This is a genomic window from Nocardia sp. CDC153, from assembly GCF_035818515.1.
In the GTDB taxonomy this organism is placed as follows: Bacteria; Actinomycetota; Actinomycetes; order Mycobacteriales; family Mycobacteriaceae; genus Nocardia.
In genome coordinates this window covers 689320-804143 of sequence record NZ_JAYKYU010000003.1, presented here as the reverse complement: position 1 = coordinate 804143, position 114824 = coordinate 689320, and the positions used below count along the sequence as shown (strand labels likewise).

Genomic DNA, 114824 nt, shown 5'->3' with positions numbered 1-114824 from the left:
TGGTGGCGTGATTGATGGTGTTGCCCGGCGCGCCGCGCACACCGAACATCTGACGGGTCGGCTGCTGCAGCGGACCGAACGCCGACAGGTTCTGATTGCCGTAGCGGTCCAGCTGGTTCGCGCCCATGACCACATGGCGGCGACCGGAATTCACCACATCGAAGACCTTCGAGAACGGAATCCAGCCCTCGATCGAAGCCTTCCCACCGATCGGCGGAATCTCGGCGAAGAACAGCGCCTCGCCGTCGGACAGCAGCAGATCCGGCTCGAAGGTGAGCCGCGCCAGCCGCGCGCCGATGGTGGTGATGGTGGACATGGGCGAGGCCATGATCTCGCCCGCGCCCCGGAAGATCTCGGCCGCCGCGACGACGCAGATCTCAGCGCGCGTAACAGTGGTGGTGTCGGTCATTACTTCTGCTCCTCGGCGAAAGCCTTGACGGCGGCCTGGTATTCGTCCTCCGAGACATCCAGGTAGCGGGCCTTGAACTCGGCCCACGCCTCGGGCGTCTTGGCGGCCTCGACATAGTGGCGCTGGAACTTCTCGTCGCGGCCGTAGCTGCCGGAGAAGGTGAAGTGCGCGCCGCCGGGGGCCTCGACGACACCGTCGACCATCATGCGATTGAGGATGAGGGCCTGCGTGGGAACGGCTTTCACCAGTTCCTCGGTCTCGACCAGGCGATCCACCGACAGGTAGCGCTTCTCGGCCGAGAGCATGTAGAGGTCGTCCATGTACGGATCGACGCCGGTGTAGGCGGCATTGCCGTGCTTGTCACCCAGATCCAGGTGCACGAACGCGGCATCCAGGTTCAAAGCGGGCATGGCGACGAGAGTCTCGGCCTTGCCGTCGGTCAGATAAGGCGACTGAACGGTCTTCAGCTCGCCTTCCCAGAAATCGATGACGGCCGAACCCAATCCGGCACGAATCGGTAGGAACGGCAGGCGGGCCGCCGCGGCCTGCAGACCGCACTTGACCATGCCCTCGTCCATCTCACGCACGGTGATCGCACCCTCGGTGCGGGCCTTGGCGAACCACGGGTCGTAGAACGGCGCGGAGTCCAGGGATACGAAGCCGTAGTACGCCTTCTTCACCTTGCCCGCCGAGCACAGCAGACCCAAGTCCGGGCCACCGTAGGTGACAACCGTCAGATCGGTGACGTCCGACCGCAGCAGCGCGCGCACGAAGGCCATCGGCTTGCGCCGCGAGCCCCAGCCGCCGATGCCGATGGTCATTCCGCTGCGCAGTTCGCCGACGACCTCGTCGAGCGACATTCGCTTGTCGCGCATGGCTTTTACTTCTCCTTCTTCTGCGCGGCCAGATCGTCGTCGAAGCGCGCCCGGATCTCGTCGGCCACGCCCGCGAGGTTGAGCTCCATGGTGAAGCCCTGCTCGAAGCGGTAGGAGCGGTGCACGTCCTGCACGTCGATGCCATTGAGCGCCTTCTTGGCGGCGCGGATGACGCGGCCGTCCTTGTTGGCGATGTTCTTGGCGACTTCCATTGCGGCGGCGTCGAGTTCGGCCCGCGGCACCACCTTGAAGACCGAGCCGTAGTGGTGCAGCTGCTGCGCGGTGAGGGTGCCCGCGGTGTAGAACATGGTCCGCATCAGGTGCTGGGGGACGAGTCGGGCCAGGTGGGTGGCCGCACCGAGCGCGCCGCGGTCGACCTCGGGGAGGCCGAAGGTCGCGTCGTCGGAGGCGACGATGACATCGGAATTGCCGACCAGGCCGATGCCGCCGCCGAGGCAGAAGCCGTTCACGGCGGTGACCACGGGGACCTCGCAGTCGTAGACCGCGGCGAAGGCGGCGAAGCAGCCGTGGTTGGCGCGAATCAGCGCCGTGTGTCCGACATCGCGGTTCATCTCCTTGATGTCCACGCCCGCGTTGAAACCGCGACCCTCGGCGCGCAGCACCACGACCCGGGTCTCCGGATTCTTCCCGGCCTGGGTGATGGCGTCGGCCAGGGCGAACCAGCCGTCCGAAGGCAGCGCGTTGACCGGCGGGTAGTCGACAGTGACGACTTCGACGCCCTCGGTTTCGGTGTGACGGTTGATCCCCATCGAATGTCCCATCGTTGGCAAAACAAGCAAGTGCTTGGTAGGTTAGCACGGTGGGAATCGAAGTAAACCTGTCCGGCTCGGTCGTCCTGGTCACCGGCGGCGTGCGCGGCGTCGGGGCCGGGATCAGCCGGGTCTTCCTGGACGCGGGCGCGACCGTGGTGGCCTGCGCGCGACGGCCCGCGGACGTCCCCGTGCAGAGCAGTGGGCGGGGCATCGACTTCCTGCCGTGCGATGTGCGCGACCCGGATTCGGTGCGCGGGCTGATCGAGGCCATCGTCGCGAAGTACGGGCGGCTCGACACCGTGGTGAACAATGCCGGTGGCGCGCCCTTCGCCCTGGCCGCCGACGCCAGCGCCAACTTCCACGCGAAGATCGTGCAGTTGAATCTGCTTGCGCCGCTACTGGTTTCGCAGGTGGCCAATGAGGTGATGCAGAAGCAGGAGACGGGTGGGTCGATCGTGATGATCTCCAGCGTCTCCGGGCATCGGCCCTCGCCGGGCACTGCCGCCTACGGTGCGGCGAAAGCCGGTGTGGACAGCCTGGTTTCGTCGTTGGCGGTGGAGTGGGCTCCGAAGGTGCGGATCAATTCCGTGATCTGCGGCCTGGTCAATACCGAGTCCTCGCATCTGCACTACGGCGACGAGGACGGTATCGCGGCGGTGAGCCGCACCGTTCCCATGCAGCGCATGGCAACCCCCGAAGACATCGGCCGCACGGCCGCGTTCCTGGCCTCACCGCTGGCCGCCTATGTCACCGGCAGCGCGCTGCTGGTGCACGGCGGCGGCGAGAAGCCCGCCTTCCTGGAAGCGTCGACCGCGGACGTTCCCGCCGTCTCCGGTCACTGAATCCGATCGAAACGAAGAGGTAATCCCTATGACGGACAACAAGATCTGCGACGGCCGCGTCGTCATCGTGACCGGAGCGGGTCGCGGCATCGGCCGGGCGCACGCCCTCGCCTTCGCGGCGGCCGGTGCCAAGGTGGTCGTGAACGACCTCGGCGCCGAACTCGACGGCGCGCCCAGCCCGGATTCCCCGGCCGCGCAGGTCGTCGAGGAGATCAAGGCGCTCGGCGGCGAGGCCGTGGTGAACGGTGACGACGTCTCCGATTGGGAGGGCGCGCGCCGTCTGGTCGCCACCGCCGTCGAAACCTTCGGCCGCCTCGATGTTTTGGTCAACAATGCCGGAATCGTGCGCGACCGTATGCTGGTCAACCTCGGTGAGGACGAGTGGGACGCCGTCATCAAGGTCCACCTCAAGGGTCATTTCGCGCCCATGCGGCACGCCGCCGAGTACTGGCGCAACGAGGCCAAGGCCGGTCGCACGCCCGAGGCCCGCATCATCAACACCAGCTCCGGCGCGGGCCTGCTCGGCTCGGTCGGCCAGGGCAACTATTCCGCCGCCAAGTCCGGCATCGCGGGCCTGACCCTCACCGCCGCCGCCGAATTCGCGCGCTACGGCATCACCGTCAATGCCATCGCCCCCGCCGCGCGCACCCGCATGACCGAGACCGTGTTCGCCGACATGATGGCCGCCCCCGAGGACGGCTTCGACGCCATGGCCCCCGAAAACGTCTCCCCCCTGGTGGTCTGGCTCGGCTCCACCGACTCCGCCGGCGTCACCGGCCGCATGTTCGAGGTCGAAGGCGGCAAGGTCACCGTCGCCGACGGCTGGCGCCACGGCGTCTCCATCGACCGCGGCGCCCGCTGGGAACCCGCCGACCTGGGTCCGGTAGTCCGCGACCTGCTCTCCAAGGCCACCACCCCGGAGCCCGTCTACGGCGCGTAATCATCCCGAGCTGCACGGTCTTTCGTCGCCGGTATCCCCACGGGTACCGGCGACGGTCGTTTTGCGACCCGACTCACGAAGGTCGGAAGGTTCGGGTTCGTCCGGGTTTGGTTGGCTCGTCGGTGATTTCGGTGAGGACGGTGCGGGTGGTGGCGACCTGCGCGGCGCCGATGCGGGCGGCGAGGTGTTTTTCGTAGGCGGCGTGGAAGTCGCGGACGGTGCGGAGCATGTCTTCGCCGCGGGGGGCGAGGTGGAGGAGTTTGGCGCGTTTGTCGGCGGGGTCGGGGCGGCGTTCCAGGTAGCCGTGGCGGACCATTTCGTCGACGACCTTGGCCGCGCCCTGGGCGGTGATGCCGAGCTGTTCGCCCAGTTGGCTTGCGGTGCGTGGGGATTCGGCGAGGGAGCGCAGGACGTAGCCGTAGGAGGCGCCGAGCATCTCGTGGCCGTGCTCGGCGAGGTGGGCGTGCAGTTGGCGCACGAAGGATTCGTAGGCCTGGCCGAGTAGTACGCCGAAATCCATGTGTTGACGGTCCTTTCGCGGAGGCATATATTCAACTGTAGTTGAACACCTTAGTTGAAGATATGGGGACAGCATGCCACTCATCGAATCCGCCGCCGCACCCACCTTCGAGGGTCCGGGCATGACCGCGATCGGTCTGGCCGCGCCCAGTCGGGGGTCCAAGGAGAACAGTGTGTGGCGGTTCACACTCCAGCCCGGCAATCCCGGCCACGCGCACGCGGTGTCGCGGGAGGAGATCTTCGTCGCCCTGGCGGGGAGCGCCCGGATAGAGATGGCGGGGGAGGTTCGGGATTTTCGGGCGGGCGACGCATTGGTCATTCCGGCGGACACCCTGTTCCAGCTCTCGGTGCCGGGTGCGGAGCCGTTCGAGGCCGTGGCAATCCTGCCCGTGGGGGCCTATGCCCAGGCGCCGGGTGGTGAGCCCGTCAGTCCGCCGTGGGCGCAGTAGGAGGGCCGTGTGCGCGGGCGGGCAGGCAGCATGCCGGAATGACGGGAGGATTGCTGTCAGGTTGGTCTGAATTGTCGGTATTGGACGCGATAGCGGGACCTCACGGCGTCCGATCGGGGGCTGTGAGGTCCCGCGGAGGGGGTGGTCTAGGCCAATTGGGCTGCGGCGCTTGGTCATATTGGGTGCGTAGGGGGACGCACAGGCGTACGGTTTGTGAGCACCCCTAATGCGATCGGGACTTGTGCGGGGCGGCGTGGTGACCGTTAGGATGACCGCGTTCCGCAACGGTCTGGCAATCGGGGCGACAGTGTGAGCTAGACAACCTGTCTCGATCTGTCGGGTGCGGATCGGGATTCCGTACCCCTGGTGCGGAGACAAGCCAAGCGCGGTATCGATGAGGGGATGGCTGTCGCATGATCGTCGATCGTGCAATGCGCCTGGCGGCAGTGATCGCAGCTGTCGCTGGTTCGGCGCTGCTCGGACCCGCCGCTGCCATGGCGCAGCCTGGCATCCCGCTCGATCCCGTGCCCGCCGGACAAGATCCCGGCCAGTCGGTTCCTCAACCGCAACCCATCGACGCACCGGCGCAGCCCGCCGCACCCGTGGCCGGGCCACAGGACCTGCTGCCCCTGCTGCTCGGACTCGGAACGGGCTCGGCCGCCGTCGGTTCCGCCGGAACCGGTTCGGCCGCTGTGGGTTCGGCGGGTCTGGGCGCGGTTCTCGGCGGCACCGGCTCCGCCGCCCTGGGCACCGGCTCGGCCGTAACCGGTTCCGCGGGTGCGGGATTGGGCTCGGCCGCGGTCGGCACCGGTTCGGCGGGAGCCGCCACCGGTTCGGCCGTCCTCGGAACCGGTTCCGCCGCCGTGGGTTCGGCCGGCGTCGGCACCGGCTCGGTCCTCGGCCTGGGCTCCGCGGGCGTCGGCTCGGCCGGAATCGGTACCGGCTCCGCGCTCTTGGGTCTGCTGCTGGGCACCGGCTCCGCGGCGACCGGTTCCGCCGCCGTCGGTTCGGCGGCCGTCGGCTCGGCCGGATTGGCCACCCTGTGCACCGGCTCCGCCGCCGTCGGATCGGCCGGAATCGGTTCCGCCGGACTGGGTTCCGCCCTCGGCGGTTCCGCCGGAGTCGGTTCCGCCGGCGTGGGTTCGGCCGTGGGTTCGGCCGGTGCCGGTTCCGCGGCCGGTTCCGCCGACCTCGGTTCGGCCGCGGTCGGTTCCGCGGCCGTCGGTTCGGCGGGTGTGGGTTCCGCCGCGGTGTGCGCATCGCCCCTGCTGCTCTTGCTGATTCCGCCGCCCGCGCCGCCCGCCATGCCGCCGGTGCCGCTCGAGATTCCGCAGCCGCCCGCGGTGCCGCAGCTGCCCGCCGTGGTCGCCCCGGCCGCCGCACCGGCCGCGCCGGCCGCGCCGGAGCCGGCGCCCGCGCCGCCCCCGCCGCCACCCGCGCCCGCCCCGGCTCCCGTTCTGGCGCAACCGAATCCGGACGTGAAGCCGACCTCGAACAACACCCCGCTGCCCCCGATCCCGGTGCTGTCGGTGATCGGCGGCCTGATCGCCATGGCGTTGGCGGGCACGGGTTCGGGCGCGGTGAGCTTCCAGAGCGCGTCCGCCGCCCAGGCACGCGTGGATGCCGCGCGCGCGGCGTTCTTCGGACCGAGGGCATGAGGGGACCGCGATGACCGAGAGCAAGGCTCATAGCATCGGGTCCTACCGGCGGGTGGCCGCCGCGGTGGACGCGGTGTGCGCGGTGGCGGCCGACTTCGACGCCACCGACCTGGACGAGGTGGTGCTGGCGATCTCCGCCGAACGACGGCGGCCCATCGAGATCGCCAGTGCCCAACTGGGTCCCGGCGTGTGCGGCCAGCGCCGCAGCTATCCGGACCGGGACGTGATCGTGCTGGCGCAGTCGCTACCCAGCCGCGAGCACACCCTCGCGCACGAGCTGGGCCATATCGTCTTCGACCATCCGGGCGAGGCGGCGACCGAGGTGGTGCTGGAGGCCAGCGACGATCTCATCGCCTACATGTTGAGCCAGCGTGCCCATCAGAAGGCGGTCGATCTGGGCGATGACGAGCAATGCGAGTGGGAGGCAGAGACCTTCGCGAGCATGCTCATGACTCGCCTGCGGGTGTTCCACAGTCGAGGCGCGGGCGTCTCGGTCCTTCGATTCGATGAGGCACTCGGATGACTTTCTGGTTGGTGGCCATGTTGGTCTGGATGGCCTCGGGCGCACGGGTCGGGCGGGTACTGGTCAAACCGGCGACCACCGCGCGCGTCGCGATCGTGATCGCGGTGGCGGCGGTGGCGTTGGCCGTGACCGTCGGCGTGCCCGAAATCGGTTTGGCCGTGGACCATCTCGCGCCCGGCGGGGTGCACGGCAATTGGCTCGGCGATCGGGTGGTGACCGCCGCCTGGATCATGTTCGCCACCGCCACCTCGGTGGTGGCGGCCGCCGCCTGGCCGGTGGTGTCGCGCCGGAATCTGCGCCAGATCGGCATGATGATCTACGCGGGCGGGGCGGTCGCCATGATCGCGACGCTGCTGTGGTCGATCACCTTCGGCTGGTGGGTCGTGCTGCTGGAGTGCGTGTTCATCGTGATCACCGGTGTGCGCAATCTGGACTGGACGACCCTGGGCCGCGGCATCGCGCTCTACACGACCGGCACCTTCGGCGTCGGCGTGCTGGCGGCCCTGTCGATTCGGCGCGAGATGCGCGATGAGCCGCTGCCGAAACCCGGCGACGAGGGCTGGTTCTGGCCGATGTGGCAGATCGCCGCCATGCTCATCGCCATCGGCGCGGTGTGGATCGTGATCGAGCTGTGGTGGCGAGCCCGCGCACTGCTCAAACAGATTCGCACCCTGCACCGGGTGCTGATCGCCCGCTTCCCGGAGGTGGTGGCGCACGATCAGACCGGATCGGGCACCCAGCTCAAGGCCTCCGATCAGGTCGCGCAGATCATGGACGCGCTCTACCTGCAGTCCGGTGGCGGAGTGGAATTGGCCGCGGCCGGTGCGCCGCCGACCTCGGTGACCGAGCGGGCCCGGCGGGTGGCCGAGTGGGCGCGGAATCCGTTCGGCGAGGTGGTGATCGACGGCCGGTGGATCTCACCGCCCGCGGGTGTGAGTCCGCGCGGCTGGGTGCAGGCCATCGCCCGCGCCTACGATGCCGCGGGCGCGGAGGCGTCGAGCGCCATCGCACCCCGGTAGTCACCGCACTCCGGTAGGCATCGCACCCCGGTAGTCATTTACCGTCCCATTACCATTCGGAAAGGTTCGGCATTGCCGTTCCGGCGATGCCGAAGTTGATCACGCGGAGATCACCGACGCATTTGCGATCTTGTCGCAAATGAGCAAGTCCCGCACCGCGCGTGATTGCCAAGGGCGTGGCATTCCGCCGGGCCTTCTCCATGAGACTTCGTATCCGAGGTTTCGTCTCATCGAACCCGACGTGCGTAGTACGGGACTTACTTGTCACTTGAAGTTGTCACTCTTGTTGTCGCGGTCGGTGCATTGGGGGCGAAACACTCACAGTGCACAAAACGACATAGTGCACAAAACAACTCACTCGACCGCGCGGGAACACCCGGGCGGCGTTATGCCAGGTTTGTGCATAATGCACCAGCGCAGAGGTCTACGCCACATGGCCTCAGCACGCTGAGGCCGGTGCAACATCCAACACTCGGACCGAATGGTCCGGCGAGACACCGGCGTCGCCCTGCAAGCGCCGCCGGTGACCCGCCCTATGTCGAGTCCGGAACAGGCCCTGTAGCAAACCAACACAGTGCGGCCTCCGAGCTAGCCGCACTGTGTTGCTCTGTGGCAGTGCCTATTCCGTACCGTCCGGAGGAATTTCGGGCAGCCCTTCGCTGGCCCGCAACTTCTCCGCCATAGAGGTGAGGAGGTTCTGAGATTCTTCGGACAGGTCGAACGCCCGACTCGACAGACGACGGAGTCCATAGCCCTGCAGCTGGGACAGCAGCTCGAGATCGTGATCGATCTTCGCCGCGTAGATGTCGTTGAAGAAGTAGTCCGGTTTGACCTTGAAGAACTTTGCCAGTGCTGCCACCGTCTCATCCGACGGGTTCGTGCGCTGTCCCGACCGCAACTGCGACAGATACGGTTTCGAGATCGGATGGCCGGAGGCCGTCAAGGCAGCCGCCACCTCTGCGTTCGTGTGCGGCTTACGCCCCGGGGGATGCACGGTTTCGAACAGCTTGTTCAGCCGCGCCGCGAAATCAGCCATTGTGAGCCGCCCAATTCCCTTCGCTGTACTAACAGTCGTTATCTCGGATACGTATCATTGATATTAGCGGCTCAGTAACTGAAAACCTACGCCTGATTCGCGATTTCCTTGAAGCTTCTAGGCGGTGATCCGCTTCACCCTGTGTGGCTTGGGCGTTTGCGGGCTCACCCCACGGTTCTTGCCAAGGGCTTAAGAGCCCCGGTTCTGGCCCGTCGCGAGGGTCTTCCCGGACGGGCCTCGGGTAGCCATAAGATAGCTGACGTCTCATCTTCTTGTCTGTACCGGAGTTTGTGTGGCGTACGCCACGTTTCACGGCAGGACGGATGAACGTTCAACCTGGCCGAAAATCATTGAGAGACTAGATCCGTTCGATGATCGTGCCCGTCGCGAGCGCGCCGCCGCAGCACATCAGGACCATGGCCGTGCTCTTGTCCGAACGCTCCAGCTCGTGCAAAGCCGTTGTGATCAAGCGGGATCCGGTGCTGCCGACCGGATGGCCGAGGGCGATCGCGCCGCCATTGACGTTCACGCGATCGAAATCGGGCTTGTGCACCGAGGCCCAGGACAGCACCACGGACGCGAAAGCCTCATTGATCTCGAACAAGTCGATATCGGAGATGCTCATGCCGGAACGCTCGAGCAGCCGCTCGCACGCCTGAACCGGACCGTCCAGGTGGAATTCGGGTTCGCCGCCCACCAGGCACTGCGCGACAATGCGCGCCCGCGGCCGCAATCCCTCACGCTGCGCGGCCTTTTCGTCCATCAGCAGCACCGCAGCCGCGCCGTCGGAGATCTGCGAGGAGGTGCCCGCGGTGTGAATCCCGCCCTCCAGCACCGGCTTCAGCTTCGCCAGGCCCTCGCGGGTGGTCTCGCGCAGCCCCTGATCGCGGCTGATGTCGGCGACCTCGCCGGTGAGGTTGCCCTCCTTGTCGACCTGCGGCGCGTTCTTGATGGTCAGCACCTCGCGGTCGAAGCGGCCCTCCGCCCACGCCTGCGCTGCCAGTCGCTGCGAACGCTCGCCGAGCTCCTCGACATCGTCGCGAGTGATGCCGCGCCGCTTGGCGATTCGCTCGGCGGCCTCGAACTGGTTGGGCATGTCGATGTTCCACGAGGCCGGTCGCCGCGGTCCGGCGTGCGTTCCGACATTGGCGCCCAAGGGAACATGGCTCATGGACTCGATGCCGCAGGCGATGCCGACCTCGATGGCCCCGGTCGAGATGAGCCCGGCCACCAGGCCCGCGGCCTGCTGCGCCGAACCGCACTGATTGTCGATGGTGACCGCGCCGGTCTGCCACGGCAGTCCGGCGTGCAGCCACGCGGTGCGGGTGACGTTGTTGCCCTGCTCGCCCACCTGCATGACGCAGCCGCCGATGACCTGTTCGACCAGCGCCGGATTCAGCTCCGCGCGTTCGAGCACGCCCTGCTGCGCCGCACCCAGCAGCTCGGCCGCGTGCAGACCGGCCAGCCAGCCATTGCGCTTGCCGATGGGCGTGCGCGCTGCCTCGACGATGACGGGAGTACCCATGTCTGTCCTTCCGGATTAGAACTGCAACGAGTTCACAACCAGTAACGTAAGCCTGTTTGGAGCTATTACCTAGTCCCTTCTCTTGTTTTACCTCCTATGCTTCAATAGCGGTAGAACGTGTTTCAGTTGGTCAAAGGAGACTGCTGGTGGTGGACACTGCAGCCCGGCCCGGAGTGCCGGATGGATTCGATGTCACCGACCCGGAGATGTGGGCGCACCGGGTGCCGGTCGAGGAACTAGCCGAACTGCGCCGCACCGCCCCGATCTGGTGGAATCCCAAGGATCCGCGCAAGGGCGGCTTCACCGACGACGGCTTCTGGGTGCTGACCAAGCATGCCGACGTCAAGACCGTCTCGCGCCGCGACGACGTCTTCTCCACCTACGAGAACACCGCGATCCCGCGGTTCCAGGACGACATCACCCGCGAGCAGATCGATCTGCAGCGCTTCGTCCTGCTGAACAAGGACGCGCCGGAGCACACCAAGCTTCGCAAGATCATCTCCAAGGGCTTCACCCCGCGCGTCATCAACGGCCTGCGCGCCGAGCTGACCGCCCGCGCCGAGGCCATCGTGAAGGCGGCCGTCGAGGCGGGCACCGGCGACTTCGTCGAGCAGGTCGCCGCCGAACTGCCGTTGCAGGCCATCGCCGAATTGATTGGCGTGCCACAGGATGACCGCAAGAAGCTGTTCCAGTGGTCCAACGACATGACCAGCTACGACGATCCGGAGAGCACCGCCGACCCGGTGGTCGCCTCCACTGAGATCCTCGGCTACTCCTACCAGATGGCCGAGGCGCGCAAGGCCTGCCCGGCCGACGATATCGCCACCCAGCTCGTCCAGGCCGACATCGACGGCGAGGCGCTGCTGCCGGAGGAGTTCGGCTTCTTCGTCATGATGCTCGCGGTCGCGGGCAACGAGACCACGCGCAATGCCACCACCCACGGCATGATCGCCTTCCTGGAGAATCCCGACCAGTGGGAGCTGTTCAAGGCCGAGCGCCCGAAGACCGCCGCCGACGAGATCATTCGCTGGGCCACCCCGGTCAGCTCGTTCCAGCGCACCGCGCTCGAGGACGTGGAAGTCAGTGGCGTGCAGATCAAGAAGGGGCAGCGGGTGGTGCTGTCCTACCGCTCGGCCAACTTCGACGAGGACGTGTTCGAGGATCCGTTCACCTTCAATATCCTGCGTGATCCGAACCCGCACCTGTCCTTCGGCGGTACCGGCGCGCACTTCTGCATCGGCGCGAATCTGGCCCGGCTGGAGATCGAGATCATCTTCAATGCCATCGCCGATCACATGCCCGACATCTCCAAGCTGGGCGACCCGCGTCGCCTGCAGTCGGGCTGGCTCAATGGCATCAAGCAATTCCAGGTGGATTACACCGGCGGCTGCCCGGTCAAGCACTGAGCCACTCGGCTTTATCCAAATACCTTCGTGCCCCGCCTGCGAAAGCAGGCGGGGCACGAGAGTTTCAGAGAGTTTTGAGAGTCGCCATCGCGCGCTCGGTTTCCCAGAAGGCGCGCAGGGCCAGGATTTTGCCGTCTTCATCGACCTTGTAGGTGAAGACACCCTCCGCGTCGACGGTGTGGCCGCCGCCCATGGTGGTGCGAATGCGGCCCGTATAGGCGACCTCGCGACCGCACGCGAACGAGTCGTCGAAGAGGAATTCGATCGACTCGGTCGGGGCAATGGCCTTGTCCCAGAACGCCGCAATGGCCTCCGCGCCCCGGTGACCCACCCCTTCGGGATCGAAGAACGACGGCCCGATGGGGTCTTCCACGATCCCGTCGGCGGCGAACAGCGCCACCCACGCATCCTTGTCCTTGGCGCGGACCGCGGCCTGGGAGGCCGCGCCCGCCACCCGGGCCGGGTGTTCGGTGGTGGTGGTCACGGCTGCTCACTCCCGACGACCCACATCGAGAAGTACTGCGAGCCACCGCCGTACGCGTGACCGAACGCCTTGCGCGCATTCTCGACCTGGTAGTCGCCCGCGCGGTCCATGACCTGCTTGGCGGCCTCGGCGAAGCGGATCATGCCGGACGCGCCGATCGGGTTGGAGGACAGCACGCCGCCCGACGGATTCACCGGCAGCTTCCCGCCGATGGCGGTCTCACCGGCGTCGGTGAGCTTCCAGCCCTCGCCCTCGGGCATGAAGCCCAGGTTCTCCAGCCACATGGGCTCGAACCAGGAGAAGGGGACATAGATTTCGGCGGCGTCGATCTCTTCGAGCGGGTTGGTGATCCCGGCCTGCTTCCACAGCGCCTTGGCGGCCTCCTGGCCCGCCTTGGGATTGACCTGGTCGCGGCCCGCGTAGGCGAGCGGTTCGGTGCGCATGGCGGTGCCGTGGATCCACGCCACCTTCCGGCCCTGCGCCTCGACCGCCTTGGCCGACGCCTCGTCGCCGATCACGATGGCGCACGCGCCGTCCGAGGACGGGCAGGTCTCGTCGAAACGAATGGGGTCCCACAGCATTTGGGACGCCATCACCGATTCCATGGTGATGTCGGGCTGATGCAGGTGCGCGTACGGATTGCGCGCGCCATTGCGGCGATCCTTGACCGCGACCATCGCGCCCACGTGCAGCGGGGCATTGGCGCGGCGAATGTAGGCGCGCACGTGCGGGGCGAAGTAGCCGCCCGCGCCCGCGCCGACCGGCTTGGTGAACGGCACCGGATTCGACAGTGCCCACATGGCATTGGATTCCGACTGCTTCTCCCAGGCGATGGCCAGCACCCGCCGGTGCACGCCCGCCTGCACCTGGTTGGCCGCGACGACACCGGTGGAGCCGCCGACCGAACCGGCCGTGTGCACGCGCAGCAGGGGTTTTCCGGTGGCGCCCAGGGCATCCGCGAGGAAGAGCTCCGGCATCATGGCGCCCTCGAAGAAGTCGGGGGCCTTGCCGACCACGACCGCGTCGATATCGGCCATGGTCAGGCCGGAGTCCGCCAGGGCCCGGTCGATGGCCTCGCGGACCATGCCCGCCATGGAGACATCCGACCGTTTGGTCACGTGATGAGTCTGTCCCGTACCCAGGACAGCGGCTGGCAAAGTCATCGTGCCTCCAGGGTGGCGACCAGGTTCTGCTGCAGCGCGGGACCCGAACTGGCATGGGCCAGTGCGCGATTCGCGGTGCCATTGAAGATTTCGGTGGCGGCGAAGCCGATGCGCTCGAGTCCGGCCGCGAACATCGGGTTGCCCGCGAGCGGGCCGCCCGAGGGGTTGATGCGGGTGTTGCCGTTCAGGCCGATGGCCTGCTTCAGAAGCAGTTCCTCGTGGCTGAACTGCGCGTGCAGTTCGGCGACGTCGAACTCGCGGCTGTCGTCGCCGATGGCGGCCTTGGCCGCGCGGGTCGCCGACTCCGAGACGGTCAGATCGCGCGCACCCAGCACCGGGGTGTCGATGTAGTGCGCGATGCCGGTCAGCCAGGCCGGACGCTCGCACAGTTCGCGGGCCCGATCGCCCACGGCCAGCACGATGGCGGCCGCGCCGTCGGTGATGGGCGCGATGTCGTGGGCGCGGAACGGATCGGCGACTTTGGCCTCGGCCAAGAGCTTTTCGGCGTCACCGCCGTTGCTGCGCGCGGCCACGGCGGCCATCTCGGCCTCGGTCCACTTGCCCGCGTCCAGGCCCGCGCGGGCTTGCAGGCCCGCCATCGAGACCGAGTCCGGCCACAGCGGCGCGACCAGATACGGGTCGGTCTGCAGCGACAGGATCTGGCGCAGGGTGCCGGCCGAGGACTTGCCGAAGCCGTACACCAGTGCCGTCTCCGCCTGTCCGGAGCGGAGTTTCACGTAGGCCTCGTAGAGGGCCCAGGCCGCGTCCATCTCCACGTGCGACTCGTTGATCGGCGGTACCGCGCCGATGGAGTCGATGGCCGAGATGAACGAGAAGGCGCGTCCGGCAAGGTAATCCGAGGAGCCGGAGCACCAGAAGCCGATATCGGAGACGCCGATGCCGAGCTTGGCGTAGAGCTCCCGGAAGCACGGCGCGAGCATCTCCACGCCATTGGTGGTGCCGAAGGTCTCCGGCACGTGCGGCGCGTGCGCGAAGCCGACGACCGCGATGTCGGTTGTATTGCTGCTCAAGGTATTTCAGCGCCTCTCTACAGGTGGTGCGCGAAAGAGTCGTAGTCGGCGTCCGGTTCGCCGGTCGGCCGGAAGTGGTCGATATTGCCGATCGACAGGCCCCACTCCTCGCGCGGCTTCCACACCGCCTGGACCCGCATGCCCATCCGGACCTCGCTGGCGTCGATGCCGAGCACCAGGTGCAGGAACGGAATGTCGGTGCCGTCCAACAGGATGTAGGCGGCCACGTACGGGGGCTTGATCGACTGACCCATGAACGGCACGTTCACGATGCAGAAGGTGGTGACGATGCCGGTGTCGGCCACCTCGACGAAGTTGTCGGTGGGCGAGCCGTCGCGCGGGTCGGCGCCGCGCGGCGGGAAGTACACCTTGCCGTCCATCTGCGCGCGGGCGCCCAGCAGCTTGCCCTCCATGAGGCCCTTCAGGAAGACGGCCTCCTGCGGGGCGGCGGTGTGCTTGATGGAGAAGTCGACCGGGGTCACGATGCCGGTGATGGGCTCGGCGTCGGACGCGGAATCGGTTGGCGCGGCGGAGGTTTCGCCGGGCTCGAAGGCGGCGATGTCGTGAATGCTGCCGGTGCGCTCGGCGGCCCACCGCGCCCGCACCCGCAGGCCGGTCGAGATGTCCTCGGGCGAGGCCACATCCACGGCGTGCAGGATGGCGGTGTCCGCGCCGTCCAGCTTGATGAGCGCGTAGGCGAAGGGCCGGTCGAAGGGCTGGCCCGGGATCGGCTCGGCGACCCAGGACCAGGTCTGGACCGTGCCCACGTCGGAGACCTCGACGAACTCCGAGAGGGGTTCGCTGGTCTTCGGATCGAATTCCGCGGGCGGCACGATCACGCGCCCATCGGAACCCCGCACCCCGACGACCTTGCCGGACCGCAGTTCCGTGAGGAAGCGGCCGAGGATCGGACCGGTTGAGCGGGTGTAGTCGAATTTCATCCGCAGCGGCGCGGACAGTACTTCGGTGTTCCCCAGAGTCACGAGATCGAGTAGAACAGGTTCTAGTGACGGTGGCAAGAGTCGGGGCTGGGCCCCTGCCGAGGGCCCCGCGATGTTCTAGGAAGGAACACTCGAATGCGCTTTGGTCTGCAATTGGGATATTGGGGCGCGCAGCCGCCCGCCAATACGCGGGAGTTGGTGCTCGCCGCGGAGGAGGTCGGCTTCGACGCCGTCTTCACCGCCGAGTCCTGGGGATCGGACGCCTTCACGCCGCTGGCCTGGTACGGCTCCGACACCAGTCGGGTGCGGCTGGGCACCTCGGTCGTGCAGATGTCGGCGCGCACGCCCACCGGCACCGCCATGGCCGCGCTGACCCTCGATCACCTCAGCGGTGGGCGGCACATTCTCGGGCTCGGCGTCTCCGGCCCGCAGGTGGTGGAGGGCTGGTACGGGCAGCCGTTCGCCAAGCCGCTCGCCCGCACCCGCGAATACGTCTCGATCGTGCGGCAGGTGCTGGCCCGCGAGGCCAAGGTGGTCAGCGAGGGGCCGCATTTCCCCTTGCCCTACAACGGTTCCGGCGCGACCGGACTCGGCAAGCCGCTCAAGCCGATCACCCATCCGCTGCGCGCCGACCTGCCCATCTGGCTCGGGGCCGAGGGGCCGAAGAATGTCGCGCTGACCGCGGAGATCGCGGACGGCTGGCTGGCCATCTACTACACGCCGCGGCTGGCGGACATGTACAACGAGTGGCTCGACGAGGGGTTCGCGCGGCCGGGCGCGCGGCGCTCGCGCGAGGACTTCGAGATCGCGGCCACCGCGCAGGTCATCCTGACCGACGACCGCAAGGCCGCCCTCGACGCCATCCGGCCCTACAGCGCGCTCTACATCGGCGGCATGGGTGCGGAGGAACTGAACTTCCACGCTGAGGTCTACCGGCGCATGGGCTACGGCGAGGCGGTCGACGAGATCACGGCGCTGTTCCGCTCCGGGCGCAAAGCCGAAGCGGCCGCGGCGGTTCCGGACGAGCTGATTCTCGACACCACCATCATCGGCGACGAGGACCACGTGCGTGAGCAGCTGAAGGTGTGGGAGCAGGCGGGCGTCACCATGCTGCTGGTGGGTGTTCGCGACGTGTCGCAGTTCGAGCGCCTGCGTCCGCTGATCGAATCCTAGAAATGGCTGTAGTGTGTGACGGGGGGCACATTCACCTCCATCGACTGAGTGGGATTTGTGGCTTGTCACACACAAGAACACGTTCTATTTTGATCCTGTGAGCTACAACATTGCGGACCTTGTCGAGCACACCATCGACCTCATGCCGGAACGTGTCGCACTGGTTGACGACTCGCGTTCGGTGACCTACGCCGAACTGGAGGACCGAGCCAACAGGCTGGCGCACTACCTGCAGGAACAGGGTGTGCGGCCGGGTGACAAGGTTGGCGTGTACTCGCGCAACACCATCGAGGCCGTGGAGTCCATGGTGGCCATCTTCAAGGCGCGCGCCGTCATGATCAACGTGAACTACCGGTACGTTGAGAACGAGTTGCAATACATCTTCGAGAACTCGGACATGGTCGCTCTCGTTCACGAGCGTCGCTACAGCGACAAGGTCGCCAATGTGCTGCCGAACGTGCCCGCCATCAAGGCCGTTCTCACCGTCGAGGACGGCACCGATCTCCCGCTGCCCCCGGGCGCCGTGGAATACGAAGCGGCACTGGCGGGTTCGCACGGCGAGCGCGACTTCGAGGAGCGCTCCGCCGACGACATCATGATGATCTACACCGGCGGCACCACCGGCATGCCCAAGGGCGTCATGTGGCGGCAGGAGGACTGGTGGCGAGTCCTCGGCGGCGGCATCAACTTCTACACCGGCGTCTTCATCGAGGACGAGTGGGAGCAGGCCAAGGGCGGTGCCAGCGGCAATACGCAGATGGTGCGCTACCCGATTCCGCCGCTGATCCACGGCGGCGCGTTCACCGCGACCCTGCACAGCCTCTTCGACGGTGGCAAGGCGGTCATGCTGCCGGAGTTCTCCGGGCACGGCGTGTGGCAGGCCATCGAGCGCCACGGCGTGAACATGATCTTTATTACCGGCGACGCCATGGCCCGTCCCATGCTGGACGCGGTGGCCGCGGGCAATCCGGAAACCGGTGAGCCGTACAACCATTCGAGCCTGTGGGTGTTGGCCTCGAGTGCCGCGCTGTTCTCGCCCGCGCTGAAGGACCAGTTCATCGAGCTGTTCCCGAACGCGCTCATCACCGATTCCATCGGCTCCTCGGAGACCGGCTTCGGCGGTCTGGCCGTGGCGGCCAAGGGCGCGACCCACACCGGCGGCCCGCGCGTGAAGATCGACGGCTCCACCAAGGTGATCGACGAGCAGGGCAACGAGGTCGCGCCCGGCTCCGGTCAGGTCGGCATGCTGGCCCGCACCGGCAATATCCCGCTGGGCTACTACAACGACCCGGTGAAGACCGCCGAAACCTTCAAGGTGTTCAACGGCGTTCGCTACTCCATCCCCGGCGACTACGCCCGGGTGGAGGAGGACGGGACCGTCACCATGCTGGGCCGCGGGTCGGTGTCGATCAACTCCGGTGGCGAGAAGATCTACCCCGAGGAGGTCGAGGGCGCGCTCAAGGCGCACCCGGACATCTTCGACGCGCTCGTGGTCGGCGTGCCCGACGAGCGGTGGGGGCAGCGGGTGGTCGCGGTCGTGCAGTGTCGAGGCGATTCCCGTCCGACACTGGAGGAGCTGCGGCCGACCCTGGTCAAGGAGATTTCCTCCTACAAGATGCCGCGCAGCCTCTGGTACGCCGACGAGATCAAGCGTTCGCCCGCCGGTAAGCCGGATTACAAGTGGGCGAAGGCGCAGACGGAAGCCCGCGAGGCCGACGATCACGCGCAAGCCTCGAGCTCCAAGTAGGTTCTCGCCGAGGGAATTACAACAATGTGATGCCCGTCCGCTTTCGCGGGCGGGCATCACTCATTTGATTTTGGTGGGTATTTTCTGTCGGTGGGTTGTGCCAGGCTGTCTGGCATGAGCGAGAAGGCAGGCAGATCCGTCACCGTTTCGGATGATGTGTTGCGGTCTTTCGAAGGCCACCGGCGCGAATTGTGCGCCTACGCGTATCGGATGCTCGGGTCCTCCTTCGAGGCCGAGGACGCGGTACAGGAGACTTTCACCCGCGCGTGGAAGTCGTACGACTCATTCGAGGGGCGTTCCAGTCTGCGATCGTGGCTGTACAAGATCGCGACCAATGTCTGCCTGGACATGCTCGACGGGCCGCAGCGGCGGGCCCGGCCCATGGATTTGAACGGGCCGTCCACGCCCGATTCGCAATTGCCGCCGCCGGAACCGGATTACGTGTGGGTGGAGCCGATTCCGAACGCGCTCGCCTTCGGCGCGGACCCGGCCGAGGCCGCCAGCGCGAAAGACACGCTGCGCCTGGCCTTCGTGTCCGCGGTGCAGCATCTACCCGCCAGCCAGCGCGCCATTCTGATCATGCGCGAGGTGCTGCGCTTCTCCGCGGGCGAGACCGCCGACATGCTCAATGTCTCCCCGGCCTCGGTGAACAGCGCCCTGCAGCGCGCCCGCGCCACCATGTCGAAGGTGCAGGAGCGCTCCACGGTCTCCGACACCTTCGACGAGAACAACGAGCAGCAGCGCAAACTCGTCGACGATTTCGTCAAGGCCTTCGAGGCCTACGACATGACCGCCCTCACCGAGCTGCTGAAAGCCGATGTGGCCCTGTCCATGCCGCCGTTCTCCCTGTGGATCTCCGGCCCCGAGAACGTGGCCGCCTTCATGCTCGGCACCGGCCACGCCTGCCGCGACTCCCGCATGATCCCCCTGGACGGCGCCAACGGCCTGCCCGCCTTCGGCCACTACAAGCCCAGCGGCGAACCCGGCCTCTGGACCCCCTGGTCCATCACCACCCTCGAACTCGACGGCGACCGCATCTCTGGCCTCACCTTCTTCCTCGACACCGAAAAGCTGTTCCCCCTCTTCGGCCTCCCCATGGAGCTACGCCCCAACTAGGCTGACACCCCGGATATCCGACGACGGGTGGGGGAGCCGTGACGGTCGAACTGCACGCGGACGAGCGCTGGGCGGCAAGCCTGCGCGCCATGCTCGAGGGCGCACGGCACGAGGCCGTCATGGCCATTGCCCGGCCCGTGCGCCCGGAAACCGAATACCGTTCCGAGGACATGGTTTTCCGCCAGCTGCACGAGGCCGGCAAGCGGGTGCGGCTGCTGCTGTCGTCCGCCTACGTGGGCAGCCACGGCCGTCAGTCGGTGCTGCGCCAGTTCTCGCTCGGCGCGCAGATCCGGGTCACCGACACCGATTTCTGCAATGCCCTGATCGTGGATCGGGAGCGGGCAGCGCTGTGGTCGGCCGTACCGGGCGGCCAGCCGCGCGGATACCTGGTGGCGGAGCCGACCCTGCTCGGCGTGGTGCACCAATTCGCCGTCCGCACCTGGCATTCGGCGCGTCGCCTGCGCGATCACCTGGAGCTCGACGAAATCGGGCTGGACGCGGTGGCCCGCGCGGTGGTCGCGCAGCTGAACGCCGGGGCGAAGGACGAGACGGCCGCACGGGCACTGGGGGTTTCGCTGCGCACCTATCGGCGCTATATCGCCCAGCTCATGGACCGGCTCGATGTCAGCACTCGATTTCAGCTGGGTGCGCGAGTGCGGGAACTCGGTTTGCTGACCTGAGTCATGCGCGCGGAATGGACATCTCGTCGGGATGTTCGGCCGCGTAGCGCTTGGCGGCCGGGTAGTTGGCCTTGCCGCTGGGCTGTCGCATGACCTCGGTGACCAGCCAATACCCGCGCGGCGCTTTGTATCCCGCGATCTTGGCGCGCACATGCCGGTCGATGTCCCCGAGGACGAGTTCGGCTCCGGGCCGCGGCTGGATCACCGCGGCGACGGACTGGCCGAAACGGTCGTGCGGAATCCCGATCACCAGCGCGTCGAAGACATCCGGGTGGGCCTTGAGCGCCGTCTCGACCTCCTCCGGGAACACCTTCTCGCCACCGGTATTGATGGATTCCGAGCCGCGACCCAGCAGGGTGACGGTGCCGTCGGCCTCGTAGCGGGCGTAATCACCCGGTGCCACATAGCGTTTGCCGTCGATCTCGAAGAAGATGGTCGCGGACTTCTCGGGGTCCTTGTAGTAGCCCAGCGGCACGTGCCCGGTCCGCGCCATTCGACCCACGGCTCCAGGCGTGGGCTCCACCAGGTTTCCCGCCTCGTCGAGCAGCGCGGAGTGCGCGCCGAAGGTCACCCGGGGACCCTGCGCATGGTCGGAATCCTTGGTGACCACCGACAATCCGGTGCTCCCGCTCTCCGACGAGCCGATCACATCGGTGATGAAGAGATTGGGGAACAGCTCGACGTACTGCTGTTTGAGCGAATGCGAGAACAGCGCGGCGTGGCTGCTGAACGCCCACAGGCTCGAAACGTCGTAGTGTCCGGCGTGATACGCCTCGAGCAGTGGCCTGGCCATGGCGTCGCCGACCACGGTGAGCACATTGACCCGGTGTTTCTCCACGATTCGCCACACCTCGTGCGCGTCGAACTGCGGCACGAGAACCACGGTGCCGCCGGAGTTCAGGGTGAGGAAGGCCGCCCACTGCGCCGCGCCGTGAATGAGCGGGGACAGTGGAGCCATGACGATTCCGTTCGGCGCGGACCGGGCATCGTCGGCCAATTCCCATTCGTCCCTGACATATTCGCCCGTCACATGGTTGATGCCGCCGCCGAGCGCGCGCCAGACATCCTCGTGCCGCCACATGACGCCCTTGGGCATGCCGGTGGTGCCGCCGGTGTAGAGGATGTACAGGTCGTCGTCGCGGCGGGGACCGAAATCGCGCTCGGGGGAGTGGGCGGCCAGCGCCGCGTCGTAGTCGGGGCCGATGGCGAGCACCTCGGTCAGACTCGGTGTCGAGGCTCGGATCTCCGCGACGATGTCGCCGTATCGCGCTTCGTGCACAAGGGCTTTCAGATCCGCGTTGTCGACGATGTAGCGCACCTCGTCGGCGACGTACCGGTAATTCACGCAGACGGATACGGCCCGCAATTTATAGGTCGCGAGCATCGTTTCGAGTGCTTCGACCGAATTGCGGGAATAGATCCCCACATGATCACCCGCGGCAATGCCGCGGGCGGCCAGATGATGCGCCAGCCGATTCGCCCGCTCGTCCAATTCGCGATAGTTGAGCCGACGGTCCGCACAGATCAAAGCGATTCGATCGGGGACCGCGTCCACCGCGTGCTCGAACAGGTCCGCAATAGTGAAAGCCATGGCCCCACCCTGGCTTCGGCGGAGGTGAACCCATAGTGCAGGGGATGGCAGGAAGCTGCCATTCGGTTCTGTCAGTCGCGGGGGTAGGCCATGTAGAAGGACTCCCACTGGTGGCCGTCGGGGTCCAGGAAGGTGCGGCCGTACATGCCCAGGCGGGCTTCCTGGCGGCGGCGTTCGCGGTCGATCTCCTCGGTGCCGCCCGCGCGGAGGGCCGCTTCGGTGAGGTCGTCGACTTCCTCGGGGCCGGACATGGCCAGGGCGTAAATGCCGCTGACGAACTCGCGGGGGTCGCCGGGGGCGCGGTGGGTGAAGGTGGTGAAGAAGGTGCGGGTCAGGAGCATGACGCAGATGTTGTCGTCGATGACGATGCAGGCGGCGTTGGCGTCGGTGAAGTCGTGGTTCACCTTCCAGCCCAGGGCCTCGTAGAACCGTTTGGAGCGGTCCAGGTCGGCCACCGGCAGATTGATGAAGATCATCTTGCTCGGCATGGTGGTTCGCCCCTCTTCCCCGCGATCCGATCGCGCGTACATCGATGTATTGGTGGGGACGAAGCGGGTGCGGAAAAGTCATCGGTCGTGCAAGAGTGACTGGTGGAGGTGCCCGATGAATCACAGCTACCTGGTCGCGCTCACCGGTAGCGGCACAACCGTGCCGCCGGAACTGGGTGTGGTGCGGCGGCTGGTGCGACGTGGACATCGGGTGACCGTGCTGGCCGAGGAGGGCCTGGCCGAGGCGGTGGCGGCCACGGGGGCCCGGCTGCGGCCGCGCGCGGGCGCCGGTTTCGCCCGCGAGACCGCCGACGAAATCGATGCCGGGCGGCCCGATCTGGTGCTGGCCTCCTGCTTCGCCTTCGGGGCCATGGTCGCCGCGCAGGCCTGCGACGTGCCGTTCTCGGTGCTCATGCCGGGGATCTATCCGCTGCCGGTGGAGGGCGGGCCGCCGCCCGGCACCGGATTCGGCCGGGCCCGCGGACCGATCGGCCGATTGCGGGACCGGATCGTGGGCACGCTGGTCCAGCGGCGTTGGGACGAGGAGCTGCTACCCCAGCTCAACGCGCTGCGCGCGGACTTCGGGTTGGAACGCCTGGCCCACTATCAGGATCAGGTGCGGCTGGCGCGGCGGCAGCTCGTACTGTCCAGCGCCGCTTTCGATTTCCCCGGGCAGGCTCCGGACGGGGTGCGCTGGGTCGGGCCGATCCTGGACGAACCGGACTGGGTCGACAAGGCCGCCTGGACGCAGGCCGACGGTGGCGAGCCGCTCGTGCTGGTCGCGCTGTCCACCACCTTTCAACGCCAAATCGACTGCCTGCAAAGGATCGCCGACGCGCTGGCGCTGCTCCCGGTGCGCGGCGTCATCACCACCGGCCCGGCCATCGATCCCGAGCGCATCCACGCCCCGGCGAATGTGACGGTCGTGCGGGTCGCCTCGCATCGCGAACTCATGCGCCACGCCAGCCTGGTCATCACCCACGGCGGCCACGGCACCCTGATGCAGGCCTTCGCCGCCGACCTGCCGGTGGTGGTCCTGCCGCACGGCCGCGACACCGCCGACAATGCCGCCCGGGTGCGCGCGCACCGCGCCGGAATCGTGCTGCCGCGCACCGCGACTCCGCAGCGCATCGCCCGTGCCGTGCGCCGCGTCCTGCGCACTCCGGCCCACTATCGCGCGGCGGCCGAACTGGGCCGCGCCATTCGCCGCGACGCGCGCGGGGAGGCCCTGCTGCACGAGATCGAACCCGCGGCCGATCACCAGGACACCGTGGGTGAGCACATCTTCTCGGTGCGCGAACTCGAATCCTGACGTTTGGCCGAATTTCGCGTGTCGTCGGCCGGATATGGCTGGCACGCTGGGCATTCACTCCCTAGCGTGTGCTCCATGGATTTCCTGGCGGTATTGCGCGAGAAGCTGAACGAGTTCGGGGAGCTGATCACGCCCGAGACGAATCTGGCCGCCCCCGTCCCGAGCTGCGGCGACTGGACCTTCTACGACCTGGCCGACCATGTCGGACAGGGCAATCGATGGGTGGTGACCGCGGTCGCGGAGGGGCGCGGTGACTACCACGGCGATCCCGCGCCGGTGGACCGGGCCGAACTGCGGACCTGGTTCGACGACTCCGCGCGGGCCATCGTCGAATCGCTGTCGGTGGATCCCGCGACCCCGGCCTGGACCTTCACCAGCCTGATGCCGCGCACCGTCGGATTCTGGCGGCGTCGCCGGGCGCAGGAGACCCTGATGCACCTGTGGGACGCCCAGGACGCGCTCGGCACCGCCGACGCCTTCGATCCGGCGCTGGCCGCCGACGGCATCACCGAGGTGTTCGAGATGTTCGCGCTCCGCATGATTCAGCGCGGCCTGGCCAAGGAACCGGAGGCCGCGGTCAGCGTCCACGCCACCGACACCGGCGACAGCTGGACCTACGGCCCCGGCACCCCGGTGGCCGAAATCTCCGGCACCGCTTCGGATCTGCTGCTGGCGCTGTGGCAGCGCAAGGATCTCGCGGACGCGGCCCTGAGCTGGCAGGGCAACTGGGCCGCGGGCACTCGGGTCCTCGCCGGACCTCTGGTGCCCTAGCCGGCGCCCGAAATGCCCTGACCCGCACATGGAAAAGGCGAGACGGTGGCCGGTATGGAAACCACCGCCTCGCCCATAGCCGCCGATGCAGGGGACGGCTGGCTTTCGCGGGCGCCCGGGGACGTCTACTGCTGCGCGTCGGTGAGCAGACCGCCCAGGGCGCGTAGGTGATCGGTCGCGCCGCCGAGCGCGAACTCGTTGTGCTTGGCGGCGGTGAAGTACTGGTTCACGATGTGGTCGCGGTCGATGCCGACGCCGCCGTGCACGTGCACCACGGTGTGGGCGACGCGGTGGCCCGCCTCGGCGGCCCAGAACTTGGCGGTGTGGATCTCGGCGGCCGCCGGAAGTCCTTCGGCCAGCCGCCACGCCGCCTGCTGCACGGCCAGGCGCACGCCCTGGACATCGATGTAGCCGTCGGCCAGGCGCTGGGCCACGGCCTGGAAGCTGCCGATCTTCCGGTTGAACTGCTCGCGCTCGCGCGCGTAGTCCGCGACCAGTTCCAGACCCTTCTCGACGGTGCCGAGCTGGGTGGCGGCCAGGCCCAGCCAGGCCCGGTTCAGCAGCCACTCCAGGATTTCCGGGCCCTGCTCGACCGTGCCGACCAGTTCGCCCGGGGTACCGGCGAATTCGACCTCGGCCTCGGGGGAGCGGTCGGTCACGATCTGGTCCTCGATGCGCACCGACTCGTGGGCCGGGTCGACCAGGAAGACGGCGGGCGTGCCATCGACGCTGGCGGACACCAGGATTCGGCCGGCCTGCCGCGCGAAGGGCACGGTGGTCTTGAGGCCGGTCAGCTGCCAGCCATTGCCCGCCATGGCGGTGGTGACCGGGCGGGCGAGCTCCCAGTTGCGCTCCTCGCTCAACGCGGCGGTCAGGATGACCGACCCGCTCGCGGCCTGCGCGGCCAGTTCACGCTGTGCGGCGGAACCGAACTGCGCCAGCGCGCCCGCGCCCAGCACGATCGACCACAGGTAGGGCACCGGTGCGACCGACTTGCCCAGCTCCCGCAGGATCGACGTCTGCTCCAGCACCCCGAGGTCGCTGCCGCCCACCGCTTCCGGCAGGGCCGCGGCCAGCACGCCGGTCTCGGCGAGCGACTCCCACAGCTGCTCGTCGAAGCGCACGGTGCGCGCACCGCTGGCGTCGGTGTTCTTGTCGAGTTCGCGCAGCTTGTCGGCCGTGACCAGCTTGCCGGTCACCTCGGCGGTGAGCCGAGCCAGATCCTGCTGCGCTTCGGTAAGGGTGAAATCCATGGTGAGAACCCAGCTTTCGAAATCTAGCGGGCCGCGGCGGGCTGCTCGAGTGCGGTCATGGCGATGATGTCGCGCTGCACCTCGTTGGTGCCGCCGCCGAAGGTCAGGATCAGGCAGGCGCGGTGCATGCGCTCGAGACGGCCGCGCAGCTGCGCACCGGCCGAGTCCTGGCGCAGGTACGCCTGCGGGCCCAGGATCTCCATGAGGGCGCGGTAGGACTCGGTGGCCAGCTCGGTGCCGTACACCTTGCAGGTGGAGGCGTCCCACGGGCGCGGCGCGGCATCCCCGCCCGCATCGGCACGCGAGGCGATCTCCCAGTTCAGCAGCTTCAGGTACTCGACCTTGGCGTGCACCCGGGCGAGCGCGATCTGCACCCATTCCTGATCGATCACGCGAGCGCCATTGGAGTTCTTGGTGTTCCGCGCCCACTCGGTGACCTGCGCGACCGCCAGCGCCAGCGGCGCCGACGAGGTCAGCGCCACCCGCTCGTGATTGAGCTGATTGGTGACCAGCGACCAGCCGCCGTTCTCCGGCCCCACCATGTCCGAGTTCTTGACCCGCACGTCCTGGTAATAGGTGGCCGAGGTGTCGGGACCGGCCATGGTGTGCACCGGCGTCCAGGAGAAGCCCTCGGCGGTGGTCGGCACGATGAACATGGAGATGCCCTTGTGCTTCTTGGCATTCGGGTCGGTGCGCGCGGCCAGCCAGATGTAGTCGGCGTAGGCGATGAGGGAGGTCCACATCTTCTGGCCGTTGATGATCCAGTCGTCGCCGTCGCGGACCGCGGAGGTGCGCAGCGAGGCCAGGTCGGTGCCCGCGCCCGGCTCGGAGTAGCCGATGGCGAAGTGCAGCTGACCCGCGGCGATCTTGGGCAGGAAGAACTTCTTCTGCTCCTCGGTGCCGTAGTGCATGATCGTCGGCGCGACCGAGTTGATGGTCAGGAACGGCACCGGGGCGCCCGCGATGGCGGCCTCGTCGGTGAAGATCAGCTGATCCATGGTCGAGCGATCCTGCCCGCCGTACTCCTTGGGCCAGCCCAGCGCGAGCCAGCCGTCACGGCCCATCTCGGCGACCACCTCACGGTAGACATTGCCCTCGCCGTATTCGCCGGTCTGCGCCGAAAGCGCTTGCCGCCGTTCGGGAGTGATGAGCTTGGTGAAATAGTCACGTAGCTCGGCACGCAGCTGTTCCTGTTGCGGCGTGTAGGCGATACGCATAGCAGTACCTCTAGCCTTCGTTTCTCGGTTCAGCCGATCATCGCATGCAAGTGAAACATGTTCCAGTATTGGTTCCGGTTAGGGCTACTTTGCTGTTGCGGCGCGGTCGGGATTGTTAGGCTCGGGCACAACCTGTGGTTAAGGAGAGAAACATGAAGGTCATCGTCGACTTCGATCAGTGCGAAGCGAACGGAATCTGCGTCGGAATCGCCCCTGACGTCTTCGATCTCGATGACGACGACAACCTGCACGTCAACGAGGCCGAGGTGACCGAGGCCAACCGCCGCGATATCGAGTCGGCCGTGGCACAGTGCCCGAAGGCCGCGCTCAAGCTGGTCTGAGCGGATGCTTGCCCGGCGGGTGGAACACGTTCTAGAGTCGGCCGCGTGAGCGATTCTGATGTAAGTCTGTCCGGGCGGGTTGCCATTGTCACCGGCGCGGGTGCCGGGCTGGGGCGGGCCGAGGCCCTCGAGCTGGCCCGGGCCGGTGCTTCGGTCATCGTCAACGACCTGACCGAGAACGACGCGGTGAGCGCGACGCTTGCCGACATCCGGGCGCTGGGCGTGAAGGCGGAGTTCGTCGGCGGCAGCATCGCCGAGCGGGCCACCGCCGACGCCCTCATCGGCACCGCCGAGGAAACCTTCGGCGGGCTGGACATCGTGGTGAACAATGCCGGGATCACCCGGGACAAGATGCTGTTCAACATGTCCGACGAGGACTTCGACGCGGTCGTCGCGGTCCACCTGCGCGGGCACTTCCTGTTGACCCGCAACGCGGCCGCGTACTGGCGTGGCAGATACAAGCAGACGGGTGCCCCGGTCTACGGGCGCATCATCAACACCTCCTCCGAGGCCGGGCTGCTCGGTCCGGCCGGACAGGCGAATTACGGTGCGGCCAAGGCCGGTATCACCGCGCTGACCCTGTCGGCGGCCCGTGCCCTCGAGAGTGTCGGCGTGCGCGCCAATGCCATCGCGCCGCGCGCCCGCACCGCCATGACCGAGAAGGTCTTCTCCGCGGCTCCCGAGGAGGGCCCGGATCCGCTCTCGCCCGATCATGTGGCGCGGCTGGTGGCCTACCTGGCCTCCCCGGCGGCCGAATCGATTTCCGGCCAGCTGTTCGTCGTGTACGGCCCGATGGTGGCCCTGATGGCGGCTCCCGTGGTGGAGCGGCGTTTCGACGCGGACGGGGAATGGACCCGCGAGGGTCTGGCGGCGACCCTGGGCGGTTATTTCGCCGAACGCGGTTCGGACGCTACGTTTTCCGCTTCCTCGCTGAAGGATCTCGGCTGAGGCTTACCTCAGTTTCCCCGCCGGGGGCTGTGAGTTTCCGTAGACACGCGCCAGTCCCCGGTACAGCGGTTGATCACGAGATGGATCGTTGGTAGGAATGGGGATCAACCATGTGTGTCGTCTCACAGTGCGGCATATGTCTGACGGTTAGGCTGGGGTGAACATGTTCTCAAAACTGGACGCCGGTTCAGAAAGAAGGCCTGTTCAAAACCGTCGAAACCTACCCGATCCGTATGAGAACGTGTTCTAATCTTCGAGCGGGACCGAGATCACATCCATATCTCGGTTGCTATAGCTAGGCAGGGGCAGGAGGAATAGCGGGAATGAATGAAGTCCTTGCCGTACCGCTGCGGGCGGTCGGAGGGTTCTTCGAACTCGCCGGTGCTGTCGCTCGCGCCGCGGTACGGCCCCCGTTCCAGCGACGGGAATTCATCGATCAGTCCTGGTTCATCGCCCGGGTTTCCATCGTGCCGACGCTTTTGGTCGCGATTCCGTTCACCGTTCTGGTGAGCTTCACCCTGAACATTCTGTTGCGAGAAATCGGCGCGGCGGACCTTTCGGGCGCGGGTGCGGCCTTCGGCTCGGTCACCCAGATCGGCCCCATGGTCACCGTGCTCATCGTGGCCGGTGCGGGCGCCACCGCCATCTGCGCCGACCTGGGCGCGCGCACCATTCGCGAGGAGATCGACGCCATGAAGGTGCTCGGCATCGATCCGGTGCAGCGCCTGGTGGTTCCGCGCGTGCTCGCCTCGATGTTCGTGGCCTTCCTGCTCAACGGCCTGGTGTCCACCATCGGCATCCTGGGCGGCTTCCTGTTCTCGGTGCTGCTGCAGGGCGTGAACCCCGGCGCCTTCGTCAATGGCATCACCCTGCTGACCCACCTGCCCGAGCTCGTCATCTCGCAGGTGAAGGCCACGCTGTTCGGTCTCGTCGCCGGACTGGTCGCCTGCTATCTGGGCCTGAACGTGAAGGGCGGTCCCAAGAGCGTCGGCGACGCCGTGAACCAGACCGTCGTTTTCGCCTTCATGGCGCTGTTCGTCATCAACGTCGTCGTAACCGCCGTTGGCATCAAGTTCACGGCGCGGTGATCTGATGGCGTTCGTGATCCAATCTCGTTTTCCGAAGGTGACCAAGCGCTTTCGGCGCTTCAACGAGGGCCTCGACTCGGTCGGCAAGCACGCGGTGTTCTACGCGCAGTCGATCGGCTCGGTGCCCAAGGCGCTGGTGCACTACCGCACCGAGACCATTCGGCTGATCGCCGAGATCTCGATGGGCACAGGCGCTTTGGCGGTCATCGGCGGCACCGTCGTGATCGTCGGCTTCCTGACGCTGGCGGCCGGCGGCACCATCGCCGTGCAGGGCTACAGCTCGCTCGGCAATATCGGCGTGGAGGCCCTGACCGGCTTCTTCGCCGCCTTCATCAACGTTCGCATTGCGGCGCCGGTGATTTCGGGCATCGGCCTGGCCGCGACCCTCGGGGCCGGTACCACCGCGCAATTGGGCGCCATGCGCGTCTCCGAGGAGATCGACGCCCTGGAGGTGATGGCCATCCGGCCCATCCCCTTCCTGGTGGGCACCCGGATGCTCGCGGGCATCATCGCCATCATCCCGCTGTACTCCCTGGCGGTCATCGCCTCGTTCGTCGCGAGTCGCTTTGCGACCGTGGTGATCTACGGACAGTCCGCCGGTGTGTACGACCATTATTTCGACACCTTCCTGATCCCCAGCGATATCCTCTGGTCGTTCGCGCAGGCGATCTTCATGGCCATGGCGGTCATGCTGATCCACACCTACTACGGCTACAACGCCGCAGGCGGTCCGGTGGGCGTGGGCGTGGCGGTAGGTAATGCGGTGCGGGCCTCGCTGATCGCGGTCGTCATGGTGACGCTGCTGATGTCGCTGGCCATCTACGGCACCTCCGGCAATTTCCATCTCTCCGGGTAGGGCGGGACATGGTGCAACAACAGCCCAAGCGGTACTTGGAGCAGGCGTGGGTCATCCGCCTGGCGGGCGCGGGCCTGGTGCTCGCGCTGGTCGGCGCGGTCGCGATCTGCCTGGTCATGTTCTCGGGCGGCTTCGAGAACACCGTGCAGGTGACCGTCGCCGCGCCGCGCGCGGGCCTGGTCATGGACCGCGACGCCAAGGTGAAGATCCGCGGTGTGGAAATCGGGCGGGTCGCCTCGATCAGCGACGCCCCGGACGGCAGCGCCCGGATCGAGCTGTCGATGGATCCCGACAAGCTGAAGATGGTTCCGGCCAATGCCACCGTGGACATCAGCTCCACCACCGTGTTCGGCGCGAAGTACATCAACTTCGTTACCCCCGAACACCCTTCGACCGATTCGCTGCGGCCGGGCACGACCGTGCACGCGCAGTCGGTGACGGTGGAGTTCAACACCATCTTCCAGCACCTCAACGACGTGCTCGCCAAGGTGCAGCCGGAGAAGCTGAACGCGACGCTCACCGCGCTGGGCACCGCGCTGCAGGGCCGCGGCGACAAGCTCGGCCAGGCCCTGGTCGACGCCGACGCGTTCCTCCAGCAGATCAATCCGTCGCTGCCGGAACTGCAGACCGATCTGCAGAAGACCACCATCGTGAGCGGCACCTACGCCGACACCGTGCCGAATCTGTTGCGCACCACCGACAATGCCGTGGTCACCGGTAAGACCCTGGTGGACGAGCAGCAGCGCGTCGACGCCATGCTGACCGATCTGATCGGCCTGTCCGACACCACCACGCCGATCCTCAACGAGACCGGATCGCCGGTCGTGGAGGCGCTGCGGCTGCTGCGGCCGACCACCGCAGTCCTCGACGAGTACAAGTCGGCCATCTACTGCACCATCGTGGGCCTCGGCTCGAACATGGCGATCGTCGCCGACGAGTTCGGCGGTCGATACCCGGCGGTCAATATGAACGCCAGCATCATGCCCGGCGGCGAACCCTACAAGTATCCGCAGGACCTGCCGAAGGTGAACGCCAGCGGCGGCCCGCACTGTGAGGGCGTGCTCGATCACGTGCCCGGCACCAATGCCGGTTACCTGGTGACCGACACCTCCGAGGGCGAGGCGTGGCATCCGGAGACCAATCCGCACTTCAACGCCAACGTCTTCCAGTTGCTGTACGCGGGCATGCCCGGATTGCAGGGAGGCGGCAAGTGAGGTTCAAACCACGCGCGGTCACCGTCAAGCTCGGCCTGTTCACCCTCGTCATGGTGTTGGTGCTGGCCATGCTCGGGGTGATCTTCTCCCAGATGCGCTTCGCCCGGGAGACCGGCTATCACGCGGTGTTCACCAGCTCCTCGGGCATGCTGCCCGGGTCCAAGGTGCGCATCGCCGGTGTGCCGGTCGGCTCGGTGAGCCGGGTGTATGTGGGCAAGGACAAGCTGGCGCACGTCGACTTCGACGTGGACCGCAAGTACAAGCTCTACACCAGCACCCAGGCGACCATCCGGTACGAGAACCTGGTCGGCGACCGCTACCTGGAACTGCTCGAAGGGCCCGGCACCACACAGACTCTCGGCAAGAACGGCACCATCCCGGTGCAGCAGACCAAGCCCGCCCTGGATCTGGACATGCTGCTGGGCGGCTTCAAACCGCTGCTGCGCGGCCTGGATCCGACCCAGGTCAACGACCTGACCAATGCGCTGCTGCAGGTCTTCCAGGGCCAGGGCGGCACGCTGGTGGCCCTGCTCAACAGCTCGGGCTCGTTCGGAAAGACCCTGGCGGACAAGGACGCCCTGATCGGCAGCGTGATCGACAACCTGAAGACGGTGCTGTCGACCATCGACGACCGCAATCAGGCCTTCGGCACCACCCTGGACGAATTGCAGCGACTGGTCAGCGGGTTGGCCGCGGACAAGGATCCGATCGGCGACGCCATCCCGCGGATCTCCGGCGCCACCGGCGATCTCACCGATCTGCTGCGCACCGCCCGGCCGGATCTGAAGTCCACCTTCGATCAGCTCGGCCGCACCGCCGGTCTGCTGGACGACAACACCGACGAACTGCAGTGGATCATCGAGAACCTGCCCGACGCCTACAAGAAGCTGGTGCGCATCGGTTCCTACGGTTCGTTCCTGAACATCTACGCCTGCCCGACCGACCTGATCGTGGACGGTCCGGACGGTAAGCCGATGCACGTGAAACTGCCCGGTGGCCAGACGACCGGAAGGTGTAGCAAGTGACCGAGCGTTCGCCACTGATCAATTTCGGCATCATCGGCATCGTGCTGGCCTCGACCGTCTCGCTGGCCTCGCTGCAGTTCGATCGCCTGCCCTTCGTGCGGTCCGGCGCTGAGTACTCGGCGCTGTTTGCCGACGCGGGCGGTCTGCTGCCCGGCGACCAGGTGCAGGTCGCCGGTGTGAAGTCGGGCCGGGTGGAAGAGGTCAAGCTCGACGGCGCGCAGGTGAAGGTGCGGTTCACCCTCGACGAGGGAATTCCGTTGGGCAACAAGTCCTCCGCGGCGATCAAGACCAATACCGTGCTGGGTCGCAAATCGCTCGAGGTGACGCCCGCGGGTGAGGGCACGCTGCGCGGGCAGTCCACGATTCCGTTGGAGCGCACCACCTCTCCGTACTCCTTGAACGACGCGCTCGGCGATCTGTCCAATACCGTCAAGGATCTGGACATGGACCAGGTCAACAAGACCCTGGACGCGCTGTCGGACACCTTCAAGGACACGCCCGCCCCGCTGCGCTCGGCGCTCGACGGCATTACCGCGTTGTCGCGCAGTATCAATACGCGCGACCAGGCCTTGACCGATCTGCTGGCCAAGGCGCAGAGCGTGACCAAGGTGCTCAAGGATCGGGCCGGGGAGATCAATTCGCTGCTCGTGGACGGCAACAGCCTGCTCGGTGAGCTCGACGCGCGCAAAACCGCGCTCGGCCAGCTCATCACCTATGTCAACGGCCTGGCCCAGCAGCTCACCGGGTTCGTCAACGATAACGAGGCACAGCTCAAACCCACACTGGACAAACTGAATTCGGTGCTCGGGGTGCTGCAGAAGAACAAGCAGAACCTCTCCGACGCGCTCGACGCCCTCGGCCCCTACGCGGGCGCGCTGGGCGAGCAGGTCGGCAGCGGTCCCTACTTCCAGGCGTACATCGTCAACGCCAACAGCGATTACATTCAGATGCTCGTCGATTCCATGGTGTGGCCGGACCACCTGCCCACCGATCTGCAGCACTACCTGAAAGACTTCCCGCCGGTGCTCTCCCCGGCACAGACGGAGCCGGGTAAATGAACGCACTGCGCAGCAAAGTCGGAACACTGCCCCGCTGGTCGCGAATCGTCGCGGCGCTGGTGCTCGTCGCCCTCGTCGTGGGCGGCGGCTACACGGTCGTGACCCGGATCGGCACGACCAAGATCACCGCGTACTTCCCTTCCACCAGTGGCCTTTACGCCAATGACGAGGTGCGGGTGCTCGGGGTCAAGGTCGGCAAGATCGACTCCGTGGAGCCGGGCAAGGACCGCGTCACGGTCAAGATGACGGTCGAGCGCGGTATCGACATCCCGGCCGACGCCAAGGCCGTGATCGTCTCCCCGTCGCTGGTCTCGGCCCGCTTCATCCAGCTCGCGCCCGCCTACACCGGCGGGCCCAAGATGAAGAGCGGCGCGACCATCCCCATCGAGCGCACCGCCATCCCGGTCGAATGGGATGACATCAAGGCCGAATTGAACAAGCTGGCAACGACTCTCGGCCCGGTGGGCCAGGACAAGCAGGGCTCGTTCGGTCGATTCGTCGACACCGCGGCCAATAACCTCGACGGCAACGGCCAGGCGTTCCGCGATGCGCTCAAGGAGCTGTCCGGCGCGCTGACCACGCTTTCCGACGGCCGCACCGACCTTTTCGCCACCATTCGCAATCTGCAGGTCTTCGTCGACGCGCTGTCGCACAGCAATGACCAGATCGTGCAGTTCGGCGGTCGGCTGGCGTCGGTGTCGTCGGTGCTGGCGGGTGTCTCCACCGATCTCGGTGCGGCACTGGACAATCTGGACGGCGCGGTCTCGGACGTGCGCCGGTTCATCGAATCCCGCGGCGGCGCGCTCACCGACAGCCTGCAGCGCATGGCCGACGTGACCCAGCTGCTGGTGGACAAGCGGCCCGAACTCGAGCAGGTGCTGCACTCCGGTCCCACCGCGCTCACGAACTTCTACCAGATCTACAAGCCTGCGACCGGTTCGGTGACCGGCTACCCGGTGCTCACCAATATGGCCGATCCGATGAGCTTCCTCTGCGGTTCCATCGCGGCGCTGCAGGACAACGACTCCGACAAGAGTTCGAATCTCTGCGCGCAGATCCTCGGACCGATCTTCGGCAACCTGGCCATGAACTACCTGCCCTTCATGCTCAGCCCGGCCACCGCGGCGGGCGCGCGCCCCGACCAGATCAAATACAGCACGCCGGAACTCGCGGCCCGTGCCAACGCCGAGGTCAGCGTGCCCAAGAGCCTCACCGATCTGGCGCTCCCGGGAGGCAACTGATGAAGTACACGCGCGGCCGCAAACAGGTGGCGGGCCTGGCGATCGGCATCGCGATCGCCCTGGGCGCCACCGGATGCGAGTGGGACGGCCTGAACTCGCTGCCCATGCCCGGCGCCGCCGGAACCGGCGCGGGGGCGTGGCAGGTGAAGATCCAGATGCCGAATGTCACCACCCTGACCCGCAATTCGCCGGTCATGGTCAATGACGTCATCGTCGGTTCGGTCACCAAGATCGAGGTGGAGGGCTGGCACGCGCTGGTCACCGTCAGCCTGGACAAGGGCGTGCAGCTGCCCGCCAACGCCACTGCCAAGATCGGGCAGACCTCGCTGCTGGGCAGCAATCACGTCGAGCTCGCCGCGCCGACGGACACCGCGGCACAAGGGGAATTGAAGGGCGGCGACACCATCCCGCTGGAGCGGGCCGGTGCCTACCCGACCACCGAACAGACCCTGTCCTCGCTGTCGGTGGTGCTCAACGGCGGCGGCATCAGCCAGCTCGAGAACATCACCGGTGAGCTCGACAAGGCGTTCACCGGGCGCACCGACGCGATCAGAGACCTGCTGCCGCAACTGAATACGCTCATCGGCACCCTGGACGGCCAGACCAAGGACATCATCGCCGCCATGGGCGGGCTGGACCGCTTCTCCGGCATCCTCGCCCAGCAGAAGGATCAGGTGGCCAACGCCATCGACAACATCCATCCGGCGCTGACCATGCTGGCCGACCGGCGCGAGAACATCACCAAGACGCTCACCGCCCTGGGCGGGCTGAGCGACGCCGTGGACAAGATCGTGCAACAGGGCGGCGACGATCTGAAGGCCAACCTGGCCAATATCTGGCCCGCGCTCGAGCAGATCGCGAACACCGGCAGCAACCTCACCAGCGCGTTGAGCATGCTGCTCACCTTCCCGTTCCCCATGCACTACATGGACGGCGCCATCAAGGGCGACTACCTCAATGTGAAGATCACCTTCGATCTCACCGCGGCGCGACTGGCCAAAAACTTCCTCACCGACACCCCGTTCGGTCCGCGCTACGCGGGCGTGGAGGGCGCGCTCGGCCAACTGGGCGGCACGCCGGGCGATCCGGTGGACCCCAAGAACGCCCCGTTCCAGCCCCACCCGGACACGCCCGCGCCGATGCCGACCATTCCCGGCATCGGGGCGGTCCCAGGGCTGCCCGCCATCCCGGGTCTCACCGTGCCGCAAGGGAAGTGACGATGAAACTCACTCGCTTCGTCAAGGTCCAGCTGGTCATCTTCGCCGTGCTGACGGTCATCGGCATCACGGTCATGGGTGGCTACTACGTCAAGGTGCCCGCCATGTTCGGCATCGGGCGCTACGACGTGACCGTGCAGCTGCCCGCCACCGGCGGTCTCTACGAGCACGCCAATGTGGCCTACCGCGGCACCAATGTCGGCAAGGTGCAGTCGGTCGTGCTGACCCCCGCCGGGGTGAACGCCAAGCTGTCGATCGACAGCGACTACAAGATCCCCAAGGATGTCGACGCCTGGGTGCGCAGCGTGTCCGCGGTCGGTGAGCAGTTCGTGGACCTGGTTCCGGTCGAGAATCCCAAGGGCGGCAACCTGTCCGACGGTTCGGTGATTCCGGTCGAGCGCACCAAGCTGCCGCAGGATGTCGGCAGTCTGCTCGACCAGACCGATCGCCTCCTCAACAGCGTGGCCGACACCAAGCTCGAGCAGGTCATCAATGACGCCTTCACCGCCTTCAACGGCGCGGGGCCGGACCTGCAGCGCTTCCTCGACTCCGCCACCCTGCTGGTCCAGGAGGCGAAGAACAACACCGATGCCACCAAGGACCTGATCGAGAAGATCGGCCCGCTGCTGGACACCCAGGTGCAGTCCGACGACGCCATTCGGGGCTGGACCAGGGACCTGGCGACGGTCACCGACCAACTGCGCGAACACGATCCGGCGCTGCACAATGTCATCGAGAAGACGCCGGGCGCGGTCACCCGGGCCACCCAGCTCTTCCAGGATCTGAAGCCCACCCTGCCGTTGCTCGCGCGCAATCTGGTGAGCGTCGGCCAGGTCGGCTACACCTACAACAAGAGCATCGAACAGCTGCTCGTGGTCTTCCCGCCGCTCATCGCGGGTCTGCTCTCGGTCGCGACCGGCGGGCCCACGGAGTACGGCGCGATGGTGGACTTCATGGTCAGCGTCAACGACCCGCAGGGGTGCACCACCGGATTCCTCGCCCCCGAGGAGCGGCGCTCGCCCGCACTGCTCGATCACCCGGACACCCGAAAGGGCCTGTACTGCAAGGTCGCCCAGAACTCTCCGCTGGCGGTTCGCGGTATCCGCAACACGCCCTGCATGGAGGTTCCGGGCAAGCGCGCCCCGACGCCCGAATTGTGCCGTGACCCAGAGGGTTACGTGCCCGAGGGCGACAATCCGCCCTTCGGCAAGCCGAATCCGGTGGACAAGAACGGCAACCCCATCGGTGGCGTGACACCCGGCTCCGACACCACCCCGCCCGCGAACGGGACCCAGGCCCAACCCGCCTCCGTTCAGACCCAGCCGTACGATCCGCGTACCGGGGAGTTCCTCGGAGCGGACGGGCGCACGTATCGTCAGGCGAACATCGACAGCAACGGCTCCGGGGTGGTCCCGGCGAGTTTGACAGCAATGGTGCAGGAGCAGGTGAAATGAGCGATTCGAGTGTGGTGAGAAACCGGACACGACGGCGGGCCGTGCGCTCGGAAGGGCCCCCGCCGGAGGAGAAGGGGACCGCCACACCGGCGTTCGAGGCCACTGTGCCCGTGGCGGACAAAGCCACTGTGCCCGTGGCGGACAAACCCGCCGCGGCGGATGTCGCCGCTCCGGCCAAGGCGGATGTCGAGGACGCGCGGACGGTCGTCGTCGAGACGAAGACCACCGCCGACGCCGTCGAGTCGACCAAGGTGCCCGCCACCGATCCCGCGCCCGTCGCGGACGCCCCCGCCGCTCCCGAATCCGAAGCGCCCGCAGTCGCTTCGGCCGACGGCGGCAGCCTCTGGATGAAGATCGTCGCGGTCGCCGCCCTGGTGCTCACCGCGGTGACGGTCGGCGGCAGCGTGTGGGCCGCCCATCAGCGCAGTGTCCTCGCCGACCAGGACGCGCTGCGCGCGGACTACGTGCAGGCCGCCAAGCAGGCCATGCTCAATATCACCAATATCAGCGCCGACACCGCCCAGGACGACATCAACCGGGTGCTCGCGGTGACCTCCGGTGACCTGCACAAGGATTACACCGACCGCAAGGACGACTACGCGGGCATCGTGCAGAAGGCGCAGGTCAAGGCCAAGGGCGAGGTGGTCGAGGCCGCGCTGCAGTCCTCCGACGACCACTCCGCCATCGTGCTGGTGGCCGTCAAGCAGACCCTCACCAACGCGGGAGCGGAAGGGCCGCAGCAGCGGCAGTACCGGTTCAAGGTGACGCTGTCCAAGGACGACAAGGGCATTACCGCGACCGGAATGGAGATGACGGTATGAGCAGCAAGACCCGCCGTGATCTGATCCTCATGGTCTGCGCCCTGGTCGTTTTCGCCGCCAGCCTCGGCGTCGGCGGCTGGATCGGCTACGGCTACTGGCAGGACTCGCACGTGGACCAGGCCCGCGATCAGTCCGTCGTGGTGGCCAAGCGGACCGTGGAGGGCATGTTCGGATACAACTTCCGGACCATCGACACCACCATGCCCAAGGTGTGCGACGACATGACCGCCAAATTCCGCGACGACTGGATGAAGGTCACCAAGGACGTCCTCTCGCCCGCGGCCAAGGACAAGGAGCTCGTCGTCGAGGCCACCGCCACGGAAGCCGGTGTGATCAAGGCGGATTCGCACCACGTCGAGGTCATGGTGTACCTGAACCAGAAGAGCGCCGGCAAGGACCCGTCCAAGGGCACCTACGACGCGAGTCGCCTGCGGGTGAAGCTGGACCACAGCGGTGACCGCTGGCTCGTCTCGGACGTCAACCCGATCTAGGCTGCTCGACGAGGAGTGCACGCCGAGTGACAGTGCACGCTGAGTAGTCAGGATCGACCGTGGGTAGCAAGACGACGCCGTGGACAGCGGCGGATATTCCGGATCTCAACGGGCGCACCGCGATTGTCACCGGGGCGAACGCCGGGCTCGGGTTGGAGACGGCGCGCCGGTTGGCCGAGCACGGGGCTCGGGTGGTGTTTGCGTGCCGGAACGCCGAGAAGGCCGCCGCGGCAGCGGAATCCATTCGCGAGACCCTGCCCGGGGCCGAATTGCCGTTCGTGGAGCTGGATTTGGCTTCGTTGGAGTCGGTGCGCAAGGCCGCGGTGCGGGTGCACGACGAGTTCGAGCGGATCGATCTGCTGGTGAACAACGCGGGGATGTTGAGTCGGACGCGGACCTTCACGGTGGACGGGTTCGAAACCACCTTCGCCACCAATCATTTGGGGCCGTTCGCGTTCACCGGGCTGATTCTCGATCTGCTGCGGGCCGCGCCGGCGGGGCGGGTGGTGACGGTCACCGGTGCGCTGCCCGCGAAGAAGGGGCTGTGGCTCGATCTCGACGACCTCGGCTTCGAGCGGCGCAAGTACAAGCCTTTCCGGGCCTATCCGCAGTCCAAGCAGGCCAATGCCATCTTCGGGCTGGAACTGCAGCGACGGCTCAACGGCACCGACACCGAACTGATCTCGGTCATCGCGCACCCGGGGGCCGCCGAGTCCGACTTCGCCCAAAACCTCGGGCCCGCGGTGCGATTCCTGTCGAAACCCTCGCTGCGGTGGATCTTCCGGTTCGCCATGCAGACCGTCGAGATGGGTGCGCTGCCCACCCTGCGCGCGGCCACCGACCCCACGGTGCGCGGCGGCGACTTCTTCGGGCCGACCGGCAATACCAAGGGATATCCGGTCCACAACGAGACCAGTGTCGAGACGCGCGATCCGGAGCGGGCGGCGCGACTGTGGGCCGAGTCGGAGCGGCTCACCGGGGTCACCTATCGGTTCGAGGACTAGGCGAGAATGTCGAACGCCCCCTGGAAACTCCAGGGGGCGTTCGCGTTTCGGCGGTCAGCGGCGCACGTCGGGGTCCACGTCGTCGTCGGAGAGCAGGGCGCTGCCCGCGACGCGGTCGGTGGCCAGGGCGTCGAGGAAGGCGCGGGCCCAGCGGTCGACGTCATGGGTCAGCACCTGGCGGCGCAGTGACCGCATGCGGCGGCGACGGGTGTCGCGGTCGTCGTCGATCGCGCCGATCAGTGCGTCCTTGACGCTGTCGAGGTCGTGCGGGTTGCACAGGTAGGCCTGCCGCAATTCCGCTGCCGCACCGGTGAATTCGGACAGCACCAGCGCGCCGCCCAGACCGCCCTGGCAGGCCACGTACTCCTTGGCGACCAGGTTCATGCCGTCGCGCAGCGGTGTCACCACCATGACGTCGGCGGCCACGAAGAAGGCGACCAGCTCCTCGCGCGGGATCGGGCGGTGCAGATAGTGCACGACCGGATAGCCCACGCGGGAGAACTCGCCGTTGATCCGGCCCACCTGGCGTTCGATATCGCCGCGCATCTGCTTGTAGGACTCGACCCGTTCGCGACTGGGCGTCGCGAGCTGCACCATGACGGTGTCCTCGGGATTCACCCGGCCCTCGTGCAGCAGCTCCTCGAGCGCGGCCAGCCGGATGTCGATGCCCTTGGTGTAGTCCAGCCGGTCCACACCCAGCAGGATGGTCTTCGGATTGCCCAGTTCCGCACGGATTTTCGCGGCCCGCTCGCGCACGCTGCGGCGGCGCGAGTACTCGTCGAGCTCGGTGGAGGTGATGGAGATCGGGAACGCGCCCACCCGCACGGTGCGGAAACCCACCTGCACCACACCGAGTTTCGAGCGCACGCCCACATTGCCGCGCGAAGTCGGCTGTCCGGCAAGACGTCTGGCCAGATACAGGAAGTTCTGCGCGCCGCCGGGCAGGTGGAAGCCGATCAGGTCCGCGCCCAGCAGACCCTCGACGATCTCGGTGCGCCAGGGCATCTGCATGAACAGTTCCACCGGCGGGAACGGAATGTGCAGGAAGAAGCCGATGGTCAGATCCGGGCGCAGCATGCGCAGCATCTTGGGCACCAGCTGCAGCTGGTAGTCCTGCACCCACACCGTCGCGCCCTCGGCGGCCACCTTCGCGGTGTACTCGGCGAAGCGGCGGTTCACCTGCACGTAGGCCTGCCACCACTGGCGGTCGTACACCGGCCGCACGATCACGTCGTGATACAGCGGCCACAGCGTGGCGTTGGAGAAGCCCTCGTAGTAGTCGGCGACCTCGTCGGCCGACAGCGGCACCGGGTGCAGTTCCAGGCCGTCCTCGACGATCGGATCGAGCTCCACGTCGGGGACGCCGGCCCAGCCGACCCAGGCGCCCTTGTTGTTGCGCAGGACCGGTTCCAATGCGGTCACCAGACCGCCGGGACTGCGCTTCCAGCGGGTGGTGCCGTCGGGTAGTCGCTCCAGGTCGACGGGTAGCCGGTTCGCGACGACGACAAAACCGGAACCGGAGCTGTCCGGCTGCACGGTTCTATTCGCCTCGCGTCGGACCGATGCCCAGCATCGACAGCAGCATGCGGCACTCGTCGGCGTCGGAGGCGTAGGCGGCCACCACGCGCTGAGCCTGGCGAGCGGTTTCGTCGGCGAGCGGTTCCAGATCGTCGTCCGCGATGTCGTTGGCGCCGGTCTTCGCGGCCATATCGATGTCCTCTCGGGAAAGTCTGCTGGTGCGTGACGTCCATCGTATCCGTCGGGAAAGTCGTGCTCGCCCGCTGCTCGCATTGCGAGCCCCAACCGCAATGGTGAGGGACGAAACGTTCCGGGTCCCGATACCTATACGGTGGACGAAAGCACGAGTCGAAACACCTGATGAAGGGGTCGCAAGCATGCCGTTGGCGACGGTGAACGGAATCTCGTTGAACTACCAGGTCAAGGGAGACCGGTCCAAGGGCACCGACGTCAAAGGGTCCGCGCCGCTGGTCGTCATGATCATGGGCACCGGCAGCGGCGGCCGGGTGTGGGAACTGCACCAGGTGCCCGCGCTGGTGGCGGCCGGATACCGGGTCTGCACCTTCGACAATCGCGGCATCGCACCGTCTTTCGAATCGCCCGGCGGGATCACCATCGACGATCTGGTCCGCGACACCGCGGCCCTCATCGAATTCCTCGACGAGGGACCGGCGTTGGTGGTCGGTCAATCCATGGGCTCGCGGGTCGCGCAGGAACTCGCGCTGACCCGGCCCGATCTGGTGCGCAAGGCCGTGTTCATGGCCGGACACGCCCGACTCGACCAATTCCAGAAGACGCTGTCGCTGGGCGAGCACGAACTCGACACCACCGGCGTGCGGCTGCCCGCCAAATACGAGGCCGCCATGACCGCCCTGATGAACCTGAGCCCGGCCACCCTGGCCGACGCCCACGCCGCGCGCGACTGGCTCGACCTGTTCGAATTCACCGGCGGCCCGGTCACTCCCGGCGTGCGGGCGCAGCGGCGCATGGATCACGACTTCGACCGCACCGCCGCCTACCGGGCCATCACCGTGCCGTGTCTGTCCGTGGGCTTCGCCGACGACCGGATGATTCCGCCCTATCTTTCCCGCGAGGTCGCCGATATCATTCCGGGTGCCCGCTACCAGGAGGTTCCCGACGCCGGGCACTTCGGTTACCTCGAGCAACCGGAGGCCGTCAACAAGATCCTGCTCGAATTCTTCGCGGCCTGAATGCTCTGCCATTCAAGGAAGTGCAGGTAACCGCCCAGCGGTAACACCTGCCTTGCTAGGGTCGAATCAACGTCGGGGGCTCGTTCCAAACACTGCGGTGTTGGGCGATCCGTCTACGTACTCCGTACACAGCGCCAGTATCCAGTGAGGTGAAATGAGCACCAATCCCTTCGATGACGAAGACGGCCGGTTCTTCGTCCTGGTCAACGATGAGGAACAGCACTCCCTGTGGCCCGCCTTCGCCGAGGTTCCGGCGGGTTGGCGAGTCGTTTTCGGCGAGGACTCCCGCGCCGCGTGCGTCGAGTATGTCGAGAAGAACTGGACCGATATGCGGCCGAAGAGCCTGCGTGACGCCATGGCGGCGGACGACGCGGCACGTCAGGCGGCGCAGTCCTGACACCCTGCGGTTAGTCCGATACTGCGCGAACGGCTTCCGAACGCGGCCGCGCGACGCCCGAGGTGTCGCCCGGCCGCGCTCCGGTTCCAGACGCGGCATCGTTCCGACCGGGACGTCGGCTTTTCCGCGCAGCCGACGACCCCGGTTATGATTGCTCCGCTTCCGCCTCCTTAGCTCAGTGGTAGAGCACCGCTCTTGTAAAGCGAAGGTCGTCAGTTCAATCCTGACAGGGGGCTCCACGGCGAACGCCGGTCGATCATCGACCGGCGTTCGCCGTATTCGGGGGTCGCCGTATCCGGGTGTCGTCGTGGGCGCGGGCCATCGTTCCCAGGAAACTCCCAGGGAAGGGTCAGGTTTCTCGGGGCTGCGGCGCAGAATATGAGGTCATGACAGGTGGGCCCGCGCAGGGACGTGAACCGGAGGCCAGGGTGCTCGTCGTCGACGACGAGCCGATGATCGTCGAGCTGCTCTCGGTCAGCCTGCGGTATCAGGGGTTCGAGGTCGCCAGCGCCGCGAGCGGCACCGAGGGGCTGGACAAGGCCAAGACGTTTCGGCCGGACGCGCTGATCATCGACGTCATGATGCCGGGGATGGACGGCTTCGGACTGCTGCGGCGGCTGCGGGCCGATGGGATCGACTCGCCCGTGCTGTTCCTCACCGCGCGCGACGACGTCGACGACAAGATCACCGGGTTGACCCTGGGCGCGGACGACTACGTGACCAAGCCGTTCAGCCTCGAGGAGGTGGTGGCGCGGCTACGCGTGATTCTGCGGCGCGCGGGCCGGGCCGCGCCCGAGACCAAGTCGTCGCGGCTGCGGTTCGCCGATATCGAGCTCGACGACGACACCCACGAGGTGTGGAAGTCGGGGGAGCCGGTTTCGCTGTCGCCCACCGAGTTCACGCTACTGCGGTACTTCCTGGTCAACGCGGGCACGGTGCTGAGCAAGCCGCGGATCCTGGATCACGTGTGGCGCTACGACTTCGGCGGTGAGGTCGGGGTGGTCGAGACCTATGTGTCGTACCTGCGCAAGAAGGTCGATACCGGACCGGACCGGTTGATTCACACCCTGCGCGGCGTCGGCTATGTCATGCGGGAACCGCGCAGCAAGACGCCCGCCACGTGAACGCCGCCGAGCTTGTCGACGGCACACCGGCCGCCACCACCTTGCGGGGCAAGCTCGCCGACCGCCTCGCCGCGGTGCCGCTGCGCACCACCCTCGTGCTGGCCCTGGTCTCCCTGGTCGGCTTCGGGCTGCTCGTCTCGGGCATCGCGGTCACCTCGCTCATGCGCAATGTCCTGGTCGAACGCATCGACCGGCAGCTCTACGACGCCGCCCACAGCTGGGCCGCGCCCGGCGCGCAGCGACCCGAACCGCTGCCCACCGTGCGCGGGCGGGAACGGCCGCCGCACCTGTATTGGGTTCAGGTGCAGGACACTTCGGGTCAGACCACGCTGAGTCTGTCGGCGGGCGTGCAGCAGCCGGACGTGCCCGCGGACATCGGGACGCGACCGGAGACGGTCGGTTCGATCGGCTCCGCCACCGAGCAGTGGCGGGTGCTGCGCACGGTCAACGAATACGGCAACAGCACCATCGCCCTGCGCATGGACGAGACGAATTCGCTGCTGGACAAGCTGATCGTGTTGCAGCTCGTGATCGGCGCGCTGGTGCTGGCGGCGCTGGCCGCGGTGGCGCGCATCGTGATTCGGCGCAGTCTGCGCCCGCTGCGGGAGGTCGAGCGTACGGCGGCGGCCATCGCGGGCGGGGACCTGCATCAGCGAGTTCCGGTGCGCGGCACCGATACCGAGGTCGATCACCTCTCGCAGTCGTTGAACACCATGCTGACCCAGATCCAGCAGGCCTTCGCCGCCACCGAGGCCTCCGAGGAGGCCGCGCGGCGCTCCGAGGCCAAGATGCGACGCTTCGTCGCCGACGCCAGCCATGAACTGCGCACCCCGCTCACCACCATCAAGGGCTTCTCCGAGCTGTACCGGCAGGGCGCGATCACCGATCCGGAGATGCTCATGGATCGCATCGAACGCGAATCCAAGCGCATGGGTCTGCTGGTCGAGGATCTGCTCATGCTGGCCCGGCTGGACGCGCAGCGGCCGGTGGAGCGGCGGCCGGTGGATCTGCTCACGCTGGCCAGCGATGCCGTGCACAGTGCGCGCGCCCAGGCCGCGGCCGAGCGCCCGGACGGACCCGAACGCAAGGTCGATCTCGAAATCCGGCCCGGGCCCGGCACTCTGGAGATGCTCGGCGACGAGGCGCGGCTGCGGCAGGTGCTGGCCAACCTGATCAACAACGCGCTGGTGCACACGCCCACCGACGCGGAGGTGACGGTGCGGCTCACGCCCGCCGCGGACGAGGTGCTGATCGAGGTCGCCGACACCGGGCCGGGCCTCGAGCCCGAACAGGCCCAGCGGGTCTTCGAACGCTTCTACCGCGCCGATGCCTCCCGCAGTCGGGTCAGCGGCGGTACCGGACTGGGACTTTCGATCGTGCAGGCACTGGTCGACGCCCACGGCGGCACGGTGTCGGTGGCCAGTGCACCGGGGCAGGGGACCACCTTCACCGTGCGCCTGCCCCGCGATTCACGTTGACGGGGTGGTGCGGCTACTCCGGGACGTTCGCGCCGTAGCCCAGATCGCGCAGGGCCTGCTTGATCTTGGCGTGGGCCTCGTCGAGGGATTCCTTGCTCGGTTCCGGGTCGGCGCCGGTGATATCGAAGTTGCCCAGTTCGAAGGCCGGGAACACGTGCATGTGCAGGTGCGGCACCTCCAGGCCCGCGATGAGCAGACCCGCGCGGGGGGCGTCCCACGCGGCGCGCACGGCCTTACCGATCTTCTGGGCGACGCCGTTCATGCGCGCGAAGGTGTCCGGATCGACGTCCTGCCACTGATCGATCTCCTGGCGCGGCACCACCAGCGTGTGCCCCTGCGTCACCGGGGCGATCGTGAGGAAAGCGACGAATTCCTCGTCCTCCCAGACGAACCGGCCCGGCAGCTGACCGTTGATGATTGCGGAGAAAACAGAAGCCATGCCCCGGACACTACGCGGGGAAGGCGAGCCCCGCGCGAACGCACGACAGACCGCCACCGATTGCCGATGGCCAGCCCTTTAAGCTGTCTGCCGTGCGCGTACTCGTCATCGGTTCCGGAGCCCGTGAACATGCCCTCGTCCTGGCGCTGCGGAGGGACCCGGCGGTGACCGCCGTCTACGCCGCGCCCGGCAACGCGGGCATCGCCCAGCACGCGCAGGTGCGTGCCGTCGACCCCAGCTCCGGGGAGGAAGTGGCCGCGCTGGCGCAGGAGCTGGGCGTGGATCTGGTGGTGGTCGGACCCGAGGTGCCGCTGGTCCTCGGCGTCGCCGACACCGTGCGGGCCGTGGGGATCCCGACCTTCGGGCCATCCGCGGAGGCCGCCAAGATCGAGGGCTCCAAGGCCTTCGCCAAGGACGTCATGAATGCCGCCGGGGTGCGGACCGCGCACAGCGAGATCGTCGACCACCCGGGCGAATTGGACGCGGCGCTGGATCGATTCGGTCCGACCTGGGTGGTCAAGGACGACGGGCTGGCCGCCGGTAAGGGCGTCGTGGTGACCGCGGACCGGTCGGTGGCGCGCGAGCACGGGGCCGAACTGCTCGAGCAGGGGCATCCGGTGCTGCTGGAGTCCTTCCTCGACGGGCCCGAGGTGTCGCTGTTCTGCCTCGTCGACGGCGAGACGGTAGTGCCGCTGCTGCCCGCCCAGGACCACAAGCGCGTCGGCGACGGGGACACCGGACCCAATACCGGCGGCATGGGCGCGTACACGCCGCTGCCGTGGCTGCCGGAGGAGACGCTCACCGCCATTGTCGAGGACGTGGTGAAACCCGTTGCGGCCGAGATGGTTCGCCGCGGCGTGCCGTTCAGCGGCCTGCTCTACGCCGGGCTCGCGATCGGTCAGGCCGGACCGGCCGTGGTCGAATTCAACTGCCGCTTCGGCGATCCCGAGACCCAGGCCGTGCTGGCCATGCTGGACAGCCCGCTGGGCGAGCTGCTCTACGCCACCGCCACCGGCACCCTCGACCGGGTGGCCCCGCCGCGCTGGAAGGACGGCTCCGCCGTCACCGTGGTGCTGGCCGCCGAGAACTACCCGGCCAGCCCGCGCCGCGGCGATGTCATCACCGGGGCCGAATCCACCGGCACCGGAACCGAATCCGAGGTGCTGCACGCGGGGACCGCGCAGCGCGAGGACGGTGCGCTGGTGTCGGCGGGCGGGCGCGTGCTCGCCATTGTCGGCCAGGGCGCGAACCTGGCCGAGGCCCGCCGCAACGCCTACGACCGGCTCGCCGGAATCAAGATGCCGGGCGGCCACTTCCGCAGCGACATCGGCCAGGCCGCAGAAGAAGGACGCATCACGATCCCGGCCGCGAAATGAGCTGAACGCGAAAGTGCGCCCGCCCGAACCGAGTTCGGGCGGGCGCACTCGTATGCGGAGCCCTTATCCGACGATGATGCCGTGTTGGGCGAGCCAGGGTTGGGGGTCGACGTGCTGGCCGTTGATGATGATCTCGAAGTGCAGGTGGGGGCCGGTGGAGTCGCCGCGGTTGCCGATGCGGGCGATCTGCAGGCCCGCGGGGACGCGTTCGCCGACCGATACCGAGAAGTCGTACATGTGCCCGTAGACGGAGATGGTGCCGTCGTCGTGGCGGATGCGGACCCACAGGCCGAAGCCCTGCGCCGGGCCGGCGTCGATAACGGTGCCCGCCGCCACCGCGTAGATCGGTGAACCCAGGGGCGCGGCGATATCGATGCCCGCGTGGAAGGTGCCCCAGCGCGCGCCGAATCCGGAGGTGAACACGCCCTTGGCGGGCAGGGCGTAGCCGCCGACGCCCGGGATCACGAAGCCCGGCGGCAGCGAGCTGTCCGGCGACGGGGTCATCCACGGCTGCGGCTGCCCGGCCACCGCGGCCGCGGCCTCCGCCTTGGCCCGCTCCAGCGTCTGCGCCGCGGCCGCCGACACCACCGCCTGCTCGCGCAGCCGCTCACCATTGTTGATGGCGTCCAGATACCGCTTCGACGACTCCGGCGAGGCCTGCACCTGCAACGGGTACCGCACCGGAACCCGCAGCGCCACACCGGGACTCGCCTCGGCATCGGTGGGAATCAACCCCAGCGCCCCGTCGGCGCCGGCGAACACCAGCACCGCCACCACCCCGCCGATCAACACCCGATGCCGAATCCCCCACGCCCGCACCACCGGCCACCGCCGCCGCGCCTCGGCTCGGCCACGCCGCGCCAGCTCGACGGTCTCGGCCCACGAGCGCGGCCGTTGTCGCCAGAGCTCGACCACACGATCCCGTACGAGTGGCGCGTGGACCCGCAGCCACGCGGCCGCCTGCCGCAGCAGCCGGGCCGCCACCCGCCGCAGCCGCGTCGCAACCTCCTCGAACCTTGAAGGCTCCGGGTCTCCGACGGCCAAGTGCCACCGCACCCCGGGGGTATAGCTGCCGCCCGTGGAGCGGAAGCCGTCGGCATCGGGCGGGGGAAGGGGGGTGGAGCGACGCCGTCGGACGATGGCCCGCACGCGGCGCTCGGGTCGGGCGGGTGGTTCCTGCGCAGGTGAGGTGGGGTCGGGTGGGTGTGCGTCCGTTTCCGGGGTGTTCCCGGTGATTGCTGGTCCCCCCTGCACAGCGCCCTCCTCAGGCATTCGCGTGGCCGTTCCCCGACAGGCGGGGGAGCGGGTGCTCTACCGTCTGTCGAGTGCGTATCGAATCTCGCCGGTCGACCATTCCACCTTTTTACGTGATGGACGTCTGGAAAGCAGCAGCGCAGCGGGCCCGGACACACGGAGATGTGCTGGTGCTGGCGGCGGGGCAGCCCTCCACGCCCGCGCCGGAGGCGGTGCTGCGGGCCACCAAGGCGGCGATGGACAGCGAATTGCTGGGATATACCGAGACATTCGGAATCCTGGCCTTGCGGGAGGCCATCGCCGAGCATCACCGCGGTACCTACGGCGTTGCGGTGGACGCCGACGACGTGGTGGTGACCACGGGTTCGTCGGGTGCTTTCACGCTGATCTTCCTGGCGGCGTTCGATCTCGGGGACACCGTGGTGGTGGCCCGGCCCGGCTATCCGGCCTACCGGAACACGCTGACCGCGCTGGGCTGCAACGTGGTCGAGCTGGACTGCGGGCCCGAGACCCGATTCCAGCCGACCGTGGCCATGCTCGAGGCGCTGCCGGAGCCGCCCGCCGGGCTGATCGTGGCGAGCCCGGCCAATCCGACCGGGACCATGATCGCGCCCGAGGAGCTGGCGGCGCTGGCGCGCTGGTGCGATGAGCACGGGACGCTGCTCATCTCCGACGAGATCTATCACGGCATCGTCTACGACGCTGGGTTCGCTTCGAGCGCCGAGCCGACGTCCTCGGCCTGGGAGACCTCGCGTGAATCGGTGGTCATCGGCTCGGTGTCGAAATACTTCTCCATGACCGGTTGGCGGCTGGGCTGGATGCTGGTCCCCGAAACTCTGCGACCCGCACTCCAGCGCCTGGCTTCCAATATGACCGTGTGTCCCCCGGCTATTTCTCAGTTCGCGGCGGTGCACGCGTTCGGCGCGGAGGCCAAAGCCGAACTGGACGGTCATGTTCGACGCTATGCGGCAAACCGTCAGCTGCTGCTCTCGGGGCTGCCGAAACTCGGCATCACCGATCTGGCCCCCGCTGACGGCGCGTTCTACGCCTACGCCGATATCGCGCACCTGACCGACGACTCGATGCGCTGGTGCACCGAGGTGCTCGACCACACCGGCGTGGCGCTGGCCCCGGGCATCGATTTCGACACCCGCAATGGCCATCACACGGTTCGCTTCTCGTTCGCCGGAGCGAGCGCCGACATCGAAGCGGCACTCGACCGGTTGGAACGGTATTTGGCCTGATCTGCCAAGCGGATTGAACGCGGTGGGCAAAATGCACACAGCGTCGAAGATGACTGGCACGATTGCACCGTGACCACTGCGACGACTCCGAAAGGCGAACGGCGTCGCCAAGCGCTGGTTTGTGCCGCCGCCGAGCTTCTGCTCGAAGGTGGCTTCGAGGCGGTCCGGCACCGCTCGGTGGCGACCCGGGCGGATCTGCCGCTCGCGTCGACCACCTACTACTTCGAATCGCTGGAGGATCTGATCGCGCGCGCGGTCGAGTTCTCCGGCAATGCCGAGTTGGAGAGCATGCGCCGGCGCGTGGGTGAGGTCACCCACCGCCGCCGCGGCGCCGAGGCCACCGTCGAACTCGTGCTGGACCTGTTGGTGGGCCCGGAGATTCCGGACGAGGACGCCCGCGGCCAGCTCATCGCCCGCTACGAGCGCTCGGTCGCCTCGGCGCGCCACCCCGAACTACGAGAGGTGCAGCTTCGACTACGCGCCCAGCTCGACGAGCTACTCCTCGACGTGCTGCGGCGCTCGGACCGGGTGGTCCGCGCGGAACAGGCCCGCCGCCTGGTGGCGGTCGTCGATGGGGCGGTGGTGACCGCGCTCGGTGAACTCGACCCGCAGCCGCGCCGCATGGCGCGCGCCGCCCTCCTCGAGATCATCGACATCGTCGCCCCACCGGCCTGACCAACTCTCGGACTCTCAGGGGTACCCCCTGAAACCCCAACTACAGAAGAACTCAGGGGCAAGCCCCTGAAACCCCAACCAAGAGGGCTGAACTCGCAATGGCGGGCAGTTGCCGGGTGCTGCGGACGGTGCTGGGCAAACTGGGCGTAAACGTGCCGGTAAACTGGCACAACGTGAGTCTTGTGCCGAACGTCCTTGCCACCCGTTACGCCAGCCCCGAGCTGGTTCATCTGTGGTCGCCCGAGAACAAGATCGTGCTCGAGCGGCGGCTGTGGCTGGAGGTGCTGCGGGCGCAGGCCGAGTTGGGGGTGGATGTTCCGGCGGGGGTGGTCGAGGACTACGAGCGGGTTGTCGATCGGGTGGATCTGGCGTCGATCGCGGAGCGGGAGCGGGTCACGCGGCACGATGTGAAGGCGCGGATCGAGGAGTTCAACGCGCTCGCGGGGCATGAGCACGTGCACAAGGGGATGACCTCTCGGGATCTCACCGAGAACGTGGAGCAGCTGCAGATTCGGCTCTCGCTCGAGCATGTGTACGCGCACGGGGTGGCCATCGCGGCGCGGCTGGCGGAGCGGGCGGCCGAATACCAGACGCTGGTGATGGCGGGGCGCTCGCACAATGTGGCGGCGCAGGCCACCACGCTGGGCAAGCGATTCGCTTCCGCCGCAGACGAATTGCTCATCGCGCTGACCCGACTGCGGGAGCTGATCGACCGCTACCCGCTGCGCGGCATCAAGGGCCCGATGGGCACCGCCCAGGACATGCTGGACCTGCTCGGCGGCGACGCGGCCAAGCTGGCGCAGCTCGAGCAGAAGGTGGCCGGGCACCTGGGTTTCGCCAACGTCTTCACCAGCGTCGGCCAGATCTACCCGCGCTCGCTGGACCACGACGTGCTCTCCGCCCTGGTGCAGGTCGGCGCGGGCCCGTCCTCGTTTGCGCACACCATTCGCCTGATGGCGGGCCACGAGCTGGTGACCGAGGGCTTCCAGCCCGGCCAGGTCGGCTCCTCGGCCATGCCGCACAAGATGAACACCCGCTCCTGCGAGCGCGTCAACGGCCTGCAGGTGGTGCTGCGCGGCTACGCCTCCATGGCGGCGGAATTGGCTGGCGCGCAATGGAACGAGGGCGACGTGTTCTGCTCGGTGGTGCGCCGCGTCGCGCTGCCGGACGCCTTCTTCGCCATCGACGGCATGATGGAAACCTTCCTGACGGTGCTGGCCGAATTCGGCGCGTACCCCGCCGTCATCGACCGCGAGCTCAACCGGTACCTGCCGTTCCTGGCCACCACCCGCATGCTGATGGCGGCCGTGCGCGCGGGCGTGGGCCGCGAGACCGCGCACGAGGTCATCAAGGAGCACGCGGTGGCCGTGGCCTTGGCCATGCGCGAGCAGGGCCGCGAGCCCGATCTGCTGGACCGCCTGGCCGCCGACGACCGCATGCCGCTGGACCGCGCCGCCCTGGACGCGGCCCTGGCCGACCGCTCCGCGTTCATTGGAGCCGCCGAGGCTCAGGTCGCCGATGTCATCGCCCAGGTGCAGAAGTTGGTCGACGCCAACCCGGAGGCGGCTCGCTACACGCCCTCCCCGATCCTCTAGGGCGCGAACGAGTCTCGACTCCCGACCCCGGCTCCCGTAGGAGCCGGGGTCGTCGGGTTTTAAGCTGCGGGCATGAATCCTTACACGATCTTCTCCGACATCGTTGCCGGTCGGGCACCGTCCTCGAAGGTCTGGGAGGACGAGGATGTTTTGGCGTTCATGGATATTCGACCGGTGACGCCCGGGCATGTGCTGGTGATTCCGAAGACTCCGGCGCGCAGTCTGGCCGAGCTGGATCCGGTGTTGGGCGGCAAGCTGTTTCAGGTGGGGCAGCGGATCGCCGCGGGCCTGCGGGCCTCCGAGGTGGGCTGCGATGGCGTGAATTTCTTCCTGGCCGACGGGGTGACGGCGGGCCAGGAGGTCTTCCATGTGCATCTGCACGTGATTCCGCGCACTCCGGGCGATGGTTTCGGGCTGCGGGCGCGACCGACCACGCCGCCGCGGGCGGACCTGGATTACCTGGCGGGATCGATTCGGGGCGCATTGTCCCGAACCTCTTCCGATTCATAGCCGGAGGGCATTACCATATCCGAACCGTCTGGTTTGCCAAGGACACGCCATAACCTGATTTCTCCGCGTCACAGCAGCCACTCGAGTTACGTTTGATCGTGATTGTGGTGGGCTGATGGAGGTGGGGCATGCGCAAAAGAGTCGTCGCCGCAGCGGTTTTGGCCATTGCTGCTGGTTTGCTGTACCCGGTGGCCACGCCGCCGGCAGTCGCTCGGGCGGCACAGGTGGTCCGCGTCGACCAGCTGAGCGCGACCCGCTCGGCGATCTTCATCGACTCCGCGGCCATGGGTCGCACCATTCAGGTCCAGGTGCTACACCCGGCCGGTGGCGGCGATCGCCCCACCTACTACCTGCTCGACGGCCTCGATCCGGGCGCGAACCAGAGCACCTGGACCAATGCCACCGACGCCGAACCCTTCTTCCAGGGCAAGAACGTGAACGTGGTGCTGCCCATGGGCGGCCAGGCCAGCTACTACACCGACTGGGCCGCCGATGACGCGCGATTCGGCCGCTATCGGTGGGAAACCTTTCTGACACAAGAACTTCCGCCCATTATCGACGGCTACTTCGCCGGTAACGGGGTGAATGCCATCGGTGGGCTGTCCATGGGCGGCATCGCGGCCTTCGTGCTCGCGGTGCGGCATCCGGAGCTGTATCGCGCGGTGGCGGGCTACAGCGCGTGCCCGGACACCACCATCGCCCAGGGCGCGATGATGTTCTCGATCGCGAATCGCGGTGGCAATCCGCTCAATATGTGGGGCGACCCGACGAGTCCCGCATGGCAGGAACACAATCCGGCGGTGCTGACCGAGGCGCTGCGCGGCAAGACCATCTTCCTGTCCACCGGCACCGGCATCCCCGGCCCGCACGAGCTGGAGATCAAACCGCAGCTGCCGGAGAACATCTTCTTCGGCGGCCCCATCGAATTCGGGGTGGACGCCTGCGTCACCTCGTTCGAGCAGCGGCTGCGCTCCCTGAACATCCCGGCGCGGGTGGAGCATTCGCCGGTGGGCACGCATTCGTGGTCGTACTGGCAGGACACGCTGCACGAATCCTGGCCGACGATAGGCCCCGCGATCGGCGCCTGAGCGGCCGCCGCCGCGGGCCTGATCAAGCCCCCTGAACGAATTCGGGTGGGCCCGACTCGAATCGAGCCGGGCCCACCCGAATCAGGCTCCGGGCCGGTTGAATTCGCCGTCCTTGGCCCCCGCGACGAAGGCTTCCCACTCGCCCGGGGTGAAGATCAGAACGGGTCCGTCCGGATTGCGGGAATCGCGTAATCCGACGTTTCCACTGGCCAGAAAGGCGATCTCGACGCCGTCGGCCTCCTCGTCGCCACGCCGCCACACCGCATCGGCTTCGATTTCGCGGTTCTTCGCTTCCACTGTCGGCCTCCCCTGTGCGGCACCAGCGAGTACTGGTCGGTGATGTAGATCGCACTCATCATGCCAGTGTTTGTGAGGGGTTCGGATCGGATATTCCATCTTCTGTCAGCGGAAGGAGGTTTGTGGTGCGCACGCCATGGTCCCCGCAGCGGGCTGCTCCCATCTCCGACAGCTGTGAGATGGTTCCGGAGCGCTTCACTGTGGAACTGGCTCACAGCATTCTGCGGATTCACCGAAGTTGCCCGACCGACCAATGCGCCCGTCGCAAGGCCGCGGTGTTCTATCTCTACGAGCAGCATCAGCACGCCGGGAATGGGGCACGGCAGCGGCGATTGCGCTGAGCGCCGTGCGGCTCCCCGCCCGTCGGTGCGGGAGCCGCGCCACGGCCGGGTCGCGGACCAGCGCCGGGGGCGCGCTACTAACGTGGACCCCATGGCTTTGGACAGTGGGAGCGCGACCTCAGTAACCGGCGCGGTGGTGGCGCCGATCGCCAAGCGGGTGCCCAAGGAGCGCGTGCACCACGGGGACGTGTTCGTCGACGAGTACGAGTGGCTGCGGGACAAGGAGAATCCCGAGGTCATCGCGTACCTGGAGGCGGAGAACGCCTACACCGAGGCGCAGACCGCCAAGCTCGGCCCGCTGCGGGAGAAGATCTTCGAGGAGATCAAGGGCCGCACCCAGGAGACCGACCTGTCGCTGCCCACCCGCATGGGCGACTACTGGTACTACTCGCGCACCTTCGAGGGCAAACAGCACGGCGTGCACTGCCGCTGCCCGATCGCCGATCCCGACGACTGGACCCCGCCCAAGCTGGAGGCCGACGTCGAGATTCCGGGCGAGGAGATCGTCCTCGACTCCAATGAGCTGGCCCAGGGCCACGACTTCTTCGCCCTCGGCGCGTACTCCATCAGCCACGCGGGCGATCTGCTCGCCTACTCGGTGGACACCCTCGGCAATGAGCGCTACACGCTGCGCATCAAGGATCTGCGCACCGGCGAGCTGCTCGCCGACGAGATCCCGAACATCGCGCCGGGTGCGACCTGGTCGCTGGATGGCACCCACCTCTTCTATCAGACCCTCGACGAGTCCTGGCGGCCCGACAGCGTGTGGCGGCACCGCCTGGGCACCGAGCAGGCCGCGGATGTGCGCGTCTTCCACGAGGCGGACGAGAGCTTCTGGGTCAGCATCGGCGCGACCCGCTCGGAGAAGTTCTTGGTCATCATGACCGGTTCCAAGATCACCACGGAGAACTGGATCCTGGAGGCCGACAATCCGGAGGGCGAGTTCCGGGTGCTCATGCCGCGCCGCGAGGGCGTGGAGTACTCCGCCGAGCACGCGGTGATCGGCGGCGAGGACAAGCTGCTCATCCTGCACAACGATGTGGTGGACGGGGTGAAGGCGGTCAACTTCGTGCTCGCCGAGGCCCCGCTGTCGGATCCGACCCGGCAGCGCGTGCTGATTCCGCACCGCGACGACGTGCGCCTCGAGGACATCGACGCCTTCGCCGACAAGCTGGTGCTCAGCTACCGGCGCGAGGCGCTGCCGCGAGTCGCGGTGTGGCCGTTGACCTCCGAGGGCTACGGCGAGCTGCGCGACATCGACTTCGATTTGGCCCTGTTCTCGGCCGGGCTGAGTTCCAACCCGGAGTGGGAGCAGCCCATGCTGCGCATCGGGCTCACCTCCTTCATCACCCCCACCCAGGTCTTCGACTACGTGCCCGAGACCGGGGAGCTGCTGCTGCGCAAGGAGCAGGTGGTGCTGGGCGGCTACAACGCCGAGGACTATGTGCAGCAACGCGATTGGGCGGTGGCCGCCGACGGGACCCGGGTGCCGATCTCGCTGGTCGTGCGTCGGGACGCGGTGGCGGGCCCGAAGCCGTTGCTGCTCTACGGATACGGCTCCTACGAGGCCGCCATCGACCCGTACTTCTCGGTGGCGCGACTGTCGCTGCTGGATCGCGGCATGGTGTTCGCGGTGGCGCACGTGCGCGGCGGCGGCGAGATGGGTCGGCTCTGGTACGAGCACGGCAAGACCCTCACCAAGAAGAACACCTTCACCGACTTCGTTTCGGTCGCACAGCATTTGGTGGATTCCGGGGTGACCGCACCCGACCGCATGGTGGCCGACGGCGGCAGTGCGGGCGGGCTGCTCATGGGCGCGGTGGCCAATATGGCCCCGCAGCTGTTCGCGGGCATCCTGTCCAATGTGCCGTTCGTGGACCCGCTGACCTCCATCCTGGACCCCTCCCTGCCGCTCACCGTCACCGAATGGGACGAGTGGGGTAATCCCTTGGAGGACAAGGAAGTCTACGACTACATGAAGTCCTACTCGCCGTACGAGAACGTGACGGCGCAGGACTACCCGGCCATGCTGGCCATCACCGGCCTCAACGACACCCGGGTGCTGTACGTGGAACCGGCCAAGTGGGTGGCCAAGCTGCGCGCCACCAAGACCGGCCACCAGCAACTGCTGCTGAAGACCGAGATGAGCGCGGGCCACGGCGGCGTCAGCGGCCGCTACGAGAAGTGGAAGGAAGTGGCCTTCGAATTCGCCTGGGTCCTCGACACCGTCGGCCTGGCTGACAAATAGGAGGCAATCACGTAGCTACCATGTGAACCGACATCGGTGATCGCGCTCGGAGAGGGGCGGATTCATGGTCGGTCACGTGGTAGCCACGGGCGCGGGTCGGGCCATGATGGACCGGCGGGGCGATCCGCTGCACGAGTTCATTCTCGGTCTGACCGGGAAACCGAAGCCGCGAGTGCTGTTCCTGGGCACCGCGACCGGTGACAACCCGGACTACATCGTCAGTTTCTACGAGACCTACACCGCGGACCGCTGCGCGCCGTTCCACCTCCGATTGTTCTCTCGCAGCATTACCGACCTGCGCGAATTCATACTGAGCATGGACGTGATCCACGTCGGCGGCGGCAATACGGCCAACATGCTCGATGTCTGGCGACGCCAGGGCGTGGACGTGCTGCTGCGCGAAGCGTGGGAGAACGGCGCGGTCATGACCGGCGGCAGCGCCGGGGCGATCTGCTGGTTCCAGGGCGGCACCACCGACTCCTACGGCCCGACCCTGCAGATCCTGCCGGAGGGACTCGGCCTGCTGCAGGGCAGCTGCTGCCCGCACTACGACGCCGAGGATCAGCGCCAGCCGCTGTTTCACCGGGCCGTTCAAAAAGGTGAGCTACCACCGGGTTACGCCATCGACAATCTGGTGTCGCTGCACTTCCACGGTGCGGAACTGGTCGACGCGGTGTCCTCGCAGGCCGACGGCAAGGCGTGGCGGGTGGCGGCCGAGGGGGATCGGATCGTCGAAACCCCGATTCCAGTAAGGCATCTGGCAAGCGCCGCCGGTCCGGGGATCGGGCCGAGCGCATGATGATGGCCATCGAGGGCGCGATCGTCATTCTGGCGATCCTGCTCGGCGTGCGCACGGGTGGCGTCGGCATCGGCGCGTGGGGTCTGGTCGGATTGCTGGTGCTGGTCTTCGGATTCCATGTGAAGCCGGGCAACCCGCCCATCGACATCATTCTCATCGTCCTGCTGGTGGTGACGGCCGCCTCGGTGATGCAGACGGTCGGCGGCACCGACTGGATGGTCCGCCAGGCCACCCGGGTGATCATGAGCCGCCCGAAGGCCGTCGTATTCCTGGCCCCCGCAATGTCTTTCCTGTTCACGGTCGGGGCGGGCACCGGATTCATCTATTACGCCCTGCTGCCGGTGATCTACAGCGTTGCCTACAACCAAAAGCTGCGGCCCGAAAGACCGTTGGCGATGGCGGCGGTGGCCTCGCAGGCGGGGATTCTGGCCAGTCCGGTGTCGGCGGCCACGGCATCGCTGGCGGTCTTGCTGGAGCCGCACGGCTTCGCGCTCGGCAAGATTCTGCTGGTGATGTGGCCCGCCTGCATCGCGGGGCTGGTCGTGGCGGCGCTGGTGGAGACCCGGGTGGGCAAGGATCTGGCCGACGATCCGGAATTTCAGCGCCGACTGGCCGCCGGGGAGATCACCCCGCCCGAACCGGTCGACCTGATCTCGAAACTGCCTGCCCCGGCGCGCAATTCGGCCTTGATCTTCCTCGGCGGGGTGCTGCTGGTGGTGGCCATGGGCCTGATCTCCCAACTGCGCCCGGTGGTCGGCGGGGAGCGGCTGTCGGTGACCACCACCATCGAGTTGGTCATGGGGTTGGTGGCCGTCCTGATCTTCCTGATCTGCAAGGCGGATCCGGCGCAGGTGCCCAAGCAGTCCATCTTCGGGCCCGGCATCGTCGGCGCGGTCGCGGTCCTGGGTCTGGCCTGGCTGGCGAACACCTTCGTGGCCGAGAACCACAAGCAGATCGAACATTCGCTGGGACAGGCGGTCAGCGATCACAAGTGGTTGTTCGCGGTGGCGTTGGCGGTGGTCGCCATGCTGACGACCAGCCAGTCCAGTACGACGCAGGCCATCGTGCCCATCGGCATCGCGTTGGGGCTCTCGCCCGCGGTGATCACCGGCATGTGGCCTGCCTGCCAGGGCATGTACATCCTGCCCGCCAATGGTTCCCAGATCGCGACGGTCGCCATGGATCAGACGGGCAGCACCCGCATCGGCAGGTTCGTGTTGGATCACTCCTTCCAGGTGCCGAACACGCTTTTCATCCTGGTGGCCATCGCGGTCGGGCTGCCGCTGAGCGCGCTGGTCGGCTGACGCTGGGCGCGCGGGTCGGCTAACGCCGGCTCAGGCGCTCACGCAGCTCGCTGCTCGGGCCGTGTGATTTGACCTTCTCGTGATCCGGTGCGGCCCAATCGGGTTTCTTCAGACGTTCCACCACGATCGGGATGGCGCAGAAGAACACCGTGCCGCCCGCCACCAGCAGGATGTAGCTGGTCGGATTGCCGATCGGCAGTTGGTCGGGCGGCACGAACGCCGTCACCAGGGCGAAGGCCATGGCCAGGAAGCCGATTCCGGCGAAGCCCCACATGCCCGCGCGGCCGCCGGGAATCGCGAAGGGCCGCACCATATTCGGTTCGGTGTAGCGCAGCCGGATGGCGGCGGCGTACATGAACAGGTAGATGATGATGTAGATGCCGACGGCCATGGCCGTGATGAGGAAGAACGCGCTGCTCACATCGGTCATGAAGAAGTACGGCGCGCACAGCAGCGTGACCGCGACGCCCTGCACGAGCAGGATGTTCACCTGCACGCCGCGGGCGCTCACCTTCTGCAGGACCGGCGGCAGCATGCCGTCGTGCGCGGTCGCGAGCACACCGCGACTGGGACCGGTGACCCAGGCCAGGGTGCCCGCGAGCGCGCCGTAGGCGATCATGGCCGCCAGAATGAGCACCGGCCAGCCGATGTTCATCAGGGTGCCGAATCCCGAACGCATGGCGTCGAAAACACCCGAGTTCAAGTTGATCTCGTCGTAGGGCAGGATGCCCGCGATCGCCAGCGCGCCCAGGGTGAAGATGCCCGCCGAGGTCACCGCGGCAATGGCGATCGCCACCGGGTACTCCCGGCCCGGGTTCTTCAGTTCGGTGGCGTGCACCGCCTGGGACTCGATGCCGGTGAAGTTCTCCAGGATGTTTCCGAGGAAGGCGAGGGAGGACAGCCCGGCGATATAGGGCATGAAGCGCGGCCCGTCGTGGCCGTCGTGGTGGACGGTCACCGCCGGATCGGTGGTGTGCTGCCAGCCGATCGAGTGTCCGCCCAGCACCCACCACAGGAACAGCCCGACCAGGATCAGCCCGGGAATGGCGGTGCCCAGCACGAATCCGGCCTGGGTCACCTTGGCGGCGAACTGATTTCCGCGCAGCGCCACGGCCGTGCACAGCCAGTAGGCGAGGACGGAGAAGATGCCGACGTACCAATGATTCTGCGCCAGATCGGGTTTGTCGATGGCGAAGGCGACGCCCGCGGCCGCGAAACTCAGGCCGGTCGGATAGAACACCATGGCCTGCAACCAGGACAGGAAGATCGCCCAGAAGCCGACGCGCTTGCCGAACGCGCCGCTGATCCAGGCGTAGAGGCCACCGGCCTGTTTGCCGTAGGCGCTGCCGAGTTCGGCCGACACCAGCCCGGCGGGGATGAGGAACAGGATCACCGAGAACGCGATGTAGAAGAACATCGTCAGTTCTTCCTTGCCCATGGCGGGCAGCCCGCGCAGGCTGGTGACAATGGCGGCGGCGGTGGTGAAGCCGAGAGCTACGGTGCTGAGGTACTTCGTAGGTCCTGCAGCGGCTTTCGCCGGGGACGTGGTGGTACTCCCTGCGGCGGCCGAACTCTCGGCCGCGCTCACTTCTTGCCGCCCTTGGACTTTGCCGCCTTACCCGTGTTGGCCGTCTTACCGCTCACCTTGCCGTCCGCCTTCCCATTCGTGGCTGCTCTGCCTCCGGATGCCTTGGCCCGCACCGGTTTCGCCTGCGGGGTCGGTACCGCCGCGCGTGCGTTGTGCGGGAAGCCGCCCGCCTCCTCACGGGTGAGGGAGGTCTTCATCGGGTGCTTGCAGAGCACCTTCAGGCTGCGGTCCAGATCGGCGAGCAGCAGGTCGGCCATGTCGATGGTGAAGCCGTGGCGCAGCACCGCGCGCATGATGATCTCGTCGTCGCGGTCGGCGGGCAGCGGATAGGCGGCGATGAGCCAGCCGCGGGTGCGTAACCGGTCGGACAGGTCGTAGAGGTTGAAGTCCTCGCCCTTGGCCAGCTTCCACGAGACGGCGGTGATGCCCCGGCTCGGGTCGGCGTCGTGGATGAGCTCGAACCGCCCGGTCGCGGCGATGCCCTTGGCCAGATGCTGACTGGCGACATAGATGGCGGACTGCACATTTCGATACCCGGGACGGCCGAGCCGGATGAACTCGTAGTACTGGGTGACGGCCTGGCCGCCGGGCCGGGAGAAGTTCAGGTTGAAGGTGGGCATATTGCCGCCGAGGTAGTCCACATCGAAGATGAGATCCTCTGGCAGGTCGTCCTTGGTGCGCCAGATGGCCCAGCCCGCGCCGAGCGGGGCCAGCCCGGTCTTGTGGCCGGAGGCGTTGATCGACTTGACGCGGGGAAGCCGGAAATCCCAGCAGATTTCAGGGGCGGTGAAGGGCGCGAGGAACGCGCCGCTGGCCCCGTCGACGTGGATCGGAATGTCCAGGCCGGTCCTGGCCTCGAGGTCGTCGAGGGTCCTGCTGATGCCCTCGACGTCCTCGAAAAGTCCGGTGAAGGTCTGGCCGAAAGTCGGCACCACCATGATGGTGTTCTCGTCGCAGTAGGCCGCGACATCGTCCGGATGCATGGTGTAGCGGTCGCCGCGCAGCGGGATCTGGCGGATCTCCACATCGAAGTAGCGCGCGAACTTCTCCCAGCACACCTGGACCGGGCCGCACACGAAATTGGGGACGCCCTTGCCGCCCTTCTTGCGCCAGCGGAACTTGGCGGCCAGCCCGCCCAGCATGGCGGCCTCACTGGATCCGGTGGTGGAGGTGCCGAGGGTGCCCAGCGGGTCGGGGGAGTTCCACAGGTCGGCGAGCATGTGCACGCAGCGCTGCTCGAGTTCGGCGGTCTGCGGGTATTCGTCCTTGTCGACGATGTTCTTGTCGAGGCATTCGTTCATCAGCCGCCGGGCCTGGTCGTCGACCCAGGTGGTGCAGAAGGTCGCGAGGTTCATGCGGGAGACGCCGTCGAGCATCAGTTCGTCGTGCACGATCTGGTAGGCGACCTGCGGGAAGATCTCGCGGTCCGGAAAGCCCCGGTGCGGTGCGGCGCGCCTGATGCCGGGCGCGGTGAAGACGTCGTCGGGTTCCAAGGCGGTCATTCGGCCTCCGATCGAATGTCGGCAAGGGTTTGCCGAACTGATGGTAGCCACGGACCAATGATCGAAACTGGTTCTGCAAGCTACCGTTTCGTAATCAAGGGATAGTTGCTGAACGGTTACTATTCAGCCTTATGGACTATCAGCATGTCATAGAGCAGGTGATGTCCGCCACGAAGCCGCACATCGGGGAGGGTGCGGTCGCCGATTACATTCCCGGCCTGGCGAAGGTCGACCCCCACCAATTCGGCTTCGCCGTCGCGACCGTCGACGGGCAGCTGTTCACCGGCGGTGACGTGGATGTTCCCTTCGCCATCGAAAGCATTTCCAAGGCTTTCGCGCTTGCTCTGGTGCTGAGCCGCAAGGACTCCGATATCTGGAAACGGGTCCGGCGTGAACCGTCCGGCCTGGCCTTCAACGACCTGATCGAATTGCAATTGGAGAACGGGATTCCGCGCAATCCCTTCATCAACGCCGGGGCAATCGTGGTAGCCGATCAGCTGCTGGCCGATACCGGCGACGCCGTGAGCGCGCTGCGGGATCTGCTGCGCGCCGAGACCGGCAACCCGGCCCTCGAAGTGGACAGCGTCATCGCGGAATCCGAATTGCGCACCGGCGACCGCAACCGCGCCATCTCCTATCTGATGTCGAGCTTCGGAAACATGCGCAACCGGGTGGATCTCGCACTCGACCACTACTTCCGGCAGTGTTCGTTCAGCATCACCTGCGCCGAACTGGCCAAGGCGGGCCTGATCATCGCCCGGCACGGACTGCGCGCGGACGGCAGCCGACTGCTCGCCCGCGAGGACGCCCGCCACATCACGGCGCTCATGACCATGTGCGGAACCTACGACGGCGCAGGCGAATACGCGTACCGCATCGGACTGCCCACCAAGTCCGGTGTGGGCGGCGGGCTGCTGGCGGTGGTCCCCGATCAGTGCTCGGTGGCCGCCTGGGGCCCGGGACTGGACGCCAAGGGCAATTCCGCGTCCGGCGGGGTGGCCCTCGAGGCCTTCGCCCGGGCGGGCAAGTTCTCGGTGTTCTGACAGAAAGGGAACGGATGGCACACGCGGCGACCGACCCCGCCAAGACCCGAGCGGTCCAGGCGGCACCGGCGACCAAATACATCTCCTGGATCACCCTGGCGTTCATGACCACCAGTTCGGTGGCCAGCCTGCGGTCCTCGCCCACCATGGCGGTCTACGGTCTGGCCTGCGTGTTCCTCTACGTGCTGCCCGCCATCGTGTTCCTGCTGCCGACCGCGTTCGTGGCCGCCGAACTCGCCTCCGGCTGGACCGGCGGGGTCTACAAATGGGTGGGCGAGGGACTGTCGCAGCAGTTGGGCTTCCTGGCCGTGTGGTGCCAGTTCGCCATGACGATCTTCTACTACCCGACGCTGCTGGCGTATGTGGCGAGCACCTTCGCCTACATCATCGATCCGTCGTTGGCGGGCAACGGGCTGTACGTGGCCATCGTCATCATCACCATCTACTGGGTGGCCGTGTACATCTCCTCGCAGGGCACGAAAACCGTTGCGGGACTGTCGAGTATGGGCCTGGTGGTGGGCACGCTGATTCCGGGCGCGCTGCTGGTGATCCTGGGCCTGGTGTTCCTGGCGCAGGGCAATCCGTCGGCCGCGCCCATGGACTCCTCGCACCTGCTGCCCGCCTGGACCGGTCTGGCCAGCCTGGTGCTCATCGTCAACAACTTCATGTCCTACGCGGGCATGGAGATGAACGCCGTGCACGTGTCCTCGCTGCGGGATCCGGGCAAGCAGTACCCGAAGGCCATGCTGGTGGCGGTGCTGCTGGTGCTGGCCATCTTCATCATCCCGGCGGTGGTGATCAGCTGGGTGGTGCCCTCGGCGAACCTGAGCCTGACCGCGGGCGTCATGCAGGCCTTCGACGGGTTCTTCAACCACTTCGGCATCGGCTGGCTGACCCCGATCCTGGGCATCATGCTGGTGGCGGCGGCACTGGGCGGCATGCTCACCTGGCTGGCCGGACCGTCCAAGGGGCTGCTGCTGATCGGACGGCAGAACGGCTTTCTGCCGCCCATCCTCACCCGCGTGAACTCCCATGGGGTGCAACAGAACATGCTCATCGCGCAGGGCTTCGTCACCACCATCCTGGCCTGCCTCTACGCGTTCATCCCGAATGTGTCGAGCGCGTACTGGATTCTGTCGGTGATCACCACGCAGGTGTATCTGATCATGTACGTGCTGATGTTCGCGGCGGCGGTTCGGCTGCGGCGCAATCAACCCGACCATCCGCGCGGCTATCGCGCCCCGATCCTGGTCACGCTGTGCGTGGTCGGCACGGTGGCCTCCATCGCGGCGTTCGTCATCGGATTCGTGCCGCCCTCGCAGTACGCCAGCTCCAATCCGGTGGTGTACGTGCTCATCATCGCCGCGGGCATGGGCATTGTCGGACTGTTGATCCCCTACCTGTTCCTGCGCTTCCGCAAACCGGATTGGCAGGGCGAGGTTCCCGAGGAGGCGCTGGCATGACCTTCGTCGAGCGACCCGACCAGACCCGCAATCGGCGGCTGATCAATCTCGCGGTGGCGCTGGTGCTGGTGGCCGTCGCGGTCGCCGGGGTGATCGTGTTCCAGCAGACCCGCTCCGACGACGACGCGGCGCTGGCCAAGGCGCGCGAACTGCATTCGCGGCTCGAGCGGGCGGGGCTCAGCGCCCCGGACGCGCAGACCATCGCCGACTCGCTGGGCACCGACGGCGGGCTGGTGTGCCAGGACCCGTCCTCGCCGCTGATCAAGGCGCAGTACCTGGCGGCGATCAGCAATGGCGCGTCCGGGCCCGGCGCTCGACCGGTCATCGCCGACGGGGATGTGCTGAAGGGCACCGCGTTGGCCATCGAGACCTATTGCCCCGACAAGCTGGCTTCTTACCTGAAAGACACCGGCGACCTGAAGACTGGTGACACCGTCAAACCCGACGAGCAGAACAAGTGAACAGGGAGGACGACTTGACCAGTACGGTTGAGACCAAGGACGATTCGACCACCGCGGCCCTGCGCGCCGCGGTGCGCGAACTCATGCCGCGCGCCAAAAGCGATCTCGCGCAGCTCGTCTCGTTCAAATCCGTCTACGACGCCCGGCAGTTCCCGATCGAGGAATGCGAGCGGGCCGCGCACTGGGTCGCCGACGCCTTCGCGGCCGAGGGGCTCACCGACGTGGGCCTGCACAAGACACCCGACGGCAGCAATGCGGTGGTGGCGCGTAGCCAGACCCCGGCCGGGAAGCCGACCGTCATGCTCTACTGCCACTACGACGTGCAGCCGCCGCTCGACGACGCCGCCTGGCAGACCCCGGTCTGGCAGCTCACCGAGAAGAACGGTCGCTGGTACGGGCGCGGCGCGGCCGACTGCAAGGGCAATATCGTCATGCACCTGACCGCGCTGCGGGCGCTGCGCAAGGTCTACGGCGACGACTTCCCGGTCGGGCTGGTGCTGGTGTCGGAGGGCTCGGAGGAACAGGGCACCGGCGGTCTCGAGGAATTCGTGCCGGGCAATGCGGAGCTGCTGCGCGCCGACACCCTGCTGATCTGCGACTGCGGCAATTTCGCGGTCGGCGTGCCCACCTTCACGCAGACGCTGCGCGGCAATGTGAATGTGGTCGTGACCCTCGAAACCCTGTCCGGTCCCTTGCATTCCGGCATGTTCGGCGGCGCGGCCCCCGATGCCCTGGCCGCCATGATCCGGCTGCTCGGCACGCTGCGCGACGAGCACGGCAACACCACCGTGGACGGGCTGCGCGGTGACCAGGTGTGGGACGGACACGAGTACCCCGCCGACCAATTCCGTGCCGACGCCGATGTTCTCGACGGTGTCGAGCTGCTCGGCAGCGGCAAGGTGGCCGACATGCTCTGGGCCCGACCGGCTCTCACCGTGCTGGGCATGGACGTCCCGCCCGTGGTGGGTTCCTCGGCGGCCATCCAGCCCAAGACCCGGGCTCGGCTCAACCTGCGCATCCCGCCGGGCACCAAGCCGGACGAGGCGCTGAAAGCGCTGACCGCGCACCTGAAGTCGCGCACGCCGTGGAATGCCGAGCTGACCATCGAGACCGAGGCCACCGGCTCGCCGTTCGTCGGCAGCACCGACGGCCCCGCGCGCACCGCCATGGCGGCGGCCATGGCGGCCGCCTACGGTCGCCCCGCCACCACCGAGGGCCAGGGCGGCTCGATCCCGCTGTGCAATGTCTTCGCCGACACCTACCCCGACGCCGAGATCATGCTCATGGGCGTCGAGGAGCCCAAGTGCCTGATCCACGCGCCCAACGAGAGCGTGGACCCCACCGAGATCGAGAACATGGCCCTGGCCGAGGCCCTGTTCCTGGCCTCCTACCGCTAGCGCGGCGGCGGTAACCCCAGACTCGCGCCGCCGGGCGGTGTCCGCGCCTGCCCGGCGGCGCGGCGTCAATTCGATCAAGATCGCTTGATTTGAGGGCAATTCGATAGCAAACTCGACAGTCGGTAGTACGAAGACCACAGCACGCCCGGCGACCGCTAGGAGAGCTCGTGTCCGTCTATCTGTACCGGTGGGGCAGGTTCGCGTATCGGCGCAAGTGGATCGTGCTGCCTATCTGGCTGATTCTGTTCATGGTGCTCGGCGGTCTCGGGGCCAAGCTGCAAGAGCCGATGAGCAACTCCTTCGACATTCCGAACCTGCCGTCGGAGCGGGCCAACGAGATTCTCGACAAACACTTTCCGGGCATGTCCCAGGCGTTCAAATTCGACGCCGTCACCGGCGTCTACGTGATCGGAGCGCCCGCGGGTACCAGGCTCACCGATCCCGCGAACCGGGCGGTCGTCGACGGGCTGGTGCAGAAGCTCAACGACCTCGGCATCGTCGATCACACCAAACCCCTGGTCGATCCGATCGCCGCCACCGAACAGATGGGCTGTCTCACCGGTGACCGCGCCTCGCAGGACTTCGTGAGCCGTTGCAGCAACGCGCCATTGAACGTGCTCAATCGGACCGAGCCCGACACGGTGGCCGTGCTCAGCGTGCCGTTCACCATCAAGGACTTCGGCGCGATCACCGCCGACGACCGCAAGGCCGCCTACGACGTGGCCGATGACGCGCGCAATGCGGGTCTGACCGTCGAGATGTCCGGCACCATCGCGATGGAGCAGCAGCAGCCCAGCGGCAAATCCGAAATGGTGGGCATGGCCTTCGCCTTGGTGGTCATGGTGATCTCGTTCGGCGCGATCGTGGCGGCCTTCGTGCCGATCATCACCGCCATCGTTGGTCTGGGCGCGGCGACCTCGCTGATCTTCCTGGGCACGTCGGTGATGGAGGTGCCCAGCTTCACCACCTTCCTGGCGTCCATGATCGGCATCGCGCTGTCCATCGACTACGCGCTGTTCATCGTGTCCAGGTACAAACACGAACTGGCGGTGCAGGATTCGCCCGCCGAGGCGGCGGGCGTGGCGCTCGGCACCGCGGGCTCGGCGGTGGTGTTCGCCGGTCTGACCGTCATCATCGCGCTGGTCGGGCTGAGCATTGTCGGGGTGCGGTTCCTGACCTTCATGGGCCTGGGCGGCGCGGTCGCGGCCGGATTCGCCGTGCTTGTCGCGCTCACGCTCATGCCCGCGCTACTCGGCGCGTTCGGCCGATTCCTGTTCAAGCCCAAGCTGCCGCTCATCGCCCAGCACGATCCGGAGGATGACACTCAGGTCACCAATGGCATGCGGGTCGCGCGGCTGATCGGCCGGGTGCCGGTGCTCACCCTGATCCTGAGCATCGTGGTGCTGGGCCTGCTCGCCGGACCCGCGACCCATCTGCAGCTCGGTCTGCCGGGCGAGGACAGCCTGCCCAAGACGTCCACCGTGCGCAAGGCATACGAGCTGCGCACCAACGGCTTCGGCGAGGGCAGCAATGGCGTGCTGCAGATCGCGGTCGACCTGTCGAATGTCGCACCGGACCAGCGCGAGGGGGCGGTGACGGCATTGCGCGACAAGCTCGCCGGGTACCCGGACATGAACTACGTGACCAACCCGGTCTTCAGCCCGGACTCCGAAGGCGCTCGGTTCGAAGGCGTGCCCAAGACCGGGCCCAACAACCAGGACACCAAGGACCTCGTCCGCGATGCCCGCGATGCCGAGTCGCAGTTCAAGTCCCAATACGGCATGGAGTACGGAATCACCGGCACCACAGCCATTTACGCCGATATCGACCATGTCCTGCTCGGCAAGATCGTGCCCTATCTGGCCATTGTGGCCGGTGCCGCGTTCCTGCTGCTGATCGCCGTATTCCGGTCCATCCTGGTGCCTTTGACCGCGGCGCTGGGCTTCCTGCTGTCCATGGCGGCGACCTTCGGGGCGACGGTGGCGATCTTCCAGGACGGCAGGTTCGGCATCGTCGACGAACCCCGGCCGATCATCAGCTTCATGCCGATCATGTTGATCGGCTTGGTGTTCGGTCTCGCCATGGACTACCAGGTGTTCCTGGTGACCCGCATGCGCGAGGAGTACGTGCACGGCAAACCGCCGAAGGAGGCCATGATCTCCGGCTACCACCACGGCGCGCGCGTGGTCACCTCTGCGGCCATCATCATGATCTTCGTCTTCGGCTCCTTCATGATGGAGCCCGATATCAGCGCCAAGTCCATGGGCTTCGCCCTCGCGGCGGGCGTCTTCTTCGACGCCTTCCTGGTCCGCATGGTGCTCATCCCGTCGCTGCTGGTGCTGATGGGCAAGTGGGCCTGGTGGATTCCGGCCTGGCTGTCGAAGATCGTGCCCGATATCGATGTGGAGGGCGCCCGCCTGCGCGAGATCCAGCGGCGCGAGGCGGGCGCGGGCAAGGAAGACGCCCTGACGCATTGACGATCGCGCGCCGCGAAAAGCCTTGCGGGGCGCGCGATTGTCGACTGGTTATGACCGCCGTCAGAATTCGGCGTTGTCCTCCGGTTCGATGATCTTGAATTCGGTATTCGCCGGTCCCATTTCGTTCAAGCGACCGAAATAGATGCCCTGGGCTTCGGGAACGATGATGCCGTAGTGGATTGGGAAGGCGACTCGGGGATTTACCGCCCGCAGGTAATCCACGGCCTCACTGATCCGCATCCACGGGGCGACCGCGGGAATGGCGAGCACGCCCACCGGGGTTGGCGGTACCCAGAGGGAATCGCCGGGATGCACGAGTTGTGCGGGTTCGGTGGGGGTGCCTAGTTGGAAAACCGTGTTGTCGATGACCGGAAGGTCGGGATGAATGACCGCGTGCCGACCGCCACCGCCGGTTACTTGGACATCCCCGACTTTTAGGACATTTCCGGCATGGACGGCCTCCCATGGCTCGCCCCGCATGAGCGCGGTCTGCGGGTCCGACAGCAGCCTGGCCTGCGGATTCGCCTCGATCAGCGCGTCGATCCGGTTCGGGCAGATGTGATCGGGATGCTGATGGGTGACGGCAATGGCGTCCAATCCGGTGATGCCCTCGAAACCGTGCGAAAAGGTGCCGGGATCGAACAGGATCCGTGCGCCGTTCATCTCCACGAGAATGCAGGAATGTCCGAAATGGGCTATGCGCATACCCAACCGTAGCTCTGTCCAAGTCTGCGGCGCGGGACTCCGGCCGAGCTTGGAGGTTCCGCTGTGTCGGGGGCCACATGCGCCTTGCCCCGGCGCGTTGGCCGCGGGCCGCGCCAACTACGCTGAGCAGCGAATCAACCCGGCCGCCAGTAGGCCGGGTGCCGCCCCACCAGCTGAGGAGCAACGCGTGGCACGTGTCGTGGTCGAGGTGATGCCGAAGGCCGAGATCCTGGATCCGCAGGGACAGGCCATCGGCGGTGCGCTGGGGCGTCTCGGGTACCCGGGCGTTTCGGATGTGCGGCAGGGCAAGCGTTTCGAGCTCGAGGTGGACGACAGCGTGAGCGACGCCGATCTCGAGAAGATCGCCGAATCGCTGCTGGCCAATGTGGTCATCGAGGACTGGAAGGTCGTCCGGCTGTGAGCGCGCGCATCGGTGTCATCACCTTCCCGGGCACCCTCGACGATGTCGACGCCGCCCGCGCGGTGAAACTGGCCGGAGCCGAAGCCGTTTCGCTGTGGCACGCCGACGCCGACCTCGAGCAGGTCGACGCGGTGGTGGTCCCGGGCGGCTTCTCCTACGGCGACTACCTGCGCGCGGGGGCCATCGCCGCCATGGCTCCGGTCATGGGCTCGGTCATCAAGGCCGCCGAGGGCGGCATGCCGATCCTGGGCATTTGCAACGGTTTCCAGATTCTGTGCGAGGCGGGCCTGCTGCCGGGCGCGCTGACCCGCAACGAGGGCCTGCACTTCGTGTGCCGCGACCAGTGGCTGACCGTCGAGCAGACCGACACCGCCTGGACCTCGCGCTATGAGAAGGGCGCGCAGATCCTGGTGCCGGTCAAGAACGCCGAGGGCCGCTACCAGGCCTCCGACGCCGTGCTCGACGAGCTCGAGGGCGAGGGTCGCGTGGTGTTCCGCTACGCGGGCGGTAACCCCAATGGTTCGCAGCGCGAGATCGCGGGCATCACCTCGGCCAACCGCCGGGTCGTCGGCCTCATGCCGCATCCCGAGCACGCCACCGAGCCGCTCACCGGTCCCAGCGACGACGGCCTGGGCCTGTTCCTGTCCGTGCTGGACAGCCTGGTCACCGCGTAGCGGTAGATCCGGCACCGCCGCGTAGTTCGCCGAATCAGATCCCGTCGAGGATCTCGAAGTCGACGCCGCCCGCCCTGGCCAGCCAGGTCGGGCGGATCGCCTGGTTGCCCTCGAATCCGACCTCGCCCCACGGGGTTTCGATGATCGGCCGGTCCGCGAGCGCGCGCCGAATGTGCCGCACATCCAGCGATCCGGCCAGATCCGCCATGCCGCGCAGGGTGTGGATGGCCTCGTAGCTGGTATTGCTGAAATTGGTCAGCGTGGGCGCGAACCAGCCGTGCAGCTTGTGATACCGGTCCAGCCGCTCCCGGTCGTGCGGACCGTTGACGAAGAATCCGGACGGCACGAACAGATTGTGGTTGGCCCCGCCGCCCGCCGCGAGCAGCACGTTCTCGTCCACCGCCGGACTCACCCGCACCTGCTGATCCGAGCGCCCGGTGCGTGAGAACTGCAGGTTGAAGCGCGCGACGTCCGCGCCGACCAGCAGCACGATGATGCCGTCGGCCGAGTCCAGGCGCGGGTCGTCGAGAAACGGGCGGAAATCGCGAGTGTTCATGGGTACGAACATCTCCAGCGCGATCGCCTCGGGATCGGCCAGCGCCGCGCGCACGGCCTGCGCGGTCCGCCGCGGCCACACGTAATCGTTGCCGATGATCGCCCACCGGGTGGCCTCGAAGGACCGGTGCAGCCAGTCCAGGGCGGGCACGATCTGGTGCTTCGGGTCCGCCCCGATCATGAACAGCCCGTCCGGCGCGTGGTCCAGACCCTCGTGGTCGGTGGCGAACAAATACGGCACCCGACCGCCCGTGACCTGCTCGACCGCCCGCCGCACCGCCGAGGTGTGCCAGCCCGTCACCGCGTGCACCATGCCCGTGGCCACCAGCGCCGCGACTTCCCCGGCCACCACGTTCGGTTCCCGGCCGCCGTCAATGTGGGTGACGCGCAATTCTCTTCCCAGAATTCCCGAACCCGAGTTGATTTCTTCCAACGCCAGAGAAATGGCCGCCTCGCAGGAGGGTGCGAAGATACCGCCGGGACCCTGTTGCGGAACTATGTTGATGATCTCGATGGTGTTCTCGGGATTCCCGTCGAACGGGGACATGGGCTAACCTTCCCCTCGTTCAAGCGGTTTTCTGACGGGCGGGAAATATGGCGACAATTCTAGGTGGATTTTCCACCTTGCATGGAGCCCTCCGAGCGGCCGAGCGGAGTTGGCTTCGTCACCTGGACGCCGCGCTGTGTGCCAGGCGACTGACCGCAGACCAGTGGTGCATGCTCACCAATCTGTCCGCTGACGTCGGCATCACCATGAGCGAGCTGGCCGCCCGGGCCCAGCTGCCGCCGTCCTCGGCGACCCGCCACGCCGACCATCTGGCCGAGCGCGGGCTCATCTTCCGGGTGGCCGCCGCCGACGATCGCCGCCGCATTCTCATCGGCCTCAGCCGTCGCGGCGAGGAGCTCGTCGAGGAGGTGCGGGCCGAGGAAGTGCGTGCCGAGGCCCAAATGCGCCGCAGTCTCGGAAGCGACGACTATTTGGAACTGGTGCGCTTGCTGGGCCGCATCGCCGAAGTGCCGGTCCCGGAGTAACACACCGGCGCCGCTCAGGGAGACCTGATCAGCGGAAACTGAATAACGGTTGCTTAGGATCGACGGCATGCCAGTTGTCGAGACCACCGCGACCGCCGCCGGACTGTGTGAATTCATCGATGCCTCCCCGTCGCCGTTCCACGTCTGCCGCACTGTCGCAGCGGAACTCGACGATCACGGTTTCACCAGACTTTCCGAGGCCGCGCCGTGGCCGTCCAGCAGCGCGGGCCGGTACTACGTGGTGCGCGGCGGTTCGCTGGTCGCCTGGGCCGACGGCGGGGCGGGTACGCCCTCCGCCTTCCGCGGCGGGCAGGCCACGCCCTTCCGGGTGGTGGGGGCGCACACCGACAGCCCGAATCTGCGGGTGAAGCAGCATCCGGACCTGGCCGCGGCGGGCTGGCAGCTGGTGGGGCTGGAACCCTACGGCGGGGCCTGGCTGAACTCGTGGCTGGACCGGGACCTCGGCATTTCCGGACGGATCTCGCTGCGCGACGGAAACGTGGTGCGGGAGCGGCTGATTCGCATCGACGAACCGATCCTGCGGGTGCCGCAGCTGGCCATCCACCTGTCCGAGGATCGGCGCGGGGTGCAATTGGATCCACAGCGGCACGTGAACGCGGTGTGGGGGATCGGCGGCGAGCCGCGCTCGTTCCTGGCCTTCCTGGCCGAACGCTCCGGCATCGAACCGGACGCGGTGCTGGGCTGGGAGCTGATGACCCATGATCTGGTGCCGTCCAAGCTGATCGGGCGCGATCTGGATCTGATCAGCGCGCCCCGGCTCGACAATCAGGGCACCTGCTATGCCGGGCTGCGCGCCTTCCTGGCGGCCATCGCCGAACCCGGTGCGGCGGTGCCGGTGCTGGCCATGTTCGACCACGAGGAGGTCGGCAGCCAGTCCGATCGGGGCGCCCAATCCGGGCTGCTGCCCACGGTTTTGGAGCGCATCGTGCTGACCCGCGGCGGCGGGCGCGCCGAATACCTGGCGGCGCTGGCGGGTTCGATCTGCGCGTCGGGTGACATGGCCCATGCGACGCATCCGAATTACCCGGAGCGCCACGAGCCCTCGCATCGCATCGAGGTGAACGGCGGGCCGGTGCTCAAGGTCAATCAGAATCTGCGCTACGCCACAGATGCCACCGGCGCGGGCGCGTTCGCGTTGGCCGCCGCCCAGGCCGAGGTGCCGCTGCAGCGCTACGTCCACCGCGCCGATCTGCCGTGCGGTTCCACCATCGGCCCGATGACCGCGGCCCGCACCGGCATGCCGACCGTGGATGTCGGCGCGGCCCAGCTGGCCATGCACTCGGCGCGCGAAATGATGGGCGCGGCAGACGTTCCCGCCTACGCCGCGGCCCTGGCCGCCTTCCTGACGCCCGAGGCGACCCGCTAGGCGTCGGCCTTCTCGACAGCGGTCGGCGTCGGCCGGTAGGTGAGCGCGGCGACGATGAAGACCGCGAAAGTGAAGAGCACGTAGCTGTTTCCGAGGAGCTGCTGCCACCAGTTCCAGGTGAGCTCGCGGTCGGCGTTGTGGGGGAGCAGCCACATCGGGCCGACGGCGAACATGACCACGGCCAGTCCGACCGCGCCCAGGAACCACGGGTTGCGGCGGCCGCGGGCGATGGCGTCGGCGGCCACCAGCAGCGCGGGCGCGATCCACACCCAGTGGTGCGACCAGGAGACCGGGGAAACCAGCAGTACCGCAGCGGCATTCACCATCAGCGCGGCCACCGTCGCGTCCGCGTCCAGCAGGCGCTTCATCCACACCGCGGCCAGGGCCACGGCGGCCGCCGACAGCAGCAGCCACAGCAGCGTCGCGACCGAGGTGGAGTAGCCGAGCCGGAAGACGAAACCCTTGATGGACTGATTGCCCGCGTACCAGGGCGGCCCGATGCGGCCGGTGTCGGCCAGCGTGTGGAACCAGTACTGCGGCGAATCGTGCGGGAACAGCGCCCAACCCACCGCCACCGCGCCGATGGTGGAGGCGACCACCGTGATCGCGCCCTTCCAGTCCTTGCGCAGCAGGAAATACAGGAGATACCCGCCGGGGGTCAGCTTCACCGACACCGCGATGCCGATCAGCATGCCGCGCGGCCAGAACGTCTTGCGCGCCAAGACATCCAGCGCCACCGCAGCCATCAGCACCAGATTGATCTGCCCGAACCCGTAGGTCTCGCGAATCGGCTCCAGCAGCTGGGTCAGCGCCACCGCGCCGATGACCAGCGCGAGCCGGGTCGGCCGGGCCAGGCTCGGCCGCAGCCGATCCAGCACCACCCACAGCGTCACCCCGAGCGAGGCGACCGACACCGCCAGCACCGCCCATTCGGCGACGGCCAGCGGCATGAGCGCCAAGGGCGCGAAGAACAGCGCGGCCAACGGCGGATACGTGAACGGCAGCCCGATCCCGTAGACCGCGGGCATCGGCCCGTACAGATCCTTGCCGTCCAACCAGGCGCGGGCGCCATTGCGATACACCCGTAGATCGATGTACCCGTGCCACTTGGTCAGATAGCTGACCACCGCCGACACCGCGAACAGGGCGACCGCCAGCAACAGCAGTTGCCGTTGCCGTGTAGTCAGCCCGCGCGCATTGGTCATAGGTTTCTCGGTCGGATCCGCGACCCCGGATCGATCGTTCACCGCCACAGGGTAGCGGGTGACCGGGCTCCGGTCGGCCAGCGGCATGAGGCCCGGAAGTGCCCAATATCACGCAACCGGCGAGCCGGGGTTCGTATGCCGAGGTGACGACTGATTTCGTGCCGATCGGGGTAACTCACCGGGTACGGCCAAAATCGGTGTGGCGCTAATCCGCAGGCACGGGTGCATAAATGGCGACGGATCTCAGTCGGCCGCTGAAGTCCCGGGGAGGCGGGCGGGCTGAAATCGCTGGGAATTAGACTCGCGATCGTATATCTCGCCGACATCCAGCAACGCGGGCGATCGCTTGTGACCTGCCCGGCCGAAAGGACTCTGGTATTCCCGTGACCAGCCACGTCGATACCGTCAGCAACGCCGCGGCCACCTCGGACCACCCGCAGCCCTACAAGGAACTCGGCCTCAAGGACGACGAGTACGCGCGGATCAAGGAGATCCTGGGCCGCCGACCCACCGACGCCGAACTGGCCATGTACTCGGTGATGTGGTCGGAGCACTGCTCCTACAAGTCCTCCAAGGTGCACCTGCGCTACTTCGGTGAGACCACCACCGAGGAGATGAAGAAGTCCATGCTCGCGGGCATCGGCGAGAACGCGGGCGTGGTCGACATCGGCGACGGCTGGGCCGTCACCTTCAAGGTCGAATCGCACAATCACCCCTCGTATGTGGAGCCCTACCAGGGCGCGGCCACCGGTGTCGGCGGCATCGTGCGCGACATCATGGCCATGGGCGCGCGCCCGATCGCGGTCATGGACCAGCTGCGCTTCGGCGCGGCCGACCACCCGGACACCCGGCGCGTGGTCGACGGTGTGGTGCGCGGCGTCGGCGGTTACGGCAATTCGCTGGGCCTGCCGAACGTCGGCGGCGAGACCGTGTTCGACCCGTCCTACCAGGGCAATCCGCTCGTGAACGCGCTGTGCGCGGGCGTCATGCGGGTCGAGGACCTGCACCTGGCCTTCGCCTCCGGCCAGGGCAACAAGATCATTCTGTTCGGCGCGCGCACCGGCCTCGACGGCATCGGCGGCGTGTCCGTGCTGGCCTCGGACACCTTCTCCGGCGACGAATCCGGTTCCGGCCGTAAGAAGCTCCCGAGCGTCCAGGTCGGCGACCCGTTCGCCGAGAAGGTGCTCATCGAGTGCTGTCTCGAGCTGTACCACGCCGGACTGGTGGTGGGCATTCAGGACCTCGGCGGCGCCGGACTGTCCTGCGCCACTTCCGAACTCGCGGCCGCGGGCGACGGCGGCATGCGCATCGACCTGGACCGGGTGCCGCTGCGCGCCGCCAATATGACTCCCGCCGAGATCCTTTCGAGCGAGTCGCAGGAGCGCATGTGCGCGGTCGTCACCCCCGACAATGTGGACGCCTTCATGGCCGTCTGCCAGAAGTGGGATGTCACCGCCACCGTCATCGGCGAGGTCACCGACGGTGACCGCCTGGTCATCACCTGGCACGACGAGGTGGTGGTGGACGTGCCGCCGCGCACCGTCGCCCACCAGGGCCCGGTCTACGAGCGCCCGGTGGCGCGCCCCGCGGATCAGGATGCGCTGAACGCGGATTCGGCCGCGCGCCTCGAGCGTCCCAAGACCGGCGACGAACTGCGCGACACCCTGCTGAAGATGCTGGCCAGCCCGCAGCTGTGCTCCCGCAAGTGGATTACCGAGCAGTACGACCGCTACGTGCGCGGCAATACCGTGCTGGCCGAGAACGCCGACGCCGGTGTCATCCGTATCGACGAGGAGACCGGTCGCGGCATCGCGCTGGCCACCGACGCCTCGGGCCGCTACACCAAGCTGGACCCCTACACCGGCGCGCAGCTGGCGCTGGCGGAGGCCTTCCGCAATGTCGCGGTCACCGGCGCCACCCCGAAGGCCGTCACCAACTGCCTGAACTTCGGTTCGCCGGAGGATCCGGGCGTCATGTGGCAGTTCCAGCAGGCCGTGCGCGGTCTCGCGGACGGCTGTGCGGCGCTGGGCATTCCGGTCACCGGCGGCAATGTGTCCTTCTACAACCAGACCGGCCAGACCGCCATCCTGCCCACCCCCGTGGTCGGCGTGCTGGGCGTGATCGACGATGTGCACCGCCGCATCCCGACCGGCCTGGGCACCGAGCCCGGCGAGACCCTCATCCTGCTCGGCGAGACCCGCGACGAACTCGACGGCTCCATCTGGGCGCAGGTCGAGCACGACCACCTCGGCGGCCTGCCGCCCAAGGTCGACTTCGCCCGCGAGCAGCTGCTGTCGGAGATCCTGGTCTCGGGTTCGCGCGACGGCATGATCTCCGCCGCCCACGACATCTCCGAGGGCGGCCTGATCCAGACCGTCGTGGAGGCCGCGCTGGCCGGTGAAACCGCCTGCCGCATCATCCTTCCCGAGGGCGCGGACCCGTTCGTCACCCTGTTCTCCGAGTCGGCGGGCCGCGTGCTGGTGGCCGTGCCGCGCTCGGAGGAGACCCGCTTCACCAAGATGTGCGATGCCCGCGGCCTGCCGTGGGCGCGCATCGGCGTGGTCGACGACGGCTCGGACTCGGTCGAGGTGCAGGGCCAGTTCAGCGTGAAGCTGGACGATCTGCGCGCCGCCCACGAGGGCACGCTGCCCGCGCTGTTCGGGGCCTTCGAGCACTGATCTCGCGCGGCACCGATCCCCTCCGGCACTGAACCTTTCGGGGTGGCGTGCCGTGGACATACCGAGAGCCCGCCGGTTCCCCTCGTTCCGGCGGGCTCTCGTCGTCTCCGCGTGCGCGGGACAGCTCAGTTGATCTTGAACGGGTCGTGCTCGGCCATCAGCTTTTCCATGCGGGCCTCGTCGATGCGGCTGTGCACCTTCGAGGACTCGTGTTGATCGCGAATCACTTTCGCGAGGGTGAAGGTGCTGCTCACCAGGAACAGCATTGCCATCAGCAGGAATCCGCGCTGCCAGATGTCCAGGGGCAGGTAGGCGATGCCGATGATCAAGGCGCAGAAGCTGATTCCGAAGGCGATCGTGGCCTGAGCCAGAAACGCGGTGGTGCTCTTGGTCTGTGCGCTCGGTGTGCTCATGGTCTGTGAGTCTGTCCGCGCTCATGATTGTTCGACCGAGTACAACTACTCGAGTGACGTGGGTAGATACTTGACGGGTGCTGGACACCGCCGACGCCCTGACACGGCTGCGCTCCCGCGGCACCGTGCTCTACGCGCGCGGCGCGGTGGCGTATCGGAAGCTGTTCCGGCGCGGCCGGGGTCGCAAGGTCGCGATGTTCGCGCGCCGGGTCGAGGACGTCATCGATCTCAATCACACCGGCCTGGTGGTGGCGACCATCTTCTTCGCCTGGTCGGTGACGCCGTCGCTGGTTCCGCGTGACTGGCTGTTCCAGGGTCTGATCTCCGGCATCAACGCCGCCATCGGCTACGGCGTGGGCTGTGTGCTGCAGTGGTTGTTCCGCAAGTGGATTCGGCCGCGCGTCAAACTCGAGACGCCGTCCGAAGGGGTGCGGTACCTGGTCAAGGTCGTGGTGGTGATCGCCTGCGTGCTGGTGGCGGCCCGCATGCTGGTGCTGTCGGCCGACTGGCAGCGCGAGATCACCACGCTCATGGGCATGGAGGGCACCACCCGCGCCGCGTATTTGCGTACGGGCGGGCTGAGTTTCGCGGTCGGCGCACTGGTCGTCGCGGTGTACCGGACCCTGCGGACGGCGGTGCGTCTGCTGGCCCGGCTGCTCAGCCGCTGGGTGCGGGTGCCGCCCACCCTCGCACCCGCCACGGGGGCCCTGCTACTGACCGTGCTCATCGTGACGCTGTTCAACGGTGTCGCCACCCGCGCCTTCTTCGCCGTCGCCAACTCGGCGTTCAGTGTGCGCAACGACAAGGTGACCCAGTACGCCGTGCAGCCCACCAAGCCCGAACGCTCGGGCAGCCCGGCGTCGCTGGCGAAATGGGAGACCCTCGGCTCGGAGGGGCGCTGGTTCGTCTCGCACGGGCCCGACCCCATGCTGATCAGCGCCGCCACCGGAAAGCCCGCGCGCGAACCGATCCGGGTGTACGTGGGACTGCAGTCGGCGACCAAGGACCTCACCGAGGAGGACCTGGCCGTCGCCGAACTCGAGCGCACCGGGGCCTTCGACCGCAAGGTGCTGGTGCTGGCCACCACCACCGGCACCGGCTGGGTGAACGGGGAGGCCGCGGCGGCCATCGAATACATGTGGGGCGGCGACACCGCCATCGTGGCCTCGCAGTACTCGTATCTGCCCAGCGTGCTGTCGTTTCTGGCCGACCGGCAGAAGGTGGCGGTCAACGGCCGCACGATGTTCGACGCGGTCTACCGGCATTGGTCGCAGCGGCCGCCGGACCACCGCCCGAAACTGCTGGTGTACGGGGAGTCGCTGGGCTCGCAGGGCTCCGAATCGGCCTTCGACGGCCTGGCCGACCTGCGCTCCAAGGTGGACGGGGCGCTGTGGGTGGGCCCGCCCAACTCGAATCGGCTGTGGCAGCAGTTCGTTCAGCGCCGCGATGCGGGGACCCGCGAGGTGGATCCCATCTACGCCGACGGCCTGGTGGTCCGATTCGCCGCCACCGCGGCCGATTTGAACCGGCCCTCCCCGGATTGGCGCAAGCCGCGCATCGCCTACCTGCAGCATCCCTCGGACCCCATTGTCTGGTGGTCGTCGGATCTCATCTTCTCCCAACCGGATTGGCTGTCCGAACCCCGCGGCGCGGACGTCTCCCCGCAGATGCGCTGGTGGCCCTTCGTCACCTTCTGGCAGGTGGTCGCCGATCTGACCAATGCCCAGGGCGTCAGCGACGGCCACGGCCACCGCTACGGCTCCCTGGTGCTCGACGGCTGGGCCGCCATCGCCGCCCCGCCCGACTGGGATCAGGACGAGGCCGAACGCATTCGCACCCAAATCGAACTCGCCGAAGCCTACGAACGCGCGGTGAAGTAGCCGTGCGCCTGAAACCACTGGTGGCGATGGCCCTTCCACCGCTGTGGAGCAATCGCGTGCTGCCCGCGCTCGAGTTGGACATCCGCGGCCGCACCGCGGCCAATACCGCCTTCGCCGCCGCCTATGCGCTCGCGTTTGGCGGGACGCCGAACTGGTTGTCGCCGCGCGGATTCCGCGTCGGTGCGCTCGCGGGCGGACTGGTGCTGTCCGGATACGCGGCGGCCCTGGCCATCCCGGCCACCCGCCGCCACCTCGCCGGACTCGACGACCGCGGCCCGGCCGTGCACACCGTCGAATGGACGGCCCTGCACATTCCGGGTGGCACGGTGTTCACCGAGGAACTCGTCTACCGCTCGACCCTGACCCCGCTGCTCGAACGGACCGCGGGCGGCGCGGGAACGGCGCTGGGCGCGTTCGCCTTCGGCCTGTCCCACATCCAACCCGCCCGCGCCGCAGCCGATCCCATTGCCGCCACCGTCGCCCTCACCACGGGCGCGGGCCTGCTCTTCGACCGTTTGCGTCGCCACACCGGCAGCGCCACCGCCCCGGCCCTGCTGCACCTGGCCCTCAATGCCGGGGGTGCGCTCGCGCCCCGCCTGGCCCGCCGTCTCGTCGGGGGTCGGCGGTAGCCTCGCGGCATGGCGCGACGAGGTGCGGTGGATCCGGCGGAGGTGCGGGCGGCGGTGGCCGCGGTGGGGGAGTGGCTGCGCGACGAGACCGTGTCGAAGCCCGCGCGGACCGAGATCGCGGCGGCGGTGCGGGGGACGGCGCGGGCGCTGGCGGCGGATGCGCCGGGGCATTCGGTGGAGGTGCGGGTGCCGCCGTTCGTGGCGGTGCAGTGCATCGAGGGCCCGCGGCATACCCGCGGGACGCCGGCGAACGTGGTCGAAACCGATGCGCGCACATGGCTGTTGCTGGCCACCGGGCTGCTCGGGTTCGCCGAAGCGGTGGACGGCGGCGCGCTGAGCGCCTCCGGCAGCCGCGCGGGCGAGGTCGCCCGGTGGCTGCCGGTCGTGCCGCTATGAGCCGGGGTGTCGCGCTGACTCAGGCGTCGGCGGGCTTGGCGTGCTTGCCGGAGCCGGAATCGAGGTTCACGGGCTTGCGCTCCAGGCCCTTTCGATCGTAGAAGCGGGTGATGAACAGGCCGCCGATCACGCCGATGGCCAGCCCCAGCACGGCCATCCAGACGCCCCGGGTCAGACCCGCCTGTCCGTTGCCGTTGAAGTAGAGGATCGAGCGCGTGCCCAGGAAGACCTGGTGCATGGGCTCGAACTTGGCCAGCCAGCCGAAGTACTTGGGCGTCGCCTCGATCGGGATGGTGCCGCCCGAGGACGGCAGGCCCAGGATGACGAAGATGATCAGGTTGATGATCAACCCGGAGGTGCCGACCGCCGCGAGCATCGAGGTGCAGGTGAAGCCGACCGCGATGATCACGAAGGCGCCGTAGATGAACAGCAGCAGCGGTTTGTCCAGCGGCATGCCCAGGATCGCCGCGATGCCTTCCAGCGCACCCGAGACCGCCAGTGCCATGACCACCACCGCCGACCACTTGATGAGCAGGGTCTTCACCCGCGAGATCGACGCCCGCGGATAGTGCACGTACCAGGGACCCCATTCGGTCGGCAGGAAGCCCAGCGCCGAATCGATGAGCTGGTGGATGATCATCGCCCCGACCATGCCGATCAGCAGGAGCAGCAGGCTGTAGAAGAAGGCGGTCAGCCCCTCCCCGGATCCGCCGGGCAGCGGCCGGAATTGGTCGACCACGATATCGAGCGGTTGGGCCAGCACCAGCCGGGTCGCCGCCGACAACTCGGTCGGGGGCGCGCCGGGCGGCGGTGCCAGCTGCGCCTTCACCTGGTCGGTGAGCTGCTGTCCCACTTGGGTATTGACCTGGGTGAGAGCTTGCTCACCGAACTTCTGCACCACCGCCGTCGCGAACGCGCCGGTGCGCGGATTGGTCTGCAGGGTCAGCACCGGTTTGGTGATGTCGCCGGGCACCACCGAGCCGACACCGAGAATGCCGAGCCGCTTGGAGAAGTCGCTGGGAATGATGATGGTGCCGTACACCTGCGCCGACTGCATCTGCAGCTGCGCCTCGTTGATGCCGAGCACCCGCAGGTCGATCTTGTCCGACGGCACCGCCTTCTGCAGCCCCTCGGAAACCTGATCCCCGAAGTTGACGTGCTTGCCGCCGATATCGTCGCCGACGTCCTGATTCACCAGGGCGATCGGGAAGTCGTGCAGGTTCTTCTCCGGATCGACGACGTAGTCGAGGTACATCACGCCCAGCAGCGAGGCCAGCAGCGTGACGACGACTATGGGGAAGGCCCACCGCAGCGGGCTCAGGTGCCGACGTCGCGGGGCGGGTTCGGGGCTGCCATCGGTGTCGGTGCTCGTCACGAGCGAACGCTAACAGCAAACCGCCTGCCATCCCGGTTATCCCAACGGTGGGTTGCCTTGCGGTTACCCGTAGAATGGCTGACGGCCCCCGCCCGCCGAACAGGGAGCAAACGGTGACTCTCCCCTCCGCCGCCACCACCTCCGACCACGACGAGAACGAACCGCGCGAAGAGTGCGGTGTGTTCGGTGTCTGGGCCCCGGGCGAAGATGTGGCCAAGCTCACGTACTACGGACTCTACGCACTGCAGCACCGCGGTCAGGAGGCGGCGGGCATCGCCGTCGCCGACGGCTCGCAGGTGCTGGTCTTCAAGGATCTGGGCCTGGTGAGCCAGGTCTTCGACGAGCAGACCCTGGCCGCCATGCCCGGCCACGTCGCCGTCGGCCACTGCCGCTACTCCACCACCGGGTCCACCACCTGGGAGAACGCCCAGCCGATCTTCCGCACCACCGCGGTCGGTACCGGACTCGCGTTGGGGCACAACGGAAATCTCGTGAACACCGCCGAATTGAGCACGCGGGCACGGGAACTCGGCCTGGTCACCGGCCGGCTGGCGGGCACCATGGCCGCCACCTCCGACTCCGACGTGATCACCGCGCTGCTCGCGCACGCGGCCGCCGACAAGAGCATCGAGCAGGCCGCCATGGAGCTGCTGCCGACGCTGCGCGGGGCCTTCTGCCTCACCTTCATGGATGAGCACACCCTCTACGCCGCCCGCGATCCGCACGGCGTGCGCCCACTATGTCTGGGCCGCCTGGATCGCGGCTGGGTGGTTGCCAGCGAGACCGCCGCCCTCGACATCGTCGGCGCGTCCTTCGTGCGCGAGATCGAGCCCGGCGAACTGCTGGCCATCGACGCCGACGGCGTGCGCTCGCTGCGCTTCGCCAACCCGACCCCCAAGGGCTGCGTCTTCGAATACGTCTACCTGGCCCGGCCCGACTCCACCATCTCCGGCCGCTCGGTGCACGCCACCCGCGTGGACATCGGCCGCCGCCTGGCCGCCGAGCACCCCATCGAGGCCGATCTGGTCATCCCGGTGCCCGAGTCCGGTACCCCGGCCGCCGTCGGCTACGCCCAGGGTTCGGGCGTGCCCTATGGCCAGGGCCTGATGAAGAACGCCTACGTGGGCCGCACCTTCATCCAGCCCAGCCAGACCATCCGCCAGCTCGGAATCCGCTTGAAGCTCAACCCGCTTCGTGAGGTCATCCGCGGCAAGCGGCTCATCGTGGTGGACGACTCCATCGTGCGCGGCAACACCCAGCGCGCCCTGATCCGCATGCTGCGCGAGGCGGGCGCGTTGGAGATCCACGTGCGCATCGCCTCGCCGCCGGTCAAGTGGCCCTGCTTCTACGGCATCGACTTCGCCTCGCGCGCGGAGTTGATCGCCAATGGCGCGGGCCCCGACGGCATCGCGGGGGAGAGCCTCGACGACATGGTGGAGGGCGTGCGCCGCTCCATCGGCGCGGACAGCCTCGGCTACATCTCGCTCGAGGGCATGATCGCCGCCACCGAGCAGCCGCGCTCGCGGCTGTGCTGCGCCTGCTTCGACGGCGAGTACCCGATCGCGCTGCCGGTCGAGTCGGCCATCGGCAAGAACGTGCTCGAGGGCATGCTCACCGGCGCGACCGAGTCGGAGCTGTTGGCGGACAACGCCAATGCCTCCGCGCTCAGCCGTCCCTGATTTCCCGAGCCGCCCGTAACACAACGGTTTTCGTGCCCGCCCACCGAAAAGTGGGCGGGCACGTCGCGTTTCGGGTGCGATCGTGCCCAATCGCCCTGATCACGCCCGCGCGCAGCCCATTTCCCCCGCGTGCCGGGGAATTGCGGTGGCGCAGTTGAGACATCGGCGTGTGCGCGCGGATGTCGCAACTTGTGTACCGATTGTCCAGAAACGCAACACTGCGGTTATAACCGGTCGATACTGTGCCCAGCCAAAGGATGTCCACCGCGGCGCGGCGGGCCAGTGACCCGGCCGTCGGCGCTGCGTGTTCGAGAGCAAGGGCAGTACATGCGCGCGAAAAGAATTGCGGCAGTCGGGTTCGCCGGACTGGCCGTGTTCGCCATAGCCGGTTGCGGCTCCGGTAAGACCGGGGGCGGCGGTGGTGGCGGAATCCTGGTCGGCACCACCGACAAGGTCACCTCGCTGGATCCGGCGAAGGCCTACGACAATGGTTCCCTCCTGGCCGAAACCCAGGTCTACCAGTTCCTTTTGAACTTCCCCGCGGGTGACGCCACCCCGAAGCCGGACGCCGCCGACAAGTGCGGATTCAGCACCCCGACCGTCTACACCTGCACCCTCAAGCCCGGTCTGAAGTTCGCCAACGGCGACCCGCTCACCGCCAAGAGCGTGAAGTTCTCCTTCGACCGCATGGTCAAGATCGACGATCCGCAGGGCCCGAAGGCCTTGCTGGACAACCTCGATCACACCGACGCACCCGACGACAAGACGGTCAACTTCACCCTGAAGCAGGCCAACGACCAGACCTTCCCGGCCATCCTGCCCACCCAGGCGGCGGCCATCGTGGACGAGAAGGTGTTCCCGGCCGACAAGGTCCTCGCCGACGAGGACATCGTGAAGGCCAAGCCGTTCTCCGGCCCGTACACCATCACCAGCTACGACAAGAACAAGCTGGTCGAGTACAAGGCCAACCCGGACTACGACGGCCTGTTCGGCAAGCCCAAGAACGACAGCGTCACGGTGAAGTACTACGCCGAGGCGTCGAACCTGAAACTCGATGTGCAGCAGGGCAATATCGACGTGGCCTGGCACACCCTCTCGCCGACCGACCTGGACTCGCTGCGCAACGACGCCAAGGTGACCGTGCACCAGTCGCCCGGCGGCGACACCCGCTACATCGTGTTCAACCTGAACACCCAGCCCGGCGGCAATCCCGCGCAGAAGCTGGCCATTCGCAAGGCCGTCGCCACCGCCATCGACCGCGACGCGCTGGCCGCCAATGTCTTCAAGGGCACCTGGTCGCCGCTGTATTCGCCGGTGCCCAAGGGTGTTCCGGGCGCGACCGAGGCGCTCAAGGACATCTACGGCGCCAAGCCGAACAAGGACGCGGCCGCCAAGTTCCTGGCCGACGCGGGTGTGACCACGCCGGTCGACCTGAGCCTGCAGTACACCACCGAGCACTACGGCCAGGCCAGCTCGGAGGAGTACGCGGCGATCAAGAACCAGCTCGAGGCCACCGGCCTGTTCAAGGTGAACCTGCAGTCCACCGAATGGGTGGCCTACCAGAAGGCCCGGTCCTCCGACGGCTACCCGGCCTTCCAGTTCGGCTGGTTCCCGGACTACCCGGACGCCGACGACTACCTGCGCCCGTTCTTCACCGAGGACAACTTCCTGCGCAACCACTTCGGGGACCCGAAGATCACCGCCGAGCTGAATGCCGAACTGACCGAGGGTGATCCGACCAAGCGGGCCGCCGTGCTGGCTACCCTGCAGCACGATCTGATGGCGGACTTCCTGCCCATCGTGCCGCTGCTGACGGGTAACCAGATCGCCGTCGCGGGCAAGAACGTGCAGGGCGTGGACAGCACGCTGGATCCGTCCTCGAAGTTCCGCTTCGGTGTGCTGAGCAAATAACCGGTTCCGGCCCGCCCGGCAATGAGGGGCGGGCGGGCCGGTAACTACTTATTCAAGAGAACTAAAAATTATTCACGCAGAGAAGAATTTTGCCGGAGTTTTTGCTGGTTATAACCAGGTTCGGCAGAGTTCGATTTATTCATCTGTCCAAAAGCAACACAGCGGCAACATTCCGTTACTACGGTGCGCCGAGACACATCAAGCTGTGGCGGTGTGAGGTCTGCGATCCGGACGTCCACCGCCCGACGTTCGAGAGTTGAGCACTATGGGTTCGAAGACGAACCGGGCGAGGACCTTCGCCGCGGTCGGCATGGCAGGCATCGCACTGGTGGCCGCGGGCTGCGGCTCCGGTCGCACCGGGGACGGGGGGAGTGGCGCGGGCATCGTGGTCGGCACCACGGACAAGATCTTCTCGCTGGATCCGGCCCTCGCCTACGACAATGGCTCGCTGCAGGCCGAGACGCAGATCTACCAGACCCTGCTGAACTTCGCGCCCGGCAAGACCGTCCCCGAACCGGACGCCGCCGAGAAGTGCGGCTTCACCGCGCCGACCGTCTACAGCTGCACCCTCAAGCCCGGTCTGAAGTTCGCCAATGGCAACCCGCTCACCGCCAAGAGTGTGAAGTTCTCCTTCGACCGCATCCTGAAGATCAACGACCCCAACGGTCCCGCCTCGCTGCTGGGCAACCTCGACCACACCGACGCGCCCGACGAGAAGACCGTCAACTTCACGCTGAAGGTCGCCAACGATCAGACCTTCGCCTCGGTGCTGCCCAGCCAGGCCGGAATCATCGTGGACGAGAAGAGCTTCCCGGCCGACAAGGTGCTCGACGACAACGACGTGGTGAAGACCAACGCGTTCTCCGGCCCGTACACCATCACCAGCTACGAGAAGAACAAGCTGGTCGACTACAAGGCCAACCCGGACTACAACGGCCTGTTCGGCAAGCCCAAGAACAGCGGCGTCTCGGTCAAGTACTACGCCGAGATGGCCAACCTGAAACTCGATGTGCAGAACGGCAATATCGACGTCGCCTACCGGAGCCTGAGCCCCACCGACGTCGACTCGCTGCGCAACGACAGCAAGGTCACCGTGCATGAGGGGCCCGGTGGCGAGCTGCGCTACATCGTCTTCAACATGAACACCATGCCCGGCGGCACCCCGGCCCAGAAGCTGGCCGTGCGCAAGGCGATCGCCTCGAGCGTCGACCGCGACGCCCTGGCCACCGGCGTCTACAAGGGCACCTACAAGCCCGCCTACTCCTCGGTGGTGCCCGGCGCGACCGGCGCGACCGAACCGTACAAGGACCTCTACGGCGCCAAGCCGAACAAGGACGCCGCCGCCAAGTTCCTCGCCGACGCCGGTGTCGCCGCCCCCGTCACGCTGAACCTGCAGTACAACTCCGACCACTACGGCGGCTCCAGCTCCGAGGAGTACGCGGCCATCAAGAACCAGCTCGAGTCCACCGGGCTGTTCAAGGTGAATCTGCAGTCCACCGAGTGGGTTTCGTATCAGGATGAACGGGTGAAGGACTCCTACCCGCTCTACCAGTTCGGCTGGTTCCCGGACTTCCCGGACGCCGACAACTACCTGACCCCGTTCTTCGCACCGAACAACACGCTGCAGAACCACTTCGAGGATCCGCAGATCAACGCGCTGCTCACCGCGGAGACCACCGAACCCGACCCGGCCAAGCGAGCCGACATCCTGAAGAAGGTGCAGTTCTCGCTGGCCAATGACCACCTGCCCATGCTGCCGCTGCTGGCCGGAACCAATATCGCGGTCGCGGGCAAGAACGTGCAGGGCGTCGCCGACACCCTCGATCCCACCTTCAAGTTCCGCTTCGGTGTGCTGAGCAAGTGACCGCCATCGAGGAGAAGGGCGCGCTGGTCCCGGCGCGCCCCGAGGGAAAGCGACCGCGCGGCAGCAGTTCCCGCTACAGTGCGCTGCTGCGCTACCTGGGGGTGAGGGCGCTGCTCATCATCCCGACCACCTGGATCCTGGTCACCCTGGTGTTCTTCCTCATGCGCGTGATCGGTGACCCGATCAGCGCCGCTATGGGCGGCCGCCTGAGCCCCCAGCAGATCCAGGAGCGCAAGGAGGCCGCCGGGCTCAACCGGCCCATCCTGACGCAGTACTGGGAGTACCTGTCCGGGCTGTTGAAGGGCGATTTCGGCCGCTCCCAGGACAATCGGGCCATCAGCGACGTCATCGTCACCTACGGCGCGGCCACCCTGGAGCTGGTCTTCTGGTCGCTCATCGTGGCCTTCGCGGTCGGCGTGCCGCTGGGCAGATACGCTGCCACCAAACGGGATTCGGCCCGTGACGTGAGCCTGCGGCTGTTCGCCATCCTGGTGTACGCGGCCCCGGTGTTCTTCGTCGGCCTGCTGCTCAAGCTGATCTTCTCGGTCAAGCTCGGCTGGCTGCCCGTTGCCGGACGGGCCAGCACCAATGTCGAGCTGCAGCTGCAGCACGTGTCGCCCAAGACCAACATCATGATCGTCGACGCCATCCTGTACGGCGACACGAGTTACATCGTGGATGTGCTGAAACACGCTGTGCTGCCCGCGATCGCGCTGGGACTGCTCACCGCGGGCGTGTTCCTGCGCCTGGTGCGGATCAACCTGATCCAGACGCTGCGCTCGGGCTATGTCGAAGCCGCCCGCGCCCGTGGGCTTTCCGACCGCGTCGTCACCGGGCGGCACGCCTTCCGCAATGCCCTGATTCCGGTGGTGACCGTCATGGGCATGCAGATCGCCATGATGCTCGGCGGCGCGGTGCTCACCGAAACCACCTTCGAGTGGAAGGGATTGGGCTACCAGCTCGCCTCCTATCTGCAGTCGCGCGACTTCGTCGCGGTGCAGGGCATTGTCGCGTTCATCGCCATCGTGGTGGCCGTCATGAGCTTCCTGGTGGACCTGATCGTGGCGCTGATCGACCCGAGGGTGAGGTTCTGATGACCGTCATCGAAACCGGCGTCGAAGCGCCGGTGCCACCCACTCGAAGCAAGCTGCGCATCCCGGGCCTGGGCCTGGTGCGCATGACCTCCGGGCTGCAGCGCTTCACCCTGCTGCTGGGGCTCGCGCTGGTCGCGGGCTTCATCCTGGTCGCCATCTTCGCACCGCTCATCGCGCCCTACGGCTTCGCCCAGAGCGCCTCGGACGGTGTCGATTTCGCGCGGCAGCAGGCGCCCTCGGCGGCGCACTGGTTCGGCACCTCGGTGCGCGGCGAGGACGTGTTCTCCCGCGTCATCTTCGGCGCGCGCACCGCGCTGTCGGTCATCGCGGTGTCGCTGGTGCTGTCGCTGTTCGTCGGCGTGCCCCTGGGTTTGGTGTCCGGCTACCTGGGCAGCTGGGTGGACCGCATCCTGGTGCTGTTCATGGACGCCATGTACGCGTTCCCGTCGCTGCTGCTGGCCATCGTGGTGTCGATCGTGGTGTCGGGCGGGCAGTCGTCGAGCTTCGGCGGCATCCTGTCGGCGGCCATCGCCATCACCGTCATCTTCGTGCCGCAGTACTTCCGGGTGGTGCGCAATGCCACCATCTCGGTGAAGCAGGAACCGTACGTGGACGCCGCGCGGGTCACCGGCGCGTCCACCGTGCGAATCCTGTTCCGGCACATCCTCGCCAATGTCACCCAGTCGCTGCCGGTGCTCATCACGCTCAATGGCGCGGAAGCGATTCTGACGCTGGCGGGCCTGGGCTTCCTCGGCTTCGGCATCGAACCCACCCAGGCCGCCGAATGGGGCTACGACCTCAACAAGGCGCTCTCCGATGTCTCCAACGGCATCTGGTGGACCGGCGTGTGGCCCGGTGTGGCCATCGTGCTGGTGGTGCTCGGCATGACCCTGGTCGGCGAGAGCCTCAACGAAGTCCTCAACCCCCTGCTGCGCACCCGCCGCGCCGCCACCGCGCCCGCGGCCGAAGCCGACCCCACGGAATCGGTGAAGGAGGCCGACAATGCCTGAACCCGTCCTGTCCTTCGACGGCCTCACCGTCACCTTCGCCACCGACGCCGGTGCGGTCACAGCCGTGAACGACGTGTCCTACCAGGTGTTTCCGGGCGAGGTGCTGGCCGTGGTCGGCGAATCCGGCTCCGGCAAATCGGTGAGCTCGCGCACCGCCATGGGACTGCTGCCGCCCACCGCCAGCGTGCGCGGGGCGGTGACACTCGGCACCAAGGCCGTCACCAAGATGAGCGAGCGCGAACTCACCGCACTGCGCGGCGGGGCCATCTCCATGGTGTTCCAGGAGCCGGGCGCGGCCCTGGACCCGCTGTTCACCGTCGGCTTCCAGATCGGCGAGGCGCTGCGCTCGCACTCCGGCATGAAGCGAAAGGCGGCCCGCGCCAAGGCGATCGAGCTGCTGCGCGCGGTCGGGCTGCCCGATCCGGAGGCGCGGGTGGACTACTACCCGCATCAGCTCTCCGGTGGCCAGAAGCAGCGCGTGGTGATCGCCATCGCCATCGCCTGCGAGCCCAAGGTGATCATCGCCGACGAGCCCACCACCGCCCTCGACGTCACCGTGCAGGCCGAAATCCTGGAGCTGCTGCGGGATCTGCGCGACCGGATCGGCGCGGCCATCGTCCTCATCACCCACAATATGGGCGTGGTCGCCGACCTCGCCGACCGCGTGGTGGTGATGCGCGAGGGCCGCATTGTCGAAGAGGCCACGGTGGACCGGCTTTTCACCGACCCGCAGCACGAATACACCCGGGCCCTGCTCGCGGCCGTGCCGAAACTGCATGTGCTGCCGGACAATTGGGAAGCCGACCATTCCGACGACTGCGCGGCGGTGGTGGCCGGCACCGGCTTGGCCAGAGCCACCGCCCGCGAACCGGTTCCGGCCGACGCCGAGACGGTGCTCGAGGTCGCGAACCTGGTCGTCGAATTCCCGGCCCCGCTGGGCCGCCCGGCCTTCCGGGCCGTCGACGACGTCACCCTGTCGCTGCGCCGCGGTGAAACCCTCGGCCTGGTCGGCGAATCCGGCTCCGGCAAGTCCACCATCGGCCGCTGCGTGGCCGCCCTGCAGCGCCCCACCGCGGGCAGTGTGCGGGTGCTCGGCACCGATATCGCCGGACTCTCCGAACGCAAGCTGCGGCCCATTCGCCGCCGCTTCGGCTTCGTCTTCCAGGACCCGGCCACCTCCCTCAATCCGCGCCTCACCATCGGCGAGTGCGTGGCCGAACCGCTGCTCGTGCACAAGGAGGCCAAGGGTGCGGCCGCGCGCGACCGCGTCCGCCATCTCCTCGACGACGTCCAGCTTCCGGCCGGGGTGGAAAACCGGTATCCGCACGAGCTTTCCGGCGGTCAGCGCCAGCGCGTCAGCCTGGCGCGCGCCCTGGTGTTGAATCCGGATCTGCTGGTGGCCGACGAACCGACCAGCGCCCTGGACGTCTCGGTCCAGGCAAAGGTGCTCGAGCTGTTCGCGCAGTTGCAGCGTGAATGCGGTTGGGCCTGCCTGTTCATCAGTCACGACCTCGCCGTGGTGGATCAGCTGGCGGATCGGATCGTGGTGCTGCGCAACGGGTCCGTGGTCGAACAGGGCGACAATGACGACATTCTGCGCCGCCCGCGCGAGGAGTACACCCAACGCCTGGTCGCCGCCGTGCCGGTTCCCGATCCGCTCGAGCAAAGGCGGCGTCGCACCGAAACCGCGACATTGTTCGCGGGGGCGGGCACGCCCTGACACCGTAGCGAGTGCGGGGTCGTTATCGGCCTCCGGTACCGTGAGCAGGCATCCTATCCACCGATTCGGCTTGGAGCTCTCCCCGACAATGACTGAACAGACCCCCAGCGGTGCCGGTGCGTCGTACGCGGCGGCAGGCGTTGATATTGAAGCCGGTGACCGCGCAGTAGAGCTGTTCGCACCCCTGGCCAAGAAGGCAAGCCGTCCCGAAGTGCAGGGCGGACTCGGCGGCTTCGCAGGACTGTTCGCATTGAAGGGCGGCTACAAGGAGCCCCTGCTCGCGGCCTCCACCGACGGCGTCGGCACCAAGATCGCGGTCGCGCAGGCCCTGGACAAGCACGACACCATCGGCCTGGACCTGGTCGCCATGGTCGTCGACGACCTGGTGGTCTGCGGTGCCGAACCGCTGTTCCTGCAGGACTACATCGCCGTCGGCAAGGTGGTCCCGGAACGGGTGGCGCAGATCGTGTCCGGCATCGCCGAGGGCTGTGTCATCGCCGGGTGCGCCCTGCTCGGCGGCGAGACCGCCGAGCACCCGGGCCTGATGGGCGCCGACGACTACGACATCTCCGGCACCGGCGTCGGCGTGGTGGAAGCCGACGCCGTGCTCGGCCCGGACCGGGTCCGCCCCGGCGACGTGGTCATCGGCATGGGCGCCTCGGGCCTGCACTCCAACGGCTACTCGCTGGCCCGCAAGGTGCTGCTCGACATCGACCGCATGTCCCTCACCGGACATGTCGAGGAGTTCGGCCGCACCCTGGGCGAGGAACTGCTCGAGCCGACCAAGATCTACGCCAAGGACTGCCTGGCGCTGATCGCCGAAACCGATGTGCGCACCTTCTGCCACGTGACGGGCGGCGGCTTGGCCGCCAACCTGGCCCGCGTGCTCCCGGCCGGTCTGGTCGCCGAGCTCGATCGCGGCACCTGGAACCCGGCCCCGGTCTTCAAGATGATCGCCCAGCGCGGCCGCGTCGAGCGGCTCGAGATGGAGAAGACCTTCAATATGGGCGTCGGCATGGTCGCCGTCGTGGCCCCCGAGGACGCCGACCGCGCGCTGGCCGTCCTCACCGCCCGCCACATCGACTGCTGGACCCTCGGCACGGTGAAGAAGGCCAAGGACGCCGACGCCCCGCGCGCGGTGCTCGTGGGCGACCACCCGCGCTTCTAGCCCGCACAGCACTCGGCCCCGGTCACCACAGCGGTGATCGGGGCCGTTCTGTATGTCCGGAAGATGATGTGGCACGGCCGGTTTCGCGTGCCATGGATACACAAATCAACGTCCCGTCCAAGGTTGCGGACGGGACGCCAGTGCTGCTGGTAAACCCTCAGCGTCGCCTGCGTCTCGGCTGAAAACGACGTGCTAAAGGGGGAAGCCGTTGGCCTCCCCCTGCATTACGTCGATCTCGGAGTCAGCGACGCCAGTCGTCGTAGCTGTCTTCGTCGTCCCAGCGCGACGACGAATCGCTCGCGTCATGCTCTTCGGAAAGCACACCACTCCGCTGTGAGTCGGAGGGACTCCCCGACAGCTCTCGCTGAAGGCTCGAGAAGTCGGTCGTCGGCGAGCTGTACTTGAGCTCCCGTGCGACCTTGGTCTGCTTTGCCTTAGCCCGGCCACGGCCCATGGCTGACCCCCTCGCGTCACTGCGGGGCGGCCTGGGGTGGGTTTGGCGGCCCCGTTCGAATTAATACTCTTCCTGACGAACACTTTAGCGTGTGTCTGGCAGTCGCGCTTCCAGGAGTGGGGGATAAACGTTCCGGGGCCGGGCGCACCTGATCTTGGTGCCTCGAAAAATGCGTGCCGACCGGGGGCTATAACACCCCGGGGATGGCCCGCAGGACGCCCACCCGGGCCCCTCCGCCGAGCACCGCGGGCGCCGCCAGTTCGGCGTGCTCGTCGGTCCAGTCGATGCCCATACGCTGGAGAATGGCCAGCGTCAGGGGAAGTCGCGCGCGATCGGCGCCGTCGTCGATCTTGTAGGCGAAGGCCGAACCGTCCGGCAGCGCACCGGCGTGCACACCGTCCGCGCCGATCTTGCAGACCAGCCCCGGGGTCGCCGACATGACGCGGAAATCCGGCCCGTCAGTGCCGGAAATCACTCGCGGATGGGCCCGAATCGCGTCCGCGATGCGGCGTTCCGGGGTAGCCGGGTCGGCGGTCGCGAAGCCGGCGTAGGCGCGGGCCAGATTCACCAGCGAGACCGGGACGATGGGCAGGCCGCAGCCGTCGATGCCGAGATCGGTCTCCGGTTCGCCGGTCACGTCGGCCACGGTCTCGAGCACCGCCTGCTGCAGCGGGTGGCCGACCTCGAGGTAGCCGCGGGTGGGCCAGTCGTTGATCTTGCAGGTGGCGAGCATGGCGGCGTGCTTGCCCGAGCAGTTCATGTAGACGCGGCGGGCGGCCTTGGCGCGATCGCTGCCCGCCAGCACCTGGGCGCGGGCCTGCTCCTCGAAGGGCAGATCCGGCGGGCATTCGAGGTCGTCCTCGGCGAACCCGAAGCGGTCCAACAGCCGCTGCACCAGCTCGACATGGTCGGGTTCGCCGAAGTGGGAGGCGGTCGCGATGGCCAGTTCGGCGTCGTCGACCGGTTCGAAACCATTGCGCAGCAGGGTGAGTGCCTGCATCGGCTTGTTGGTCGAGCGCGGGAAGATCGGGCCGTGCACCGCGCCGAGTTCGACCAGCGGTTCCCCGTCGGGGCGCAGGATCACCGCCGAACCGCGATGCACGCACTCCCGGAATCCGGAGCGCACCACCTCGACGAGATCCACGCTCATGGTCGAATTCCCTTCCGCTGTCGAGGTCATCGGGCGGCCACCCCGGCCTGGCGGCGACGGTGACGGTCGATCTGCATGCGCACGTCGTCGGAAATGGTGGGCTCGGATTCCAGCAGCGCGTCCAGGCGTTCGGGGTGCGCGCCGGTGAACAGGTCGCGGACGGTGACGCCGTGCTCGGGCGTGTGCACCACGCGAACCTCGTCGCCCGCCCCGATCGTGCCCTCGGTGAGCACCCGGAAGTAGGCGCCCGTATCCGCCTGCGCGGTGAAGCGTTTCACCCACTGGGGTTCGCCGGTGCGCCACTGGAAGGTCGCGCAGGGCACGCGCGGCGCGGAGACCTCGAGCAGGGTGTCGCCGATGGCCCAGCGGGCGCCGAGCACCGCGTCACTGACGGGAAGGCCGGACAGGCGCAGGTTTTCGCCGAACCAGCCCGGTTCGAGGGCGCGGCCGAGCTCGTCGCCCCAGCGGCGGGCGTCCTCCTCGGCGTAGGCGTAGACGGCCTGGTGCACGCCGCCGTGGTGCTTGGTGTCGCACACGTGATCGCCGTCCAGGCCGAGCGCGCGGACCGGAACCCGGTGCGGGACCGGACGTTTGTCGATGGCGGTGCGGCCGACCTTGGAGGACCTGGCCGGCACCTCGAGTTCGGCGTGCACGACGCAGACGGCCAGCACCCGGCCGCGGTCGGTCGTGCTCACCGGCCGCGCAGCTTCTCGACGGCGAGCCGACCGGCCTGCGGCTCGTCATGGGCGGGCACCGAATCCGGATCGATGGATGCGGCGCACGGGCCCGCCGTGAGCTCGGTATCGACGGGGATGGTGCGTTTGATCAAAGCCAGTGCGATCGGGCCGAATTCGTAGTGGTCGATGACCGTGCCCAGCACGCCGACCGCGCGGCCGCCCGCGGTCACCGGATCACCCGGCGCGGGACGGGAATCCGCGGAACCGTCCAGGTGCAGCAGCACCAGGTGCCGGGGCGGCTTGCCCAGGTTGTGCACCCGGGCCACGGTCTCCTGGCCGCGGTAGCAGCCCTTGTTCAGGTGCACGGCACCGTGTTCGGCGGGGCCGCCGATCCAGTTCACCTCGTGCGGGATGGTGCGCTCGTCGGTGTCGAGGCCCAGTCGCGGGCGCAGCGACTCGACCCGCAGCGCCTCGAAGGCCCACATGCCCGCGGCCGCCGCGCCCGCGTCGCGCAGCGCGGTCCACCAGGTGATCAACCGGTCGCGGGGGATCACGAGGTCGAAGGAGTCGGCGGTGGGCCAGGGCATGCGGCGCAGGAAGCCGCCGCCGGGCAGCGGCACCGCGCGGTAGGTCTCGGGAAGGGCTGGGATGCCGAGTGTTTCGGTGAGGTCGGCCACACCGGGGCCCAGGAGACTCAGCACGGCATGGTCGCTGGCCTCGACCGGCTTGGCGTCGGCCCAGAAGACCATCTTCTGTAGGAAGCTCAGCAGTTCCGGTCCGCGCGCGGCTTCGGTGTCGATCCACACCGTGCCGTCGAGGTCGGTGAGCACGAAGTGATTGAGCACCCGGCCGTTGAGATCCAGGTCCAGATTCTCGGCGGACTCGCCGTCGCGCAGGTCGGCCACGGCCTGGCTGGAGATGGTGTGCAGCCAGCTCAACCGTTCTTTTCCGGTGATGGCGAGCACGAATCGGTGGGAGCGATCGACCACCGCCACTCGTGCTACCGCCGCGCGTTGCTCGCCGAAGGGATCGCCGTAATGCCACGCGACCGCGGCATCCGGAGACTCCGGCAGCCCCGCGACAGCCCCGGGAACCTGCAAGATCGGACTGGGCGCAACCGAGGAGGACACGAATCCACACTAACCCGCGGCGCGGCGCGGTCTCACACGGCGTGCGCGGCGTTGGCGGTTTCCCTACGCCCGGCGCGGGGGCACCGAGGGTCTGTCAACCCGACTTCCGCCGGTGTTCGCTCGTCGGCGGGCCATCTGTCATAGGGTCGAGGCCATGGTGGAACGGGTTCTGGTGACTCTCGACGGCGCGATCCGGGATCCGGACGCGCCGTTGCTGTATGCGGACGACATCGGTGTGCTGCGGGGCGACGGCATCTTCGAGACGGTGCTGGTGCGCGGGGGCGTGCCGTGCGCGTTGGAATTGCATCTGGCGCGACTACGGCGCTCGGCCGAGGCGCTGGATCTGCCCGCGCCGGATCTCGAGGCCTGGCGGTTCGCGGTGGAGATGGCCGCCGAGGAGTGGGGGAGCGAGCGCGAGGGCACCTTGCGCATGGTGCTCACCCGGGGCCGTGACAGCGATCACGGCTCGGATAGCAAAGGATCAGCAAACAAGAGCGGGCAGCTGGCCGGGGCCGAACCCGCCACCACCGGTTACGTTTTGGTGGTTCCGGTCCCCGAGCGCGTGAAAACCGCGCGCACCGAGGGTGTTTCGGTGATCACGCTGTCGCGGGGCATCTCCATCGATCTGGCGCAGAACGCGCCGTGGCTGCTGCTGGGCGCGAAGACGCTGTCCTACGCGACCAATATGTCGGCGCTGCGCTTCGCCCAGCGGATGGGCGCGGACGACGTGATCTTCACCAGCACCGAGCATCGGGTGCTCGAGGGTCCGCGCTCCACCGTCGTCGTGCAGCGCGACAACAAGCTCATCACCCCGCCCGCCCGAAATGGCGTGCTGCCCGGCACCACTCAGCGCGCGCTCTTCGCCCAGGCGGAGAAGGCGGGTTGGGAGTGCGAGTACGAGCCGCTGTTCGTCGCGGACCTGATCACCGCCGACGCGGTGTGGCTGCTGTCCTCGGTAACCCTGGCCGCACGGGTCAATTCGCTGGACGGGTTGCGGATGTCCGCGCCGGACAACGCGGGCGAGATCGTCGAGATGGTGAATCGCGGCATCGTCCTGCCCGGGAGTCTCGCGGACTGGTGAACCGGACCAAAGGGTCTTTCGTCTGATTCGATCCCGACTTCGCCTCGCCGCGCGGGGACCTTGGCCGTCGATTCGTCACATAGTGGCAAATTTCTGGCTCCCTGTGGCGCGGCGCATGTTGATCTGAAGACCAGTCGGCGTAGTGTCAGTTACTACGTCATGTCGTAGATCGGCAGGGAGGTCGGATGAGCGTCGTAGATCTGGCGCGCTGGCAGTTCGGAATCACCACCGTTTACCACTTCATCCTGGTGCCACTCACCATCGGCCTCGCACCGCTCGTCGCGGGCATGCAGACCGCCTGGGTGATCACCGGTAAGGAGCACTGGCTCAGGCTCACCAAGTTTTTCGGCAAGCTGTTCCTGATCAACTTCGCCCTCGGCGTCGCCACCGGCATCGTGCAGGAATTCCAATTCGGCATGGGCTGGAGCGAATACTCCCGCTTCGTCGGCGACGTGTTCGGCGCACCGCTGGCCATGGAGGCGCTGGTCGCCTTCTTCATGGAATCGACCTTCCTGGGCCTGTGGATCTTCGGCTGGACGCGACTACCGCAGAAGGTGCACCTGGCCTGCATCTGGCTGGTCGCCATCGGCGTCAACGCCTCGGCGTACTTCATCATCGCCGCCAACTCGTTCATGCAGCACCCGGTCGGCGCGGAGTACAACCCGAACACCGGCCGTGCCGAGCTGCACAGCATCTGGGCGGTGCTCACCAACAACACCACCCTCGCCGCCTTCCCGCACGTGGTGGCCGGATCCTTCCTCACCTCCGGCACTTTCGTCGCGGGCATCGCCGGCTGGTGGATGGTGCGCAACGCGCGCAAGGCCAAGGCCGAGAACAGCGAGGCCCTGCTCGAGGAGGCCCGCACCATGTGGCGGCCGATCGCGCGTCTGGGCCTGTACGTGATCCTCATCGCGGCCGTCGCGCTCGTCTTCACCGGCGACATCCAGGGCAAGCTCATGTTCAAGCAGCAGCCCATGAAGATGGCCTCGGCGGAATCGTTGTGCCACACCGAAACCGATCCGGACTTCTCCGTCCTGACCGTCGGCACCCACAACAACTGCGACAGCGTCGACCACCTCATCGAGGTGCCCTACGTGCTGCCGTGGCTGGCCACCGGCGACTTCACCGGCGTCACCCTGCAGGGCGTCAAGGACCTGCAGGTGACCTACAACGAGAAGTACGGCATCGGCGACTACCGGCCCAACCTGTTCGTCACCTACTGGTCCTTCCGCGCCATGATCACCTGGATGGCGGGCTCGATCCTGTTGGTGCTGGCCGGATTCTGGGTCACCCGCCGCGGCCGCATCCCGGACCAGACCTGGTTCTCGTGGCTGTCGCTGATCGCGATCGCCACCCCGTTCCTGGGCAACATCTCCGGCTGGATCTTCACCGAGATGGGCCGCCAGCCGTGGGTGGTGGCACCCAACCCGACCGGCGACCAGCACATCCGAATGACGGTGCAGCAGGGCGTCTCCGGGGTCTCGGCGGGCACGATCCTCACCTCGCTGATCGTGTTCACGGCGCTCTACGGTCTGCTGGCCATCGGCTGGTTCTACCTGATGCGCCGGTACGTGATCGCCGGACCGGACCAGCCCGCCGCCGAGACGGAAACCCCGAAGATGACCGGGGACTCCGTCGAGAAGCTTTCCTTCGCCTACTAGGAGCCGAGGATGAGTCTGCCTGAATTCTGGTTTCTGCTGATCGCGGTCCTGTTCACCGGCTACTTCGTGCTGGAGGGCTTCGACTTCGGCGTCGGCATGCTGCTGCCCATCATCGGACGCGGCGACGAGGTGAAGAAGCGCGTGGTGCTCAACACCATCGGGCCGGTGTGGGACGGCAACGAGGTGTGGCTGCTCACCGGCGGCGGCGCCATGTTCGCGGCCTTCCCGGAGTGGTACGCCAGCCTGTTCTCCGGGTTCTACCTGGCACTGCTGCTCATTCTGGTCGGGCTGATCGCGCGGGCGTGCGCCATCGAATGGCGCGGCAAGATCCACGACCCGCGCTGGCGCAACTGGTGCGATATCGGCATCGGGCTCGGCTCCTGGATCCCGGCACTGGCATGGGGTCTGGCCTTCGCCAATATCGTGCACGGCGTGAAGCTCAACGAGCACAAGCAGATCGAGGGCAATCTGTTCGATCTGCTCAACCCGTACGGCCTGCTCGGCGGCCTCACCACGCTGCTGCTGTTCCTGCTGCACGGAGCGGTGTTCATCGCGCTCAAGACCGGCAACGAGGTGCGCGACGACGCACAGCGGATCATCCGCCTGCTGTTCGTGCCCACCGCGGTGGTGGTGGCGGCCTTCGGCATCTGGACCCAGCTCGCCTACGGACAGGGCTGGACCTGGATTCCATTGGTGCTGGCCGTGATCGGGCTCGTGGTGGCGGGCTTCGCGGCCAGCCAGGGGCGCGACGGCTGGGCGTTCACCGGAACCGCGGTCACCATCGCGGCGGCGACCGTGCTGCTGTTCGGGTCGCTGTTCCCGGATGTGCTGCCGTCCACCATCAATGACGCGTTCAGCCTCACCGTCGATGGGCGCAACGGCACCGTGTCCGCGTCCTCCACCCACTACACGCTGGTGGTGATGAGCTGGGTCGCGGTGGCGCTGGTCCCGGTCGTGCTGGTCTACCAGGCCTGGACGTACTGGGTGTTCCGCAAGCGGCTCACCATGGAGCAGATCCCGGCTCCGATCGGGCTGCCCATGGAAACCGCCAAGAGCTGAACGGGAAGCGGGCGCACCGGAACTCCCGGTGCGCCCGTTTTCGTAGAGGAGATCGACCATGGCACGACCGGTGGACCCGCGACTGTGGCGGCACGCCCGCTCGGCGCGCAGGTATCTCGGACTCAGCGTGGGACTCTCACTGGTCACCACCGGGTGCATCGTCATCGGCGCGTTGGCGCTGGCGCGGGTCCTCGCGGGTGTCATCACCGAACCGGACCACCGCCGAATCGATTCCTGGACAGTCGAACTGGTGGTCTTCGCGCTGGCCGTGGGCTGCCGGGTGGCGGCCACCTGGTGGCAGTCCCGCCTCGCTCACCGGGCCGGGGCACAGGTCGTCGCCGAACTCGAGACGGCCGCCCTGGACGCCGGTGCGCACCTGCCACCCCGCGAATTGGAAAGCCGCCGAACCGAACTCGCCGTGGTGGTCGGCTCCGGGCTGAGCGGGCTGCGCGCCTATCTCGCGGGGTACCTGCCCGCACTGATCCTGACCGCCCTGGTCCCGCCCGTGGTGCTGGCCGTGATCGCTGTCCACGATTGGGTTTCCGGGGCGATCATCTTCGTCACTCTGCCCCTCATCCCGATCTTCATGATCCTCATCGGCCTGCTCACCCAGGGGAAGTCGGCCGATACCCTCGCGGCCACGACCCGGCTGTCGGATCAGCTTCTCGATCTCTTCGCGGGGATGCCCACCCTGCGCGCCCTGGGCCGGGAAACGGCCGGGGCAGCGGGTGATTCCTCGCGCAGCATGGCGGGCCGGGTGCGCGAACTCGGCGACGTGCTGCACCGCAGGACCATGTCGGCCCTGCGGCTGGCCTTCCTGTCATCGATGGTCCTGGAGATGCTGGCCACCCTGTGCGTGGCGCTGGTCGCCGTCTCCATCGGCATGCGCCTGGTCTTCGGCCACATGGGTCTGTACGCGGGCCTGCTGGCGCTCATCCTCGCCCCCGAGGTCTATCTGCCGCTGCGGGCCGTCGGTGAACGCTTCCACGCCGCCCAGGACGGAATGGCCGCCGCCGAACGGGCTTTCGCGATCATCGAGCCCGGCCCCGACGCGCCCGACCGGTCCGGTGTCGCTGCCGCGCCACTGCCGGTGCGCCGAAATATGCATGGCCACATAGACATTCGAAATCTCTCCGTGCGGGCGCGCGACGGATATGCCCCCGACCGGCTGTCCGCCGACATTCGGCCCGGACGCGTCACCGTACTCACCGGGCCCAATGGCTGCGGGAAATCGACCGCGCTGCAGGCCATTCTGGGCCTGCTCACCCCCGACTCCGGAACGGTGCTGGTCGACGACACGCCCGTCCCGGACCTGGACCCGGACGACTGGTGGTCCTACCTCGCCTGGCTGCCCCAGCGCCCCGTCCTCCTCCCCGGCACGCTGCGCGAGAACCTCGAATTGCTGGGCCCCCTCGCCGGGCCCGGCGAGATCGAGACCGCCTGCGCGGCCACGGGTTTCGACGCGGTCCTGGCCGACCTGCCCGACGGCTGGGGCACCCGCGTGGGCGCGGGCGGCCTGGGCCTGTCCCTCGGCCAGCGCCAGCGACTGGCCCTCACCCGCACCCTCGCCGCGCCCCGCTCCATCCTGCTCTTGGACGAACCCACCGCCCACCTCGACGACGCCAGCGAGGCCAAGGTTCTCGCCGCCCTGGTCGCCCGCGCCCGCGAGGGTGCCACCGTCGTCGTGGTGGCTCACCGGCCCAGTGTGCTGGCCATCGCCGACCACATCGTGGAGGTCCGGGCCACCGCGACCGCCGACAATGCGGCCGATGCGCCGTGCGACGTATCTCCCGGGATGACGAGTGGGCAGGATCCGGAGGAGGTGTTGGCGCGATGAGGGCGGTACTGGCCGATTTCCGTCGGATTCGGGAGTTGCTCGAGCTGTCGCGGGGGCGGATGGCGCTCTCGGTCGGGTGGGGAGTGCTGGCGCTGGGCAGTGGGCTGGGGCTGGCGGCGTTGGCGGCGTGGCTGATTGCGCGGGCGTGGCAGATGCCGCCGGTGCTGGATTTGAGCCTCGCGGTGGTGACCGTTCGCGCCCTGGGCATTTCGCGTGGGCTGTGCCGATACCTGGAACGCCTGGCCACCCACGATGTGGCGTTGCGGGCCATGAGCACAGCGCGCACCACGACCTACCGGACGTTGGCGGGGGCCGATATCTGGCGACCCCGGCGGTCGGGCTCCGGAGCGGTCGGGGCGACGGGACCGGTGGGTGTGGAAGACGAAGCCCGGCAGGGGGATCCGACTCGATTGCGGCGCGGTGAGCTGCTCGGGCGGGTCATGGGCGATATCGACGATCTCGGTGCGGTGGTGGTGCGCGCGTTCGTGCCGATCGCGGTGGCGTTGATCCTGTCACTGCTGGCCGTGGGATTGCTGGCGAGTATTTCGGCGCTCGCGGCGGTGATCCTGGCAGTGGCACTGGGCATTTCGGGCGTTATCGCGCCGTGGCTGTCGGCGTGGGCGGCACGGGAAGCCGAGCTGGCGGTCAAGGCGGACCGTATCGAGTTCACCGCAGAGGCGCTCACCGTGCTCGATCACGCGCCCGAATTGCGGGTCGCGGGCCGGCTTTCCGAGGCGATCGGCGCGGCCACCGCGGCCGGACAGCGGGCCGTGGCGGCCGAGGATCGGGCGGCGGCGCGCGGCGCGTGGGCGGCGGCGGTGCTGCCGCTGTCCATCGGGGCCAGCGTGCTCGGGGCGCTGCTGATCGGAATCGTGCTGTACGGCAGCGGGACTCCCATTCCGACCGCGGGCTTCCAGACCGTGCCGCCGGGCGGCATCACGCCGATGGCGTTCACGGTGCTGGTGCTGGTGCCGCTGTCGGCCTTCGAGGCCGTCGCGGTGCTTCCGGCGGCCGCCCAGGCCCTCACCACCGGCCGCGCCGCCCTGCACCGCCTGAACCGGCTCGAGCACGACGAATCCGAGGCTCCCGCACCGAGTTTCCCGCCACTGCCCGAGGGGCGTCGCATCGCGGTGGTCGGGCCCAGCGGCGCGGGCAAGACGACGCTGCTCATGGCATGGGCCGGACTCTTCGACGCGCCCCGTCCGGGTGTCACCTTCTTCGCCGAGGACGCGCACCTGTTCGGTACCACCGTGCTGGAAAACCTGCGCGTGGCCCGCGGCGACATTACCGTGGCGGAGGCCGAAAGCGCCCTTCGCGCAGTCGGAGCCGGGGACTGGCTGGACTCCCTGCCCGACGGCGTCGACACCGATCTGGTCGGCGGCGCGGCCGCGGTCTCGGGCGGTCAGCGCCGACGCATCCTGCTGGCCCGCGCCCTGCTGTCCCCGGCCCGCGTCCTGCTGCTGGACGAGCCGACCGAGCACCTGGAGGCCGAGGCGGGCGCGGAACTGCTGCGCCGCCTGCTGGACGAATCGAGCGGCCTGGTGGATCGGGACCGGACGGTCGTGGTCGTCACCCATCAGCTGCCCCCGGACACCAAGGCCGACACCATCGTTCGCGTCGCGCCGGGCGGCACCATCTCGATCGGTCGGTTTATTCCCGTCTGACCTGCGGTTTCGCAGTGCGAGAAAATACGTTGCCGCCTCTGACTCAACCGACTAACTTCGTCGGTACACAGGAAGGAGGTGGTTCGAGAATGATTTCTAGGACGCGTGAGGTGGCTGCCAGCTAGGCGCTACCGCTGCAATCGGATTCCGATCGCGCGAGCCCTCGCGAATCCCAGGCAGCCACCCGGCCCCCGAGTTACGGCCTGTCCGGCCGGACTTACGTGAGAATGTTGCATCCTCCGTAGGTATGACTCGGGGGCCGTACCCTTTTCACGCCCGGGTTCGTCTGCGCCGCTAACCCCGCGCCGCTGTTCCGATCGCCACGTCTTCCCCGGTCCGTGACCAGGTGGCAGGCGGTGGCCCGAACGTATCGTGCGCGTTGGCGATAACGCCCTTGGCCAGCGCCCGATTGCCGAGCGCCCCGATCACCGCGCCGAGGCCCGCGGGCAGCGTCTTGCCGAACATGAGAATCACCCGGCGCACCAGGAACCGCACGATGAACCGTTTCAGCATCGGGTTGTCGATGGAGCGCACCACGGGGAGCCGTTCGGCCACGACGTTCGCCCAGTCGCGGGCCGACTGACTGGCGCCCTTGCCCAGCAATTCCGAGCCGCTCTCGCCGAGTACGACCGCCACCACCAGAGCCCGCCGCTGTTTGGGCGACACCGACTCGAGGCCGTGCACGCTTCCGGCCGCCACCGCGTACAACGCGGACATCTCCAGGAAGAACACCGATTCGACGCCGCTGACGGCCAATCCGATCAACGTGCCGATGCCCGGCACGGCGGCGCTGAGCCCGGCGACGGTACCGCTGAGGGTGACCACGGTCAGATACCGCGCCTCCAACCCCCCGGCGATGTCCTCCGGAGTTCGGTCGGGGTGCAGTCGGCGGAGTCGGCCCACGTATTTCGAGGCCAACGGCGCTTGCACGCTGGTTCCGCCGCGCAGCACCATTTCGACGGACTTCTGCAATGCTCGCTCGAACACCACGATCCCCTTCCTCGACCTGTCCGAGACTAGGGAGAGCGGGGGCGGACAGCACGGCCCGACACGATCTTTCGACCGGTTCGTTATCGCCCGGCAACAAGATCGGCCGGGCGTTGGGCGCATTCCTCCGGGCCGCGGCGAAACCGGTTGCCGCGGCGTGAATCCGGTCTCAGCCGATGTAGCGCTGCAAGCGGGCCGAGAGCCGTGGCTCCAGTGCGCCGTCCGCCGCGATGCGCTCCTCGACGTAGCCGAGGTCGCCGCCCTCGACAATGCCGTAGAGCCGCTTCGCACCGCCCACCACGATGCCGGACTGGCTGCGGATCACCACGTCGGTGGCCAGCTCCCAGGAGGACTGGGTGAGCGCCTGGCCGTAGAACAGCTCGACAATGCCCGACGAGTGGGTGAGCAGCAGCTCCAACACCTCGTCGTCGCCGTCGATGCCGACCCGCCAGAAGCCGCTCTCGCGCAGATCCGGGCCCGCGTACTGACCCTGGGCGTCCAGCTTCCAGGAGCGCGCCTCCCAGGTCAGGTAGTCGCCGCCGTCGTGGGAGACGATGATCTGCTGACCGAAGCGGTAGTCGCCGGTCTCGGGCTCATTGCCCTCGCCCTCACCGCGCCACACGCCGACCAGCGGCAGCAGCGCGAGCATGGAGGAGCTCAGGTCCGGACCCAGCCGCAGGTTCGCGGTGTCGACGGGCAGCGGCAGATCCGGGAGCGTCGGAACGTTCAGCACCCCGGTCGATTTGGCCCGCTCGGCGGCATCGGCGACCGCCTGGTCACCGCTGCGTCGGCCCTCCTCGTGGCGAACGATCGGCGTCGTCGACGACGAACCGTTGGCCACTCCGTTTTCGATGTGCTCGTGGGCCGGATCTGTCACGACTCGGTGAACAGCCGGTAGAGGACGTACAGACCGAACCAGGCAATCAGCACGGAGCAGATGACCAGCAGAATCTCGAAGGTAAGCACCACGTCTCGGAGTCTAATCCCACCGGCGAGATCAGGTGAGAACGACCCCGGGAAAATCTCGGGCGAAGACGAGAACGGCCCAGGGATCGCCAATCCCGGGGCCGTTCTTGATATTTCGCCGCTTACTTGGCGACGGTGACGTCCACGTTGTGGATGCCCGCGCCCTCCGGCGAGACCTCGACGGTGCCGTTGCCCGACGCCGACAGCGCGCGCAGCGTCCAGGTGCCCGGCGCGGCGAAGAAGCGGAAGTCACCGGTGCCCGAGGCCACGACCTCGGCGGTGAAATCGCCATTGCCGTCCAGCAGGCGGACGAACGCGCCACCGACGGTCTGGCCGTCAGCGGTCAGGACGCGGCCGGTGATGACCGTCTCCTTCTCGACATCGACATTGGCGGGCAGGGCCTGGCCCTGGGTAGGTGCAGCACACATAGGTAATTACGCTCCCAACTCGATCGGTGCACCGACGAGGGACCCGTACTCGGTCCAGGACCCGTCGTAGTTCTTGACGTTCTGGTGGCCCAGCAGCTCCTGCAGCACGAACCAGGTGTGCGAGGAACGCTCACCGATGCGGCAGTAGGCGATGGTCTGCTTCTCGCCGTCCAGACCGGCCTCCTTGTAGATCTCCGCCAGCTCGGCGTCGCTCTTGAAGGTGCCGTCCTCGTTCGCGGCCTTGGACCACGGGACGTTGATGGCCGACGGGATGTGGCCCGGACGCTGCGACTGCTCCTGCGGCAGGTGGGCCGGGGCCAGGATCTTGCCGGAGAACTCGTCGGGGGAGCGCACGTCGACCAGGTTCTTGGTGCCGATGGCCTCGATGACCTCGTCACGGAAGGCGCGGATGGACAGATCCTGCGCCGCGGCCTTGTAGTCGGTGGCCGGGCGGACCTTGACGTCCTTGGTCAGCGGGCGGCCGTCCAGCTCCCACTTCTTGCGGCCGCCGTCGAGCAGCTTCACGTCCTGGTGGCCGTAGAGCTTGAAGTACCAGTAGGCGTAGGCCGCGAACCAGTTGTTGTTGCCGCCGTAGAGCACGACGGTGTCGTCGTTGCCGATGCCGCGCTCGGACAGGAGCGCCGAGAACTGCTCCTGGTTCACGAAGTCGCGACGGACCTGGTCCTGCAGATCCTTCTTCCAGTCCAGACGCACCGCGCCCTCGATGTGGCCGAGGTCGTAGGCCGAGGTGTCCTCGTCGACCTCGACGAGGACGACGCCCGGGGTGTTCAGGTTCTCTTCGACCCAGTCTGCGGAGACCAGGACATCGGAGCGAGCCATGTTGTTCCTTTCGATGCGGTGCCAGGGAGCGGCGGTGCGTTCGTGTGGTTGAGGGTGGTTATACGGAGGAGTCGGAGGTCGAGGCGGTCGCGGCGGTGCGGAACCGCGCGACGAGCGGATAGATCTTGCAGCCCAGGCAGATTCCGAAGGCCGCGTTCAGGAACGCCGCGAACAGCGCGAAACCGGTGAAGATCGCGCCCACCACGGTGCTGCCCGCCGCGAACCCGAGCACGCCGAGCACCGCGAAGACCAGCCCGACCAGCTGCGCGAACCGCAGCGGCGCAACGGGTTCCAGCTCGGTCGGCGCGCCGATCCGGGGCGCGACGGCGGCGGCGTAGATCCGGCCGTAGGGGCTACGGCGCGGACCGTAGGCGGCGCTCAGCCCGAACACGATGGCCTGCAGGGCCAGCAGCGCGGTGGCGGCGGGGACGGAGAACACGGCGACGATCAGGACGAGGGCCAGGACGGCGGTGGTGATCCAGGCCGCGAAGCGCGGGCCGCGGACATCGACCTGACCGTTGGGTAAGGGATTGCGATGCGGGTTCGACATGGGAGTACTCCTGTGCGGAAGGGGTATTGGCCAGAGCGCCGGAGGATCGGGGTGATCTCTCGACAGCGGGGACAAATCCGGTCGGCGACAAAGGAATACGAAAGGCCGACCGGCTAGCGGCACAGGCAGCAACAACCACCGAGCCGGCACAGGTCTACCGTGCGGCGTCGGGTGAGCATCAGCTCGCGGTTGGATTGCACGTGGGGGAGTTTACCCAATTTTCGGGGGAAATTGGACCCCGGGTCCGTAATGCTGATCACTCGGCGGAGCCCGAGACCGTTAAAGGCCCCAGTGACGTGCGCAGATCCGCGGCTTTCGGCACGCCGGAGATGCGGAAGCGTTCCAATCCTCGAGAATCCAACACGAATGTGGTGGGCAGCGAGAGCACGTTGAGCGCCCGCGCCAGCTCCGGGTTGGCGTCGATATCGACCTCGAGATCCAGCGGCGCGCGCTCGGTGTCGGCCAGTTCGGCCACCACGTTGGCGACCACCCGGCGCACCGCGGCGCACGGGCCGCACCAGTCGGCGGAGAAATGCAGCACGGTGGGTCGGCCCTCGATCACCCCGGCTGCGGTCAGCAGCGCGGACCGATTCGATTCGGCCGCCGGCGGATTCGCGGGGACCGCGGTGGATCGCACCCGGCCCTCGTTGCGGCGCACCAGGATTCCCACGACGAGCGCCGCGAGCAGGAAGGCCGCGAGGATCCCGAGCACGATCACGGTTGCAGCCGATCCAGGTCGACGGTCGTCTCGGTGGCGGTGCCCGTCACCACCAGCTGCCCGCCGCTGGCCTGCACCTTGGCGGGCGCCATTCCGAACGGCATGTTCTTGATGTCGATGGTGCGGGTGAAATGGGCCAGCACCGCGGGCCGATCCGCTTCGGGCACCACGATCCGCTGCTGACCCGGCAGTACGGAGTCGGTGTCGGCCTGCAGATCCCGGCCGGAGATCGCGGTGGCGGTGATGCGGATCTGATCGCCGTCGAGTCGCATCTCGGCCAGCACGTGCACCTTGACCGCATTCGTCTTCTTGGTGGTGTGGTCGCGGCTGTCATCCCGCGGATCGGTGACCGAGGCGGCGTCGGCGTCGGGGCCGATGGGCACGGTGCCCTGCAGGATGAGGGCGGCCGCCTTGGTCGGGGTCGCGGTGGAGGCGGCGGCGTCCGCGTCGGCGGAGATATCGGAGCTGTCGGCGTAGGGCCCGTAGACCTGCAGATCCGGAATCTGGAACACGCGTCCGAGTTCGGTCGGCTCGAAGCGGACGCGTCCGGTCACCTCGTCCACCGGCACCTTGCGCACATTGCCGTCGACGAGGTTGCGCATGCTCAGGTGGATGCCGGTCAGGTCGGCCTCGACCGAGATCTGGCCGGGAATGTCGGGGCGCATGGTCCGGGCGCGAATGTCCACGCCGAGGAAATCGCCGTCCATGGCCTGGACCACGAACGGGTGCCGCAGCGATTCGTGGAAGTTGATCGCCGGATCGGCGCTCAGGCTCGAACCGGTGCGCAGCAGCCGCGACACCCGGTACTCGGAGTAGGCGGCCACCCCGAAGTCGAGCAGCACGGCCAGCCCTGCCAGGCAGAGCAATCCGATGAGGAGCCTCCGGAAACGCATAGCCCGCAGCCTAGTCGGCGATGGTGGGGTGATCAGCGGTCGAGGTGCGACACGGGCAGGTCGCGGGCCGGTGAAAAGGAGATGAAAGACAGGTGGACCGGACCGGTTGGTAGCGACGGTGCCCCGAGATACGAGCCTGTCGGTCCACACACGCTAATGTAGGCAGCGATTACCTGTGATGACCTGCATGGGGTAGTGGCCGACAGTGCGGTAGCCACACACATGCCAGATGGGATGGAGGGCCCCCATGGAGCTGCTCCTGCTGACCTCCGACCCCAACCCCGAGGCGGTGCTGCCGTCGCTCGCTTTGCTGCCGCACCACGTGCGGCCCGCGCCGACCGAGGTGGCATCCCTGCTCGAGGCGGGATCCGCCGATGTGGCGCTGGTGGATGCCCGCACCGATCTGGCCGCCGCGCGCGGCCTGTGCCGTTTGCTGGGTAGCACCGGCTCCTCGGTGCCGGTGGTGGCGGTGCTGACCGAAGGCGGTCTGGTCGCGGTGAACGCGGACTGGGGACTGGACGACATTCTGTTGCCCGGTACCGGACCCGCCGAACTCGACGCCCGGCTGCGGCTGCTGGTGGCGCGCAACGGCGGCGTGGCCAGCCCCGAGAACACCGGCAAGATCACCCTGGGCGAGTTGGTGATCGACGAGGGCACCTACACCGCGCGACTGCGCGGCCGCCCGCTCGACCTCACCTACAAGGAGTTCGAACTCCTGAAGTACCTCGCGCAGCACGCGGGCCGGGTCTTCACCCGCGCGCAGCTGCTGCAGGAGGTCTGGGGCTACGACTTCTTCGGTGGCACCCGCACCGTGGACGTGCACGTGCGACGCCTGCGCGCCAAGCTCGGCAGCGAGTACGAGTCGCTCATCGGCACGGTCCGCAATGTCGGCTACAAGGCGGTGCGCCCGTCGCGGTCGGCGGGCAAGGGCGACGCGGTCACCTTCCCCGACGCCGACGGCGACGACTCCGAACTGACGACGGCGAACGGCGCGCTCTGATGACGTCCTGGACCGAGCGGCTGTCCCCCGAGACCGCCGCGGCGGTGCGGGCCGTGCTGGAGCGGGCCACCGCGGCCGACGGGGTCGCGCCCGTGTCGGAGCAGGCCGTGCTCTCGCTCGGAAACGATTCTCCCGCACGCCATCTGGTGGACATGCGAGACGGCGCGGTGACCGGTTACGCGAATCTCGTTCCCGCGCACGGGGAACACCCCGCCATGGCGGAGGTCGCGGTCGATCCGGCGGCGCGCGGGAACGGAATCGGCGCCGGTCTGGTGGCCGCGGCGCTGGCGGCCGGGGGTCCGGGCGCACGGGTCTGGGCGCACGGGAACCTGCCGCCCGCGCAGGCCGTCGCGGCCCGGCTGAACCTGTCCGTTTCGCGCGAATTGTGGCAAATGCGACGGGAACTGGCGAACGCTGAGCTACCCGAGCTGATCGTGCCGGACGGTCTGGAATTGCGCACCTACGCGGGGCCTTCCGACGATGCCGAACTGCTCCGCGTCAACAACGCCGCCTTCTCCTGGCATCCCGAACAGGGTGGCTGGACCGCGCGCGATATCGCGGCCCGCCGCGACGAATCCTGGTTCGACCCCAAGGGTCTGTTCATCGCCGTCGACCCGGCCGATCCGGAGCGCATCCTCGGATTCCACTGGACCAAGGTGCATTCCGAGGAGAACCCGCCGATCGGCGAGGTCTACGTCGTCGGGATCGATCCGGCGGCGCAGGGCCGCGGTCTCGGTCGCCTGCTCACCCTCGCCGGTCTGCACTATCTGGCCGACCGCGGTCTCGGCGCGGTGCTGCTCTACACCGAGGGCGACAACACGGCCGCCGTGCACACCTACACCCGGCTCGATTTCACCCGATTCCACATCGACGTCGCCTATTCCGCCGTGTCGTAATTACGCCCGGCAACAGTGCGGCTAATGTCACATACCGTACGCCGCAATCGGGGTGGGTTGTTCATCTCTCGTTCACCTACCCAGGTCCAACTGTCAACCGAGCGCCCCTACGTTGCAAGTGGGCCGCATTCCGTTGCCCGGTGCGCTAGTTCGCAGCGAACAGCCGCCAGATCAGCGCCCGTCCGACCGTTGAGGGGTTGGACGTGCAACCGTGATTCCCGGAGGAATAGGTGAATCTCAAGCGCAGCAGCGCCCTGCTCGGTGTGTTGGCCGCGGCCGGTGCCCTGACCCTGTCCGCGTGTGGCAGTGACAACAACGCCGGTGGTGGCGACACCTCCAAGATCAATGTCGCGTGCGGCGGCAAGTCGTCGCTCAAGGCCAGTGGCTCGACCGCGCAGAAGAACGCGATGGATCGTTTCGTCGCCGCCTACCAGACCAACTGCAGCGGTGCCAAGCTGGACTACACCGGCTCGGGCTCCGGCGCGGGTGTGAACGAATTCCTCGGCAACCAGACCGATTTCGCCGGTTCGGACTCGCCGCTGGACGCCAGCAAGGGTGAGACCGACAAGGCCGCCGCCCGCTGCGGCAGCCCGGCGTGGAACCTGCCCGCCGTCTTCGGCCCCATCGCGGTCGCCTACAACCTGCCCGGCATCGAGGACCTGGTCCTCGACCCGCCGACCATCGCCAAGATCTTCTCCGGCGACATCACCACCTGGAACGACCAGGCGATCATGGCTCTGAACACCAACAAGGCCGACAAGCTGCCCTCGGACAAGATCGGCGTGATCTTCCGCTCCGACGAGTCGGGCACCACCGACAACTTCCAGAAGTACCTGACCGCCGCCGGTGGCTACACCAAGGGCGCGGGCAAGGCGTTCAACGGCGGCACCGGTGAGGGCGCCAAGGGTTCGGACGGCACGTCGGCCGCGGTCGCGAACACCAAGTTCACCATCACCTACACCGAGTGGTCCTTCGCCAAGGCGCAGAAGCTGTCCACCGTGCGCGTGCTGACCACCGCCACCTCCAACGACCCGAAGCCGGTCGAGCTGACCGCCGAGACCGCCGCCAAGGCCGTCGACGCCGCGAAGGTCAAGGGCGAGGGCAACGACCTGGTGCTGGACAACAGCTCGATCTACAAGCCCACCACCGGTGGCGCGTACCCGATCATGCTGGCCACCTACGAGATCGTCTGCTCGAAGTACAGCGACGCCGACACCGCCAAGGCCGTCAAGGCGTTCCTGACCTCGGCCGTCGGCAACGGCCAGAACGGTCTGGCCGACGCGGGCTACGTGCCGCTGCCGGACGCCTTCAAGACCAAGCTCACCACCGCGATCAACGCCATTTCCTGATCGCCTGATCGAAAAAACACGATGACCGTGCACGACGAAGCTGCCTCCGCGGGTCTGTCCGTTTCGACCGACCCGCGGGAAGACCGTGCCCAACTGCCGGGGGATACTGCGCTGATGCCGACCGAACCCAGCACCAAACCGGCCGCGGGGCGCGGCGCACCCAAGAAGTTCGGCGCGGAATTCGCGTTCCGCTCGGCGGCCACCGCCGCCGGTGGAATCATCGTCGCCGCCATCGCCCTGATCGCCTTGTTCCTGCTGATCCGGGCCTGGCCCTCGATCATGGCGAACAAGGCGAACTTCTTCACCGCCACCGAGTTCAACGTCAAGGACGACAACAACCTGCGCTTCGGCATCAAGGACCTGTTCATGGTCACGGTGTTGAGCTCGTTGTTCGCGCTGGCGATCGCGGTGCCGATCGGGGTGGGCATCGCGCTGTTCCTGACGCAGTATTCGCCGAAGGCGCTGGCGCGGCCGTTCTCGATCATCGTGGACCTGCTGGCGGCGGTGCCGTCCATCGTGTTCGGTCTGTGGGGCGTCCTGGTCGTGGCTCCCAAGTTGAGCCCCTTCCAGGACTTCCTGAACAAGCACCTGAGCTGGCTGTTCCTCTTCTCCGACGGCAATGTCAGCATTGCCGGCGGCGGCACCATCTTCACCGCGGGCGTGGTGCTCGCGGTGATGATCCTGCCGATCATCACCTCGGTCAGCCGTGAGGTCTTCGGTCTCACCCCGCGCATGCACGTCGAGGCCGCGCAGGCGCTGGGCGCCACCAAGTGGGAAGTCGTGCGCATGACCGTGCTGCCCTTCGGCCGCTCGGGCGTGATCGCCGGTTCCATGCTGGGCCTGGGCCGCGCGCTCGGTGAGACCATCGCGGTGCTGATCGTGCTGCGCACCTCGACTCAGCCCGGCAAGTGGTCGCTGTTCGACGGCGGCTACACCTTCGCTTCCAAGATCGCCTCGGCCGCTTCGGAATTCAGCTCCAAGTTGCCGACCGGCGCCTATATCGCCGCCGGTTTCGTGTTGTTCGCTCTGACGTTCGTCGTCAACGCACTGGCTCGGCTGGTGGCCGGCGGGAAGGTGAACGGATGACCGCCACACTCGACAAGCCGGTCAAGGCTCCGACGTTCCGTCACGTCAGCGTCGGCCGCCGGATCAAGAACAATATGGCCACCGGTGTGGTGTGGCTGTGCTTCGGTATCGCCCTGGTGCCGCTGCTGTGGGTGCTCTACGTCGTGCTTCAGCGGGGCGCGGTCGCCCTGACCAGGTCGGGCTGGTTCAGCATGTCGCAGAACGGCGTGTTGCCGGAATCGCACGCCGGCGGTGTCTACCACGCCATCTACGGCACCCTCATCCAGGCGGGCATGGCCGCGGTCATCGCCATCCCGCTGGGCATCATGGCCGCGGTCTACCTGGTCGAGTACGGACGCGGTTGGCTGGCCAAGACCACCACCTTCATGGTGGACATCTTGGCCGGTGTGCCCTCGATCGTGGCCGCGCTGTTCATCTTCGCGCTGTGGATCGCCACCCTCGGCTTCCCGCAGAGCGCCTTTGCGGTGTCGCTGGCCCTGGTGCTGCTCATGCTGCCGGTGGTGGTGCGCAGCACCGAGGAGATGCTCAAGCTGGTTCCCGACGAATTGCGCGAGGCCTCCTACGCGCTCGGCATTCCGAAGTGGAAAACCATTGTGCGGATCGTGATTCCGACCGCCGCGCCGGGCATGATCTCCGGCATGCTGCTGGCCATCGCCCGCGTCATGGGTGAGACCGCGCCGGTGCTGGTGCTGGTGGGCTACTCGAAGGCCATCAACTTCGATGTCTTCCACGGCAATATGGCCTCGCTTCCGCTGCTGATGTACCAGGAGCTGTCCAACCCCACGCCCGCCGGTCGCGAGCGCATCTGGGGTGCCGGACTGACCCTGATCCTGATCATCGCGCTGCTGTACCTCGCCGCCGCGGCGGTCAACAAGCTGCTGACGCGGAACCGATAGAAGGAAAAGACTGATGGCCAAGCGAATTGACGTCAAAGACCTCAATATCTACTACGGCAAGTTCCACGCCGTCGCCAATGTCGGTCTGACGGTGCTGCCGCGCAGCGTGACCGCGTTCATCGGTCCCTCCGGCTGTGGCAAGTCGACCGTGCTGCGCGCGCTCAACCGCATGCACGAGGTGACCCCGGAGGCCCGCGTCGAGGGCGCGGTGCTGCTCGACGGCGAGGACATCTACGGCGCCCAGGTCGATCCGGTCGGCGTGCGCCGCACCATCGGCATGGTGTTCCAGCGGCCGAACCCGTTCCCCACCATGTCGATTCGCGACAATGTGGTGGCCGGGCTGAAGCTGCAGGGCGTGCGCAACAAGGGCCAGCTCGACGAGGTGGCCGAGCAGTCGCTGCGCGGCGCCAACCTCTGGAACGAGGTCAAGGACCGCCTGGACAAGCCGGGCGGCGGCCTCTCCGGCGGTCAGCAGCAGCGGCTGTGCATCGCGCGCGCCATCGCGGTGTCGCCCGACGTGCTGCTCATGGACGAGCCGTGTTCGGCCCTGGACCCCATCTCCACGCTCGCGATCGAGGATCTGATCACCGAGCTGAAGAAGGAGTTCACCATCGTCATCGTCACCCACAACATGCAGCAGGCCGCGCGCGTGAGTGACCAGACGGCGTTCTTCAACCTGGAGGCGCAGGGCAAGCCCGGCAAGCTCATCGAGATCGACGAGACCGAGAAGATCTTCTCCAACCCGTCGCAGAAGCAGACCGAGGATTACATCTCGGGCCGCTTCGGCTAAAGACTCTCCGGCGTCTACGACCCCTGCCAAATGGCAGGGGTCGTTTTGTTTGCGCAGGTCACATGCGGTGAGCGGGTGCTGTGTGGCGCGCGTCATATTGGGTGCGGGCAATTGTGTGGAACCGTCCGTCACGGTTACTCTGGGCTTGCTGGTAAACCGATCGGTTTAGTTAGGAGGTGTCGGATGACCGTCTCAATGGCGAGCCTGGGATCCGGACGGACCGCGACGGGGCTGTCGCAGCGGGCGAAGGTGGCGGCGCTGGTCGCCATCTGTCTCGCGGAACTGCTTGTGGTGCTGGACAACACGCTGGTGAACGTGGCCCTGCCGTCCATGGCGGTGCAGCTGCAGGCCGATATGAGCGGGCTGCAGTGGATCGTGGACGCGTTCA

At 67.5% G+C, this 114824-nt stretch carries 109 protein-coding genes and 1 tRNA gene (2 of these 110 only partly in view); 73 read left to right on the top strand and 37 right to left on the bottom strand.

Features of this window, described 5'->3' with window-relative positions:
* The 3 genes in view from VMT65_RS20290 to VMT65_RS20280 are tightly spaced (at most 5 nt apart) and all read right to left on the bottom strand, a layout consistent with a single transcriptional unit that may run on beyond the window.
* A protein-coding gene (locus tag VMT65_RS20290; RefSeq protein WP_326309878.1) for a CoA-transferase subunit beta crosses the window boundary here: on the bottom strand, window positions 1-409 show its 5' portion. The gene continues 350 nt to the left of window position 1, outside the view; 409 of the gene's 759 nt are visible here — the first part of the coding sequence; the start codon lies at window positions 407-409; its stop codon lies beyond the left edge, outside the window.
* Window positions 409-1284, bottom strand: coding sequence for a CoA transferase subunit A (locus tag VMT65_RS20285; RefSeq protein WP_326309877.1), 876 nt, complete (start codon window positions 1282-1284; stop codon window positions 409-411). The genes VMT65_RS20290 and VMT65_RS20285 overlap by 1 nt, the downstream gene beginning before the upstream one ends.
* A 5-nt stretch (window positions 1285-1289) precedes the next feature.
* Entirely contained in the window at window positions 1290-2054 is a 765-nt protein-coding gene (locus tag VMT65_RS20280; protein WP_326309876.1) for an enoyl-CoA hydratase family protein, read from the bottom strand.
* A gap of 56 nt (window positions 2055-2110) precedes the next feature.
* Here VMT65_RS20280 and VMT65_RS20275 point away from each other — a divergent pair, with 56 nt between their 5' ends.
* Together VMT65_RS20275 and VMT65_RS20270 are read left to right on the top strand one after the other, a co-directional pair.
* Entirely contained in the window at window positions 2111-2899 is a 789-nt protein-coding gene (locus VMT65_RS20275) for an SDR family oxidoreductase (RefSeq protein WP_326310314.1), read from the top strand.
* A gap of 28 nt (window positions 2900-2927) precedes the next feature.
* Window positions 2928-3839 (top strand): SDR family oxidoreductase, encoded by a 912-nt coding sequence (locus VMT65_RS20270; protein ID WP_326309875.1) that lies wholly within the window; start codon window positions 2928-2930, stop codon window positions 3837-3839.
* Between the two features lie 73 nt (window positions 3840-3912).
* Here VMT65_RS20270 and VMT65_RS20265 read toward each other — a convergent pair whose 3' ends face one another.
* Window positions 3913-4386, bottom strand: a complete 474-nt coding sequence (locus VMT65_RS20265) for a MarR family winged helix-turn-helix transcriptional regulator (RefSeq protein WP_326309874.1) — start codon at window positions 4384-4386, stop codon at window positions 3913-3915.
* Window positions 4387-4432: 46 nt separating this feature from the next.
* Between VMT65_RS20265 and VMT65_RS20260 the strand changes: the two genes are divergently transcribed.
* The 4 genes from VMT65_RS20260 to VMT65_RS20245 all read left to right on the top strand — a co-directional run bounded on the left by VMT65_RS20260 (window position 4433) and on the right by VMT65_RS20245 (window position 8007).
* Window positions 4433-4807, top strand: a complete 375-nt coding sequence (locus tag VMT65_RS20260) for a cupin domain-containing protein (protein ID WP_326309873.1) — start codon at window positions 4433-4435, stop codon at window positions 4805-4807.
* 413 nt (window positions 4808-5220) lie between these two features.
* Window positions 5221-6465 (top strand): hypothetical protein, encoded by a 1245-nt coding sequence (locus VMT65_RS20255; protein ID WP_326309872.1) that lies wholly within the window; start codon window positions 5221-5223, stop codon window positions 6463-6465.
* A 10-nt stretch (window positions 6466-6475) separates the two neighbouring features.
* The gene (locus tag VMT65_RS20250) at window positions 6476-6988 is read left to right on the top strand and encodes an ImmA/IrrE family metallo-endopeptidase (protein WP_326309871.1); all 513 of its coding nucleotides are present in this window, start codon (window positions 6476-6478) and stop codon (window positions 6986-6988) included.
* The gene (locus tag VMT65_RS20245) at window positions 6985-8007 is read left to right on the top strand and encodes a hypothetical protein (protein WP_326309870.1); all 1023 of its coding nucleotides are present in this window, start codon (window positions 6985-6987) and stop codon (window positions 8005-8007) included. The genes VMT65_RS20250 and VMT65_RS20245 overlap by 4 nt, the downstream gene beginning before the upstream one ends.
* 619 nt (window positions 8008-8626) lie before the next feature.
* Here VMT65_RS20245 and VMT65_RS20240 read toward each other — a convergent pair.
* Both VMT65_RS20240 and VMT65_RS20235 read right to left on the bottom strand, forming a co-directional pair.
* Window positions 8627-9043 (bottom strand): helix-turn-helix domain-containing protein, encoded by a 417-nt coding sequence (locus VMT65_RS20240; protein WP_011207048.1) that lies wholly within the window; start codon window positions 9041-9043, stop codon window positions 8627-8629.
* Window positions 9044-9401: 358 nt separating this feature from the next.
* The gene (locus VMT65_RS20235; protein WP_326309869.1) at window positions 9402-10568 is read right to left on the bottom strand and encodes a steroid 3-ketoacyl-CoA thiolase; all 1167 of its coding nucleotides are present in this window, start codon (window positions 10566-10568) and stop codon (window positions 9402-9404) included.
* 206 nt (window positions 10569-10774) lie between these two features.
* On the opposite strand from VMT65_RS20235, the gene VMT65_RS20230 reads away from it, so the two are divergent.
* Window positions 10775-11974 (top strand): cytochrome P450, encoded by a 1200-nt coding sequence (locus VMT65_RS20230; protein ID WP_326310313.1) that lies wholly within the window; start codon window positions 10775-10777, stop codon window positions 11972-11974.
* A gap of 64 nt (window positions 11975-12038) precedes the next feature.
* On the opposite strand, the gene VMT65_RS20225 is transcribed toward VMT65_RS20230, so the two are convergent.
* Genes VMT65_RS20225 through VMT65_RS20210 form a run of 4 tightly spaced genes read right to left on the bottom strand, consistent with a single transcriptional unit; the run spans window position 12039 to window position 15635 of the window.
* A complete protein-coding gene (locus VMT65_RS20225) occupies window positions 12039-12458 on the bottom strand; it encodes a nuclear transport factor 2 family protein (protein WP_326309868.1) in 420 nt (139 codons plus the stop codon).
* Entirely contained in the window at window positions 12455-13621 is a 1167-nt protein-coding gene (locus tag VMT65_RS20220; protein ID WP_326309867.1) for a thiolase domain-containing protein, read from the bottom strand. The genes VMT65_RS20225 and VMT65_RS20220 overlap by 4 nt, the downstream gene beginning before the upstream one ends.
* A complete protein-coding gene (locus tag VMT65_RS20215; RefSeq protein WP_326309866.1) occupies window positions 13618-14652 on the bottom strand; it encodes a thiolase domain-containing protein in 1035 nt (344 codons plus the stop codon). Before VMT65_RS20215 ends, VMT65_RS20220 begins: the two co-directional genes overlap by 4 nt.
* Before the next feature lie 17 nt (window positions 14653-14669).
* Complete coding sequence (locus tag VMT65_RS20210; RefSeq protein WP_326309865.1) at window positions 14670-15635, bottom strand: Zn-ribbon domain-containing OB-fold protein; 966 nt, start codon at window positions 15633-15635, stop codon at window positions 14670-14672.
* 93 nt (window positions 15636-15728) lie between these two features.
* Here VMT65_RS20210 and VMT65_RS20205 point away from each other — a divergent pair, with 93 nt between their 5' ends.
* The 4 genes from VMT65_RS20205 (at window position 15729) to VMT65_RS20190 (ending at window position 20309) form a co-directional block, all read left to right on the top strand.
* Entirely contained in the window at window positions 15729-16766 is a 1038-nt protein-coding gene (locus tag VMT65_RS20205) for an LLM class F420-dependent oxidoreductase (protein WP_326309864.1), read from the top strand.
* 97 nt (window positions 16767-16863) lie between these two features.
* Entirely contained in the window at window positions 16864-18513 is a 1650-nt protein-coding gene (locus tag VMT65_RS20200; RefSeq protein ID WP_326309863.1) for an acyl-CoA synthetase, read from the top strand.
* Window positions 18514-18627: 114 nt separating this feature from the next.
* Window positions 18628-19629 carry a sigma-70 family RNA polymerase sigma factor gene (locus VMT65_RS20195; RefSeq protein ID WP_326309862.1) on the top strand — a complete coding sequence of 334 codons (1002 nt, stop codon included), beginning with the start codon at window positions 18628-18630 and terminating at the stop codon, window positions 19627-19629.
* A 38-nt stretch (window positions 19630-19667) separates the two neighbouring features.
* Entirely contained in the window at window positions 19668-20309 is a 642-nt protein-coding gene (locus VMT65_RS20190; RefSeq protein ID WP_326309861.1) for a hypothetical protein, read from the top strand.
* Window position 20310: 1 nt separating this feature from the next.
* Here VMT65_RS20190 and VMT65_RS20185 read toward each other — a convergent pair whose 3' ends face one another.
* Entirely contained in the window at window positions 20311-21900 is a 1590-nt protein-coding gene (locus tag VMT65_RS20185; RefSeq protein ID WP_326309860.1) for an acyl-CoA synthetase, read from the bottom strand.
* A gap of 71 nt (window positions 21901-21971) precedes the next feature.
* On the bottom strand, window positions 21972-22388 hold the full coding sequence (locus tag VMT65_RS20180; protein ID WP_326309859.1) for a VOC family protein: 417 nt from the start codon (window positions 22386-22388) through the stop codon (window positions 21972-21974).
* 115 nt (window positions 22389-22503) lie between these two features.
* Between VMT65_RS20180 and VMT65_RS20175 the strand changes: the two genes are divergently transcribed.
* Together VMT65_RS20175 and VMT65_RS20170 are read left to right on the top strand one after the other, a co-directional pair.
* Window positions 22504-23700: a glycosyltransferase gene (locus VMT65_RS20175; protein WP_326309858.1), complete on the top strand. Its 1197-nt coding sequence runs from the start codon at window positions 22504-22506 to the stop codon at window positions 23698-23700.
* A 75-nt stretch (window positions 23701-23775) separates the two neighbouring features.
* A complete protein-coding gene (locus VMT65_RS20170; protein ID WP_326309857.1) occupies window positions 23776-24471 on the top strand; it encodes a maleylpyruvate isomerase family mycothiol-dependent enzyme in 696 nt (231 codons plus the stop codon).
* Window positions 24472-24596: 125 nt separating this feature from the next.
* On the opposite strand, the gene VMT65_RS20165 is transcribed toward VMT65_RS20170, so the two are convergent.
* Both VMT65_RS20165 and VMT65_RS20160 read right to left on the bottom strand, forming a co-directional pair.
* Entirely contained in the window at window positions 24597-25724 is a 1128-nt protein-coding gene (locus tag VMT65_RS20165) for an acyl-CoA dehydrogenase family protein (protein ID WP_326309856.1), read from the bottom strand.
* A 23-nt stretch (window positions 25725-25747) separates the two neighbouring features.
* Entirely contained in the window at window positions 25748-26941 is a 1194-nt protein-coding gene (locus tag VMT65_RS20160) for an acyl-CoA dehydrogenase family protein (RefSeq protein WP_326309855.1), read from the bottom strand.
* 152 nt (window positions 26942-27093) lie between these two features.
* Here VMT65_RS20160 and VMT65_RS20155 point away from each other — a divergent pair, with 152 nt between their 5' ends.
* From VMT65_RS20155 to VMT65_RS20095, 13 genes are all read left to right on the top strand, one after another.
* Window positions 27094-27282 (top strand): ferredoxin, encoded by a 189-nt coding sequence (locus tag VMT65_RS20155; RefSeq protein ID WP_040854753.1) that lies wholly within the window; start codon window positions 27094-27096, stop codon window positions 27280-27282.
* 45 nt (window positions 27283-27327) lie between these two features.
* Window positions 27328-28230 carry a 3-oxoacyl-ACP reductase gene (locus VMT65_RS20150; protein WP_326309854.1) on the top strand — a complete coding sequence of 301 codons (903 nt, stop codon included), beginning with the start codon at window positions 27328-27330 and terminating at the stop codon, window positions 28228-28230.
* A 323-nt stretch (window positions 28231-28553) separates the two neighbouring features.
* Complete coding sequence (locus VMT65_RS20145) at window positions 28554-29318, top strand: MlaE family ABC transporter permease (protein ID WP_326309853.1); 765 nt, start codon at window positions 28554-28556, stop codon at window positions 29316-29318.
* A 4-nt stretch (window positions 29319-29322) separates the two neighbouring features.
* Window positions 29323-30174, top strand: a complete 852-nt coding sequence (locus VMT65_RS20140; protein ID WP_326309852.1) for an MlaE family ABC transporter permease — start codon at window positions 29323-29325, stop codon at window positions 30172-30174.
* Window positions 30175-30182: 8 nt separating this feature from the next.
* Window positions 30183-31388, top strand: coding sequence for an MCE family protein (locus tag VMT65_RS20135; protein WP_326309851.1), 1206 nt, complete (start codon window positions 30183-30185; stop codon window positions 31386-31388).
* Window positions 31385-32413: an MCE family protein gene (locus VMT65_RS20130; RefSeq protein WP_326309850.1), complete on the top strand. Its 1029-nt coding sequence runs from the start codon at window positions 31385-31387 to the stop codon at window positions 32411-32413. The genes VMT65_RS20135 and VMT65_RS20130 overlap by 4 nt, the downstream gene beginning before the upstream one ends.
* Window positions 32410-33471 (top strand): MCE family protein, encoded by a 1062-nt coding sequence (locus VMT65_RS20125; protein WP_326309849.1) that lies wholly within the window; start codon window positions 32410-32412, stop codon window positions 33469-33471. Before VMT65_RS20130 ends, VMT65_RS20125 begins: the two co-directional genes overlap by 4 nt.
* Window positions 33468-34712, top strand: a complete 1245-nt coding sequence (locus VMT65_RS20120; RefSeq protein ID WP_326309848.1) for an MCE family protein — start codon at window positions 33468-33470, stop codon at window positions 34710-34712. The genes VMT65_RS20125 and VMT65_RS20120 overlap by 4 nt, the downstream gene beginning before the upstream one ends.
* On the top strand, window positions 34712-35929 hold the full coding sequence (locus VMT65_RS20115; RefSeq protein WP_326309847.1) for an MCE family protein: 1218 nt from the start codon (window positions 34712-34714) through the stop codon (window positions 35927-35929). The genes VMT65_RS20120 and VMT65_RS20115 overlap by 1 nt, the downstream gene beginning before the upstream one ends.
* Before the next feature lie 2 nt (window positions 35930-35931).
* Window positions 35932-37383: an MlaD family protein gene (locus VMT65_RS20110; protein WP_326309846.1), complete on the top strand. Its 1452-nt coding sequence runs from the start codon at window positions 35932-35934 to the stop codon at window positions 37381-37383.
* A 134-nt stretch (window positions 37384-37517) separates the two neighbouring features.
* Window positions 37518-38204 carry a hypothetical protein gene (locus VMT65_RS20105; protein ID WP_326309845.1) on the top strand — a complete coding sequence of 229 codons (687 nt, stop codon included), beginning with the start codon at window positions 37518-37520 and terminating at the stop codon, window positions 38202-38204.
* Complete coding sequence (locus tag VMT65_RS20100) at window positions 38201-38695, top strand: h domain protein (protein ID WP_326309844.1); 495 nt, start codon at window positions 38201-38203, stop codon at window positions 38693-38695. Before VMT65_RS20105 ends, VMT65_RS20100 begins: the two co-directional genes overlap by 4 nt.
* 59 nt (window positions 38696-38754) lie before the next feature.
* Entirely contained in the window at window positions 38755-39699 is a 945-nt protein-coding gene (locus VMT65_RS20095) for an oxidoreductase (RefSeq protein WP_326309843.1), read from the top strand.
* 54 nt (window positions 39700-39753) lie between these two features.
* On the opposite strand, the gene VMT65_RS20090 is transcribed toward VMT65_RS20095, so the two are convergent.
* The gene (locus VMT65_RS20090) at window positions 39754-41235 is read right to left on the bottom strand and encodes an alpha,alpha-trehalose-phosphate synthase (UDP-forming) (RefSeq protein WP_326309842.1); all 1482 of its coding nucleotides are present in this window, start codon (window positions 41233-41235) and stop codon (window positions 39754-39756) included.
* A 4-nt stretch (window positions 41236-41239) separates the two neighbouring features.
* Window positions 41240-41407: a hypothetical protein gene (locus VMT65_RS20085; protein WP_326309841.1), complete on the bottom strand. Its 168-nt coding sequence runs from the start codon at window positions 41405-41407 to the stop codon at window positions 41240-41242.
* 187 nt (window positions 41408-41594) lie between these two features.
* Here VMT65_RS20085 and VMT65_RS20080 point away from each other — a divergent pair, with 187 nt between their 5' ends.
* The 5 genes from VMT65_RS20080 to VMT65_RS20060 all read left to right on the top strand — a co-directional run bounded on the left by VMT65_RS20080 (window position 41595) and on the right by VMT65_RS20060 (window position 45427).
* Complete coding sequence (locus VMT65_RS20080) at window positions 41595-42428, top strand: alpha/beta fold hydrolase (RefSeq protein ID WP_326309840.1); 834 nt, start codon at window positions 41595-41597, stop codon at window positions 42426-42428.
* 154 nt (window positions 42429-42582) lie between these two features.
* Window positions 42583-42825 (top strand): MbtH family protein, encoded by a 243-nt coding sequence (locus tag VMT65_RS20075; RefSeq protein ID WP_019931522.1) that lies wholly within the window; start codon window positions 42583-42585, stop codon window positions 42823-42825.
* 164 nt (window positions 42826-42989) lie between these two features.
* A tRNA-Thr gene (locus tag VMT65_RS20070) sits at window positions 42990-43064 on the top strand.
* Between the two features lie 147 nt (window positions 43065-43211).
* Complete coding sequence (locus VMT65_RS20065) at window positions 43212-43949, top strand: response regulator transcription factor (RefSeq protein WP_326309839.1); 738 nt, start codon at window positions 43212-43214, stop codon at window positions 43947-43949.
* The gene (locus VMT65_RS20060) at window positions 43946-45427 is read left to right on the top strand and encodes a sensor histidine kinase (protein ID WP_326309838.1); all 1482 of its coding nucleotides are present in this window, start codon (window positions 43946-43948) and stop codon (window positions 45425-45427) included. The genes VMT65_RS20065 and VMT65_RS20060 overlap by 4 nt, the downstream gene beginning before the upstream one ends.
* 13 nt (window positions 45428-45440) lie before the next feature.
* On the opposite strand, the gene VMT65_RS20055 is transcribed toward VMT65_RS20060, so the two are convergent.
* A complete protein-coding gene (locus VMT65_RS20055; RefSeq protein WP_326309837.1) occupies window positions 45441-45866 on the bottom strand; it encodes an HIT family protein in 426 nt (141 codons plus the stop codon).
* 92 nt (window positions 45867-45958) lie between these two features.
* Between VMT65_RS20055 and purD the strand changes: the two genes are divergently transcribed.
* Entirely contained in the window at window positions 45959-47242 is a 1284-nt protein-coding gene (gene purD / locus VMT65_RS20050) for a phosphoribosylamine--glycine ligase (protein WP_326309836.1), read from the top strand.
* 63 nt (window positions 47243-47305) lie between these two features.
* Here the strand turns inward: purD and VMT65_RS20045 are convergent, their stop codons facing one another.
* Window positions 47306-48298, bottom strand: a complete 993-nt coding sequence (locus VMT65_RS20045) for a M23 family metallopeptidase (protein ID WP_326309835.1) — start codon at window positions 48296-48298, stop codon at window positions 47306-47308.
* Window positions 48299-48567: 269 nt separating this feature from the next.
* On the opposite strand from VMT65_RS20045, the gene VMT65_RS20040 reads away from it, so the two are divergent.
* From VMT65_RS20040 to VMT65_RS20020, 5 genes are all read left to right on the top strand, one after another.
* The gene (locus VMT65_RS20040; protein ID WP_326309834.1) at window positions 48568-49740 is read left to right on the top strand and encodes a pyridoxal phosphate-dependent aminotransferase; all 1173 of its coding nucleotides are present in this window, start codon (window positions 48568-48570) and stop codon (window positions 49738-49740) included.
* Between the two features lie 69 nt (window positions 49741-49809).
* Window positions 49810-50415 (top strand): TetR/AcrR family transcriptional regulator, encoded by a 606-nt coding sequence (locus VMT65_RS20035; protein WP_326309833.1) that lies wholly within the window; start codon window positions 49810-49812, stop codon window positions 50413-50415.
* Window positions 50416-50588: 173 nt separating this feature from the next.
* Window positions 50589-52010, top strand: a complete 1422-nt coding sequence (gene purB, locus VMT65_RS20030) for an adenylosuccinate lyase (protein WP_326309832.1) — start codon at window positions 50589-50591, stop codon at window positions 52008-52010.
* A 72-nt stretch (window positions 52011-52082) separates the two neighbouring features.
* Entirely contained in the window at window positions 52083-52520 is a 438-nt protein-coding gene (locus tag VMT65_RS20025) for an HIT family protein (RefSeq protein ID WP_326309831.1), read from the top strand.
* A gap of 128 nt (window positions 52521-52648) precedes the next feature.
* Complete coding sequence (locus tag VMT65_RS20020) at window positions 52649-53608, top strand: alpha/beta hydrolase (RefSeq protein ID WP_326309830.1); 960 nt, start codon at window positions 52649-52651, stop codon at window positions 53606-53608.
* An 81-nt stretch (window positions 53609-53689) separates the two neighbouring features.
* Here VMT65_RS20020 and VMT65_RS20015 read toward each other — a convergent pair whose 3' ends face one another.
* Window positions 53690-53905, bottom strand: coding sequence for a DUF397 domain-containing protein (locus VMT65_RS20015; protein WP_442790269.1), 216 nt, complete (start codon window positions 53903-53905; stop codon window positions 53690-53692).
* 125 nt (window positions 53906-54030) lie between these two features.
* Here VMT65_RS20015 and VMT65_RS20010 point away from each other — a divergent pair, with 125 nt between their 5' ends.
* The 4 genes from VMT65_RS20010 (at window position 54031) to VMT65_RS19995 (ending at window position 58597) form a co-directional block, all read left to right on the top strand.
* Window positions 54031-54246, top strand: a complete 216-nt coding sequence (locus VMT65_RS20010) for a hypothetical protein (RefSeq protein ID WP_326309829.1) — start codon at window positions 54031-54033, stop codon at window positions 54244-54246.
* Between the two features lie 91 nt (window positions 54247-54337).
* Window positions 54338-56494: a S9 family peptidase gene (locus VMT65_RS20005; RefSeq protein ID WP_326309828.1), complete on the top strand. Its 2157-nt coding sequence runs from the start codon at window positions 54338-54340 to the stop codon at window positions 56492-56494.
* A 64-nt stretch (window positions 56495-56558) separates the two neighbouring features.
* Window positions 56559-57293, top strand: a complete 735-nt coding sequence (locus VMT65_RS20000) for a peptidase E (protein ID WP_326309827.1) — start codon at window positions 56559-56561, stop codon at window positions 57291-57293.
* Window positions 57290-58597: an anaerobic C4-dicarboxylate transporter family protein gene (locus VMT65_RS19995; RefSeq protein ID WP_326309826.1), complete on the top strand. Its 1308-nt coding sequence runs from the start codon at window positions 57290-57292 to the stop codon at window positions 58595-58597. The genes VMT65_RS20000 and VMT65_RS19995 overlap by 4 nt, the downstream gene beginning before the upstream one ends.
* Before the next feature lie 19 nt (window positions 58598-58616).
* Here the strand turns inward: VMT65_RS19995 and VMT65_RS19990 are convergent, their stop codons facing one another.
* Window positions 58617-60185 carry an APC family permease gene (locus VMT65_RS19990; protein ID WP_326309825.1) on the bottom strand — a complete coding sequence of 523 codons (1569 nt, stop codon included), beginning with the start codon at window positions 60183-60185 and terminating at the stop codon, window positions 58617-58619.
* Window positions 60182-61687 (bottom strand): glutamate decarboxylase, encoded by a 1506-nt coding sequence (locus tag VMT65_RS19985; protein WP_326309824.1) that lies wholly within the window; start codon window positions 61685-61687, stop codon window positions 60182-60184. The genes VMT65_RS19990 and VMT65_RS19985 overlap by 4 nt, the downstream gene beginning before the upstream one ends.
* 131 nt (window positions 61688-61818) lie before the next feature.
* Here VMT65_RS19985 and VMT65_RS19980 point away from each other — a divergent pair, with 131 nt between their 5' ends.
* The 5 genes from VMT65_RS19980 (at window position 61819) to VMT65_RS19960 (ending at window position 68528) form a co-directional block, all read left to right on the top strand.
* Window positions 61819-62730 carry a glutaminase gene (locus VMT65_RS19980; protein ID WP_326309823.1) on the top strand — a complete coding sequence of 304 codons (912 nt, stop codon included), beginning with the start codon at window positions 61819-61821 and terminating at the stop codon, window positions 62728-62730.
* A 14-nt stretch (window positions 62731-62744) separates the two neighbouring features.
* Window positions 62745-64193: an APC family permease gene (locus tag VMT65_RS19975; protein ID WP_326309822.1), complete on the top strand. Its 1449-nt coding sequence runs from the start codon at window positions 62745-62747 to the stop codon at window positions 64191-64193.
* Complete coding sequence (locus VMT65_RS19970) at window positions 64190-64654, top strand: hypothetical protein (RefSeq protein WP_326309821.1); 465 nt, start codon at window positions 64190-64192, stop codon at window positions 64652-64654. Before VMT65_RS19975 ends, VMT65_RS19970 begins: the two co-directional genes overlap by 4 nt.
* Window positions 64655-64668: 14 nt before the next feature.
* Window positions 64669-66051, top strand: a complete 1383-nt coding sequence (locus VMT65_RS19965; RefSeq protein ID WP_326309820.1) for a dipeptidase — start codon at window positions 64669-64671, stop codon at window positions 66049-66051.
* Window positions 66052-66218: 167 nt separating this feature from the next.
* Window positions 66219-68528 carry an MMPL family transporter gene (locus tag VMT65_RS19960; RefSeq protein ID WP_326309819.1) on the top strand — a complete coding sequence of 770 codons (2310 nt, stop codon included), beginning with the start codon at window positions 66219-66221 and terminating at the stop codon, window positions 68526-68528.
* 60 nt (window positions 68529-68588) lie between these two features.
* Here VMT65_RS19960 and VMT65_RS19955 read toward each other — a convergent pair whose 3' ends face one another.
* On the bottom strand, window positions 68589-69233 hold the full coding sequence (locus VMT65_RS19955; RefSeq protein WP_326309818.1) for an MBL fold metallo-hydrolase: 645 nt from the start codon (window positions 69231-69233) through the stop codon (window positions 68589-68591).
* 187 nt (window positions 69234-69420) lie between these two features.
* Between VMT65_RS19955 and purS the strand changes: the two genes are divergently transcribed.
* Together purS and purQ are read left to right on the top strand one after the other, a co-directional pair.
* A complete protein-coding gene (gene purS / locus VMT65_RS19950) occupies window positions 69421-69654 on the top strand; it encodes a phosphoribosylformylglycinamidine synthase subunit PurS (RefSeq protein ID WP_326309817.1) in 234 nt (77 codons plus the stop codon).
* Window positions 69651-70328: a phosphoribosylformylglycinamidine synthase subunit PurQ gene (purQ, locus tag VMT65_RS19945; protein ID WP_326309816.1), complete on the top strand. Its 678-nt coding sequence runs from the start codon at window positions 69651-69653 to the stop codon at window positions 70326-70328. The genes purS and purQ overlap by 4 nt, the downstream gene beginning before the upstream one ends.
* A gap of 34 nt (window positions 70329-70362) precedes the next feature.
* Here the strand turns inward: purQ and VMT65_RS19940 are convergent, their stop codons facing one another.
* Complete coding sequence (locus VMT65_RS19940; protein ID WP_326309815.1) at window positions 70363-71430, bottom strand: substrate-binding domain-containing protein; 1068 nt, start codon at window positions 71428-71430, stop codon at window positions 70363-70365.
* Between the two features lie 47 nt (window positions 71431-71477).
* Here VMT65_RS19940 and VMT65_RS19935 point away from each other — a divergent pair, with 47 nt between their 5' ends.
* Both VMT65_RS19935 and VMT65_RS19930 read left to right on the top strand, forming a co-directional pair.
* Window positions 71478-71915 (top strand): MarR family winged helix-turn-helix transcriptional regulator, encoded by a 438-nt coding sequence (locus VMT65_RS19935; protein WP_326309814.1) that lies wholly within the window; start codon window positions 71478-71480, stop codon window positions 71913-71915.
* A gap of 67 nt (window positions 71916-71982) precedes the next feature.
* Complete coding sequence (locus VMT65_RS19930) at window positions 71983-73302, top strand: M18 family aminopeptidase (RefSeq protein ID WP_326309813.1); 1320 nt, start codon at window positions 71983-71985, stop codon at window positions 73300-73302.
* Here VMT65_RS19930 and VMT65_RS19925 read toward each other — a convergent pair.
* On the bottom strand, window positions 73299-74549 hold the full coding sequence (locus VMT65_RS19925; RefSeq protein WP_326309812.1) for a glycosyltransferase 87 family protein: 1251 nt from the start codon (window positions 74547-74549) through the stop codon (window positions 73299-73301). The genes VMT65_RS19930 and VMT65_RS19925 overlap by 4 nt on opposite strands.
* 341 nt (window positions 74550-74890) lie before the next feature.
* Between VMT65_RS19925 and purL the strand changes: the two genes are divergently transcribed.
* Window positions 74891-77185 carry a phosphoribosylformylglycinamidine synthase subunit PurL gene (gene purL / locus VMT65_RS19920; RefSeq protein WP_326309811.1) on the top strand — a complete coding sequence of 765 codons (2295 nt, stop codon included), beginning with the start codon at window positions 74891-74893 and terminating at the stop codon, window positions 77183-77185.
* Between the two features lie 125 nt (window positions 77186-77310).
* Here purL and VMT65_RS19915 read toward each other — a convergent pair whose 3' ends face one another.
* Entirely contained in the window at window positions 77311-77598 is a 288-nt protein-coding gene (locus VMT65_RS19915) for a YiaA/YiaB family inner membrane protein (RefSeq protein ID WP_326309810.1), read from the bottom strand.
* 77 nt (window positions 77599-77675) lie between these two features.
* On the opposite strand from VMT65_RS19915, the gene VMT65_RS19910 reads away from it, so the two are divergent.
* From VMT65_RS19910 to VMT65_RS19900, 3 genes are read left to right on the top strand one after another with little or no spacing between them, the layout of a single operon-like run.
* Window positions 77676-79478 (top strand): alpha/beta hydrolase, encoded by a 1803-nt coding sequence (locus VMT65_RS19910; protein ID WP_326309809.1) that lies wholly within the window; start codon window positions 77676-77678, stop codon window positions 79476-79478.
* A gap of 2 nt (window positions 79479-79480) precedes the next feature.
* Complete coding sequence (locus tag VMT65_RS19905; RefSeq protein ID WP_326309808.1) at window positions 79481-80107, top strand: CPBP family intramembrane glutamic endopeptidase; 627 nt, start codon at window positions 79481-79483, stop codon at window positions 80105-80107.
* Window positions 80108-80116: 9 nt separating this feature from the next.
* Complete coding sequence (locus VMT65_RS19900; protein WP_326309807.1) at window positions 80117-80503, top strand: sterol carrier family protein; 387 nt, start codon at window positions 80117-80119, stop codon at window positions 80501-80503.
* 19 nt (window positions 80504-80522) lie between these two features.
* On the opposite strand, the gene VMT65_RS19895 is transcribed toward VMT65_RS19900, so the two are convergent.
* Window positions 80523-81878 (bottom strand): YhgE/Pip domain-containing protein, encoded by a 1356-nt coding sequence (locus VMT65_RS19895; RefSeq protein WP_442790268.1) that lies wholly within the window; start codon window positions 81876-81878, stop codon window positions 80523-80525.
* A gap of 113 nt (window positions 81879-81991) precedes the next feature.
* Between VMT65_RS19895 and purF the strand changes: the two genes are divergently transcribed.
* From purF to purM, 7 genes are all read left to right on the top strand, one after another.
* The gene (gene purF / locus VMT65_RS19890) at window positions 81992-83557 is read left to right on the top strand and encodes an amidophosphoribosyltransferase (protein WP_326309806.1); all 1566 of its coding nucleotides are present in this window, start codon (window positions 81992-81994) and stop codon (window positions 83555-83557) included.
* A gap of 327 nt (window positions 83558-83884) precedes the next feature.
* Window positions 83885-85468, top strand: a complete 1584-nt coding sequence (locus VMT65_RS19885) for an ABC transporter substrate-binding protein (RefSeq protein WP_326309805.1) — start codon at window positions 83885-83887, stop codon at window positions 85466-85468.
* A 310-nt stretch (window positions 85469-85778) separates the two neighbouring features.
* Complete coding sequence (locus VMT65_RS19880) at window positions 85779-87332, top strand: ABC transporter substrate-binding protein (protein ID WP_442790288.1); 1554 nt, start codon at window positions 85779-85781, stop codon at window positions 87330-87332.
* Window positions 87333-87355: 23 nt separating this feature from the next.
* Entirely contained in the window at window positions 87356-88426 is a 1071-nt protein-coding gene (locus VMT65_RS19875; protein WP_326310310.1) for an ABC transporter permease, read from the top strand.
* Window positions 88426-89436, top strand: a complete 1011-nt coding sequence (locus VMT65_RS19870; RefSeq protein WP_326309803.1) for an ABC transporter permease — start codon at window positions 88426-88428, stop codon at window positions 89434-89436. The genes VMT65_RS19875 and VMT65_RS19870 overlap by 1 nt, the downstream gene beginning before the upstream one ends.
* Window positions 89429-91156 (top strand): ABC transporter ATP-binding protein, encoded by a 1728-nt coding sequence (locus tag VMT65_RS19865; RefSeq protein ID WP_326309802.1) that lies wholly within the window; start codon window positions 89429-89431, stop codon window positions 91154-91156. Before VMT65_RS19870 ends, VMT65_RS19865 begins: the two co-directional genes overlap by 8 nt.
* Window positions 91157-91244: 88 nt before the next feature.
* Window positions 91245-92324: a phosphoribosylformylglycinamidine cyclo-ligase gene (gene purM, locus VMT65_RS19860; RefSeq protein ID WP_326309801.1), complete on the top strand. Its 1080-nt coding sequence runs from the start codon at window positions 91245-91247 to the stop codon at window positions 92322-92324.
* A gap of 241 nt (window positions 92325-92565) precedes the next feature.
* Here purM and VMT65_RS19855 read toward each other — a convergent pair whose 3' ends face one another.
* The 4 genes from VMT65_RS19855 to ygfZ form a co-directional block, all read right to left on the bottom strand.
* The gene (locus VMT65_RS19855) at window positions 92566-92778 is read right to left on the bottom strand and encodes a DUF3073 domain-containing protein (RefSeq protein WP_326309800.1); all 213 of its coding nucleotides are present in this window, start codon (window positions 92776-92778) and stop codon (window positions 92566-92568) included.
* 187 nt (window positions 92779-92965) lie between these two features.
* The gene (locus tag VMT65_RS19850; RefSeq protein ID WP_326310309.1) at window positions 92966-93928 is read right to left on the bottom strand and encodes an asparaginase; all 963 of its coding nucleotides are present in this window, start codon (window positions 93926-93928) and stop codon (window positions 92966-92968) included.
* Window positions 93929-93954: 26 nt separating this feature from the next.
* Window positions 93955-94623: an MOSC domain-containing protein gene (locus VMT65_RS19845; RefSeq protein WP_326309799.1), complete on the bottom strand. Its 669-nt coding sequence runs from the start codon at window positions 94621-94623 to the stop codon at window positions 93955-93957.
* Window positions 94620-95735: a CAF17-like 4Fe-4S cluster assembly/insertion protein YgfZ gene (ygfZ, locus tag VMT65_RS19840; RefSeq protein ID WP_326309798.1), complete on the bottom strand. Its 1116-nt coding sequence runs from the start codon at window positions 95733-95735 to the stop codon at window positions 94620-94622. The genes VMT65_RS19845 and ygfZ overlap by 4 nt, the downstream gene beginning before the upstream one ends.
* A 154-nt stretch (window positions 95736-95889) precedes the next feature.
* Between ygfZ and VMT65_RS19835 the strand changes: the two genes are divergently transcribed.
* The 5 genes from VMT65_RS19835 (at window position 95890) to VMT65_RS19815 (ending at window position 103037) form a co-directional block, all read left to right on the top strand.
* Window positions 95890-96816, top strand: a complete 927-nt coding sequence (locus VMT65_RS19835) for an aminodeoxychorismate lyase (RefSeq protein WP_326309797.1) — start codon at window positions 95890-95892, stop codon at window positions 96814-96816.
* 185 nt (window positions 96817-97001) lie between these two features.
* The gene (locus tag VMT65_RS19830) at window positions 97002-98477 is read left to right on the top strand and encodes a cytochrome ubiquinol oxidase subunit I (RefSeq protein ID WP_326309796.1); all 1476 of its coding nucleotides are present in this window, start codon (window positions 97002-97004) and stop codon (window positions 98475-98477) included.
* A gap of 9 nt (window positions 98478-98486) precedes the next feature.
* Window positions 98487-99536, top strand: a complete 1050-nt coding sequence (gene cydB / locus VMT65_RS19825) for a cytochrome d ubiquinol oxidase subunit II (RefSeq protein ID WP_326309795.1) — start codon at window positions 98487-98489, stop codon at window positions 99534-99536.
* Between the two features lie 58 nt (window positions 99537-99594).
* A complete protein-coding gene (cydD, locus tag VMT65_RS19820; RefSeq protein ID WP_326309794.1) occupies window positions 99595-101373 on the top strand; it encodes a thiol reductant ABC exporter subunit CydD in 1779 nt (592 codons plus the stop codon).
* The gene (locus tag VMT65_RS19815) at window positions 101370-103037 is read left to right on the top strand and encodes an ATP-binding cassette domain-containing protein (RefSeq protein ID WP_326309793.1); all 1668 of its coding nucleotides are present in this window, start codon (window positions 101370-101372) and stop codon (window positions 103035-103037) included. The genes cydD and VMT65_RS19815 overlap by 4 nt, the downstream gene beginning before the upstream one ends.
* Window positions 103038-103331: 294 nt before the next feature.
* Here VMT65_RS19815 and VMT65_RS19810 read toward each other — a convergent pair whose 3' ends face one another.
* The 7 genes from VMT65_RS19810 to VMT65_RS19780 form a co-directional block, all read right to left on the bottom strand.
* Window positions 103332-104027, bottom strand: a complete 696-nt coding sequence (locus VMT65_RS19810; protein ID WP_326309792.1) for a hypothetical protein — start codon at window positions 104025-104027, stop codon at window positions 103332-103334.
* Between the two features lie 166 nt (window positions 104028-104193).
* Window positions 104194-104865 carry an FABP family protein gene (locus VMT65_RS19805; protein ID WP_326310308.1) on the bottom strand — a complete coding sequence of 224 codons (672 nt, stop codon included), beginning with the start codon at window positions 104863-104865 and terminating at the stop codon, window positions 104194-104196.
* 247 nt (window positions 104866-105112) lie between these two features.
* Window positions 105113-105418, bottom strand: coding sequence for a DUF1416 domain-containing protein (locus tag VMT65_RS19800; protein WP_040854871.1), 306 nt, complete (start codon window positions 105416-105418; stop codon window positions 105113-105115).
* Window positions 105419-105424: 6 nt separating this feature from the next.
* Window positions 105425-106258 carry a sulfurtransferase gene (locus VMT65_RS19795; protein WP_326309791.1) on the bottom strand — a complete coding sequence of 278 codons (834 nt, stop codon included), beginning with the start codon at window positions 106256-106258 and terminating at the stop codon, window positions 105425-105427.
* 58 nt (window positions 106259-106316) lie between these two features.
* Window positions 106317-106808, bottom strand: a complete 492-nt coding sequence (locus VMT65_RS19790; protein ID WP_326309790.1) for a DUF4395 domain-containing protein — start codon at window positions 106806-106808, stop codon at window positions 106317-106319.
* Window positions 106809-107064: 256 nt separating this feature from the next.
* The gene (locus VMT65_RS19785) at window positions 107065-107526 is read right to left on the bottom strand and encodes a thioredoxin family protein (protein ID WP_326309789.1); all 462 of its coding nucleotides are present in this window, start codon (window positions 107524-107526) and stop codon (window positions 107065-107067) included.
* Window positions 107523-108419, bottom strand: coding sequence for an LmeA family phospholipid-binding protein (locus VMT65_RS19780; RefSeq protein ID WP_326309788.1), 897 nt, complete (start codon window positions 108417-108419; stop codon window positions 107523-107525). The genes VMT65_RS19785 and VMT65_RS19780 overlap by 4 nt, the downstream gene beginning before the upstream one ends.
* A 247-nt stretch (window positions 108420-108666) precedes the next feature.
* Between VMT65_RS19780 and VMT65_RS19775 the strand changes: the two genes are divergently transcribed.
* The 7 genes from VMT65_RS19775 to VMT65_RS19745 all read left to right on the top strand — a co-directional run.
* On the top strand, window positions 108667-109419 hold the full coding sequence (locus tag VMT65_RS19775) for a winged helix-turn-helix transcriptional regulator (RefSeq protein ID WP_326309787.1): 753 nt from the start codon (window positions 108667-108669) through the stop codon (window positions 109417-109419).
* Window positions 109419-110315 (top strand): mycothiol synthase, encoded by an 897-nt coding sequence (gene mshD / locus VMT65_RS19770; protein ID WP_326309786.1) that lies wholly within the window; start codon window positions 109419-109421, stop codon window positions 110313-110315. The genes VMT65_RS19775 and mshD overlap by 1 nt, the downstream gene beginning before the upstream one ends.
* Before the next feature lie 230 nt (window positions 110316-110545).
* Window positions 110546-111664, top strand: coding sequence for a phosphate ABC transporter substrate-binding protein PstS (pstS, locus tag VMT65_RS19765; RefSeq protein ID WP_326309785.1), 1119 nt, complete (start codon window positions 110546-110548; stop codon window positions 111662-111664).
* Window positions 111665-111778: 114 nt separating this feature from the next.
* Window positions 111779-112750 (top strand): phosphate ABC transporter permease subunit PstC, encoded by a 972-nt coding sequence (gene pstC, locus VMT65_RS19760; RefSeq protein ID WP_326309784.1) that lies wholly within the window; start codon window positions 111779-111781, stop codon window positions 112748-112750.
* Window positions 112747-113646 (top strand): phosphate ABC transporter permease PstA, encoded by a 900-nt coding sequence (gene pstA / locus VMT65_RS19755; protein WP_326309783.1) that lies wholly within the window; start codon window positions 112747-112749, stop codon window positions 113644-113646. Before pstC ends, pstA begins: the two co-directional genes overlap by 4 nt.
* A 13-nt stretch (window positions 113647-113659) precedes the next feature.
* Window positions 113660-114436: a phosphate ABC transporter ATP-binding protein PstB gene (gene pstB, locus VMT65_RS19750; RefSeq protein ID WP_213558211.1), complete on the top strand. Its 777-nt coding sequence runs from the start codon at window positions 113660-113662 to the stop codon at window positions 114434-114436.
* Between the two features lie 195 nt (window positions 114437-114631).
* Window positions 114632-114824, top strand: partial view of an MFS transporter gene (locus tag VMT65_RS19745; RefSeq protein WP_442790287.1) — the 5' portion only. It continues 1412 nt past the right edge of the window; the window shows 193 of its 1605 coding nt (coding positions 1-193); its start codon is at window positions 114632-114634; the stop codon falls past the right edge of the window.

Bases quoted from the DNA above. Each gene is read 5' to 3' on its own strand.
- VMT65_RS20285 (WP_326309877.1), bottom strand. From the start codon at position 1,284: ATGCGCGACAAGCGAATGTCGCTCGACGAGGTCGTCGGCGAACTGCGC.
- VMT65_RS20280 (WP_326309876.1), bottom strand. From the start codon at position 2,054: ATGGGGATCAACCGTCACACCGAAACCGAGGGCGTCGAAGTCGTCACT.
- VMT65_RS20270 (WP_326309875.1), top strand. From the start codon at position 2,928: ATGACGGACAACAAGATCTGCGACGGCCGCGTCGTCATCGTGACCGGA.
- VMT65_RS20265 (WP_326309874.1), bottom strand. From the start codon at position 4,386: ATGCCTCCGCGAAAGGACCGTCAACACATGGATTTCGGCGTACTACTC.
- VMT65_RS20260 (WP_326309873.1), top strand. From the start codon at position 4,433: ATGCCACTCATCGAATCCGCCGCCGCACCCACCTTCGAGGGTCCGGGC.
- VMT65_RS20255 (WP_326309872.1), top strand. From the start codon at position 5,221: ATGATCGTCGATCGTGCAATGCGCCTGGCGGCAGTGATCGCAGCTGTC.
- VMT65_RS20250 (WP_326309871.1), top strand. From the start codon at position 6,476: ATGACCGAGAGCAAGGCTCATAGCATCGGGTCCTACCGGCGGGTGGCC.
- VMT65_RS20245 (WP_326309870.1), top strand. From the start codon at position 6,985: ATGACTTTCTGGTTGGTGGCCATGTTGGTCTGGATGGCCTCGGGCGCA.
- VMT65_RS20240 (WP_011207048.1), bottom strand. From the start codon at position 9,043: ATGGCTGATTTCGCGGCGCGGCTGAACAAGCTGTTCGAAACCGTGCAT.
- VMT65_RS20235 (WP_326309869.1), bottom strand. From the start codon at position 10,568: ATGGGTACTCCCGTCATCGTCGAGGCAGCGCGCACGCCCATCGGCAAG.
- VMT65_RS20230 (WP_326310313.1), top strand. From the start codon at position 10,775: ATGTGGGCGCACCGGGTGCCGGTCGAGGAACTAGCCGAACTGCGCCGC.
- VMT65_RS20220 (WP_326309867.1), bottom strand. From the start codon at position 13,621: ATGACTTTGCCAGCCGCTGTCCTGGGTACGGGACAGACTCATCACGTG.
- VMT65_RS20205 (WP_326309864.1), top strand. From the start codon at position 15,729: ATGCGCTTTGGTCTGCAATTGGGATATTGGGGCGCGCAGCCGCCCGCC.
- VMT65_RS20195 (WP_326309862.1), top strand. From the start codon at position 18,628: ATGAGCGAGAAGGCAGGCAGATCCGTCACCGTTTCGGATGATGTGTTG.
- VMT65_RS20185 (WP_326309860.1), bottom strand. From the start codon at position 21,900: ATGGCTTTCACTATTGCGGACCTGTTCGAGCACGCGGTGGACGCGGTC.
- VMT65_RS20180 (WP_326309859.1), bottom strand. From the start codon at position 22,388: ATGCCGAGCAAGATGATCTTCATCAATCTGCCGGTGGCCGACCTGGAC.
- VMT65_RS20175 (WP_326309858.1), top strand. From the start codon at position 22,504: ATGAATCACAGCTACCTGGTCGCGCTCACCGGTAGCGGCACAACCGTG.
- VMT65_RS20170 (WP_326309857.1), top strand. From the start codon at position 23,776: ATGGATTTCCTGGCGGTATTGCGCGAGAAGCTGAACGAGTTCGGGGAG.
- VMT65_RS20165 (WP_326309856.1), bottom strand. From the start codon at position 25,724: ATGGATTTCACCCTTACCGAAGCGCAGCAGGATCTGGCTCGGCTCACC.
- VMT65_RS20160 (WP_326309855.1), bottom strand. From the start codon at position 26,941: ATGCGTATCGCCTACACGCCGCAACAGGAACAGCTGCGTGCCGAGCTA.
- VMT65_RS20155 (WP_040854753.1), top strand. From the start codon at position 27,094: ATGAAGGTCATCGTCGACTTCGATCAGTGCGAAGCGAACGGAATCTGC.
- VMT65_RS20145 (WP_326309853.1), top strand. From the start codon at position 28,554: ATGAATGAAGTCCTTGCCGTACCGCTGCGGGCGGTCGGAGGGTTCTTC.
- VMT65_RS20140 (WP_326309852.1), top strand. From the start codon at position 29,323: ATGGCGTTCGTGATCCAATCTCGTTTTCCGAAGGTGACCAAGCGCTTT.
- VMT65_RS20135 (WP_326309851.1), top strand. From the start codon at position 30,183: ATGGTGCAACAACAGCCCAAGCGGTACTTGGAGCAGGCGTGGGTCATC.
- VMT65_RS20120 (WP_326309848.1), top strand. From the start codon at position 33,468: ATGAACGCACTGCGCAGCAAAGTCGGAACACTGCCCCGCTGGTCGCGA.
- VMT65_RS20115 (WP_326309847.1), top strand. From the start codon at position 34,712: ATGAAGTACACGCGCGGCCGCAAACAGGTGGCGGGCCTGGCGATCGGC.
- VMT65_RS20110 (WP_326309846.1), top strand. From the start codon at position 35,932: ATGAAACTCACTCGCTTCGTCAAGGTCCAGCTGGTCATCTTCGCCGTG.
- VMT65_RS20100 (WP_326309844.1), top strand. From the start codon at position 38,201: ATGAGCAGCAAGACCCGCCGTGATCTGATCCTCATGGTCTGCGCCCTG.
- VMT65_RS20085 (WP_326309841.1), bottom strand. From the start codon at position 41,407: ATGGCCGCGAAGACCGGCGCCAACGACATCGCGGACGACGATCTGGAA.
- VMT65_RS20080 (WP_326309840.1), top strand. From the start codon at position 41,595: ATGCCGTTGGCGACGGTGAACGGAATCTCGTTGAACTACCAGGTCAAG.
- VMT65_RS20075 (WP_019931522.1), top strand. From the start codon at position 42,583: ATGAGCACCAATCCCTTCGATGACGAAGACGGCCGGTTCTTCGTCCTG.
- VMT65_RS20065 (WP_326309839.1), top strand. From the start codon at position 43,212: ATGACAGGTGGGCCCGCGCAGGGACGTGAACCGGAGGCCAGGGTGCTC.
- VMT65_RS20055 (WP_326309837.1), bottom strand. From the start codon at position 45,866: ATGGCTTCTGTTTTCTCCGCAATCATCAACGGTCAGCTGCCGGGCCGG.
- VMT65_RS20025 (WP_326309831.1), top strand. From the start codon at position 52,083: ATGAATCCTTACACGATCTTCTCCGACATCGTTGCCGGTCGGGCACCG.
- VMT65_RS20020 (WP_326309830.1), top strand. From the start codon at position 52,649: ATGCGCAAAAGAGTCGTCGCCGCAGCGGTTTTGGCCATTGCTGCTGGT.
- VMT65_RS20005 (WP_326309828.1), top strand. From the start codon at position 54,338: ATGGCTTTGGACAGTGGGAGCGCGACCTCAGTAACCGGCGCGGTGGTG.
- VMT65_RS20000 (WP_326309827.1), top strand. From the start codon at position 56,559: ATGGTCGGTCACGTGGTAGCCACGGGCGCGGGTCGGGCCATGATGGAC.
- VMT65_RS19995 (WP_326309826.1), top strand. From the start codon at position 57,290: ATGATGATGGCCATCGAGGGCGCGATCGTCATTCTGGCGATCCTGCTC.
- VMT65_RS19985 (WP_326309824.1), bottom strand. From the start codon at position 61,687: ATGACCGCCTTGGAACCCGACGACGTCTTCACCGCGCCCGGCATCAGG.
- VMT65_RS19980 (WP_326309823.1), top strand. From the start codon at position 61,819: ATGGACTATCAGCATGTCATAGAGCAGGTGATGTCCGCCACGAAGCCG.
- VMT65_RS19975 (WP_326309822.1), top strand. From the start codon at position 62,745: ATGGCACACGCGGCGACCGACCCCGCCAAGACCCGAGCGGTCCAGGCG.
- VMT65_RS19970 (WP_326309821.1), top strand. From the start codon at position 64,190: ATGACCTTCGTCGAGCGACCCGACCAGACCCGCAATCGGCGGCTGATC.
- VMT65_RS19955 (WP_326309818.1), bottom strand. From the start codon at position 69,233: ATGCGCATAGCCCATTTCGGACATTCCTGCATTCTCGTGGAGATGAAC.
- VMT65_RS19940 (WP_326309815.1), bottom strand. From the start codon at position 71,430: ATGTCCCCGTTCGACGGGAATCCCGAGAACACCATCGAGATCATCAAC.
- VMT65_RS19935 (WP_326309814.1), top strand. From the start codon at position 71,478: ATGGCGACAATTCTAGGTGGATTTTCCACCTTGCATGGAGCCCTCCGA.
- VMT65_RS19930 (WP_326309813.1), top strand. From the start codon at position 71,983: ATGCCAGTTGTCGAGACCACCGCGACCGCCGCCGGACTGTGTGAATTC.
- VMT65_RS19915 (WP_326309810.1), bottom strand. From the start codon at position 77,598: ATGAGCACACCGAGCGCACAGACCAAGAGCACCACCGCGTTTCTGGCT.
- VMT65_RS19900 (WP_326309807.1), top strand. From the start codon at position 80,117: ATGGCGCGACGAGGTGCGGTGGATCCGGCGGAGGTGCGGGCGGCGGTG.
- VMT65_RS19885 (WP_326309805.1), top strand. From the start codon at position 83,885: ATGCGCGCGAAAAGAATTGCGGCAGTCGGGTTCGCCGGACTGGCCGTG.
- VMT65_RS19880 (WP_442790288.1), top strand. From the start codon at position 85,779: ATGGCAGGCATCGCACTGGTGGCCGCGGGCTGCGGCTCCGGTCGCACC.
- VMT65_RS19870 (WP_326309803.1), top strand. From the start codon at position 88,426: ATGACCGTCATCGAAACCGGCGTCGAAGCGCCGGTGCCACCCACTCGA.
- VMT65_RS19865 (WP_326309802.1), top strand. From the start codon at position 89,429: ATGCCTGAACCCGTCCTGTCCTTCGACGGCCTCACCGTCACCTTCGCC.
- purM (WP_326309801.1), top strand. From the start codon at position 91,245: ATGACTGAACAGACCCCCAGCGGTGCCGGTGCGTCGTACGCGGCGGCA.
- VMT65_RS19855 (WP_326309800.1), bottom strand. From the start codon at position 92,778: ATGGGCCGTGGCCGGGCTAAGGCAAAGCAGACCAAGGTCGCACGGGAG.
- VMT65_RS19850 (WP_326310309.1), bottom strand. From the start codon at position 93,928: ATGAGCGTGGATCTCGTCGAGGTGGTGCGCTCCGGATTCCGGGAGTGC.
- VMT65_RS19835 (WP_326309797.1), top strand. From the start codon at position 95,890: ATGGTGGAACGGGTTCTGGTGACTCTCGACGGCGCGATCCGGGATCCG.
- VMT65_RS19830 (WP_326309796.1), top strand. From the start codon at position 97,002: ATGAGCGTCGTAGATCTGGCGCGCTGGCAGTTCGGAATCACCACCGTT.
- cydB (WP_326309795.1), top strand. From the start codon at position 98,487: ATGAGTCTGCCTGAATTCTGGTTTCTGCTGATCGCGGTCCTGTTCACC.
- cydD (WP_326309794.1), top strand. From the start codon at position 99,595: ATGGCACGACCGGTGGACCCGCGACTGTGGCGGCACGCCCGCTCGGCG.
- VMT65_RS19815 (WP_326309793.1), top strand. From the start codon at position 101,370: ATGAGGGCGGTACTGGCCGATTTCCGTCGGATTCGGGAGTTGCTCGAG.
- VMT65_RS19800 (WP_040854871.1), bottom strand. From the start codon at position 105,418: ATGTGTGCTGCACCTACCCAGGGCCAGGCCCTGCCCGCCAATGTCGAT.
- VMT65_RS19795 (WP_326309791.1), bottom strand. From the start codon at position 106,258: ATGGCTCGCTCCGATGTCCTGGTCTCCGCAGACTGGGTCGAAGAGAAC.
- VMT65_RS19790 (WP_326309790.1), bottom strand. From the start codon at position 106,808: ATGTCGAACCCGCATCGCAATCCCTTACCCAACGGTCAGGTCGATGTC.
- VMT65_RS19780 (WP_326309788.1), bottom strand. From the start codon at position 108,419: ATGCGTTTCCGGAGGCTCCTCATCGGATTGCTCTGCCTGGCAGGGCTG.
- VMT65_RS19775 (WP_326309787.1), top strand. From the start codon at position 108,667: ATGGAGCTGCTCCTGCTGACCTCCGACCCCAACCCCGAGGCGGTGCTG.
- mshD (WP_326309786.1), top strand. From the start codon at position 109,419: ATGACGTCCTGGACCGAGCGGCTGTCCCCCGAGACCGCCGCGGCGGTG.
- pstC (WP_326309784.1), top strand. From the start codon at position 111,779: ATGCCGACCGAACCCAGCACCAAACCGGCCGCGGGGCGCGGCGCACCC.
- pstA (WP_326309783.1), top strand. From the start codon at position 112,747: ATGACCGCCACACTCGACAAGCCGGTCAAGGCTCCGACGTTCCGTCAC.
- pstB (WP_213558211.1), top strand. From the start codon at position 113,660: ATGGCCAAGCGAATTGACGTCAAAGACCTCAATATCTACTACGGCAAG.